93 protein-coding genes (2 of these 93 running past the window's edge) are annotated in these 115,343 nt (G+C 65.4%); 57 read left to right on the forward strand and 36 right to left on the reverse strand.

The features are described 5' to 3' along the window. The 6 genes from SOM18_RS03155 to SOM18_RS03180 form a co-directional block, all read left to right on the forward strand. Positions 1–156 carry the end of a chemotaxis protein CheA gene (locus SOM18_RS03155; RefSeq protein ID WP_031439693.1) on the forward strand. 1,857 nt of this gene lie to the left of the window's left edge, so the window shows 156 of its 2,013 coding nt (coding positions 1,858–2,013); the start codon falls outside the window, past its left edge; it ends in the stop codon at positions 154–156. Positions 157–158: 2 nt separating this feature from the next. Continuing rightward, the gene (locus tag SOM18_RS03160; RefSeq protein WP_152555405.1) at positions 159–674 is read left to right on the forward strand and encodes a chemotaxis protein CheW; all 516 of its coding nucleotides are present in this window, start codon (positions 159–161) and stop codon (positions 672–674) included. A gap of 126 nt (positions 675–800) precedes the next feature. Next, positions 801–1,277 carry a chemotaxis protein CheW gene (locus SOM18_RS03165; protein ID WP_031439691.1) on the forward strand — a complete coding sequence of 159 codons (477 nt, stop codon included), beginning with the start codon at positions 801–803 and terminating at the stop codon, positions 1,275–1,277. Positions 1,278–1,368: 91 nt separating this feature from the next. Beyond that, complete coding sequence (locus SOM18_RS03170) at positions 1,369–2,223, forward strand: CheR family methyltransferase (RefSeq protein ID WP_042466613.1); 855 nt, start codon at positions 1,369–1,371, stop codon at positions 2,221–2,223. Between the two features lie 3 nt (positions 2,224–2,226). Further along, positions 2,227–3,312, forward strand: a complete 1,086-nt coding sequence (locus SOM18_RS03175; RefSeq protein ID WP_031439689.1) for a protein-glutamate methylesterase/protein-glutamine glutaminase — start codon at positions 2,227–2,229, stop codon at positions 3,310–3,312. 11 nt (positions 3,313–3,323) lie between these two features. Beyond that, positions 3,324–5,060 (forward strand): hypothetical protein, encoded by a 1,737-nt coding sequence (locus SOM18_RS03180; RefSeq protein ID WP_128082100.1) that lies wholly within the window; start codon positions 3,324–3,326, stop codon positions 5,058–5,060. Positions 5,061–5,088: 28 nt separating this feature from the next. Here SOM18_RS03180 and SOM18_RS03185 read toward each other — a convergent pair whose 3' ends face one another. After that, complete coding sequence (locus SOM18_RS03185) at positions 5,089–7,557, reverse strand: alpha/beta fold hydrolase (RefSeq protein ID WP_320481271.1); 2,469 nt, start codon at positions 7,555–7,557, stop codon at positions 5,089–5,091. 64 nt (positions 7,558–7,621) lie between these two features. Between SOM18_RS03185 and SOM18_RS03190 the strand changes: the two genes are divergently transcribed. The 13 genes from SOM18_RS03190 (at position 7,622) to pelF (ending at position 23,848) form a co-directional block, all read left to right on the forward strand. Further along, the gene (locus SOM18_RS03190; protein WP_037529919.1) at positions 7,622–8,257 is read left to right on the forward strand and encodes a TetR/AcrR family transcriptional regulator; all 636 of its coding nucleotides are present in this window, start codon (positions 7,622–7,624) and stop codon (positions 8,255–8,257) included. A 175-nt stretch (positions 8,258–8,432) separates the two neighbouring features. After that, a complete protein-coding gene (locus tag SOM18_RS03195) occupies positions 8,433–8,714 on the forward strand; it encodes a hypothetical protein (RefSeq protein ID WP_031439951.1) in 282 nt (93 codons plus the stop codon). A 111-nt stretch (positions 8,715–8,825) separates the two neighbouring features. After that, the gene (locus tag SOM18_RS03200) at positions 8,826–9,695 is read left to right on the forward strand and encodes an alpha/beta hydrolase family esterase (protein ID WP_037529920.1); all 870 of its coding nucleotides are present in this window, start codon (positions 8,826–8,828) and stop codon (positions 9,693–9,695) included. A gap of 223 nt (positions 9,696–9,918) precedes the next feature. Next, a complete protein-coding gene (locus tag SOM18_RS03205; protein WP_031439949.1) occupies positions 9,919–10,338 on the forward strand; it encodes a hypothetical protein in 420 nt (139 codons plus the stop codon). Between the two features lie 342 nt (positions 10,339–10,680). Beyond that, positions 10,681–11,307 (forward strand): energy transducer TonB, encoded by a 627-nt coding sequence (locus SOM18_RS03210; RefSeq protein ID WP_128082190.1) that lies wholly within the window; start codon positions 10,681–10,683, stop codon positions 11,305–11,307. Between the two features lie 259 nt (positions 11,308–11,566). Beyond that, a complete protein-coding gene (locus tag SOM18_RS03215) occupies positions 11,567–14,962 on the forward strand; it encodes a M10 family metallopeptidase C-terminal domain-containing protein (protein WP_031439947.1) in 3,396 nt (1,131 codons plus the stop codon). A gap of 24 nt (positions 14,963–14,986) precedes the next feature. Further along, entirely contained in the window at positions 14,987–16,384 is a 1,398-nt protein-coding gene (pelG, locus tag SOM18_RS03220) for an exopolysaccharide Pel transporter PelG (RefSeq protein ID WP_031439946.1), read from the forward strand. Further along, on the forward strand, positions 16,381–17,277 hold the full coding sequence (locus SOM18_RS03225; protein ID WP_235188312.1) for an endo alpha-1,4 polygalactosaminidase: 897 nt from the start codon (positions 16,381–16,383) through the stop codon (positions 17,275–17,277). The genes pelG and SOM18_RS03225 overlap by 4 nt, the downstream gene beginning before the upstream one ends. After that, entirely contained in the window at positions 17,274–18,995 is a 1,722-nt protein-coding gene (locus SOM18_RS03230; protein ID WP_031439944.1) for a tetratricopeptide repeat protein, read from the forward strand. The genes SOM18_RS03225 and SOM18_RS03230 overlap by 4 nt, the downstream gene beginning before the upstream one ends. Further along, positions 18,992–20,464, forward strand: coding sequence for a hypothetical protein (locus SOM18_RS03235; RefSeq protein WP_052380869.1), 1,473 nt, complete (start codon positions 18,992–18,994; stop codon positions 20,462–20,464). The genes SOM18_RS03230 and SOM18_RS03235 overlap by 4 nt, the downstream gene beginning before the upstream one ends. Next, positions 20,461–21,429 (forward strand): hypothetical protein, encoded by a 969-nt coding sequence (locus tag SOM18_RS03240; protein ID WP_160172615.1) that lies wholly within the window; start codon positions 20,461–20,463, stop codon positions 21,427–21,429. The genes SOM18_RS03235 and SOM18_RS03240 overlap by 4 nt, the downstream gene beginning before the upstream one ends. After that, complete coding sequence (locus SOM18_RS03245) at positions 21,426–22,340, forward strand: hypothetical protein (protein ID WP_052380867.1); 915 nt, start codon at positions 21,426–21,428, stop codon at positions 22,338–22,340. Before SOM18_RS03240 ends, SOM18_RS03245 begins: the two co-directional genes overlap by 4 nt. Beyond that, the gene (pelF, locus tag SOM18_RS03250; RefSeq protein WP_320481272.1) at positions 22,316–23,848 is read left to right on the forward strand and encodes a GT4 family glycosyltransferase PelF; all 1,533 of its coding nucleotides are present in this window, start codon (positions 22,316–22,318) and stop codon (positions 23,846–23,848) included. Before SOM18_RS03245 ends, pelF begins: the two co-directional genes overlap by 25 nt. Before the next feature lie 24 nt (positions 23,849–23,872). Here pelF and SOM18_RS03255 read toward each other — a convergent pair whose 3' ends face one another. From SOM18_RS03255 to SOM18_RS03265, 3 genes are read right to left on the reverse strand one after another with little or no spacing between them, the layout of a single operon-like run. After that, positions 23,873–25,474, reverse strand: coding sequence for a TolC family outer membrane protein (locus tag SOM18_RS03255; RefSeq protein ID WP_031439939.1), 1,602 nt, complete (start codon positions 25,472–25,474; stop codon positions 23,873–23,875). Next, positions 25,464–26,837: an HlyD family type I secretion periplasmic adaptor subunit gene (locus tag SOM18_RS03260; RefSeq protein WP_031439938.1), complete on the reverse strand. Its 1,374-nt coding sequence runs from the start codon at positions 26,835–26,837 to the stop codon at positions 25,464–25,466. Before SOM18_RS03260 ends, SOM18_RS03255 begins: the two co-directional genes overlap by 11 nt. After that, positions 26,834–28,591 (reverse strand): type I secretion system permease/ATPase, encoded by a 1,758-nt coding sequence (locus SOM18_RS03265; protein WP_081874190.1) that lies wholly within the window; start codon positions 28,589–28,591, stop codon positions 26,834–26,836. Before SOM18_RS03265 ends, SOM18_RS03260 begins: the two co-directional genes overlap by 4 nt. 249 nt (positions 28,592–28,840) lie before the next feature. On the opposite strand from SOM18_RS03265, the gene SOM18_RS03270 reads away from it, so the two are divergent. From SOM18_RS03270 to SOM18_RS03295, 6 genes are all read left to right on the forward strand, one after another. Next, positions 28,841–29,182 carry a hypothetical protein gene (locus SOM18_RS03270; RefSeq protein ID WP_031439936.1) on the forward strand — a complete coding sequence of 114 codons (342 nt, stop codon included), beginning with the start codon at positions 28,841–28,843 and terminating at the stop codon, positions 29,180–29,182. 165 nt (positions 29,183–29,347) lie between these two features. Next, the gene (locus SOM18_RS03275) at positions 29,348–29,890 is read left to right on the forward strand and encodes a sigma-70 family RNA polymerase sigma factor (protein WP_320481273.1); all 543 of its coding nucleotides are present in this window, start codon (positions 29,348–29,350) and stop codon (positions 29,888–29,890) included. Further along, positions 29,887–30,867: a FecR family protein gene (locus SOM18_RS03280; protein ID WP_052380865.1), complete on the forward strand. Its 981-nt coding sequence runs from the start codon at positions 29,887–29,889 to the stop codon at positions 30,865–30,867. Before SOM18_RS03275 ends, SOM18_RS03280 begins: the two co-directional genes overlap by 4 nt. Before the next feature lie 99 nt (positions 30,868–30,966). After that, positions 30,967–33,663 carry a TonB-dependent receptor gene (locus tag SOM18_RS03285; RefSeq protein WP_320481274.1) on the forward strand — a complete coding sequence of 899 codons (2,697 nt, stop codon included), beginning with the start codon at positions 30,967–30,969 and terminating at the stop codon, positions 33,661–33,663. Between the two features lie 69 nt (positions 33,664–33,732). After that, complete coding sequence (gene treF, locus SOM18_RS03290; protein ID WP_031439931.1) at positions 33,733–35,334, forward strand: alpha,alpha-trehalase TreF; 1,602 nt, start codon at positions 33,733–33,735, stop codon at positions 35,332–35,334. 72 nt (positions 35,335–35,406) lie between these two features. Further along, a complete protein-coding gene (locus tag SOM18_RS03295; protein ID WP_320481275.1) occupies positions 35,407–36,060 on the forward strand; it encodes a nicotinamidase in 654 nt (217 codons plus the stop codon). A 72-nt stretch (positions 36,061–36,132) separates the two neighbouring features. Here the strand turns inward: SOM18_RS03295 and SOM18_RS03300 are convergent, their stop codons facing one another. Together SOM18_RS03300 and SOM18_RS03305 are read right to left on the reverse strand one after the other, a co-directional pair. Continuing rightward, positions 36,133–37,146, reverse strand: a complete 1,014-nt coding sequence (locus SOM18_RS03300) for an SDR family oxidoreductase (protein ID WP_320481276.1) — start codon at positions 37,144–37,146, stop codon at positions 36,133–36,135. Between the two features lie 5 nt (positions 37,147–37,151). Next, entirely contained in the window at positions 37,152–37,817 is a 666-nt protein-coding gene (locus SOM18_RS03305; RefSeq protein WP_031439928.1) for an HAD family hydrolase, read from the reverse strand. Between the two features lie 539 nt (positions 37,818–38,356). Here SOM18_RS03305 and SOM18_RS03310 point away from each other — a divergent pair. From SOM18_RS03310 to SOM18_RS03330, 5 genes are all read left to right on the forward strand, one after another. Continuing rightward, positions 38,357–39,529 carry a zinc-dependent alcohol dehydrogenase gene (locus SOM18_RS03310; RefSeq protein ID WP_031395504.1) on the forward strand — a complete coding sequence of 391 codons (1,173 nt, stop codon included), beginning with the start codon at positions 38,357–38,359 and terminating at the stop codon, positions 39,527–39,529. Positions 39,530–39,606: 77 nt separating this feature from the next. Next, positions 39,607–40,071, forward strand: coding sequence for a hypothetical protein (locus SOM18_RS03315; protein WP_042466707.1), 465 nt, complete (start codon positions 39,607–39,609; stop codon positions 40,069–40,071). Positions 40,072–40,154: 83 nt separating this feature from the next. Next, the gene (locus SOM18_RS03320) at positions 40,155–40,658 is read left to right on the forward strand and encodes a ferritin-like domain-containing protein (RefSeq protein WP_320481277.1); all 504 of its coding nucleotides are present in this window, start codon (positions 40,155–40,157) and stop codon (positions 40,656–40,658) included. A 66-nt stretch (positions 40,659–40,724) separates the two neighbouring features. Then, entirely contained in the window at positions 40,725–41,003 is a 279-nt protein-coding gene (locus SOM18_RS03325; RefSeq protein WP_031439926.1) for a hypothetical protein, read from the forward strand. 136 nt (positions 41,004–41,139) lie between these two features. Continuing rightward, positions 41,140–42,312 (forward strand): winged helix-turn-helix domain-containing protein, encoded by a 1,173-nt coding sequence (locus tag SOM18_RS03330; protein WP_320481278.1) that lies wholly within the window; start codon positions 41,140–41,142, stop codon positions 42,310–42,312. Between the two features lie 52 nt (positions 42,313–42,364). On the opposite strand, the gene SOM18_RS03335 is transcribed toward SOM18_RS03330, so the two are convergent. The 8 genes from SOM18_RS03335 to SOM18_RS03370 form a co-directional block, all read right to left on the reverse strand. Beyond that, positions 42,365–43,309 carry a Csu type fimbrial protein gene (locus tag SOM18_RS03335; protein WP_031439924.1) on the reverse strand — a complete coding sequence of 315 codons (945 nt, stop codon included), beginning with the start codon at positions 43,307–43,309 and terminating at the stop codon, positions 42,365–42,367. After that, positions 43,309–45,603, reverse strand: a complete 2,295-nt coding sequence (locus SOM18_RS03340; RefSeq protein WP_042466706.1) for a fimbria/pilus outer membrane usher protein — start codon at positions 45,601–45,603, stop codon at positions 43,309–43,311. Before SOM18_RS03340 ends, SOM18_RS03335 begins: the two co-directional genes overlap by 1 nt. Before the next feature lie 15 nt (positions 45,604–45,618). Continuing rightward, positions 45,619–46,356, reverse strand: coding sequence for a fimbrial biogenesis chaperone (locus SOM18_RS03345; RefSeq protein WP_052380863.1), 738 nt, complete (start codon positions 46,354–46,356; stop codon positions 45,619–45,621). A gap of 17 nt (positions 46,357–46,373) precedes the next feature. Continuing rightward, positions 46,374–46,829, reverse strand: a complete 456-nt coding sequence (locus SOM18_RS03350; protein ID WP_031439921.1) for a spore coat protein U domain-containing protein — start codon at positions 46,827–46,829, stop codon at positions 46,374–46,376. A gap of 65 nt (positions 46,830–46,894) precedes the next feature. Further along, on the reverse strand, positions 46,895–47,443 hold the full coding sequence (locus tag SOM18_RS03355; protein WP_160172614.1) for a Csu type fimbrial protein: 549 nt from the start codon (positions 47,441–47,443) through the stop codon (positions 46,895–46,897). 175 nt (positions 47,444–47,618) lie between these two features. Further along, positions 47,619–49,280 (reverse strand): DUF5597 domain-containing protein, encoded by a 1,662-nt coding sequence (locus SOM18_RS03360; RefSeq protein ID WP_031439919.1) that lies wholly within the window; start codon positions 49,278–49,280, stop codon positions 47,619–47,621. A 41-nt stretch (positions 49,281–49,321) separates the two neighbouring features. Further along, the gene (galA, locus tag SOM18_RS03365; protein ID WP_320481279.1) at positions 49,322–52,246 is read right to left on the reverse strand and encodes a beta-galactosidase GalA; all 2,925 of its coding nucleotides are present in this window, start codon (positions 52,244–52,246) and stop codon (positions 49,322–49,324) included. A gap of 215 nt (positions 52,247–52,461) precedes the next feature. Next, a complete protein-coding gene (locus SOM18_RS03370; RefSeq protein WP_320481280.1) occupies positions 52,462–55,263 on the reverse strand; it encodes a TonB-dependent receptor in 2,802 nt (933 codons plus the stop codon). Between the two features lie 241 nt (positions 55,264–55,504). Between SOM18_RS03370 and SOM18_RS03375 the strand changes: the two genes are divergently transcribed. The 3 genes from SOM18_RS03375 (at position 55,505) to SOM18_RS03385 (ending at position 60,814) form a co-directional block, all read left to right on the forward strand. After that, positions 55,505–57,901, forward strand: coding sequence for a TIM-barrel domain-containing protein (locus SOM18_RS03375; protein WP_081874374.1), 2,397 nt, complete (start codon positions 55,505–55,507; stop codon positions 57,899–57,901). Positions 57,902–57,995: 94 nt separating this feature from the next. After that, positions 57,996–59,633, forward strand: a complete 1,638-nt coding sequence (locus tag SOM18_RS03380) for an alpha-L-fucosidase (protein ID WP_031441393.1) — start codon at positions 57,996–57,998, stop codon at positions 59,631–59,633. 161 nt (positions 59,634–59,794) lie between these two features. Next, positions 59,795–60,814 carry a cupin-like domain-containing protein gene (locus SOM18_RS03385; RefSeq protein WP_037527568.1) on the forward strand — a complete coding sequence of 340 codons (1,020 nt, stop codon included), beginning with the start codon at positions 59,795–59,797 and terminating at the stop codon, positions 60,812–60,814. Between the two features lie 32 nt (positions 60,815–60,846). Here SOM18_RS03385 and SOM18_RS03390 read toward each other — a convergent pair whose 3' ends face one another. From SOM18_RS03390 to SOM18_RS03405, 4 genes are read right to left on the reverse strand one after another with little or no spacing between them, the layout of a single operon-like run. Beyond that, positions 60,847–62,355: a tryptophan halogenase family protein gene (locus SOM18_RS03390; protein ID WP_031441395.1), complete on the reverse strand. Its 1,509-nt coding sequence runs from the start codon at positions 62,353–62,355 to the stop codon at positions 60,847–60,849. 3 nt (positions 62,356–62,358) lie between these two features. Further along, a complete protein-coding gene (locus SOM18_RS03395; RefSeq protein WP_320481281.1) occupies positions 62,359–63,870 on the reverse strand; it encodes a tryptophan halogenase family protein in 1,512 nt (503 codons plus the stop codon). Then, complete coding sequence (locus tag SOM18_RS03400) at positions 63,867–65,303, reverse strand: tryptophan 7-halogenase (protein WP_031441397.1); 1,437 nt, start codon at positions 65,301–65,303, stop codon at positions 63,867–63,869. The genes SOM18_RS03395 and SOM18_RS03400 overlap by 4 nt, the downstream gene beginning before the upstream one ends. Positions 65,304–65,359: 56 nt before the next feature. Continuing rightward, entirely contained in the window at positions 65,360–66,922 is a 1,563-nt protein-coding gene (locus tag SOM18_RS03405; RefSeq protein ID WP_320481282.1) for a tryptophan halogenase family protein, read from the reverse strand. A 384-nt stretch (positions 66,923–67,306) separates the two neighbouring features. On the opposite strand from SOM18_RS03405, the gene SOM18_RS03410 reads away from it, so the two are divergent. Together SOM18_RS03410 and SOM18_RS03415 are read left to right on the forward strand one after the other, a co-directional pair. Next, the gene (locus SOM18_RS03410; RefSeq protein WP_052380975.1) at positions 67,307–70,594 is read left to right on the forward strand and encodes a TonB-dependent receptor; all 3,288 of its coding nucleotides are present in this window, start codon (positions 67,307–67,309) and stop codon (positions 70,592–70,594) included. A gap of 58 nt (positions 70,595–70,652) precedes the next feature. Then, positions 70,653–71,252 carry a CC0125/CC1285 family lipoprotein gene (locus SOM18_RS03415; protein WP_152555525.1) on the forward strand — a complete coding sequence of 200 codons (600 nt, stop codon included), beginning with the start codon at positions 70,653–70,655 and terminating at the stop codon, positions 71,250–71,252. A 361-nt stretch (positions 71,253–71,613) separates the two neighbouring features. Here the strand turns inward: SOM18_RS03415 and SOM18_RS03420 are convergent, their stop codons facing one another. The 3 genes from SOM18_RS03420 to SOM18_RS03430 are packed head-to-tail and all read right to left on the reverse strand — an operon-like array spanning position 71,614 to position 74,587. After that, positions 71,614–73,065: a deoxyribodipyrimidine photo-lyase gene (locus tag SOM18_RS03420; protein WP_320481283.1), complete on the reverse strand. Its 1,452-nt coding sequence runs from the start codon at positions 73,063–73,065 to the stop codon at positions 71,614–71,616. 47 nt (positions 73,066–73,112) lie between these two features. Beyond that, the gene (locus SOM18_RS03425; protein WP_031441402.1) at positions 73,113–73,613 is read right to left on the reverse strand and encodes a DUF427 domain-containing protein; all 501 of its coding nucleotides are present in this window, start codon (positions 73,611–73,613) and stop codon (positions 73,113–73,115) included. Next, entirely contained in the window at positions 73,610–74,587 is a 978-nt protein-coding gene (locus SOM18_RS03430; protein ID WP_031441403.1) for an SDR family oxidoreductase, read from the reverse strand. Before SOM18_RS03430 ends, SOM18_RS03425 begins: the two co-directional genes overlap by 4 nt. A gap of 270 nt (positions 74,588–74,857) precedes the next feature. On the opposite strand from SOM18_RS03430, the gene SOM18_RS03435 reads away from it, so the two are divergent. After that, a complete protein-coding gene (locus SOM18_RS03435; protein WP_320481284.1) occupies positions 74,858–76,825 on the forward strand; it encodes an alpha/beta fold hydrolase in 1,968 nt (655 codons plus the stop codon). Between the two features lie 146 nt (positions 76,826–76,971). After that, positions 76,972–78,048 (forward strand): L-glyceraldehyde 3-phosphate reductase, encoded by a 1,077-nt coding sequence (mgrA, locus tag SOM18_RS03440; protein WP_031441405.1) that lies wholly within the window; start codon positions 76,972–76,974, stop codon positions 78,046–78,048. A gap of 282 nt (positions 78,049–78,330) precedes the next feature. On the opposite strand, the gene SOM18_RS03445 is transcribed toward mgrA, so the two are convergent. The 4 genes from SOM18_RS03445 to SOM18_RS03460 form a co-directional block, all read right to left on the reverse strand. Then, positions 78,331–80,247, reverse strand: coding sequence for an alpha/beta hydrolase-fold protein (locus tag SOM18_RS03445; protein WP_320481285.1), 1,917 nt, complete (start codon positions 80,245–80,247; stop codon positions 78,331–78,333). Further along, entirely contained in the window at positions 80,244–80,831 is a 588-nt protein-coding gene (locus SOM18_RS03450; RefSeq protein WP_152555526.1) for a DUF6265 family protein, read from the reverse strand. The genes SOM18_RS03445 and SOM18_RS03450 overlap by 4 nt, the downstream gene beginning before the upstream one ends. Positions 80,832–80,929: 98 nt before the next feature. Then, entirely contained in the window at positions 80,930–81,661 is a 732-nt protein-coding gene (locus SOM18_RS03455; RefSeq protein ID WP_031441408.1) for a LytR/AlgR family response regulator transcription factor, read from the reverse strand. Further along, complete coding sequence (locus SOM18_RS03460) at positions 81,658–82,722, reverse strand: sensor histidine kinase (protein WP_031441409.1); 1,065 nt, start codon at positions 82,720–82,722, stop codon at positions 81,658–81,660. The genes SOM18_RS03455 and SOM18_RS03460 overlap by 4 nt, the downstream gene beginning before the upstream one ends. Before the next feature lie 423 nt (positions 82,723–83,145). Here SOM18_RS03460 and SOM18_RS03465 point away from each other — a divergent pair, with 423 nt between their 5' ends. After that, on the forward strand, positions 83,146–83,973 hold the full coding sequence (locus tag SOM18_RS03465; protein ID WP_031441410.1) for an alpha/beta fold hydrolase: 828 nt from the start codon (positions 83,146–83,148) through the stop codon (positions 83,971–83,973). 71 nt (positions 83,974–84,044) lie between these two features. Beyond that, positions 84,045–84,635: an NADPH-dependent FMN reductase gene (locus tag SOM18_RS03470; RefSeq protein ID WP_031441411.1), complete on the forward strand. Its 591-nt coding sequence runs from the start codon at positions 84,045–84,047 to the stop codon at positions 84,633–84,635. 51 nt (positions 84,636–84,686) lie between these two features. Here SOM18_RS03470 and SOM18_RS03475 read toward each other — a convergent pair whose 3' ends face one another. Further along, the gene (locus SOM18_RS03475) at positions 84,687–86,270 is read right to left on the reverse strand and encodes a Na+/H+ antiporter (RefSeq protein ID WP_320481286.1); all 1,584 of its coding nucleotides are present in this window, start codon (positions 86,268–86,270) and stop codon (positions 84,687–84,689) included. Positions 86,271–86,442: 172 nt separating this feature from the next. Here SOM18_RS03475 and SOM18_RS03480 point away from each other — a divergent pair, with 172 nt between their 5' ends. Further along, positions 86,443–88,065, forward strand: coding sequence for an FAD-dependent oxidoreductase (locus tag SOM18_RS03480; protein ID WP_320481287.1), 1,623 nt, complete (start codon positions 86,443–86,445; stop codon positions 88,063–88,065). A gap of 153 nt (positions 88,066–88,218) precedes the next feature. On the opposite strand, the gene SOM18_RS03485 is transcribed toward SOM18_RS03480, so the two are convergent. Both SOM18_RS03485 and SOM18_RS03490 read right to left on the reverse strand, forming a co-directional pair. Further along, positions 88,219–89,232 carry a zinc-dependent alcohol dehydrogenase family protein gene (locus SOM18_RS03485; RefSeq protein WP_031441416.1) on the reverse strand — a complete coding sequence of 338 codons (1,014 nt, stop codon included), beginning with the start codon at positions 89,230–89,232 and terminating at the stop codon, positions 88,219–88,221. A 52-nt stretch (positions 89,233–89,284) separates the two neighbouring features. Then, positions 89,285–90,487, reverse strand: coding sequence for an MFS transporter (locus tag SOM18_RS03490; protein WP_320481288.1), 1,203 nt, complete (start codon positions 90,485–90,487; stop codon positions 89,285–89,287). Positions 90,488–90,647: 160 nt separating this feature from the next. Here SOM18_RS03490 and SOM18_RS03495 point away from each other — a divergent pair, with 160 nt between their 5' ends. Continuing rightward, positions 90,648–91,220 (forward strand): TetR/AcrR family transcriptional regulator, encoded by a 573-nt coding sequence (locus SOM18_RS03495; RefSeq protein WP_235188420.1) that lies wholly within the window; start codon positions 90,648–90,650, stop codon positions 91,218–91,220. Between the two features lie 188 nt (positions 91,221–91,408). Then, positions 91,409–91,627, forward strand: coding sequence for a hypothetical protein (locus SOM18_RS03500; RefSeq protein ID WP_031441418.1), 219 nt, complete (start codon positions 91,409–91,411; stop codon positions 91,625–91,627). Between the two features lie 791 nt (positions 91,628–92,418). Here SOM18_RS03500 and SOM18_RS03505 read toward each other — a convergent pair. The 4 genes from SOM18_RS03505 to SOM18_RS03520 all read right to left on the reverse strand — a co-directional run bounded on the left by SOM18_RS03505 (position 92,419) and on the right by SOM18_RS03520 (position 95,895). Beyond that, positions 92,419–92,922, reverse strand: coding sequence for a TIGR02594 family protein (locus SOM18_RS03505; protein WP_320481289.1), 504 nt, complete (start codon positions 92,920–92,922; stop codon positions 92,419–92,421). Between the two features lie 61 nt (positions 92,923–92,983). Then, complete coding sequence (locus tag SOM18_RS03510) at positions 92,984–93,544, reverse strand: GDSL-type esterase/lipase family protein (protein WP_042467509.1); 561 nt, start codon at positions 93,542–93,544, stop codon at positions 92,984–92,986. 362 nt (positions 93,545–93,906) lie between these two features. Further along, positions 93,907–95,043: a hypothetical protein gene (locus tag SOM18_RS03515; protein WP_031441422.1), complete on the reverse strand. Its 1,137-nt coding sequence runs from the start codon at positions 95,041–95,043 to the stop codon at positions 93,907–93,909. 312 nt (positions 95,044–95,355) lie between these two features. After that, a complete protein-coding gene (locus SOM18_RS03520) occupies positions 95,356–95,895 on the reverse strand; it encodes a hypothetical protein (protein ID WP_031441423.1) in 540 nt (179 codons plus the stop codon). Positions 95,896–96,340: 445 nt separating this feature from the next. Here SOM18_RS03520 and SOM18_RS03525 point away from each other — a divergent pair, with 445 nt between their 5' ends. From SOM18_RS03525 to arsH, 4 genes are read left to right on the forward strand one after another with little or no spacing between them, the layout of a single operon-like run. Then, a complete protein-coding gene (locus tag SOM18_RS03525; protein ID WP_031395703.1) occupies positions 96,341–96,673 on the forward strand; it encodes an ArsR/SmtB family transcription factor in 333 nt (110 codons plus the stop codon). An 11-nt stretch (positions 96,674–96,684) separates the two neighbouring features. Further along, positions 96,685–97,113, forward strand: a complete 429-nt coding sequence (gene arsC / locus SOM18_RS03530) for an arsenate reductase (glutaredoxin) (protein ID WP_031441424.1) — start codon at positions 96,685–96,687, stop codon at positions 97,111–97,113. Continuing rightward, positions 97,113–98,399: an arsenic transporter gene (locus tag SOM18_RS03535; RefSeq protein WP_031441425.1), complete on the forward strand. Its 1,287-nt coding sequence runs from the start codon at positions 97,113–97,115 to the stop codon at positions 98,397–98,399. The genes arsC and SOM18_RS03535 overlap by 1 nt, the downstream gene beginning before the upstream one ends. Positions 98,400–98,436: 37 nt before the next feature. After that, on the forward strand, positions 98,437–99,189 hold the full coding sequence (gene arsH, locus SOM18_RS03540; protein ID WP_031441426.1) for an arsenical resistance protein ArsH: 753 nt from the start codon (positions 98,437–98,439) through the stop codon (positions 99,187–99,189). A 708-nt stretch (positions 99,190–99,897) separates the two neighbouring features. Here the strand turns inward: arsH and SOM18_RS03545 are convergent. Further along, positions 99,898–100,335 (reverse strand): winged helix-turn-helix transcriptional regulator, encoded by a 438-nt coding sequence (locus SOM18_RS03545; RefSeq protein ID WP_031441427.1) that lies wholly within the window; start codon positions 100,333–100,335, stop codon positions 99,898–99,900. 69 nt (positions 100,336–100,404) lie between these two features. Here SOM18_RS03545 and SOM18_RS03550 point away from each other — a divergent pair, with 69 nt between their 5' ends. The 11 genes from SOM18_RS03550 (at position 100,405) to SOM18_RS03600 (ending at position 113,288) form a co-directional block, all read left to right on the forward strand. Beyond that, positions 100,405–101,352, forward strand: coding sequence for an aromatic alcohol reductase (locus tag SOM18_RS03550; protein ID WP_031441428.1), 948 nt, complete (start codon positions 100,405–100,407; stop codon positions 101,350–101,352). A gap of 673 nt (positions 101,353–102,025) precedes the next feature. Continuing rightward, entirely contained in the window at positions 102,026–103,117 is a 1,092-nt protein-coding gene (locus SOM18_RS03555) for an FUSC family protein (protein ID WP_200874052.1), read from the forward strand. 43 nt (positions 103,118–103,160) lie between these two features. After that, positions 103,161–104,072 (forward strand): acyl-CoA thioesterase II, encoded by a 912-nt coding sequence (locus SOM18_RS03560; protein WP_320481290.1) that lies wholly within the window; start codon positions 103,161–103,163, stop codon positions 104,070–104,072. Positions 104,073–104,217: 145 nt separating this feature from the next. Next, entirely contained in the window at positions 104,218–105,780 is a 1,563-nt protein-coding gene (locus SOM18_RS03565; RefSeq protein WP_320481291.1) for an OprO/OprP family phosphate-selective porin, read from the forward strand. A 74-nt stretch (positions 105,781–105,854) separates the two neighbouring features. After that, positions 105,855–106,364, forward strand: a complete 510-nt coding sequence (locus SOM18_RS03570) for a MaoC family dehydratase (protein ID WP_031441432.1) — start codon at positions 105,855–105,857, stop codon at positions 106,362–106,364. 114 nt (positions 106,365–106,478) lie between these two features. Then, positions 106,479–107,852: an MFS transporter gene (locus SOM18_RS03575; RefSeq protein WP_031441433.1), complete on the forward strand. Its 1,374-nt coding sequence runs from the start codon at positions 106,479–106,481 to the stop codon at positions 107,850–107,852. Next, positions 107,849–109,243: an MmgE/PrpD family protein gene (locus SOM18_RS03580; RefSeq protein ID WP_320481293.1), complete on the forward strand. Its 1,395-nt coding sequence runs from the start codon at positions 107,849–107,851 to the stop codon at positions 109,241–109,243. The genes SOM18_RS03575 and SOM18_RS03580 overlap by 4 nt, the downstream gene beginning before the upstream one ends. Continuing rightward, complete coding sequence (locus tag SOM18_RS03585) at positions 109,240–110,418, forward strand: acyl-CoA dehydrogenase family protein (RefSeq protein WP_081874378.1); 1,179 nt, start codon at positions 109,240–109,242, stop codon at positions 110,416–110,418. The genes SOM18_RS03580 and SOM18_RS03585 overlap by 4 nt, the downstream gene beginning before the upstream one ends. Further along, positions 110,415–111,623 (forward strand): CaiB/BaiF CoA transferase family protein, encoded by a 1,209-nt coding sequence (locus SOM18_RS03590; RefSeq protein ID WP_031441436.1) that lies wholly within the window; start codon positions 110,415–110,417, stop codon positions 111,621–111,623. Before SOM18_RS03585 ends, SOM18_RS03590 begins: the two co-directional genes overlap by 4 nt. Positions 111,624–111,706: 83 nt before the next feature. Continuing rightward, positions 111,707–112,450, forward strand: a complete 744-nt coding sequence (locus SOM18_RS03595; protein ID WP_031441437.1) for a GntR family transcriptional regulator — start codon at positions 111,707–111,709, stop codon at positions 112,448–112,450. 10 nt (positions 112,451–112,460) lie between these two features. Further along, positions 112,461–113,288, forward strand: a complete 828-nt coding sequence (locus SOM18_RS03600) for a CoA ester lyase (protein ID WP_320481294.1) — start codon at positions 112,461–112,463, stop codon at positions 113,286–113,288. Between the two features lie 375 nt (positions 113,289–113,663). On the opposite strand, the gene SOM18_RS03605 is transcribed toward SOM18_RS03600, so the two are convergent. From SOM18_RS03605 to SOM18_RS03615, 3 genes are all read right to left on the reverse strand, one after another. Further along, entirely contained in the window at positions 113,664–114,386 is a 723-nt protein-coding gene (locus tag SOM18_RS03605; protein ID WP_031441439.1) for a FadR/GntR family transcriptional regulator, read from the reverse strand. Next, positions 114,383–115,135, reverse strand: coding sequence for a helix-turn-helix transcriptional regulator (locus SOM18_RS03610; RefSeq protein WP_052380978.1), 753 nt, complete (start codon positions 115,133–115,135; stop codon positions 114,383–114,385). Before SOM18_RS03610 ends, SOM18_RS03605 begins: the two co-directional genes overlap by 4 nt. Positions 115,136–115,231: 96 nt before the next feature. After that, positions 115,232–115,343 carry the 3' portion of an MFS transporter gene (locus SOM18_RS03615; RefSeq protein ID WP_320481295.1) on the reverse strand. Its footprint extends 1,193 nt past the window's final position, so 112 of the gene's 1,305 nt are visible here — the last part of the coding sequence; its start codon lies off the right edge, out of view; its stop codon occupies positions 115,232–115,234.

Consider the following 115,343-nt stretch of genomic DNA (forward strand, 5'->3'; position numbering starts at 1 on the left):
ACCGTGATCAAGCCGATGTCGGCGGTGCACTGCAACGTCCCGACCTTCGCCGGCGCGACAATCCTCGGCGATGGCGGCGTCGCGCTGATTCTCGACGTCGTCCAGCTCGTCGCGCTGGGCCAGCATCAGGAGGAGCGGCTTCGCGCCGTTGCATGACCATGGAAGACACGACGGAAACCCAGTGGGACGAAGACGGCCGGCTCGAGGTGCTGACGTTCGATCTGCAAGCCGAGAAGTTCGCGGTCGAGGCGGTCCTTGTCCGGGAGATCCTGGACCTGCTGCCCGAAACGGTCGTGCCGGGTGCGGACCGGCTGGTCGCGAGCGTCGCGAACTTTCGGGGCAAGATCATCCCGATCGCCGACCTGCGCCTGGCGTTCGGCCTGCCCTCGGCGGAATCGACGATGGACAGCCGGATCGTGGTGGTCGAGCTCGACGTCGACGGTGTCCCGACGCAGATCGGCATCCGCACCGACAAGGTGCACGAGGTCGCGACCTTGCACCACGATGCCAGCGAGACCCCGCCTACGGTCGGCCTGCGCTGGCGTCGCGATTTCATCCGCGAACTGGTGCGTACGCCGCAGGGCGTCATCGTCCTCGTCAATATCGCGCGGATCTTCGACCCGCTGCTCGGTGGCCGCGCCACCCCCGCCGTGCTCGCGCCGGCACTCCTCTGACGCTGGAAGGACCGACATGTACGGGTCAATCGAACGATGCTCGGCGACGGCCACTGATCGGTCCCGCGGGTCCCGGCCAGGTGGTGCGGCACGCCCCCGCTCCGCAGCCTGTGCTGGGTGCGCGGCATGAGCGTCGCCGGAGAGCTGCAGGCCGTGACCTTCGGGCTGGGTGCCGAGACCTTTGCGGTGCCCGTCACGCTGGTCCGCGAGATTCTCGACTGGAGCGAGACCTTCCACATTCCGAACGGCCCCGATTATCTGCTGGGGCTGACCGATCTGCGCGGCGAGGGCGTGACGACGATCGACCTGCGACGCCGCCTCGGCCTGCCGCCGGTCGCGCCGACGCCGAGCACGCGGATCCTCGTGATCGATGTCCCCGTCGATGGGCGCAACCTGGTCCTAGGCCTCGTCGTCGACCGGGTGCTGGAGGTCAGCACCTTCGACCGCGGCCAGATCGGCGCGGCGCCCGATATCGGCGTCCGCTGGCCGTCGCGCTATATTGCGGGGGTGGTCAAGCGGACCGAGGGTTTCGTCGTGCTGGTCGATGTCGCGCAGATCTTCTCCAGCGCCGAGGTCAACGCCCTGCACGCCAGCGCCGCATGACGGGGTCGCGTCGCGACCCCTGACACCCAATCCTCATGGTGCCGCCTCGACCGGTCCCTCGTCATTTCTGGAGCTGGCTCCCGTGTCCTTCATCTCCCCGATCGTCAAATCTACGCCGAGCGCCTCGGACCAGATCGGCCCGCGCGAGTTCGCGAAGCTCGCCGACTATATCTTCGACTATGCCGGGATCCGGATGCCGGCGAGCAAGCGGACGATGCTCGAAGGGCGGTTGCGGCGTCGGCAACGCGCGCTGGGGTTCGATACGCTCGAGGCCTATTGTCGCCATGTCCTGACGGACAATAATCTCGATCAGGAGGGCATCCACCTAATCAACGCGGTGACGACCAACAAGACGGACTTCTTCCGCGAACCGGTCCATTTCGACTTTCTGCGCGACGTCGCCCTCCCCGGCCTGGAAGCGACCTATCTGCGGACGATCCGTGCCTGGAGCGTCGCCTGCTCGACCGGGCCCGAGCCCTACACGATCGCGATGCTGCTCGACCAGTTTGCCGCCACGCGCCGCGGCATCGCCTACAGCATATTGGCGACCGATCTGGACACCGAGGTGCTCGAGATCGCCCGGCGCGGCATCTACCCCGCCGATCTCGCAGAGCCCGTTCCGGCGGCGCTGCGGCGCAAATATCTGATGGAATCGCGTGATCCGGCGCGCCGCGAAGTCCGCGTGATACCCGAGTTGCGCCGGGCGATCGCGTTCGCCCGGCTGAACCTGATGGACGAGGTCTATCCGGTCGGCGAGCCGATGCACCTGATCTTCTGCCGCAACGTCCTCATCTATTTCGACAAGCAGACCCAGCATGAGGTCGTCTCGAAGCTCGTCAGCAGGCTCGCGCCGGGTGGCTACCTGTTTCTGGGGCATTCGGAATCGATCACGGGGCACGACCTCCCGCTCGTGCCCGTCGCCCACACCGTTTTCCAGCGGAGCTGATCCATGGCCATCTCCGGAAAGATCCGTGTGCTCATCGTCGACGACTCCGCGGTCGCGCGGCATGCCCTTGCGGCGATCCTAGAGGAGGATCCAGAGATCACCGTCATGGGCACTGCCGCCGACCCGTTCAGCGCAGCCCGCCGCATCCAGGACGAAGTGCCCGACGTGATGATGCTCGATGTCGAGATGCCGCGCATGGACGGGATCACCTTCCTGAAGAAGCTGATGGCACAATGCCCGCTTCCCGTGGTGATGTGCTCGTCGGTCACGGAAAAGGGCTCCGACGCGATGCTGCAGGCATTGGAGGCGGGCGCGGTCGACGTCATCGTGAAGCCCCGTGCCGGTCTCGCCGAGCATCTCGCCGATCACAATCTCCAGATCCGCGACGTGATCAAGGCGGCGGCGCGCGTGCGGGTCTCGCTCCGGTCGTCCAATGGCAGCCGGCCGGGCCGGCTCGAGCAGAAGCTCACCGCGGACGCCGTCCTGCCGCCCCCGAGCGGTCGCGTGATGAACCGCGCGACCGAGCGCGTGGTATGCCTCGGCGCATCGACCGGGGGAACCGAGGCCCTACGCGAAGTCCTCACGGCGCTGCCCGCGACCACGCCCGGTGTCGTCGTGGTTCAGCACATGCCGGAAAACTTCACGCGCGCTTTTGCCAATCGGCTGAACACGCTGTGCGTCGTGACCGTCAAGGAAGCCGAGGACGGCGATCCCGTCCTGCCGGGCACCGTCCTGATCGCGCCCGGCGGCAAGCACATGATGATCGAGCGGCGCGGGACCCGCTATTTCGTCGCGGTCCGCGACGGGCCGCTGGTCTCGCGTCACCGGCCATCGGTCGACGTCCTGTTCCGCTCGGCGGCGACCGCTGCGGGGACGAACGCGATCGGCGTCATCATGACGGGCATGGGCGACGATGGCGCGCGCGGGATGCTCGAGATGAAACAGGCGGGCGGCCGCACCTTCGCGCAGGACGAGGCGACGTCGATCGTCTTCGGCATGCCCAAGGAAGCGATCGCGCTGGGCGGCGTCGATCGGGTCGTCCCGTTGCATCACATCGCCCGCGACGTCTTGCACGCAACGGCACAATAGGGGCTAGGACGATGACATGGGTCGAACACAGGGCTGTCGAGTCCGATCGGGACGGCGACGAAATGCCGGCCTGGAGCGTGCTGGCAACCGAGCTCGAGAGCGTGGCGAGCGGGCTCGACCAGCGCTTCGTCGATGCCGGGCGTTCGCTGGAACGCGCCTATGACACGGTCGGAAACCTGATCGGCAGCCTCGAAAGCGTCACCAATGCGCTCGACCGGGATGCCGCCGACCGCGCGGTCGCGACGATGCAGGCCAATGCCGACCAGCTCGCCAGCCTGCCCGCGCGACAGAAGACGCGGCAGCATTCGCTCGACATCCTTCAGCAGGCGAGCGGAACGGTGCAGACGGAAATCGGGCGGGTCGACCGGACGCTCGATCTGCTGAAGATCTGCGGGCAGTATCTGAAAGTCGCGGCCGCCGGTGCGCACGGTTTTGCCGAGTTCGCCGACGCGATGGTCGCCGAACTGGACGTCAGCGAACGCGAGATCCACGAGATCAGCAAGGAGGTCGGGCAGCTCGCATCGACGGTTCCCTGCGTCGTCGAGGTGAATCGCGTGCTGGCGTCCGAATGCGCGCGCCTGTGCCCGCATGTTCCCGACAAACTCGCCGCGGACGCGATCGGACTCCAGCAGAACCAGATCGAGGCCGCGCGGCGTGCCGAGACGATCGCGACGATTGCCCGGGACATTCGCAGCAAGCTGTCCGCGGCGCACGGCGCATTGCAGATCGGCGACATCACCCGGCAGCGGCTCGAACATGTCGCGCAGGCCTGCAGCCTGCTCGGTACGGCGGTCGACGAGCTCAATCGCGCGGGCGATCCGGCTGCCGCCAGCGCGCTCGAAGGCCAGGTGATGGCGATGCTCGCGGCACAGGTCGCCGACGCGGCCGCGGATCTCCAGAAGGAATCGCGTCTGTTGGGCGGCAATTTCCGCGCGATCGCAACGCAGGTCGCGACGATGGTGGCACCGCATGAATCGAGCGGCGTCGAGCGGACGAGCGATGGCGCATTCCTGCAGCTGCTCGAGCAAAGCGTCGCCGATGTCGATGCGGTCACCGCGCAGTTGCGCGACGCCGACATGCGGTCGACGCAATTGGGATCCGAAGCCTCCGCCACCGTCAGACGCCTGGGCGACCGGCTGACGACGATCCACCGGGTCACGAGCGGCGTGCGGATCATGGCGTGGAATTCCGATCTGCGCTCGTTCCGCATGGGCCGCGAGGGCGACGGGCTGGCCCGTATCGCGACCGAGATCCGCTGTGCCGTCAACACCCTGGAGGCTGTCTCGGCATCGATCGCCAGCGCCTTCGAACAGTTGAGCGACGCCGCCGACGCGATCGGCTCGCCCCACGATGGCGACGAAGCGACGGCAGGGTCGCTGCCCGAGGCGCTCGCGGTCATTCGCGCGGGGGCGTTGCTCACGCGTCAGGGCATGTCCGGCCTCGACCGTGATGCGGGGGCGATCCACGACATCGTCGCGGCGATGACCAGCACGCTGGACTGTGAAACCGCCTTTGCCGAGCCGCTGGCGCGCATCAATGCGAAACTCGATGCACTGGCAATGCCGCTGGTCGAAGCGAGCCAGAGTATCTCGACCACCGGCGAGCAGCTTTTTCACGCGATAAACGCTTTCTACACGATGGCACGCGAACGCCAGGTGCACGCCCGCTTTTCGCCATCCCAGGACCAGCCCGAAGCCGAGGTCGCTGCGCTGTCAGAGGAGGCGGACGACTGCGACGGTCTGTTCTGAGGTCGAGGCGAGTCCTCGACTGGTTCGATCAGCCGAGACGATCGGCCTGAGTCCTGATCCACGCAGCAGTCTCGTCGGGCCGCGTCACCGGGATCATGTGGCCGCCGTCGATCAGCGTCAGCTCGGCGTGGGGGACCATGTCGGCGAAGCGGGCGCCATGTACCTCGGGATCGAGAATCTGGTCGTCGCGGCCGTAGAGGATCGCGATCGGGAGCCAGAGGCCGTGATAGCGCGCGACCATGTCGGGCAGGTCGTCATTGGCAGCGACGAGATCGGCAGAGGCTGCCTCGAAATTTGCCGGCCGCGACACCAGCGCGCCGCCGCCGCGCGTCGCGAAATCGGCGGGCACGGCCTCGGGCGCGAACGCCGCGGCTGCGCCCTTCTCGCCCGCCAGGATGGCGGCGGGTGCGGCGAGCGTCCAGGCCACCGCCTTGCGCGCGGCGGGAGAGACGATCGCGAGCGCCGCGAACGCGCTCGGCGCGCTGTCCTGCGGCTGGGTGAGCGGCGCGATCAGCGCCAAGCCACCGACCGCTTCCGGGTGGTCGATCGCCAGCGCGAGCGCCACCGCGCCGCCAAGCGAATGGCCGACAACCAGCGGCTTCTCGAGCTCCAGCGCCGCGATGAAGCGCGCGATCTGGGCGGCTTGCGCGCGGATATTCGCCGTTTCCCCGGGCGCCGAATAGCCGGAGCCGGGCCGGTCGATCAGGATCACGCGGTACTCGGTCGCGAGGCGGTCGAGCAGCGCATAGCTGAAGTTGCGCATCTGCCCGGCAAGGCCATGGATCATCACGATTGTCGGTCCGGTGCCGCGGTCGAGATAGTGCATCCGGCGGCCATCGACGTCGATGAAGGCGCCGTCGGCGGGTATCATTCGCTCGGTCCGCCGCTGGCTCAACTTCGCGAACAGCGCCAGACCGCCGACTGCTGCGATCGCCGCCGCGGCCGTCACCGCGCCGATCGAAACGGCGGAGCGCGATGTTTCGACTGGCACCGGAGTGGCGGCACCGCGCACCTTGTCGAACCGCATCGTTCCGTCCTCCAGTTTGCCGAATTTGAGCGCGGCAAGATCCAGCGCATAGTTCTGGTGCACCTTCCACGGCGCCTTGGACCCCTGATGTGGCAGGATGGCGTTGGCGCGCTGGACATAGCCCGAGGTGAAGCCGAGCATCGGCTCGGGTGTCACCGACGGATCGTCGTGCGTGGGCGTGCACCTATCATAGCCGTTCGCGTCCATGTGGCGCAGCAGGCGGCAGGCGTAGCGGGCCGACAGATCGCATTTCAGCGTCCAGGATGCATTGGTATAGCCGAAGGCGAGCGCCAGGTTCGGCACGTCGCTCACCATCATACCCTTGTAGATCAGCCGGTCGGCGGGGTTCACGACCTGCCCGTCGACGACGAGCTCGACGCCGCCCAGCAGGCGCAGGACGAGGCCCGTGGCGGTGACGACGATGTCGGCGCGCAGTTCGCGGCCCGATCGCAGCGCGATGCCGGTCGGTGTGAAGCGGGCGACGTGATCGGTCACGATCTCCGCCTTGCCGCCGCGCATCGCCTCGAACAGGTCGGCATCGGGGACGAGGCAGATACGCTGGTCCCACGGATCGTAGCGCGGTTCGAAATCGCGCTCGACCTCGTAATTCTCGGGCAACTGCGCGCGGACGCCCTTCAGGATCAGCGCCTTCATGTGATCGGGGCGCTTGCGCGCATAGGCGTAGGTGGCGATGCCGAGTCCGACGCTCTTCCATTTGGTCGCGCTGTCGGCAATGCTTTTGGGCAGCACCCGGTGCGTCCACCGCGCAAAGCCGTCCTGTGACGGGCGCGAGACGATATAGGTCGGCGAGCGCTGCAGCATCGTGACGTGCGCGGCCTTTTCGGCGAGCGACGGCACCAGCGTCACCGCGGTCGCACCGCTGCCGATCACCACCACGCGCTTGCCGGTCCAATCGAGGTCGGCGGGCCAGTGCTGCGGATGGACGAGCTGCCCCGCGTAGTCCTCGACACCCTCGAAGGGCGGCGTGAAGCCGGCGTCATAATCATAATAGCCGCTGCCCATGTACAGGAACCGGCAGACGATCCGCTCCGACGCGGCACCATCCCGCTCGATCTCGACCGTCCAGCGCGCATCGGCGGACGACCAGGCGGCGCGAACGACAAGACGGCCGAAGCGGATATGTGCATCGATCCCGAATTCACGCGCCGTGGCGGCGATATAGTCGCGGATCGCGTCGCCGCCGGCGATCGCCTGGTCGCTCGGCCAGGGGCGGAAGGGGAAGCCGAGCGTATACATGTCCGAATCCGAGCGGATGCCGGGATAGCGGAACAGGTCCCAGGTGCCGCCGATCGCATCGCGCGCCTCGAGGATCGCGTAGCTCTTGCCCGGGCATTCGGTCTGGAAGCGATAGCCCGCGTCGATCCCCGACAGACCCGCACCGACGATCACGATGTCGAGCTCTTCCGCGGTGCCCGAGCCGGAGGGGATGGACGCAGTCTCAATTGCCATGCCGGAGTGCTCCGATAGAAGGATGCGACAGCAATCGCCGTTATCTGGAAACAGGAGTTATCACTTGAAATCAGGGGCGGCAAGCCAGGACGGACGGCGCTATGGCGGTGCATCGGCGAGCGAGCGCCGCGTCGAGCGGCGCAGCCGGCTGATCCGCGCCGCGATCGCGCTCTATGGCGAGCAGGGCTATCGTCATACGACGGTGACCGCGGTCTGCCGCGCGGCCGGGCTGACCCCGCGCTACTTCTACGAAGCCTTCGCCAATAGCGACGCGCTGCTTCTCGCGACGTTCGGCGAGGTCACGCAGTTCGTGACGCAGCGGGTCGCCGCGGCCGCCGATGCGGCGGGAGGCACGCCGGGGGATCGGCTGATCGCGCTGCTGACCGCATATTACGATCTGCTGCGCGACGAGCCGGCCAGCGCGCGCGTCTTCCTGTCGGAATTGTCCGGCATCGACCCGCAGGTCGACGAACTGTTCGAACGCTCGATGGCCAGCTTCGCCGACCTGATCGCCGGCACGCTGGTGCCGACCCACGTTCCCGGCTCGATCGAGCCGCTGTGCCGTGCCGGCGCCATGCACGGGCTGCTCGCGGTGGCGCGCGACTGGGTAGCGCGGGGTTGCGACGAACCCGTGGCGCGGGTCGTGCGCACGGTCGAGCCACTCTGCCGGATGCTGGTCAGCTGCGGGGGTGATGATTAGCGGCGCGATGTCACCGGAACGCCCGAGTTCAGGAGCCCCCTGCCCTTCTCCACTTCCCACATTCCGCCGCGGCGGTCGTGACGACGACGTCATCGCTGCAACACACTCGATCTGCGCCGTTTCCGAACGCCAAGCGCTTCGCTACACACCGCGGCACGGCGGACGGAGATACCCAGTGAACGATGAATTTGCCGAAGCCGTGGCCGGCGCACTGGCCGCACAGGGCTTCGTGCTGGAAAACCTGTATGCCTTGCTGCTCGCCAGCGACGCTGATCCGGTCAGGGCCTGTCAGGCTACGGCGCATCGCATGTTGGAGGATTTCGGCAGCCTTCAGGCAACCGGGGTACAGGTCATGTCCGACGACGAGGTCAACCGTATCAAGCGACACGCGCTCGATCGGCTCGAGCGGTTCTGGAACGGCGTGGAGCGCCGCCTCGCCAACCTGCCGCAATCCTAGCGCTGGGGTTTCGATCCACCGACGACGCAGGAGGTGATGCGCGTCGGGCACGCGTCCCTTGCTATTACAGGGACTTTTCAGCGCGAACGGCTGATGTCGGAGATTGGACACATGGTGGTTTTTCGTCTGCTTATTACCTTCGGCCTCTGCTTCATTGCGGGTGTCGCGCGCGCCGAGTGCCGTCCTGGCAGCATCGAGGCCCTGCCTGAACGCGCGATGCTTCACCTTCCCGCGGCGGGCATGACCGGGCCCGTACCGCTCGTGATCCTGCTCCACGGCAGCACCGGCACGGGGGCGGAGATGCTGCGCGACAGCCACCTCGCCGAGACGGCGGATCGCCACGGCTTCATCGTCGCAGCGCCCAATGGTGGTATCGCCGCGGATCGCGGCTTTGTCTGGAACATCCCCGGCGTCCCGACCGTCACGGGCAGCATCCCCGCACGCGATGCACGCGACGATGTCCGGTATCTGTCGGGGCTGATCGACCGGCTTGTCGCAACCGGTTGCGTCGACGGCGCGCGGGTGTACGCGACCGGCTTGTCGGGTGGTGGACGGATGACGTCCTGGCTGGGCTGCGTCGCCGCACGACGTTTCGCCGCGATCGCGCCGGTGGTCGGACTGCGTGCCGGACGCTCCCTCGCATCCGATGTGTCACGCGCCGATCCCGCGACGTGTCGCTCGACAGCGCCGCTGCCCCTCCTCGCCTTCGCCGGCGATGCCGACACCACCAACCCCATCACCGGCGGCGGCGCGCCCTATTGGCAATATTCACAGGCCGCCGCGCTGCAACGCTGGGCCGTGCTGAACGGCTGCTCGGATCCCTATGCCCGCAACCTCGGCGCGACGGTTTACGAACAGGGCTATGCCCGCTGTCAGCACGGCACGAGCGTCGCGGCGCGTGTGACGCGCGGCGGGCAGCATAGCTGGTCGGTCGTCGACAATGAGGCAATGTGGGCGTTCTTCTCCCGCCACCGGCGCTAAGTCAAAAGTCGGCAGCTGCCAGAACGTCTCGGCAATTCCCGGTTCGGTTGCCAGATCAGATACTTCGCCATCCCAACTCTATTTCGATGGTTGATTGCCAGGTTAATTTGCCAGTTGTTTTGTATTTAATTACCTGACGCATATTACTACCAAGCTGACTCGATGTATTGTCCGCGGTATGAAATAAGGATAAACTGATGACATAAGATAATGGGAGGATGAAATGCGGGGGCTTTTTCTTGGCATGATCGCATCCGTTCTCGCATCGGCAACCGGAGCCCAGGGACAACAATTTCCTTCGGCGCAGGGGGTCGGGGCGAACGACAGCGGTACGGGGGAATTCAACCGTCAGCAAAATTTCCGGGATTTCGCAGTCAGCGTTACCGACGCCAATCGATTGACGATGCGGCCGGTCCCGGCCGGACCCAAGGACATCATTCAGGGGCTGGAAGTTCATGACGCAAAGGGACTCCTCGTCGGCAAGATCGAGGCCGTCGGTAAAGGCTTTGCAGTGGTGTCGAGTGCGATCGGGAGCGTGGAGGTGGACTTTCCGTCCTTTGCAAAGAACAAGGACGGGCTCTTGATCAATATGCCCAAGAGCAAGCTCGACGTCATGATGGCGCACGGTCATCCGGCTCCATGACGTGCCGTTGGGCCTAAACGCCAATAGCGGGGCGTCTGTAGCCGCCGGTCTCGGGTCGCACAGAGCCATGTCTTCCGCCGCTACGGGACGCCGCACCATGCCGCCCGCGCCTGACGGGCACCCCTTTGAATGCGATCGGTTCGTCCGGCGGAGCCCCGGGCTCGCGGCAGGGTCAGATGATTATGCTTCAGCTGCCAGAACCCTGATCGCCATTGGGTGCGATGCCGGGAAGAATATCACCTGCGGGCATCGGGTCTGGTGGGCGACCCTACCCGCGAGACGAGCGTCACCAGCCTGGGGTTCCAGCTACCAAGAAGCACTATCCGCAACGGGGAGAGGCGAATGTTCTGGCTGGTAATGCTCGTTCTCGGGGGACAGGGCACGCTGACGCCCGTGATCGTCCGCAACGCGAGTGAGATGCTCACGTCCGACGATTACGTCTCGCGCGCAGTCGGTACGGGCAAGAGCGGCTACACGGTGGTCGAAATCCTGATCGATCCGACTGGAAAACCTCAGACGTGCGGCGTTGTCTCGACCAGCGGATCCAAGGATCTGGACCTGAAGGCGTGTGCCGCCGGGGTGCTGCGGGGTAAATATGCGCCGGCTACGGACGAGACCGGGTCGCCCATGTACGGTGTCTACCGAATGCGGGTTCGGTGGCACATGGAGCTCTTCTTCGATGCTTCTACCCCTACACCCAAGGTGCCGGCAGACATCGTGCTGGAAGTGGCGAAGCTGCCGGCGGGGCAGAAGTCCGTTGCTGTCACCCTGGCCTATCTGGTCGGGGAAGACGGCGCGATCCGACGCTGTTCGGTTATAACGTCGAGCGGCTCTGCGCCATTCGATACCGGCGCGTGTTCGTCGATGATAAAGCATTATCGCTACGCGCCGGCCAAGGACAAGGCCAACAAGGCGTGGCCAGTCATTCGCATGCAGCGAATTGAATTCACCTCGACTAAACTGGGTTAACCCGACCCGATAGGCGCACCTGATCAATGTTCGTTACCATTGACACCGCTTTGCCATTCTTCCGGTTCGCCCGCATTACCGCTCCGCCCTGGCGACCGGGCATACCACCAGTAATCGCGTACCATGGTGATACAAGTTCGGCGTTAACCATTCATCTGTGTTGTTCGAAATACCGACGGTCTTCGCTAGTTGACGCTCGAGCTTGATGACGAGCAGCCTGGCGCTCGCATGAAGCCCGAGACCGAAGCGGGGACAAAGAATGGCGAACGCAACTCCGGTGACCGTTGATGGCACGCTGAACGACTGGACCGCAGGCGACCGGATCGACCGTGGCCTCGGTGCCGGCTATGCTATCTATGCCCGCAGCGACGGCGCGGATTTTGCCTTTGCGATGACCGCGCCGACCGCGATCGGCGCAAACACCACCGCGTGGCTCAACACCGATCGCAACACGGCCACCGGCTATCAGGTGTTCGGGTTCGCAGGCGGTGCCGAATTCAACGTCAATTTCGCCGCCGACGGCACGGTCTCGCTGTATAGCGGTGCGGCGGGGCAGACGCTGATCGCCAGCGGCCTGCAGGCGGCGTGGTCGGCGGATCGCACCACCGTCGAATTCAAGGTCCCCAAGGCTGCGATCGGCAATCCGAACGCGATCGACACGATCTACGACGTCAACGACACCGCGTTCCTGCCCGGCAGCTATTCGAACCCCGCGTTCACCGTGTTCAATGACACCGGCGTCGTCGCCGATCCCTCCCACCGCATCGCGATCGTGTGGTCCGATACGACCGCCAACGCCTATTTCAGCAAGACCGCGTATTCGCAGCTGTTCATGGCGGCACAGAGCCAGGCGATGCAGGCGGGCGTGCCGTTCGACATCCTGACCGAGGGCGATCTCACCAACCTGGCGACGCTCGCGAAATACGACACGATCGTCTTCCCGTCGTTCCGCAACGTCGAGGCGGGCAAGGCCGACCAGATCGCGCAGACGCTGGAACAGGCGACCACGCAATTCGGCATCGGCCTGGTCGCGGCGGGCGAGTTCATGACCAACGGCGCGGACAATGCCGCGCTGGCCGGTGACTCCTATTCGCGGATGAAGCTCTTGTTCGACGCGACGCGCGTGACCGGCGGCTTCCCTGCAGACGTGACCGTGAAGGCGAGCGATGCATCACAGCTGGTGCTCGACGGCTATGCCGACGGGCAGGTCATTCGGGAATATACCGGCATCGGCTGGAACGCGTTCGCCAGCGTCAGCGGAACCGGCACGACGATCGCGACCGAGACGGTCAACGGCCAGACCTATGCGGCGGCGATCGCGACGCAGACCGGCGGGCGCAACGTGCTGTTCTCGAGCGAAGCGGTGATGGCCGACGACAATCTGCTCCAGAAGGCGATCGATTATTCGGTCCATGGCAACGGGCTGTCCGTCGGATTGCAGATGACGCGGCAGAGCGGCCTGTTCGCGTCGCGCGTCGACATGGACCAGAGCCAGGAGCGCGACGAGGTCAATCCGGCGGGGACCGCGCCCGGCATTTATGACAAGCTGCTGCCGATTCTCACCGAATGGAAGACCGACTATAATTTCGTCGGCAGCTATTACGTCAATGTCGGCAACGATGCGGCGAACGGTCAGTCGACCGACTGGGCGGTCTCGCTGCCCGTTTACAAGGCACTGCTCGATGCCGGCAACGAGGTCGGCTCGCACAGCTACACGCATCCCGAGAACACCAATCTGCTGACCGATGCGCAGATCGCGTTCGAGTTCGGCCAGTCGCGCGCCGAGCTGGAAAAGCAGCTGAGCGCGTATCTCGGCAAGACCGTGACGGTCGGCGGTGCCGCGGTGCCGGGTGCGCCTGAGCAGATCGCGACGAGCCAGGAAATCCTGAAATACGTGACCTATCTCAGCGGCGGCTATTCGGGCGTCGGTGCGGGTTATCCCAACGCGGTCGGGTACATGACCCCGCAGAATGCCGCGGACGACAAGGTTTATATTGCACCGAACACGTCGTTCGACTTCTCGCTGATCGAGTTCCAGAAGAAGACCGTTGCCGAAGCCAGCGCCATCTGGGCCAAGGAATTCGCCGCGCTGACCGCCGGTGGCGATGCGCCGGTCGTGGTGTGGCCGTGGCATGATTACGGCCCGACCATGTGGGCGAGCGATGGCGCGACCAGCCCGTACACCAAGCAGATGTTTACCAGCTTCATCGCGCAGGCCGCCGCGGCGGGGGTGGAGTTCGTGACGCTTGCCGATCTGGCAGGCCGGGTCAGCGCGTTCCAGAATGCGACGATCACCTCGACCGTCGTCGGCAACACGATCACCGCGACGGTCGGCGCGACGACGGGCAGCTTCTCGCTCGACGTCGACGGCCAGAGCAGCGGCCAGGTGATCAAGGGTGTCGCGGGCTGGTACGCCTATGACGCGGACACCGTGTTCCTGCCCAAGGCGGGCGGGACCTATGCGATCACGATGGGCGCGGTGGCGGACGACGTGACCCACATCACCGCGCTGCCGATGCGCGCGACGCTGACGACGGTGAGCGGCGACGGACGCGACCTGGCGTTCACGGTCGAAGGCGAGGGCAAGGTCACCGTCGATCTGAAGGCGCCCGGCACCGACTGGACGACGGTGAGCGGCGGGACGATCGCCAGTCAGATCGGCGAGATCCTGACCATCGACCTCGGCGCGATCGGCGTTCACGATGTGAAGATCGGTCATGAGGCCAATGTCGATCCGGTGCTGACGTCGTTCGCGGGCGGGACGACGGGATCGCTGTCGATCGCCGAGAACGGCACGGCACTGACGACGATCACCGCGACCGACGCCAACATCGTCTGGGGCGATTCGATCAAATATTCGATTGGTGCGGGCGGCGACGGCGCGAATTTCTCGATCGACGCGACGACCGGTGTGCTCAAGTTCGTCACCGCGCCCGATTTCGAGGCGCCCACCGATGCCAATCGCGACAATATCTACGGCGTGACGGTGGTCGCGACCGACGCACGCGGCGCGATCGACACGCAGACGCTGACGATCGGCGTGACGGACGTGGTCGGCATCACGAAGACCGGGACGATATTCTCCGAGACGATCAACGGCACCAGCGAGCAGGATGTGCTCGACGGCAGCTGGGGCAATGACGTGCTCAACGGGCTCGGCGGCAACGACCGGCTCATTGGCGGGCTCGGCAACGACACGCTCAACGGCGGCGCGGGCAATGACACGCTGATCGGCGGCAATGGCAGGGATGTCCTGAGCGGCGGCGACGGCAACGACATCCTGATCGGTGGCGACGACTTGGACATGATGACCGGCGGTGCCGGCGCGGACATCTTCCGGTTCGAGGCCAGGGGCGACAGCCTCGCATCGGCGTCGCGTGACGTGATCACCGACTTCACCGTCGGGCAGGACAAGATCGACCTGTCGATGATCGACGCCAACACGTCGCTGTTCGCGCGCGGCGATCAGGCGTTCAGCTTCATCGGCACGAGCGCGCGCTTCACCGCGCCGGGGCAGTTGCGCTACAGCTACCAGATGATCGGCGGGAAGGAATTCACCGTGGTCGAGGGCAATATCGACAGCGGTGCGGGCGCCGATTTCTCGATCGCGCTGGCCGGTCAACATGTGCTGACCGCGAACGATTTCTTCATGTAAGCTGCGCCATAGGCCGGCGAAGTTATGGCGGGCATAGGCTTCCAGTTAGCGAAAACCGCGCGCGAGGGCGGTGTCGGCGGGATCGTCGGCGCCGCTGCATTCGGTGCGGTGATCAGCGCGGGACCGTGGTTGATCACCGCGGTCGCGATGGCGTTGCTCACCCACTGGTTGGGCACGCATCTCGGCGCACGCGGCGCGCGGACCGTCCAGACGATCCTTGTCTATGCGTTCAGCCTGTCCGCGCTCGCCGCGGCGCCGGTTGGCATCCTCGCGACGCGGGTCGCCGCGGATCGGATCTTCGCGCGGGACGCAGGCGGCGTGTCGGGCATCATGCTGGTCGCGCTCGCGGCCGGCGGCGGGATCGCGCTGGCGATCGGGGCGATCGTGTTCGGAACCCTTGCCGGGCTTCCGCTCGACGAGGCCGCGCTCGCGACGCTGATCCTCGCCTGGCTGACACAGGTCTGGATCGCCGCGCCCTTGCTTACCGCGCTGCGCCGGTACCGAGCGATCCCGCTCGCCTATCTGCTCGGCATCGGCGTCGCGACGCTGATGTTGGCGCTCCTGCCAAGGCCTGGCGTCCCTGCCGTGCTTGCAATCATTGCCGGGGGCGTCGGCCTGACGCTCGCCGCGATCATGGCGGTGATCCGCCGACATTTCTCCGCCACGCCCGTCCTGCCGACGCGGGACGCGATGGCGCCGCGCCTCGCATGGATCGTCGCCGCGGCAGGCATTGCCGGAGTCGCTGCGATCTGGATCGACAAATGGCTACTGTGGACGGGGCCGCAGAGCATTCGCGCGATCGGACTGCTCCGGCTGAACCCGATCAACGATCAGGGCAGCTTTCTGGGGCTGCTGACGATGGTGCCGGGCCTGACGCTGTTGCTGATCGTCGCCGAGACGCGGTTCGATCGCGCATTCAGCGACATGATCGTCCGGTGTACGGGCACCTCGACGCTGCAGCGTATCGAGGAGGCGCGCAGTGACCTGGCGCGGACGATGTTCGACGGGCTGCGGATCATGCTGCTCGTGCAGGCCCTCGTCGCGGCGCTCGCCTGGGTGTTCGCGGTGCCGTTGTTCGAGCTGATCGGCGCGGACGCACGCGCGGTCTTCGCGTTTCGCCAGACCGCGCTCGGCACCGTCTTTCACCTCGTGGTGATCGCGGCCACGGTCGTGCTGGCCTATTACGACCTGTTCGGGCGGATCCTCGTGACCTGGACGGCTTTCGCCATCGGCAGCGGACTCGCGACGCTTCTCCAATGGGATACGGGGTTCGCCGCGTTCGGCTGGGGCTATATGGCCGGCGCCGTGGTCGGTGCATCGGTCGGCCTCGCGCTGGTCGCCGAAGCCACGGTCAACCTCACCTATCTGCTGTTCGTCGGCAACAATCCCTCCGTCGTGGGGCATGGAGGACGTCTGTTGTGACGGGATTTACCGATATGGGCCGCCGCTGGATCGTCCAGAGGATGCTGGCGCTCGGCGCGGCCGGGTGGGCCTTAGGCAGCCGCCACCAGTCGGTCGCTGCGCCTGGACCGAACGCGAACGCCGCGTTGCGCTGGGGCGTCGATTACGGGGCTGCGACCGACCCCGTGCTGGCACGCGGCTGCGCGCTGCTGGTCCTCGAGCCGCATCACGCGCGTCCGATCGCGCCGCTTCGTGGCCCGGGCAGCACGCTGCTCGGTTACGTCAGCTTCGGGGAAGTCGAGCGCAACCGACCCTATTTCGCCGCGCTGGACAAGGCCGGCGCGCTCAAGGCCGCCAACCCCAACTGGCCCGATGCGCGGCTCGCCGACCTGCGTCATCCGGCGTGGCGGGCAGCGGTGCTCGACCGGCTCGTCCCTGCGATCCTCGCGCTCGGCTATGACGGAATCTTCATCGATACGATGGATAATGCCGAGGCGATGGAACAGCAGGATCCGGTGGCCAACAAGGGCATGGTAGCGGCAGGCGTATCGCTGATCGCCGCCGTGCGCGCCCGCTTCCCCAAGATCCGCATCATGCTCAACCGCGGCTATGCGCTGCTGCCCGACGTTGCACCGAAGATCGACTATCTGCTCGGCGAGGCGATGGCGTCGCGGTGGAATTTCACGGCCAAACACTATGAGTTGCTGAGCGATTCGGACTGGGACTGGCAAGCGGGTCGCCTGCGCACCGCACAGGCGCGGAACCCGGCGCTGTCGCTGATGACGCTGGATTACTGGGATCCGGCGGATACGAAACAGGTCGCGGCACTGTATGCGCGCGAGCGGGCGGCGGGGTTCAGCCCCTATGTCGCGACCCTGGCGCTCGACCGCCTCATGCCGGAGCCGGCGGGGTGAGGATCGACCGCCACCGCGCACGGCTTGCGCTCCTCCTGCCCGCGCTGACCGGGATCGGTCTGCTCGCGGGCGGGCTGATGCTGTTGCCGAAGGAGCGCGAGATACTCCCCGCCGTTCGTCGGGCGCAGCCGGTGCCGATTTCGGCTGCGCGCAGTTCGATGCCGGCGCCAGCATCGCCGGTGCTGCCGCCTGCGCATCCGTCGATCACGGCGCAGATCGCGACTGCGGACGCAGCGACGCTCGCGACGCTCACGACGCGGCTGATCGTTGAGGGCCAGCCGGTGTCGACGCTGCAGGTCGCCTATGATCTGGTCGCTGCGAAGCGACCGGCGGTTGCGCTCGACTATCTTGCGGCCCGGCCGGATGGTGCGGCCGCAGCGACGTGGCGGCTCCGGATCGACCTTCTCCACCGGACCGGACGCGCCGCGAACGCCGCCGCGCTCGTCGCGCGGGCGGTGGAGCAGCGAGGCGCCCTGCCCGCTGCGGACATCGTCGCGGCGGCCTATGCGATCGATCGGCCCGACTTGGTGATCGTGGCGGCGGCGAACCACGTTATCCCGCCGCCCGATCCCGCGCTGGCACTCGATCTCGCGCGGCGTGCCGACAAGACTGGGCGGCGCGACCTGATCGCGCTGCTCGACACCACGACGACCGCGAACTGGCGCGCCGCAGACCCTTGGCTCGCCATCCGGGTGGCGGCGCGTTCCAGGGATACCGCGGCAGGCTTGCAGGCGGCAGGCTACCTCCCCGTCGAGCAACGCCAGGCGGCGCGCGAGGCCATTTTGACCGAAGCGGGCGACCGTGCCGGTCTGCGGACCGAGTTGCTCGCACATGCGGCCGCGCCCGGTGCGCCACTCGAGCAGATTGCGGAGCAGCTGGTCGCGGCCGGGTATCGCGGGGATGCGACGGCGGTGCTGCGGCGTGCGGCGGCCGGGCTCGCACCGACCGCGCCTGCAGCGCAGCGCCTGCTCTACCTGATGGGTCCGCGTCCCGCATCCGACGATCTCGCCTGGCTGAAACAGCAGAGCCTGCAAGGCAGCGCGACCCGGCAGCGCAGCTGGCTGGCCTGCTATGCCGAACGCGACCAACCGGGCGCTGCGCTGGCGTTCGTGTCGCGGCATCCGCTCGCGGACGAGACCGATGTGATGCTGATGCGGCTGTCGCTGGCCCGCACGGCGAACAATGACGCCGCCGGTCGGACGGTGCTGGCGGCCTTGCTCGACGGCCGCGCGCTATCCCCCGATCAGGTCCGCGCCGTGTCCGCTGCGGCGCCCGCGCGGATCGATCCGGCACAGGCGGCGACGATCACGAAACGCCGTGTCGCGGCCGGGATCGCCGGGCCGCGCGATCAGTTCGACCTCGCCTGGGTGGCGTGGAACGCGGGCGATGCGAAGGCTGCGGGACAATGGCTCGACGCGCATCTTGCGACCGCCCCGACCGATCTGCCCGCGCTGCGCTTGATGGCCGACGTGCAGGCGCGGATCGGTGGCGTGCGGGGGGCACGCCCCTGGCTTGAACGCGCGCTCGCCCAGACGCCCGCCGACAGCAGGGCGCGCGCGGAAGTGCTCGAGAAGCTCGGGCGTCGGGCCGAGGCAGTGAAATTGGTCGAGACGCTGCGATCCGAAACGCCGCAGGACCGATCGCTCGCCGCGCTGCACGCCCGGCTGCTGATCACGCAGGGCCAGCCGGGCCGGGCGCGGACGGTGCTGGCGCAATGATCAGCCTGTTTTTCTGCCTCGCGGATGCGCCGTTGCTGGTCGTACCCCGGACCGTCTTTGCGGATGGCCGGATCGTCACGTCCGAGTCCCGGCTCGCCTGGCCCGACGACGCCGTCGTCCGGATCGAGGATCGTGACGGCGAACTGGTCGCGCGGTTCGATCGACCGATCGCGCCCGCACGGCTCGCCGCGTTCCGTGAGGCGGCGGGCGACGTGATCGGCGATCTGCGCTGGAACGATGACAGCCTGGTCCTCCGTCCCGCGGCGGGCTGGACGATGCGCTGGCGGCAGAAGGGCCCGGTCGTCGCGCTCGCCTTCTCTCCACCCGCGGACGCCGCGCTGCTCGAGGCTACCGACGACAGCGCATCCGACGCCGCACTGGCTGCAATCGAGGCGGACGTGGCCGCCGGCTATCCGGGATCGGCCCTGCGCGCGGCGACGAGCCTTGCACAGCGCTATCCGGCCGACCGACGCGCCGCCCGTCTGCTCGCCGACACGCGTCTCGCGCAGGGCGACGTCCGCGGCGCGGCGCGCGAGTACCGCGTGCTCAAGGCAGACGACCTGACCGCACGGCGTACGATCGCCGCCGCGGCGGGGGCCGCCAGCATCGGCGTCACCGCGCGTGACGGCAGCGACCTCGCGCAGACAGAGTTCGCCGCGCGGATCGACGCAGCGGTCGGCGGCACGCTCGACGTGGGAGGCGGCGTTCGCCATCTCGTCAGCAACGTCGCCACCGCCGCGCCGACCGTGCGATCCGGCGACACCGTCGTCGACGCCTCGCTGGCCGCAGCGTTCGACGGCGCGGTCCGCATCCAGCTCTTCGCCTCCGCCGCGCTCGACGATGCGGTGACGGGTGGCGGTGCCAGGATTACGGCAGGGGCCGCCGACGCTCAGTTCCGCGCGACCTTGAGCCGCCACATGCCGGACTATTCGACCCCGGCGCAGGTGCTGGCGGGAGGATATCTCTCGCGCGCGCTGATCGGCGTCACCTACCGCCTGACGCCGGGCGTGGTCGCGCAAGGAGATTTCGGCGCCTACCGGTACGGCCTCGCAACCGGTAGCGGTGCAAGCGACACCATCGTCGCGAGCGCCGGGGTGGATTATCTCATTCGCCGTCAGTTCCCGGCGCTCGGGCTGACCTACCGCTTCGACGCGGAATATGTTCAGCGTATGCAGCTTGGCGCAGACCGCCTTGCCGTCATCCCGCTGGCCACCCGCGAGAACCACACCCTCCAGGGCCTCGCCAGTGGCGCGGTCGGCGCGGTGCAGATGACCGCGCTCGCAGGCTGGACCGTCGATCGGTTCGGCGGCGATGGCCCCACCGCCAGCCTCGGCCTCGCCGCCCCGATCGCGGTCGCGTGGCGGGTCGAGGGCAGCGGCGGCATCACGTCGATCGCGCGGCAGGGCTTTGCCGGCCGCCAGCTTTATGCGCGCGCGCTGCTGACACGCAGCCTCGGGGATACGCAGTGACGCACGACGACGCTGCGCCAAAATGGCAGGCCCGGTGGCGACGCCCCGTGCGCATCGCGCTGGAGATCACCCTCACCTTCGCCGTGCTGGCTGCGTTCGACTGGTGGCTGACGGGCGAAACTGGGTTCACGCGTGTCCAGCCCAACCCCTATTGGCTGCCGGTGCTGGTCATGGCGCTCGCCTATGGCACCGGCCCCGGCGTCCTCGCGGCGGGAATCGCGTCGGGGCTATGGCTCGCGCATGTCCACGACGACACGGGCGCGCGCGACTATCTCGACCACCTGTTCCATCTCTCGCTCCAGCCATTGATGTGGTTCGTCGCTGCCGGAGTCATCGGCGAGGTGACGATCATGCGGACCGCACGGCACGATCGGCTGGAAAAGCGCGGCGGGGTTGCGGCGCGGAACCTGGCGCGGCTGACCGAGGCGTTTGCGGCGCTGTCGCGGACCAACCGGCTGTTGCAGGTGCAGATCGCGACCGAGGCGCATACCGTCGGCCATGCGATCGAGACGGCCGCGCGACTCTGTTCGCAGGACCTGGCTGAACGACGTGGCGCAATCAGCGAACTGATCGCGCTTGCCGCACGAACCCCCGACTTCACCTGCTACCGCATGACCGGTGACGAGGCCCGCGCATGGATCCGCGGGCCGGTTACCGCGGGACGGCGCGACACCCTGCCAGCGACGTTGATGGAGCGGATGGCACGGCCCCACGGGATCCTGCACGTCGCGAAGCGCAGCGATCGTAGCCTGCTCGACGGTATCGGCGTCGCCGCGATCGCGCTGCCCGATCTGAAGACCGGCGAACTCGTCGGGTGCCTGGTCCTACATGCGCTGCCGTTCGAGACGCTGAACGCGAGCCGTACCGCCGAAATGACCGAGATCGCCGCCTGGCTGACGCCGCTGCTCGCCGATACGCTTCACGCAACCCAGCGGCCGGTCAGAGCCGCCGGGCTGGTCGCGTGATCCACCGCCTCGCTGCGCTCGCGCTGCTGGAGATGGTCGTCCTGACGGCGTGCTGGCTTTTCGAACTTGCGGCCGGCTGGGCGCTCGCAGTCCATGTCGTGGCTAGCGGGATTGGGCTCACTTTGTGGCTCCGCAGCGGTGCGGCGGCCGGTTTTGCGGCGGCGATGCTGGGTGTGACGGGCCCGCTTGGCCTGCTTGTTGCCCTGCCCCTTGCTCGCTTCGTCAGACCTGCCGCACACCGGACCGACGACGAGATGTTCGGCCCTGTTGCCGGGCGTTCCGCACAGCGCGGCGCGCGTCTCGCGGTGGCCCGCATGCTCGACGGGCGGGTTCATCACGCCACCCCCGATACGCTGAGCTCGCTGGTCACGATCATGCGTCACGGCGCGGTCGCCGAGCGGCGGCGGGCACTGGAGACCGTGGTGCGGTCCTTCGAGCCCGCGCTGTCGCCGCTCATCGCGCTGGCGCTGACCGATAGCGACCAGACGATCCGCGCGCTTGCGGCGGCCGCGTCGGCGCGCGTCGCGGAAAATCTGGTGCTCGCCCGTGCACGGCTGTCAGCACGCGTTGCCGATGGCGTCGATCCCGATGCCGCGGCGAACCTGGCGCGGCTGCTCGGGGATCACGCGCGTTCGGACGTGCTGCTGTCCGACTCGCAGCGCCTCCACCTGCGCGAGGACGCTGTTGCGACGATGGCCGCTGCGGGATCTGACGGGGCGGACGACCGGCATGCGGACACGCGTGATGCGTTGATGATCGAGGCGTTCTGGGCTGCGGGCGATTATGACGCGATCGACTGGATGGCGACCGCGATCCAGGCGTCGGCAGACCGGACCGGCGATCCGACCGGCGCGAACGATCGCGGTGCGGCAACGCTGGCGAACTGGTGGCTGACGGGCGCCGCGGCGTGATCCCGCTGTCCGCCTTGGCCGAAACGGCCCGGCAAGCGCCGGTCTGCGTACCCGACGCCGATATCTGCCTGATCGTCGAGGGCGCCTATCCCTATGTGATCGGCGGCGTATCCGGCTGGCTGCAGGATCTGATCACGCATCTGCCCGACGTCCGGTTCGTGATCGCCGCGATCAAGCCGGGCGCGGGGCTGCTCGCGTTCCAGCTCGCCCCGCCGCCCAACGTCGTCGCGGTGGTGGAAATCGGCCTGGCGCCTGCACCGGCGATGCCGCGCGCGATCCCGGACCGGATCGCGGTACCGATCGTCGACGCGCTGGTCGCGTTCGTCGCGACCGGTGGCGCGGACCGGCTGGCGACACTGATCGACGTGATCGGCGGCATCGCGCGACCGCTTGCCCCCGGTGACATCCTGTCGCACCCGGCGGTTTTCGCACGGCTCAGGCGCCATTATCAGGCGATGCTGCCCAAGGCCTCGTTCCACCATTATTTCTGGGCGATGCGCGTGCTGCTCGGCGGGTTGCTCGCGGTGCTGACCGCGCCCCTGCCGCGCGCCAAGGCCTATCACACGATCTCGACCGGCTTCGCAGGCCTGCTCGCCGCCCGCGCCGCGCGCGAGACCGGGCGCCCGGCGTTCATCACGGAACACGGCATCTACCTGCTCGAACGCCAGATCGAGGTGATGATGGCGGACTGGATCGGCGATCAGGTCGACACCGGGCTCGAGCTCGAACGCAGCGTGCGTGATCTGCGCGACCTCTGGGTTCGAGCCTTCACCAGCTATGCGACCGCCTGCTATGACAGCTGCGATCCGATCGTTGCGTTGTACGGCGAGAATACGGCGGTCCAGCGCCGGCTGGGTGCCGCTGCCGACCGGGTCCGCGTCATCCCCAACGGGATCGATTCGAAGCGGTTCGCCGCACTCCCCGACCAGCGCGATCCGGCACACCCGCTGGTCGCATTGCTCGGCCGCGTGGTTCCGATCAAGGACGTGAAGACGTTCATCCGCGCCGCCGCGATCGCACATGCCGAACGCCCCGACATCCGCTTCGTCGTGCTCGGCCCCGAGGACGAGGACCCGGAATATGCTGCCGAATGCTCGCGGCTGGTCGAGGATCTGGATCTGTCGCCGGTCTTCCGCTTCGCCGGGCGCGTGCGGATCGAGGACTGGATGGCAAAGATCGACCTGCTCGTGCTTACCAGCCTGTCCGAAGCGCAACCGCTGGTGATCCTGGAAGGCGGGGCCTGCGGGATTCCCGTGGTCGCGCCCGACGTCGGGAGTTGCCGCGAGATGATCGAAGGACGCGGCGGGGCGGACTCCGGCCATGGCGGTATCATCACCCCGCTGGTCAATCCGGCAGCGACGGCGGCGGGGATCCTCGCGATCGCGGGCGATCCGGCGATGCGATCGGCAATGGGCGAAACCATGCGCGAACGCGTGCGCCGCGACTATGATCACGACACGATCATCGGGGCCTATGCACAACTCTACGAAACTCTGATCCAGCGATAGCCTACGCGCGAACGCCAGATCGGATCATCTCCCGCCGGTGACTACCGCATCGCTCAGATCGGCCGCAACCGGGCCCGCAAGCACCGGAACCGGCGCGATCGGCAGCACATTGCCGATCGGCCCTGGCAAGGCCTGGACGGCCGCCGGCCTAATCCGCGCGTCGGTGGCGGGCGCGATCACGGGTGCAGCCGGGGCGGTGCCAGCGGGCTTCTGCGCACGGTCGATCGGCGCGAGCACCGGATCGAACGGCCCGAATGTCTTGGCCCGCACCACCCGCGTGTTCCACGCCGGATCATAGGCCGGCACCGCCTGATCGATCGCCGCCGCCTGCAGTCGCCCCAGCGTCGCCAACAGCCGCGCCTCGGCGGCATAGGCTCCATAGGTCGCGTTGACGAAGACGAGTTGCGCGGTCAGCAGGCGCTGTTCCGAATCCAGCACCTCGAAATTCGAGCGAAATCCTTCCGCGAACCCGCGGTGTACGCCGGTGAGCGCCGACTCCGCCGCCTCGGTCGCGCGCTGCCCCGCCGCCATCTGCTCGCCACCCGCCACCGCCTGGTTCCACGCGTTCTGCGCATTGGCGAGTGCGGCGCGCCGCGCCGTCTCGACCTCGAACCCGAGCTGCTGACGTTCGGCCACCGCGGCGCGGACGCGCGAACCGATCACGCCGCCGGTCAACAACGGCATCGTCACCGTGACCCCACCGGTCGCCTGCGCACCCGCATCGCGCAGGCGGTAGGAATAGGGGCTTCCATAGCCATAGCTTCCCGACAGCGCGACGATCGGCGCACGTTCGGCGCGCTGCGCCGCGATCCGCGCGTCCCCCGCCTTGGTGGCAAGGATCGCCTGCCACAGGCTCGGGCTCTCCTTCTCCACCACGGCAAACGCGGCATCGAGCGAGCGCGGCAGTCCGGGCAGCGTCGGCGGCACGAGCAGCGTGCCCGGATTACGCCCGACGACCGCCGCGAACCGCCCACGGCTTGCCTGGAGATTGACGGTCGCCTGCGCCAGCTGCGCGCGGATAATCTCGCGCTGCGCCTCGGCCTGTGCGATGTCGGTGCGGGTCAGGTCGCCACCCCGTTCGCGTGCGATCGCCTGGGTCACCTGTCGCCCATAGGAGTCGAGCGAGCGTTGCTGGATCGCCACCAGCGCCTGGTCGCGCCGCACCGAAACGAACGCATCGACGACTTCGAGCAGGATCGTGTTCTCCGCCTCGCGCAGGCGCTCGCGCCCGGCAAGCACGGTCGCCTCCGCCGCCGACACCTGCGCCGCGGTCCGCCCGCCGTTCAGCAGGATCTGAGACGCGGTCAGCGACGCCCCCAGGGTCCGCCCCCGCGCCGTATCGAAATCGCCGAGCAGCCCGCGCTGGTCCTGCGACTGATATTGCAGCGTCATGTTGATGCCCGCGGTCAGCCGGTACGCGGCCCCCGCCTGGACGATCTGCTCGTCGAGCGCGCGAAGCTGCGCGCGCTGTCCCTCCAGCGAGGGGTTGCTGCGATAGGCATCGGCGATCGCCTGCCCCAGCGTTTCGGGCGCTGCGGTTGCTGCCTCCTGTGCCGTCTGCGCGAGCGCGGGCATGGCCGGCACCAGCAGCACGGCGACAGCGAGATAGATCCTCTCAGCGTTCATGAAGCGACCGTGAAAAGGCCTCGGTCAACGGATCGAGGAGATAGTCGAGTGCGGTCCGCGACCGCAGCTTGACGAGGACGGTGACCGGTACGCCAGCGCGGATCCCCGTATCGCGACTGCGCACAGCCTCGATCTTGGCGATCTGAGCGCGCGGCACGGTGACCTCCGCACTGAAATAGCTGCGACCGGTCTGCTCGTCGCGAAGCGAATCCGCGGAGACCGTGCGGACCGTGCCGAGCAGGATCGGCAGGTCGCGTTCGTGCAGCGACAGGAACTTCACCTCCGCCTCGCGCCCGGCAAACACCCCGTCGATGTCGCCCGGCGAGAAGTTCGCGCGCACCACAAGCGGCGCGGCGTCGGGGACGATGTCGAGGATCGCCTGGCCCGGCTGGATCACGCCCCCCACGGAGAAGACGCGCAGCCCGACCACGCGGCCCGCCACCGGCGCACGGATGATCGTGCGCGCCAGCTGTTCGCGGGCCGCGGCCAGCTTGGGCAAGACCTCGTTCAACTGGAACTGCGTGTCGCGCAGCAAAGTCGCGCTTTCCTCGACATATTTGCGGCGGGTCTGAACGCCTTCCGCGCGGGTCTGGCCGATCTGCTCACGCGCGGCCGCCGAGCGTGAGACATAGTCGGCATCGGTCCCGTCGAGCTGCTGGATCGAACGTTCGATCGCGCGGACCGTGTTGCGCGACACATAGCCCTGATCGGCAAGCGCCCGCGTGCTGTCGAGCTGCTGCCGGAGCGAGGCGCGCTGCCGGGCGGTCGCCTGCGCCTGCGCATTGAAGCCGGTCATCTGCTGCGCAACGGTTGCCTCCTGCTGGCGGAGAACCGCGCCGTTTGCCGCGAGCGCGGCCGAGCGTGCCGACCGCTGCGCAAGCTGGAGCGACTTCGCCCGCTCGACGAGACGAAGGTCGTCGCCCTGCGCGGACGCGAAGTCTGCGGGCCAGACGATCGCGCCGCCGCGGACGTCCGCTTCGAGCCGGGCCCGTTGCGCCTGGAGATCAATGACGCTGGCGGCCAGCGCACGCTCGCTCGCGGTGACCTCGGCGCCTTCGAGCCGGAACAGGATCTCGCCCGAACGGACGTGCTGGCCGTCGCGCACCGCCATCGCCGCGACGATCCCGCCCTCGCGGTGCTGGACGGTCTGGCGATTGCCCGCCACGACCACCTGCCCCTCGCCCGCCGCCGCGGCATCGAGCCGCGCGAACGCCGCCCAGCCCAGCCCCACGACGAAGAACAGGATCGCGACCAGCCCGCCGACCAGGATCGCCTGCCGCGGGGAATCGTCGAGACGGAGGCGGTCTGCAAGGGTTGCGCCACCAGCTGCGGGGACGGGGCTGGCCAGTTCGGCGGGGATCATCGGGCGCCTCCGGTTGCGACGGCGGGTCCCGCGCTAGCAGGGCGCAACACCTTGGCGCGATCGTCGAACAGCTGGATCGTGCCGTTGCGCAGCACCATGATCTTGTCGACCGCCTGCAGAAGCCCGGTCCGATGCGTTGACACGATCACCGTCGCGCCACGCGCACGGAGCGTCGAGAGCGTCGTCACCAGCCGCGCCTCACCATCGCTGTCGAGATGCGCGTTGGGCTCGTCGAGGAACAGGATCGTCGGCGTACCAAACAGCGCGCGCGCCAGCGCGACCGACTGGTTCTGCCCCGCCGACAGCCCCGACCCGTCCGCCATGCTCAGCATCGTCGCATAGCCATTGGGCAGGCCCAGGATCACCTCATGCGCACCCGCCGCCTGTGCCGCCTCGACCACTGCGGCGTCGAGCTGTTCGCTCTCGCCCGCCAGCACCGACTGAAACCGCGAGATGTTGGTGTGCGCCGTGGTCGGAAACAGCGACGGGGATTGCGGCATGTAACCGACGTGCCGGCCGAGCTGCTCGCGGTTCCAGTCCGTCAGACTCGCACCGTCGATCCGCACCTCGCCAGCATCCGGCGACAGCGCACCCGACAACACGCGCAGCAGCGTCGACTTGCCCGCGCCGCTCGGGCCGACCAGCGCGACGATCTCGCCGGGCGCGACCGCGAAACTTATGTCCGACAGCAATGCGCGATCGCTGCCTTCCGCGCGCACCGTGATACCGCGGACGTCGATCCGGCCGGTCGGCGCGGGCAGCGTCGTCGCGTCGATCGCGGGTCCCGGCATCCGGCAGAAGGCATCGAGATCGCGATAGGCGTTGCGCGCGGCGGCGAGCGGCTTCATCGCCCCGAGGATCTGCTCGACCGGCTGGAGCGCGCGCCCCAGCAACAGCGACGCCGCAAAGATCGCGCCGCCCGAAATATCCTGCCGAATCGCCAGCAACGCGCCCAGCGCGAGCGCGAGAGACTGGAGCAGCAGGCGAAGGAACTTGGTGATCGCGAGAAACTGCCCCGACGTGCCGGCGAGCGCGGCCTGGCGGCGGACGAGTTCGGCGCGCTCCAGCAGATGCCGGGTGATCAGCGCATTGCGCATCCCCATCACGCGCGCGACCTCCGATCCGTGAATCGACACATCCTGTTCGCGCGTCGCGAGAACCGCGCGGGCCTGCGTGTCGCGCGCGGCATGCGCGGTCACGCGGTCGCTGAGGATCGCGACGCCCCCGAGCAGCAGCGCGCTCACAAGCGCCAGAACGCCGATCCAGACATGGAGCAGGAACGCGATGCCGATATAGATCGGCGCCCAGGGCGCATCGAACAGCGCGATGATCGTCGGCCCGGTCAGGGTCCCGCGCACCGTGTCGAAATCGCGCATCGCCTGGCTGCGCTGGCCAGTCGTCGCGCCATCGGTGCCGAGGATCCGCAGCAGGATCCCCGGTGCCGCCTGACGCTCCAGCCGCATGCTGGCGCGCAACAGCAACCGCATGCGCACCGCGTCGAGGATCGCGAACACGACCAGCGCGAGCACCAGTATCAGCGTCAGCAGCAGCAGCGTCGTCCCGCCCCGCGTGGGCACGACGCGATCATACACCTGCAGCATGAAGATCGACGGCACGAGGTACAGGGTGTTCACCAATCCGGAGAACAGACCCGCGAAGACCAGATGCCGTCGACACCCCCGGACGGCACGCGCCAGTGCATTATGCCCATGGTCGGATGGTGCCGTCAGGGGCGCTGGGGAGGACGTCGGCATCGCGTCGCTTTAGCCACGAAGTTTAAACGAACGGTTTCTCAGGCGCTCCCCAACGCCGATCTGCCGCTTGACGATCTCTGTCTTAACGCGCGTGCGGGTTCGCTCCGTGTGACGCACAGCGTCTGGCCCGGGGCCGTCGCGACCCAATCCCGACATCCGTTCCTGTGGTCATCCTGCGTGTCGCAGGTGTAGTGGTGCCGGGCGCGCCGCTACGGCGTGCAGACATCCACTGAGAGATTACGCAGCGACATGGCCCGCAAACATTCGAAACATGCCCCGTATGAGGAGCCCGATCGCGAAGACGAGGAGGGTCCGGCACCGGTCGCGCCGTGCTGGCTCTGCGGCCGCGCGCTCGGCAAGACCATCGTCTGGCATCATCCCGTGCCAAAGAGCCGGGGCGGTCGCGATGTCGTGCCCATGCATCCGATCTGCCAGCAGACCTTAATGGCGAATTTCACCAATTCCGAACTGCAACGCCACGGCATGAATGTCGACGCGCTGCTCGCCGATCCCACCGTCCGCAAATTCGTGGATTGGGTCGCCAAGAAGGATCCTGATTTCACCGCGACGACGACAAAGAAGCAACGCTGACGAGCTACGCCTCGTCGAGCGACCTAGAAAACGGTGTTCACGGCTTCTAAAACACTGCGCGTTCGCCTGCATCGATATAGATTTTGAGTGCCGTAAGATTGACCGCGTCAAATACCGAGCAGCGAGACACATTGACGTAACAGACCCGGCTATTAGAAACCGGTCATGGCTATGGAGGGGGAGCGAGTGTCCGGCCTTGGCGAAAGGACAACGATCCTTCGCACGCTGGTCGAGACCTATACCCGGCCGCTGAGCCGGTACTTCACGCGGCGCGTCTCCGCGCCACACGACGTCCCCGATCTGGTCCAGGAGGTTTTCCTGCGACTCAGTCGGCTGGAAGACCCGAACGGCATTCGCCAGCACGACAGCTTCATTTTCGTCACCGCAGCCAATGTCCTGAAGGATCAGGCCCGGCGCAATCAGGCGCGAGGCGCGGGATTGTCGGATCCCATCGACGATCTTTCGCTTGAAGGTTCGGATTTCGCGCCCGACCGCGTCTTGGCGAGTAAGTACATCGCGGACGCGTTGCGTCGTGCGCTTGCCGAACTGCCCGAACGGACACGTGACGTGTTCGTGCTCAGAATGCTGGAGGGATTGAAGATGGCCGATGTCGCGCATGCCATGGCGATCTCGACGCGTGCCGCCGAGAAGCACCAGGCACGCGCGCTCGCGCATGTCGCGGAACGCTTGAAGGACTGGCATCGGTGAGCGATCCGGTCATGATCGAAGCCGCGGAATGGGCCGAACGGCTGGACCGCGACCCGGGCGCCGCCATGCGTGCGCGGTTCGAGGACTGGCATGCGCGACCGGATCACGCTGCAGCCTGGGCGGTGATCGCCCAAGCACGGGGTGCGAGTTCAGCGCTGGCGGACCATCCCGACCTGCTGGCATTGCGGCACGCGGCCGTGGCGCGCGCTGCGCTGCGCCGCGAGCCGCGCCGGGTCGCGCCGTGGATACTGGCCGCTGCCGCCTGTGCCACGGTGGTCGCGCCGCTGGCGCTGTGGCGCTTCGCGGATGATACGCCTGCCGTGCAGGTCACCGAAACACCCGTGTACCGGACGGCGACGGGTCAGCGCCTCATGGTCACGCTGTCCGACGGGTCGCGGCTGACTCTCGATACCGACACGCGGGTCCGGATGGCCTATACGAGCACCGAGCGTCGATTGGTGCTGGAACGCGGACAGGCCTTGTTCGAGGTCGCCAAGCATCAGGCCCGGCCGTTCGTCGTCACCGCGGGCGCGCAGGCGGTCACCGCGCACGGCACCGCGTTCGACGTGCGGCTCGAGACCAGCGCGGTGCGCGTCGCGCTGCTCGAAGGGCTTGTCAGCGTCGCCGGCAAGGGCGCACGCGGCAAGCCTGTCGCGATGGTGCCCGACGACGTCCTCACCGCATCGGCCAGCGGCGTGTCGGTTCGCCACATGCCCGGCAGCGCGCAGCGGCTGGCAAGCTGGAGCGAAGGCCGCCTCGTGTTCGAGGACGAGGCATTAAGTCAGGCCGTCGCCGAGATAAATCGCTACAGCGTCCAGCAGATCGCGATCGCCGACGCCGCGGCGGGCCGGGTCCGGATCAGCGGCGCGTTTCGGACGGGCGATGTCCAGCCGTTCCTCGACGCGCTCGAACTCGGCTTTCCCGTCAGCGTCGATCGGCACCCGAACGGCAGCATCACGATCGCCTCGAAAAAATAATCGACCCGAGGGCAAAACACGGTTCGGGTTTTCCGACGTCCCGCGTCTTTACTGTCAGATCGACCCCGGCAGAGGGATCGCACGAACAGGGAGGGTTGCATGACATCCACAGGCAGGGCCGTGCTGATACGCGGCGTGATGTTGACCGCATTGGCGCTGGGCGCAGGCGGGATCCCGATCGGCGTCACCGCGCAGGCCGCTATCGGCATCCGCATCGCGCGGCAGGACATGAGCACCGCGTTGCTCGCCTTCTCGCGCCAGAGCGGCCGGCAGATCCTGTTCTCCCCCACCCTCGTCCGCGGCAAGACCGCGCGCGCGGTGGCCGGCCGGATGGACGTCGGCGCTGCGCTGACGACGATCCTGAAAGGCTCCGGGCTCGGCCACCGGCTGACGCCGAGCGGGGCCTATCTGATCATCGACACGCATGCTCAGGCGGCCGAAGCCACGCCAGCGGCGGTTCAGGTCGCCCCGGCACAGGCGGCCGCTGATCCCGCCGCGACGCAGGTGCCCGAGGAAACCGCCCCCGATATCGTCGTCATCGGCACCGCGGGCGCAGGCACCCGGCGCCAGGACGCCGCGTTCGCGGTCACCACGATCGACAGCAGCATGGCGCAGCGGCTCGGCACTGCCAGCACCGCCGAAATCCTTCGTGCGGTGCCGGGGGTCAGCACCGAAAGTTCGGGCGGCAAGACCGGCGCCAACATCTTCGTGCGCGGCTATCCGTCGGGTGGCGATGCGGAATATGTCACCTTCCAGACGCAGGGCGTGCCCTTCTTCCCGCCGCCGACGCTGTCGTTCCTCGAAAACACGCAGCTGATCCGTATCGACGAGACGATCCAGCGCGTCGAAGCGGTGCGCGGCGGCACCGGCGCGCTGTTCTCGAACGGTCAGCCCGGCCTGACCGTCAACCTCGTCCAGCGCGAGGGCAAGCAGACGCCGGCCGGATTGCTGAAACTCAGCGGCACCGATTTCGGCGAGTTCCGCGTCGACAGCTACGTCTCGGGGCCGATCGACGACAGCACAACCTATATGCTCGGCGGCTATTACTCGACCTCGCGCGGGATCCGCGACGCGCAGTTCGAGGCGGAGCGCGGTGGTCAGATCACCGGCAATATCCGCCATGACTTCGACAAGGGCTCGATCCTGCTCTTCGGTCGCTATCTCGACGATCGCGGCCAGTGGCTGCTGCCCATCCCGGTCGTCCAGGACGGCGACAAGATCCGCGAATATCCCGGCTTTGATGCAGGCACCGGAACGCTCGTTGGGCGCGACACGCGGATCGGCGTGCGCAACGACGGCAGCCGGGTCGATCTGGCGGATGGCCGCAGCGCGAAGATCTACAATCTGGGCGGCAATTTCGATTACGAACTCGGCAGCGGGATCACGGTTCGCGATCGCGGCAGCTGGATGGAGGGCGATGCGAACACGATCGGTCTCGTCCCCGGCGGCGCCGCGCCGGTCACCGCCGCCGCCTATGCCGCCGGCCGGGGCGGGACGATCGGGTCGCTCACCTTCGCGACCGGCGGTGCGGCGGCCTCGCCCAACCAGGCGGTCGTCGAGGCCGGCCTCTGGAGCGTCGAGAAGCACATCCAGGCCTTCGTCAACGATTTCGCGCTCGAGTGGAAATCGAGCAGCAACACGCTGACCGGCGGCGTCTACTACACGCGGTACAAGTCGCGTGACCGATGGAATCTCGGCAACAGCATGCTGCTCACCGCCGAGCCAAACGCCCGCCGACTGAATCTGACATTCGCGGATGGCCGGATCGTCACGCGGGACGGCTTCTCGGGCGGATCGACGTTCAAGGTCAACGCGCGCTACACCGGCGAGGACGTCGCGGGCTATGCGGTCGACGAACTGCAGATTACCGACCAGCTGCGGATCGACGGCGGCGTCCGGTGGCAGCATCACTCGGTCGACGGCACGCTCGAAAACCTTGCAGCGACGGTCCCGGCGGCGGGTGCGGACGGCAATCCGCTGACGCTCTACGACAATGGCGATGCGCAGCTGAACGGCACCTTCCGCACGATCCGCTATCGCGGCGATGCCTGGTCGTGGACCGGCGGCGTCAATTACGACCTGACCCGGCAGGTCGGCGCGTTCGTCCGCTACAGCCGCGGCAACAGCTTCCCGTTCTTCGACAATCTGCGCGACGGCATCGACGTCGCACCGCAGGTCGACAGCTATGAGGGCGGCGTGAAGGTCTCGACCGGCATCGCCAACCTGTACGCGACGCTGTTCCACAACACGTTCGACGGCCTTGCGACGACGGTCATCACCAGCGGCGCCCCGATCGCGTCGGTCGGCGGCGCCAAGGCGACCGGCGTCGAGTTCGAGGGGCAGTTGCGGCCGTTCGGCGGCTTCACGCTCAGCGGGTCGGCGACCTATCTCGACGCCAGCTACCGCGACTTCTTCACCGATGGCGGCCGGACCGATCTCACCGGCAATCGGGTTCAGCGCCAGCCGAAATGGCAGTGGCGCGTGACCCCCGCCTATGATCTCGAGCTCGGCGGCGATGCGAAGGCGGGAGTCTATGCGACGATCGGCTATATCGGCGACCGCTTCTCCGACGTCCAGAACGCGCAGGTGCTGCCGAGCTTTTACAAGCTCGACGCAGGGATCACGCTCGATCTGAACCGGCAGGTGCAGTTCCAGGTGATCGGTGACAATCTGACCGACGAGATCGGGCTGACCGAAGGCAATCCGCGCACGCTCGGATCGCAGGGCAGCGGCACGATCCTCGCAAGACCGATCGTGGGTCGCTCGATCCGGTTCGCCGCCGCGTTCAAGTTCTGACACAGCCAAGGGTGATCGATCCCGCCCCGTCGGGGGATCGATCACCCTGGCGAAATGGTTGCGATCTTCATGAAAACCCTTTGCCGTTTTGCCGCCCTGGCCTCGGTCGCCGCGATGGCGCCTGCCCAGACCGCTCCGTCCCGACCGACTGCATCCGCCGCGAAGGCCCAGTCGCCCGCCGATATCTATGGCCCGCTGTTCCAGGCCGTGCAGCAGGGTCACGTCTTCGCGGACGGCAAGACGTTCGTCGATGCCGTCCCCAAGCGCGCGGCCGCGGCGATCATGGCGGACTATGCGCGGACCAGACCCGCCGGCCCGGCGCTGAAGGCGTTCGTGCTCGCCAATTTCGTGGTGCCCGGCGAGAACGACCGGGGCTCGGGCGATCTGAGGTCGCATGTCCGGGCCTTGTGGCCGCAACTCGTCCGTCAGCCGGTCGCCCCCGTCGCAGGCAGCTCCGCCCTGCCGCTGCCGGCGCCCTATGTCGTACCGGGCGGGCGCTTCCGCGAAATCTATTACTGGGACAGCTATTTCACGATGCTCGGGCTGAAGGTCGACGGCAAGCAGCCGCTCGTCGAATCGATGCTCGACGATTTCACCAGCCTGATCGAGCGTTACGGGCACATCCCGAACGGGACGCGGACCTATTATCTCAGCCGTTCGCAGCCGCCTTATTACGCGCTGATGCTCGATCTCTCGACCAACACCGACCCCGGTGTCGCGAAGCGTCGGCTGGCGGCGTTGCGCGCCGAGCACGCCTTCTGGATGAAGGGCGCGACCTGCCTCGACGGCAACCCGGCCTGTCTCCGCGTCGTGCGGATGCCCGACGGCAGCGTGCTCAACCGCTATTATGACGACCGCGATACGCCGCGCGACGAATCCTATGCCGAGGACGTCGAGACCGCGGCCAGGGCGGCACCCCGCGCCGCCGCCGATACGCAGCGCAACCTGCGTGCGGGCGCGGAGAGCGGATGGGATTTCAGCTCACGCTGGCTCCGCGATCCCCGGTTGCTCGCCACAATCCACACCACCGACATCGTGCCCGTCGATCTCAACAGCCTGATCTGGGCGATGGAACGCCGTATCGCCGCACGCTGCCAGACCGCGGGCGACACCCCCTGCGTGACCGAATTCACGACCCTGGCGACCAAGCGCAAGACGGCGATCGACCGCTATCTCTGGCAGGCGACGACCGCGCGCTACGCCGACTGGGACCTGTCGTCGCGCAAGCCAACGACCAGCATCAATGCCGCGATGCTGCACCCGCTGTTCGTCGGGCTTGCGTCGCCGGCGCAGGCGAAGGCCGTCGCCGCGACGGTGCGCAAATCATTGGTCGCCGAGGGCGGCCTGCGCACGACGACGCTCAACACCGGGCAGCAATGGGACGAACCCAATGGCTGGGCACCGCTCCAATGGGTCGCGATCGCAGGGCTCGAGCGAAACGGCGAACCGGCGCTGGCCAAGGACATCGCCAGACGCTGGCTCGGGACGGTCGGCGCGGCCTATGCCGACACCGGCAAGATGCTCGAAAAGTATAATATCGAACAGCGCATACCGGGCGGGGGCGGCGAATATCCGGTCCAGGACGGGTTCGGCTGGACCAACGGCGTGACCAGCGCGATCCTCGATCGCTTCCCGGACCTGGCCCAGCCGTCGACCAGTGTTCGCAAATAGGCGCTCGGCAATAGGATCATTCTTGTCATCGGCCGCCTTTAACGCGACCTGTCGGCTTTGCAGGAGATGACGTTGGATATCGAGCAGTTCACCGGCGACGCAGCGATCACGGGGTCGGACGCGCTCATCGTCGTCGACCCGCAGATCGACTTCTGCCCGGGCGGCCGGCTGGCGGTTGCGGGCGGGAACGAGATCATGGCCGGGATCGAACGGCTCGCTCCGCGGTTCCGGCATGTCGTCGTAACGCAGGACTGGCATCCTGCGGGACACCAGTCCTTCGCGAGCGGCCACCCCGGTCGGCAGCCGTTCGATACCGTGCCGATGCCATATGGCGAGCAGGTCCTATGGCCCGATCACTGCGTCCAGGGAACCGCTGGTTCCGAGTTCCATCCCGACGTGCAGGGCACCATCCGCCGCGCTCACGTCATCGTTCGTAAGGGGTATAATTCGGAAATTGATTCCTATTCGGCCTTTTTCGAGAACGACAAGACGACGAGAACGGGGCTGGCCGGGTATCTGCGGGACAAGCAGGTCCGGCGGTGCGTGTTCGTTGGGCTGGCCTATGATTTCTGCGTCGCCTGGTCGGCACTCGATGCGCGGCGCGAGGGCTTCGAAGCGTCTATCCTGACGGACTACACGCGAGCGATCGCGATGCCGGCAGGTGATGGAACGACAGTCGACGTGGCTGAAGCGCAGTTCCGCGCAGCCGGCGTCCGGTTGATATAGACTTCAAAATGGCGCGGAAGGATGGTCACGTGTCGACGCCGCGCACGCTCCCTACCCTTTCCGTGCCTGATATTACCGGCGTCCACCCTTTGGTCGGCCGAGCGCGACGACGATACCAGCGCCGACAACACCCAGCATCACAACCGCGGGGTGAAGCTTTTGCACCTGCAGCACGCTGCTCGATGTGCGCGCGTGGACATGCTGGGTCCCGCGCAGCGCATCAGCCCGCGGATCATAGAGATTGTCGCGGCGTGCCGGATCACCGGGATCCCCGGGCTTCTGCTGCGCGAACGTGCCGACCAGTTCCATGATCCGGTCGCTCACCCGCGGTGCGGAGCGCGAGAGAAGCGAGGCCAGCCGCCCGCCACCGCCAGCATACAGCGTCCGCCGCGGCGTCTCGCAAGCGAACAGCACCGCGTCGGCGACGACGGAGGGGGTGTAGAGCGGCGGTGGCAGGCGCGGTGGCTGATCCATGAAATTGCGCGCATGTTCGGGAAATGGCGTGTCGATCGCGCCGGGCTTGATCAGCGTGACCGAGATGCCGGCCCCCTCCTGCTCGAGCTCCATCCGCAACGTGTCCGTCAGCGCCTGCACCGCATGCTTGGTCGCGCCATAGGGCCCCTGCTCGACGATCGCGCGGTCGCTGAGGATCGAGCCGATGTTGACGATCGCGCCGCCTCGCTCGCGCAGATGGCGGGCCGCGACCAGCGATCCGTGCAGCACGCCAAAATAATTGACGTCGAACACCTGCCGGTGATCGGCGACCGGCACCTGATCGAGCGTGCCGTACGTGCCTGTCGCGGCATTGTTCACCCAGCTGTCGAAGCCGCCGAACGCCGTGAGCGCAACGGCGGCGACACGCTCGACCGCGGCCATGTCGCTGACGTCGGCGACGCAGACCGCAATGCGTCCGCCATCGGCCGACAGACGGGCGCGGAGGGCCTCGAGCGCGGCGTCGTTCCGCGCGGTCGCGACCACGGCCGCACCGCGTTGCACGGCGGCCTCGACGATTGCGAGGCCGTTGCCGCTGGTCGCGCCGGTAACGACGATGACCTGATCGCGAAGGAGTTTCAGTGTGACGGCCATGGCGATCAGCGTCCCAGCGGCGACTGGGCGTAATCGGCAAGCAAGGCCGCGACATCGTCATAGATCGCGACCGCACCCGCGCCGTTCAGTTGCTCGTCGCTGAACTTGCCCGATCGGACCGCAACCGCGGCGATCCCGCATTTGGCCGCTGCCTCGATGTCATAGGGCGTGTCACCGACGACGATCACCTCTGAAGGATCGATCCCCGGCAGCGCCTTCAGCGCGGTCGCGAAAATGTCCGGGGCGGGTTTGGTGCGCTCGACGTCGTCGCTGCTCGTCGTCGCGTGGATCAGATCGCGCGCCTCGAGCAGCGCGATGTAATGGTCGAGCTCCGATCCCGACGCGGACGAGGCGAGCACGACCTGCTGCCCCAGGCCATGCGCGTGCGCCAGCAGATCATGCGCGCGAGCGAACGGCTTGGCAGTGGCGAGATATTTTGCCTTGAAGATCTCGCCGTGCGTACCGCCGAGTTTCTCCTGCTCCTCCGCGTCGGCATCGGGCAACAGGGTGGGCACGAGCATGTCGGTCCCCTTGCCAATCTGATCGTGGATCACTTGCCGGTCGAAGGACGCCCCGACACCTGCGAAGGCCTCCTCCCAGGCGAGGACATGCATGTCATTGGTATCGACCAGCGTGCCGTCGATATCGAAAAGGATGGCCTTGATTTGCATAGTTCAATCCCGGGTCTGACGTCGTGTATTCGCCAACCAGCATGCCAGCGCCGTGACAGGCGTGGCGCTAAGCATCGGCAAGAGATGATGATATCCAAACGGTTGACTGTCCGAATTGGCCCCGTGGACGGCGAATTTGACGGTGCGCACTGCATTTAACCGAGCATCCAACCCTGTCTCCATCCTACCGCGACATCCTTTCGCACGCGGTTCTCGCTAGGAAGGACCCCCGAATGATCGTGGTTTGCGGTAAATTTCCAATGATAACCTATCTTTAGCCACCCTGATCAGGATCAATACAAAATATACCCGCCGATTTCCGGAAATCGTCAGGAACGATGAGGACGTTCGGATCGCTATGTCTCCATCAACATCCAAAGCTTGACGGCACGGCGCCCAACTGAAGCACGCTGACCAATGCCTTTGCTGGCATCGCTAAGGCTATCGTCCGGCGGGCTTGGTCTACTGCTTATTATTTTTGACGGCGTAATGTACTTTTCGAAAGTACGGCACGCCAATTACATGACGGAGACTTTCTGATGCGCGCACTGGTTTGGCATGGAAAAGGCGATGTCCGGGTCGATACTGTCGCGGACCCAGAGATCAAGCATCCGCGCGACGCGATCATCAAGGTATCATCTTGCGCGATCTGCGGTTCCGATCTTCATCTGCTCGACGGCTATCAGCCGACCATGCAGGCCGGGGACATTCTTGGTCATGAGAATATGGGCGTCGTCGTCGCACTGGGCTCCGAAGTCACCAACCTGAAGATCGGCGACCGCGTCGTCGTGCCGTTCACGATCAGCTGCGGCGATTGCTTTTTCTGCCGCAAGGGTCTGTTCTCGGCGTGCGAGCGGACCAACCCGAATGCCGAAATGGCGATCAAGGCGATGGGGCATTCGCCTGCCGGTTTGTTCGGCTTCAGCCATATGCTTGGCGGATATTGCGGTGGCCAGGCAGAGTATCTGCGCGTGCCGATGGCCGATATCGGCCCGATCAAGGTGCCGGACAACGTCACCGACGATCAGGCGCTGTTCCTCTCCGACATCTTCCCGACCGGCTATATGGCCGCCGAGAATGCGAACATCGAAGAGGGCGATACCGTGGCGATCTGGGGCTGCGGTCCGGTCGGCCAGTTCGCGATCCGATCGGCGCTGATGCTCGGCGCAGGCCGCGTGATCGCGATCGACGAAGTGCCCGAGCGTCTCGCGATGGCCGAGGCCGGCGGTGCGGAGACGATCAACTTCGCCGAGGTCGACAGCGTCTATGACGAACTCCAGTTCCGCACCAAGGGCCGCGGCCCGGACAGCTGCATCGACGCCGTCGGTGCAGAGGCTTCGGGTCATGGCGCGATGGATGCAGTGATCGACAAGGTGAAGGCGGCGACGTTCCTCGCTACCGACCGCGTGCATGTCCTGCGCGAGGCGATCATGAGCTGCCGGATGGGCGGCACGGTCTCGATCCCCGGCGTCTATGTCGGGATGGGCGACAAGATCCCGATCGGCGCGATGATGAACAAGGGGCTGACGATCAAGACCGGCCAGACGCATGTCCAGGCTTACACCAAGCCGCTGCTGGCGCGCATCGAAGCCGGCGATATCGACCCGAGCTTCGTCGTGACGCACCCGGCAAGCCTCGAGGATGCGCCGGAAATGTACCAGAAGTTCCGCGACAAGCAGGACGGCGTCATCAAGGTCGTGCTGCGGCCGTAACCCTGCCCCACCCCGGTCCGCTCGGCATGCCGATCGGGGTGGCCGCTTCCTATCCACGACCGTCACGAGGAGTTTCCATGAGCGACAAGGTTCATACCCCCGTCCCGGGCAATCCCGCGAGCAAGGGCGCGCCGGATGGCGTCTCGGAGTCGCCTCGCAGCGATACCGACGGCCGCGTTCACGGTCGCAGCGACGGCGGTGAGAGCGCGGGCGGCGCCTATCCCAACCCGCACGAAGGCAAGATCGACGCCGATACCAGCCCCGCGTCGCAGGGCGGCCAGACGGACATCGCCTATCATGGCGGCGGTCAGGCGGGTGAAGACGGGGGCAGCGCCGGCAACGCCGTCGCCGGCTCGCACGGCGGCGGCGGTACGACGATCGCGGCCGACCCCGATGCCGATCGGACCCCGCACTCGATCGCAGCCGAGCATGGCACGATCAAGGTCGTTGAGACGTCCGGTATCGCCGAGGCCGAGGCAACCGGCAAGGTCGGTACCGATGCGCGCTATGAGCACGAACAGGCAAAGCCCGGCGCCGGCTGACGCCAGGACGACACGCTACACCCTTATTCAACGTCAACCACGCCACCGGACGTTTCATCCGGTGGTCCAGCAAGGACCATCCCATGTCTGCACCCGAAGATCTGAAAGACATCTACACCGACGAGCTGAAGGACCTGTGGTCGGCGAACGACCAGATGAAGAAGGTCCTGAAGAAGATCACGTCGAAGGCCAGCGATGCCGCGCTGAAGGACATGCTGACCAAGTCGCAGGCGGATATCGAGAAGCATACCGACCTCCTCAAGGAGTTGATCGCGTCGAACGACGAGAAGGTCTCGAAGGAGCATTGCAAGGGTATGGAAGGGCTTGTGGCCGAAGCCACCAAGCATGTCGTCGAAGAGGGTCCGGCCAAGGGTCCGTTGCTCGATGTCATGATCATCGCCCAATATCAGCGGATGACGCATTACGGGATCGCCGGTTTTGGTACAGCCGCAGCCTATGCCAAGGCGCTGGGTCTTAAGGATGATCACAAGGCGCTGAACGCGGCCACCAAGGACATTTACGGTGGCGACGAATATATGACGAAGCTCGCCGAGACGAGCGTCAACGTCGACGCCGAAGACGCCTGAAATGATCGCCCGCCGGCTCACCCCGGCGGGCGATGTCCTGCCCCGTAGACGACGGACGCGACAGTCATGACCACCTACCCCTTGAGCGAGCCGGCCCGGATCTTCGCTGACGCATCGTCCGCCGGCGCGACATCGACGGAAGTCGGACGCGGAACGCTCGAGGCATGCGTCGATATCGTCGCTGGTCTGTCGGAGGCGCGGCAGCGTTCCGTCGCCATCCACATGGACGATCTCGACCTCCGGTTCGATTCGCGGGAGATCGGCGAACTTCTCCACTACCTCCGTACGGAGAAACCGGGTCTTTCAAACGCGGAAATTACCGAGATCAAGGTCGCCGACCAGTAGCGACTAAGGCGCTCGCGGCGTTTCGCGATTGCCCTTACGCCCCGCGACTCCCGCATCACACGGGGTACGCTGTAGCCCGGCGGGGGCAGCCGGGGTAACATTGACCGTCGCTGTCTTTTGCGACCATCATCACCGCATGATCATCTCGCAGGCCGATGCGCGCCGCATTGCCCTTGCAGCCCAGGGGTTCGACCGTCCACCGCCTCCTCGGGTCACGGCAGCGCATGTCCGCAAGGTCGCCGATCGGACGGGCCTTATCCAGATCGACAGCGTCAACGTGCTGGCCCGCGCGCATTACCTGCCACTGTTTTCCCGGCTTGGCGGCTACGACCTGGCGCTGCTCGAGCGCGCCGCCTGGGGTCCAAAGCCGCATCGCCGGTTCTTCGAATATTGGGCGCATGAGGCGTCGCTGCTGCCGCTCGAGCTTCATCCGCTGCTGCGATGGCGGATGGCCCGCGCTGAACGAGGCGAGATCGGCTACGCCGCGCTTCGCCGCTTTGCGACAAAGCATTGTAGCGAAGCCGACGCCGTATTGGCCCGCATCGCAGCCGAGGGCCCCCTGACCGCCGCCGATTTCGAAAACGGGACGAGCCGCAGCGGCTGGTGGGAATGGAGCGACGTCAAGCACGCGCTCGAATGGCTGTTCTGGTCGGGCCGGATTACCACGGCGACACGGCGGGGCAGTTTCGCGCGGGTCTATGACCTGCCCGAGCGTGTCCTGCCCCCTGCCGTGCTCGCCCTGCCCACGCCGAGCGTTGCCGAGGCGCAGCGGGCGCTGATCGAACGGAGCGCCCGCGCGCTCGGCATAGCGACCGCTGCCGAGCTGCGTGATTATTTCCGGCTGAAACCCGTCGAGGCGGATCATGCCATTGCCGATCTGGTCGAGGATCAGGTGTTGATGCCGGTCCGCGTGGATGGCTGGAGCCAGAAGGTCTGGCTCCACCGTGACGCCGCTATGCCCCACCGGGTGCGCGGGGCGGCCTTGCTGGCGCCCTTCGATCCGCTGATCTGGGAACGCGGCCGCACCGAACGGCTGTTCGGCTTCCGGTATCGTATCGAGATCTATGTGCCGCAGGCGCAACGCACTCACGGCTATTATGTGCTGCCCTTCCTGATGGACGAGGCGTTGGTCGCGCGGGTCGATCTCAAGGCGGACCGGCAAGCGGGCGTGCTGCTGGCAAAACGCATAACGCTCGAACCGGGGGCGCCCGACGACACGCTGCCCCGCCTGCACGTCGAGTTGGAGCGGATGGCGCAATGGCTCGGCCTGTCGGACGTTCGTGTCGGCGAGATCATCCGCCCCGCGTGATGCAGGATGCCGCGATCGCAGGATTGCCGCCAAAGGTCAGTGCCGGGTTCGATCAGAATGTCACGACCACACTGACGGTATCCTGGTAGCTTCCCGCCGCCGGCGAGACCTGCGCCTGATTGATCCTGGCAACATAGGGGTAGGTCCTGACCGGGGTCAGGCTGCCCGTTCCGGGACTTGCGCCGGTAAGCGGGTTGGCTTCGTTCCAGACGGTGACGCCATCCGCATGATAGATCTGATACTGCAACGTCGCGCCCGCGCCGCTGGTCATCTGCCGCCACGCCGCACCTGTGCCGGCACCGCCGGGTGTGAAGCCGATCCGGTAGACGGCGTCGCGGGTACAATCGATCTGGACGGCCGAGGTCACCGCACCGAACTGCGTGACGAGCGCCGCACTGCCGAAGGACAGGTCGGGCGCGGCGATCTTGCAGTCGTTGCCGACCACCAGCGTCACCTGAAGCGTTACGACGACCTTCCCGCTATCATAGCCCGAACAGACAAGGCTCAGCACATTCACCCCGTTGCAGACGCTATAGTCCCATTGCACCGTCAGTGTGTCGCTATAGGTCCCGGCAGCCACATTGGGAGCCGCCGTCAATCGCGCGAACAACGGCGTGGTGAAACTGCTGCCACCGCCCTGCACCGCCAGCAGGCTGCCGCTCATATAGTTGACGGTCGATCCCTGCGTGAACGGCGTGGTGCCGCTGGCATCGGCCGACACCTGATAGGCGATCGCTTCGGCGCCTTTGACCAGGCGAAACTGGTTGAGGCTGGTGATGGTCGCGCGCGCCGAATTGCCGCCGATCAGGGTCAGCGCCGAACCCGTGCAGGAAAGACCGGCGGATCCGGCAACCTGCGGCACCGTGCCCCCTCGCACGTCGTACGACGACACCGGCGAGAAGGTGAGTGCCCCGGACGATGTCGTGCAGGCGGCGAATGCAGGGCCCGTGACGATGCTCAGGACCACCAGTGCAAAGAATAGCCGCAGCGACGCCATCACCGGCACGAGACCGGCCCTATCTGTGACAGCGCCGCGACGTCTGCGGAGACGCCGAACGTCGCCTGGCACACCGTCCCGTCCGACGTCAGCGCGGAGAGCGACACCTGTTCGCCGACATCCTCCAGATACGCGATGCCGTCCCAGCCGATGGCGACGTCGGGATGCCCCTCACGCCGGACGCGACCGCCCGGCTTGAGCGCCGCCCCGTTCCTGTCGACGAGCACCGCAAGGATGTTGCGCGTCATGCGGACGTTCAGACGCACGACGGCGCCACTGCCCTGTCGCACGGCAACCCGCTGCTCCACCGCGGATGCGACATGGTTCTCCGACAGCGACAGCGTATCGATCGCGAAGCGGACGGGAAGATAGGGCACGACATTGGGCACGAAGAGATGGCCCTTGCGGTTCGTCACGCCGACCGGCTGGTTTTCATAGCTGACGCCAACGCCCGCCACGCCAGTCTCGACGACCGCGAAGGCATCGCTCGCCTGATTGGCGACGAACAGGCCGCCGTCCATCGCCACGATCGAACCCGATGCGCCGATCCAGGCCGAGCTGCGCGCCTGGGCCGTCGCGCCCCCGGCCTGCACTTCGATGAAGGGCGCGCGCCATGTCCCGGTCACCTGCCCCGATGCGGGCCCCCGGCTTGCCGCTGCTATCCCGGCGTCGATGCCAAGGCCGCCATCGGTCGGCGTCGCCCGGGTATAACCGACCTGATAGAGATTGCGCCCGGCCGAACGGCTGATCCCGCCGCTGGCCGCATTGCGTCCGAAGGGGATGAACAGCCGGAGCTGGGCGCTAGTCGCGCCCCGTTCGAAATCGCGATCCGCGGTCACGAACAGGTTCGCGCGCGATCCGACCGGACGGCCATAGGACAAGGACAGCAGGCGCGAACGTAGCGTGAGCCCGTCGACCGATCCCAAGGTTCGCCCCGAAATATACGCAGCCCCCAACGTGCCCAGCCGCGCCAGATTGACGTTCGCGATCGCGCGATAGGTTCGCCGCCGTGTCGCGGGATTTGCGAGGTCGAAGCTGGCGAGCTCGCGAAAGCCCCTGCTGCGATCGTCATATTGCGCGGCAACGCTGAAGTGACGCGCGGTATAGCTGTAGCCGAGCGACCAGCGATGACCCGCGGCCTGACCCAAGCGCGACGCACTGACCGACAGCGCGACGGTGCCAAATCGCCACGGCGCCACCACGAGCCCGCCCCCGATCTGCCGAAGCCGGGCGGTCGCCTCGGCATGTGCCTCCAGTGTCAGGAACGACGTCATGCCGCGTCGGATCGAGCCATTGGCGGCGAGCGTGCCGTAATCGAAGTTGCGGATGCCATAGCCTTGGCGGATGGCGCCGGCTTCGGCTGCAAAATCGGTGAGCCCGGCGCGCAGCAGCGTCGACGAGACGTAGAAGGGAATAGTGGTCGCGATCTGTCGACCCACGGCGTCCGTCGTGACGATCACGGCCTCGCCAGCGCCGTTGATCACCGGGACATCCTGCAGCACGAACCGACCGGGCGCGACGTCTGCACCCTGCTGCCGATAGCCGTCGACGAACAGGTCCACCGCCGACGGCACCGCCGCCTTGCCCGCAAAGCTCGGCAACGGCATCGTCAACAGGTCCGGCCGCGTATTGAAATCGCGCGTGAGCTGCAGGCCACCCAGCCGGACGGACGTGCTCCAGGGCAAGGACCGCGTGATCAGGTCACCCGCCGTGACGGTCAGCACGCGATCCTCGTTGATGATTTTCGCATGCGTATCGTAGCGCAGATAACCGCCGATGCCGGACCCGACCCGCAGCACGCCGGAATTGGACAGCGTCGCGATCGGCCCGAAGACCCGCTGTTCGGACCATAAGGAGGCAAGGGAGCCTCCGTCGGCGCGCTGCGCGTAAAACTGGTAGTTGACCATCGCGCCCCAGCTGGCGAGCGTGGCGGCGCGAGGCCTTCCACCCGCGGCGATCCGGGTGGTCGGCAGATAGTCGGGCGCGGTTTCGAGATGGAGCGTCTGGAGCGCGGCGTCATAGCGGGCGCGGGTGTGCGGCAGCGACGCGACGTCGCGCTCCGTCCCGCCGCCCTCCGCACCGCCGCCCTCCCCCTCGAGCGTCACGCCATTTCGGCTGAGCGCCTCCGCCGGCACGAGCATGCGTGTGCCGACGATCCGCAGCGGCACCAGATCGCCGGTGGCACGGCCATTCACGACCAGCTCGACGAACAGCTGCTGCACCGGGTCACCCGCGCGTGCCATTTGTGGCAGGCAGACCAGAATGGTCGTCAGCAGGAGCGAACCGCGGATCATGGCGTATCGGACGGATCAACGCGCGGCAATGCGCTGATCGGCGCCATTGACGTTTGCCATCAGCGGACTGATGTCCGGGACACCTTCCGGCACCGGCCAGCGCATGGTCTGCCCCGCAAGAACATAACCCGCGAGCCCCGAAGCAAGACTGGTCTTCTTGTCGTCCGCCGTCCGGATGTCGACCAGGCGCGCGTGCAGCATGCCGGTATTGCGGATCGCCAGCATCCGACCGCTGCCGCTCCGTTCCAACGTCGCGGTCAGCTCCGGCTTGGCTGCGTTGACGGACCCCGCATAGGTGAAGAGCGGAACCGAATAGCGCATCTGTACCGCAAGCTCGGCCGCCGGCAGCCGGCTCGCATTCGGCGCGTTCGCGGTGGGGATTTCGTCGATCAACAGGCGGTAGCTGCGCTCCACCGGGCCGGTCTGGTCGTTCGCCGCAATAGCAGGCCGCTCGCGCCGCAGCACACGGATCATCTGCCGTTCCCCCGCCGGGATGACTGCGATCGGCGGGCTGGCAACGACCTCGTCCTGATCATCGTACAGATCGCCCTGCGGCCCCTGCGACCAGCGCAAAGTCCGGACCTGCATCGTGATCGGTTCGTTACCCTTGTTCTCGATCCACAGCGCGGTCGCGCGCTCCGTGGCGGCGATTTTCGGATCGACTGGCCAGATGATGACCGCCGCGGCGCGACTTGTGCCGGGCAGCAGGAGGAGCGGTGAGACGATGGCGGTCAACATACGCAGGATCTTCATGACTTGTCCTCGCTGCATCACCAGGTGACGGTGATGCGAACCACATCGGAATATCGCCCCGCCGCCACGCCGCGCTGGACGACGGCACGGGCCTGTACGGGAACGGACAGTCGCGACGTGCCGATCGGAAATGCCAGCGCGATCGCCTGCGACGTCCAGGGCGTCTGACTGCCATTCGCGAACAGCTGATAGGGCATGCGATCGGCAGGCCGGGTCGCGTGGACGAGCTGGCGCACACCGTTGGCGGGCTGAGTGCCGTTGTCCGCGGTGAGGGTGACGCTCATTCCCGGGGTGCAGTCGATCTGCAATCCGGCGGCAACCGCGGTGACCAGGCTGCCTTGCGCGGCTCCCCCATCGACCCCGTTCACCGACCCGAGGTCGATCGATCCCCAACTGCCCCCGGTGTCGGCGCTGATCGCGCAACCATTGGCGATGACCGCGCCGACCCTGAAGGTGCGGCTGGTCTCCGCCATGCTCCCCGACGCACAGCCCGCAGCCGTCGACACGGCAATGAGAGCCCGGACGGCGCGCACCGCCGCTACCAGCTGAGCGTCACCTGTACCGTATCGGTATAGGTGCCCGCCGGCAGCGCCAGGCCATTGCTCGACGCACGGGCATAGATCGGCAGCGTCAACGCCGAGGTGGCTGCGGTGCCGAGGCTGATCTGCCTGCCGATGGTGATTTCGTCCTGCCGCGACGCGTCCATATACAGCCGATACGCGACGGTCTGCCCCAGATAGGCCAGCTGACGGACATTGCCCGCGTCGTTCGCGCCCGCCCCGACCGTGACCTTCGGCGCGAGGCCCGGCGTGCACAACACCGTGACCGCATTCGTGCCACCCTGCGCGACCATCGTCGCATCGGCGTTGCCGAAGACGCCCGACTGATCGGCAAAGGCGATCGTCCCGATCCGCCCCATGGTCGCGGCGCTGTTGCCGCCATTCACCGCACAGGCCGCGAGGATGTTCAGGGACACGCCGATCGTGCCGCTGGCGGTTTGTGCGTGTGTCGATGTCGCCCCGCCGGACGCCGCGATCATGCCGACCGCAATGCCCAGAACCCTGCTCGTCATCTTACGATTGATCATGATAAAACAGCCCTCCATTTGGGCTGTTCTCAATGGTCGCCAGTTAACAGGATGTTGAACAACCGATCTGGCCGACGATAGCTTTCGATCCAACGATTATGACATGGTTCCAATAAGATGACGGCTTTCGTGGCCGGTCATTGAACACGCCCCGGTCTGACGGCCCAGAGGCCTCCTAATTCGGATTGCCGACCGGGATGACCGGATTGCCCTTGTAGCTGCCAAGCTTGACGTGGAGCACCTGCGCTCGATCGGTGAAGTTGATCCCGTAGTCGGTCTGATCGCCGTTCAGCACACGGTCGAACACCCAGTGCCCCTGCGCGTCGTAATGCCCCTCCTCGACCCGATCGTAGAGCATCGAACGCCCGCTGTTCGCATCCGCCAGCGCGAACGAGACGCGCGTATCGAATCCGGTCACGAGATATTCGTCGGGGCCGATCTCGGCGACAGCAAGACCGCCGGTCGGTTGGGGGTTGCCGGTCGGCTTGTCGGTGCCGAACTGATACTGGCCGAACGTCGCGGTGGCGCGGTACTTGCCGAGGTCCATGATCTGCTTGTGCTCGGCCTTCGGATCGGTCGGCTCGGCCACGCCCCAGGTCTTGCCGGCAAAGGCCAGCTTTGCCCATTCCCGCATCATCGGCTCGAACACGCGGTAGTTGCGCGCGAACAGCTCCATCGTCGGCGCGTCCAGCGTCTTCGCACCGAGCGGGAAGTTGTAATAGCCGCTATCGTCCATTCCGAACGGCGCGAAGCCGAGCCCGCCCTTGCCGACCACCGGATAGAAATATCGTGCAAACTCGGGCGCATTGCCCGTCTCCGGGATCAGCAGGGCGTTGTCGGCACGGCCGTAGAGCTTCAGATATTCGAGAAACGCGGCATGATCGCGCGCATAGATATCGGGCGCGACCAGATCGAGCGACGGCGCCGCGGCCTTGTACACGTCGATCACGTGATGGATCGGCCCACCGCTCGAATAGGTCGTTGCCGCCTGCCGTCCAAAGGCCGAGGCGAGCGCGGCATTGACGTACATCGGCACCGGCTTCACCGCCTTGCCCGCCGCCGCGATCTCCTCGATGTAGCGGGCGATCGACCAGGCGTGGAAATACTCGTCGGCATCGGCGCCGAACACCTGTTTCCAGCTGCCCGCGGGCTTGCGGAATTTTTTGAGCAACGCCGCCGGGACCGGACCGTCGAACAGCTTCTGCGCGACCGGCGAGAAATCGCGGACGCTGCCATAGGTACCGGCCTCATTCTCGGGCTGGACCATGATGACGGTGTTCTGCGGATCGGCGGCCTTCAGATGCTGCATCAGCTTGACGAAGGCGCGCTTGTCCGCCTCCAGCGTCGACCGATGCAGCGGCGACAGCGCATAATGCGTCTCCCCCTTGGCGTTCGTCATCCGCGGGAACCGCGCGTTGTCGAGCTTGACCCAGGCGGGCGCATAATTGGGCGAGGTATTCTTCCACGTCGCGAACCACAAAAGGACGAGGCGCACCTTGTTCTGCCGCGCCTCGGCGAGCAGCTGGTCGAGGAAGGAAAAGTCGAATTGCCCTTCGGTTCGCTCGATCTGCTCCCATGCGATCGGCACCTCGACCGTGTTGGCGTGCATCGCGTGGATCGTCGGCCAGACCTTGGGCAGCATCGCCGGATAATTGCTCGAATTATTGACCTGCGCGCCGAGCATCAGCCACGGCGCGCCATCGACCATCAGCGCGTGATGCCCGTCGCGGGTCACCAGCCGGGGTACCTCGGTCGCGGTCTGCGCGTGCGCGGTGCCGGCGAATAGCGTGGCGGCGAGGGTCAGACCGGCGAGTTTGCGGGAGGGGCGGAAGATCATGATGCAGTACCTCGAACGGGAAACGGGAAAGTCGGCACGGATCAGTCCTCGACGAAGACGAGGCCGCCCAGGCCCGATGCGACCGTGCCGTCGCTTTCGAGCAGGAGGGTGACGATCCGCTCGCCGGGGCCTGGCGGAAAGGCGGCGCGCAGCGTAGTGGCGGCGAAATCGGGCTTCGTCGCGGCGCGCTTGCCGTCGATCCAGATTTCCCCGCGACCGACGAGATCCTTGAACACCATCGTCCCGCCCCGTTCGCGCGTGCCGCGGTGCGGAGTGAGCCTGGCGCGCAGCACGGTCCAGCGGCCACTGCCCTGCGGCGGCTGGATCTCGCCCGCGCGGACATACAGCCAGCTGTTCATGTCATTGTCCGCCAGCACGATGTCGGGCGAGGGCCTGGCGGTGGCGGCAGGCGATTGCCGCCAGTCCTGCACCGTCAGCGTCATGCGGGCCGGCGCAACGGACGGACGGGCCGGCATGGCGAGGCGGCGCACGTTGCTGATGGCAGGGCGCAATCCCGCCGCGCTGGCCGAGAGCTTGACGGTGCCCGCGCCGCCGCCGCCCGCGCGAACGATGACCTGCGCCAGGCCATTGAACAGGCGCCGACGATTGCCCTGTTCGGCTTCGTGGCTGACGGGATCGCCATTGCCGAGGCCGATGATCGTCCCGCCGCTGACCGCAAAGGTCACGTCGAGATTGGTGGTCGGCACATGCCGGCCGCGCGCATCGACCGCGTCGATCGTGTACGGCTGCACGTCCTCGCCATCCGCCGCCATCGCACGCCGGTCGGGCGTGATCCGCAGCGCGACCGCAGCGCCGGTCGTCTCGACCACGCTGCGCGCGACCTCGCGTCCGCCGCGATAGCCGATCGCCTCGAGCCGGCCCGGCGCATAGGGCACCTGCCAACTCGGCATCGTGTAGCGATCGACCTTCTGCTCACCGATCAGACGGCCATCGAGCATCAGCCGCACGGTCTCGACATTGGTCAGCGCCATCACCTTGACCGCCTGCCCCTCGCGCCCGGGCCAGTTCCAGTGTGGCATCAGATCGAGCAGCGGCACGTCGTCGACCCACTGCGCGCGGTGCAGATAGAAGGCCATCTTCGGAAAGCCGCACAGGTCCATGATCCCGAAATAGCTGCCCGCGGACGGCCATTCGAACGGGGTTGGCTCACCGTGATAGTCGAAGCCGGTCCACACGAACGTCCCCGCGACGAACGGCCGCTCGGCGACCGATTTCCAGCCCTCGCGGTGGGTACTGCCCCAGTCAGCCGGTTCCTCGTCATAGGACGCCATCACGTGTGCGGCGCGGTCGGTCTCCCACGCCCCGCGTGTCATGAAACTGCTGGTGTCCTCCGAACTCGTCAGCGGCAGCATCGGGTTGGCGGCGTGGAACCGGTCATACTGGTCGCGCTGATAGTTGAAGCCGACCACGTCGACCGCCTGGCTGACATTGACCGGGGCGAACATCCCGCTGTTCATCGCCGCCGTCACCGGGCGGCTGTCGTCGAGCCCCTTCACCGCGACCGACATGCGGCGGACCATCTCGTAACCGGCGGGCGTCCCCTGCATCGGCTCCTCGTTGAACACCGACCACATGAACACGCTCGGCCGGTTGCGATCGCGGCGGACCAGCCATTCGAGCTGGTCAATGTAATCGGGGCTGGTGTTGAAGTTGCGGTTCTCGCTCATCACTAGGAAGCCGAGCCGGTCGCACGCGTCGAGCACCTCGGTCGCGATCGCGCTGTGCGCGAAGCGGATCGCGTTGCATCCCAGCTCTTTCAGACGCCGCAACCGCCAGTCCCACAGCGCATCGGGCACCGCGACGCCGACACCGGCATGATCCTGGTGGTTGCACGTACCCTTGATCTTGAGCGGACGGTCGTTGAGATGGAAGCCCGTCGCGGCGTCGAAGCGCAGCGTGCGAAACCCGATCCGCAACGTGCGTTCGTCGACGGCCTTGCCGCCGCGCATTAGTCGCGTCCGCAGCGTGTAGAGCGTCGGCGTGTCGATCGACCATAGCCGCGGCGCGGGGACCGGGATGGACAGCGTCGCGCTGCCCGGCTTCAGCGACGGCAGACGCGCCGCGGCGGTCTGCGTCGCGATCGTGCGGCCGTCGGGATCGATCAGCGAGACCTCGATGCTCGCCTCGGCCGGGATCTTGCCGATATTGCCGAGCGTCGCGGTGACGGGGACGCTCCAACTGCCATCGGCGGCGCGGCGCGGGTCGGCGTGGATGCCGTCGGTCGCGATGTAGGTCGCATCGCGTTTCGCCAGCCAAACATGGCGGTACAAACCGGCGCCCTCGTACCACCAGCCCTCCATCGTCTGCGCATCGACCCGCACGACGATGCTGTTCAGATCATCGCCATACCGCGCCAGATCCGTGATATCGATATAGACGGAGTTATAGCCGCTCCAGTTGTGCGCGACGATCGATCCATTGAGCCAGATCGTCGCATTCGTCGCGATCCCCCCGAACTGCAACTCCAGATACCGCCCCCGGTCCGCGAGATCGAGCCGCAGCGCGCGCCGGTACCAGCCGAAGCCGCGCCGGCGATAGCCTTGCGAGACATTGGCGCTTTCCTCGAACGGCATCGTCGATGCCCAGTCATGCGGCAGGTCGACCTCGGGCCAATCCGAATCGTCATATTGCATCGCCGCCGCACCCTGCGCCTGCCCCGCCTTGGCGCTGTTGTAGGACCAGCCATGGCCGCGGATCTCCGGCATCGGGATATCGCCGAGGTGAAAGCGCCAGCTGCGATCGAGCAGCAGCCGGCTGGGATCCTCGACTGGCGCGCGCAGCGGCAGGTCGTCGCGGGTCGCCGGCATCGGCAATGCGCCGATCGCTGGCGCTTGCGCCGGTGCAGCCTGAGCGACACCGTCCGCGGCCAGCGCCATGCCGATCGCGGTGCCGCTTCCCAGGAAATGCCGCCGGTTCAGCCGACCCGTCTCGTGCGCATCTGTCATCTCTGGCTTCCTATCCATCGCTGCCGGGCGAGCCCCGTTCGTCACACCGTCAATGTTGGCATTCGCTTCAGTCGGACACTGGTGGGGGCCCTACTAAGCGCATTGCAACCCCCACGTCGCCGATCGCGGTGCTACGCTACAGGTCCAGGTCGGGACATCGCACGGGACCGCACGTGAAGCCCGGGAGCCTTTCGAGACCCCCGGGCTTCGGCCGGTCAGTAGTTCACGCGGAGCGTCGCGCCGAAGCGGCGATCGACGACCGAATAGTCGCGCGGCCGGCTGTCCAACCCGAAGAACGTCTCACGCCGGGTGTTGAGCAGGTTCGTAGCATCCACCGACGCGGTGATGTTGGGCGTGACGTCGTAGCTGATCGAGGCGTCGAGCTGGCCGAACGCCCGGTCGTAGATCGGCAGATTGCCCGTCCCGCTGGCTGACGTGGTGCGGACGTAATCGTCGCGCCAGTTATACGCGACACGCGCCGACAGGCCGTATTTCTCGTATATGCCGACGAGATTGTAGCTGTTCTTCGACAACCCTTCGAGCGGCACCGAGATCGGCGCGCCGGGGATTGCACCGGCGCTCGGATTGGGCGCCTTGGAATCTACATAGGTGTAGTTGGCCTGCACCCCGAAGCCCGACAGCGGCCCCGGCAGGAAATCGAAGAACTGCTGATAGCCGACTTCGAACCCCTTGATCTTGCCGTTCGCGCCGTTGACCGGCCGGTTGATCTGATATTGCGTGCCGTCGATCACCACCGGATCGTCCACGCGGGCGATGAAGCCGTTGACCGCCTTGTAGAATGCGGCCGCGTAGACCGAGCTCGTCTTGTTGAAATACCATTCGAACGAGACGTCGAGCTGATCGGCGCGCAGCGGCTTCAGATCGGGATTGCCCGACGAGCCCCGCCGGCTGACGGGATCGAACGTCAGGACCGAGTTCAGCAGGTTGTAATCCGGTCGCGTCAGGCCCTTCGACGCGGCCAGGCGCAGCTGCAACGTCTCGGTGATCGGGAAGCGGATGTTCAGGCTCGGCAGCACCGAGGTGTAGCTGTTAGTCTGGTCGATCGGAATCGTCGGACCGCCCGACGGCGTCTGGAAGCCGGCGACATTGGTCTTGGTATTCACGATGCGCACACCGAGATTGCCGTCGAACGGCAGGATGGTCTCGGACTTGAACCGCGCGACCCAATAGCCGCCGATCGTCTGTTCCGAGACGTCGTTACGACCAGTCGGCAGATATTCCGGAACGGCGACCTGCCCGTTGGGATAATAGGAGGCGAAGGTCTGGCGCACCGCGTTCAGATCGCCGCGGATCACGTCGAACGGCGGGATCAGGAAGCTGCCGAGCCCAGCCGCATCGCCGCGGAAGAAGTTCTTCACCGGCACGGGATTGTAATAGCCGGGGATCGCCGAGAGCGGCGTACGCGGCACGCGTGGCGTATCGAACAAGTCGACATAGCCGAACACCGGATTTTCGACGACCGCGTTCAGCTTGGTGTACCGCACACCCGCCTTGATCGACGTGAAGAAGCCGCCATCCGTCTCATATTCGACGTCCTGCCGTACCGACCATTGGTCGTTGTGGCTGCGGCTGCTGGAATCGAGGATGTAGAGATAGGAAAAGTTCGCCGGATCGGTGAGGAAGCTGGGCGACCCTGCCCCGGTCACGCCGATCACGGGCAGTTTGCCGGTAATGTCGACGCTGAGCGTGTTGGGCTGGTCGCTGCCAACGCCGAGCGCGAAGAACTCCGTCTTCGTGCGGCTGTCGACATAGCTGACATCCGTTGTCAGCATGAGCTGGCTCGTCGGATTGAACTTGAGCCCGCCCGAATAGGATGCGGTCTTCGAGCGGCGATCGCTGCGATAGGTATTGCCCTCGACGAACACGTTCTGGAACGTGCCGCTCTGGAACTCGCCATTCTCGTCGAACGTGAAGCTGCTCGCCGGCCCCGGCGTGATCGGCGCACCGCCGCGGCCGAACGGGTAGACGAGATAGCCGACCTGGTTGAACTTGTAGTTGGCATAGTCGAACTGGCCATAGACTTCGAGATTGTCGGCAGGCTTCCACTGGACGGCCGCGGAAATGCCGATGCGGCGGCGATCACCGACATTGTTGAACTGGCCGACGCCGTTGGGCACGATCACCGCGTCGGCGGCATCAGCCGTGCTGCCATTGCCGGTCCGATCGACGATGCCGGTGCGCAATTGATAAGGCTCGATCGACAAGGCATCGGTGCGATAGGCGCCGCGCTGGAGCGATCCGTTGAGCAGGAAGCCGATCTCGCCCAGACCGGTCTGGTAGGTGTCGGTGATCAGACCCGAGAACGAGGTCTTGGTCTTGTCCGCTAGATCGTGATGCGTGACACGCGCGCTGCCACTGATCGTCGGCTTCGAGAAGTCGAACGGCATCCGCGTGCGCAGGTTGACCGTGCCACCCAGACCGCCCTCGATCACGTCGGCGGCGGGGTTCTTGTAGACGTCGATCCCGGCGAGCAGTTCGGAGGGAATATCCTCAAGGCTGATCGTGCGGCCGTCGCCCGCGGTGAAATAGTCGCGACCGTTCAGCTCGGTACGGACCTGGGTCAGGCCGCGGATCGCGATCCGGCTGCCCTCGCCCTGGTTGCGCTCGATCTGGATGCCGCTGATCCGCTGCAGCGCCTCGGACACATTGTTGTCGGGCAGCTTGCCAATGTCTTCTGCGACGATCGAATCGATGATCTGGCTGGCGTTGCGCTTGCGCGCCTGTGCGCTGCGCAAGCTGGCGCGGACGCCGGTAACCACGATGTCCGCATCCGCATCCGCATCCGCATTCGCAACGTCGCCGCTCGGTGCGACGGTACCCGCCTGCGCGCCCTGATCGATCGGTGACGGGGCGACCTCTTCGGCCGTGCCGGGGACGATAGCGGGCGCCTGCTGGGCGCTTGCGGCTACCGTGAATGCCGAGACAATCGCGAGGGCAGATGCCCCGCTTGCCAGAGCCTTGAGCACACAAGCCGAACGGAATTTTACGCGGTTCAAACACCATCTCCCCAGGATACCGAACGGACCACCGCTCGAAATTTGTGCCGCATTTTGAGCCATGAAGCGCTCTGCGGTCGAAGTGTGGTATCGGTATCAACGGACGAATTGTCTGACAAGTCATATTTTTGGCAGAGAATTCGGTTGATCTGTAGCGCGGACCTGCAATTATACGACAAATTTGCCGCGTTGGCGAAGTTTGCGGTACCATAACGGGCACAGACCCGCGGAGAGGATTTCAATGCATATCGCCCCAGCCCGTGTCGTCACGCAGCCGTCCGACGATTCCCGAAGCACGGTATCGCCGAGCTGGTCGCGCCTGATCGCGCGATTTGCCGTTGGGGTTTCGCTGGCGACGATTGCGACGAGCGGGTTCGCAGCGCCGATCGCGACGGTCGATCGCAACGGCAGCCTGGTTTCGATCGAGGCCTATGCCCCCAACATCGTCCGAGTGACGATCGCGACCGACCGCGGGCAGGTCGACGCCCCCCCGGGCGACGGTCCCAACGCCAAGCCCAATGCCGCAGGCTGGACGCACCGCAACGACGGAGGCGCCGATATCTTCACGTCCGCCGCGCTGTCGCTTTCGGTCGATGCCAAGCCCTGGCCCAAGGCCCCCACGCAGATGGAGCGCTATTTCGCGCCATCGCTGCCGCCGGTGTCGGTGACGATCCGCAAGCCCGACGGCACGATGCTGACGCAGATGACCGGGTGGGAGATGGGGCCGCATACCGTCAACGGCGAAAAGACGTTCCGCGTCGGTGCAAGCTTCGCCTCCCCCGCCGACGAGCATTATTACGGGCTGGGCCAGAACCAGGAAGGCAAGCTCGACCTGCGCGGCCGGACGATCGACTGCCGCCACAATTACGATGCGCCCGCGGGCGAGACGGTCTGCGTGCCGTTCATGGTCACCAACAAGGGCTATGGCATCGTCTGGGACAATCCATCCTCGACCGTCGTATCCCCCGGCCTGCACAGTGCGACGCACTGGCAGTCGGAAGTCGGCGAGCGCGTCTCTTTCTTCGTCATCACCGGCGCGACCACCGACGAGATCTACGCCGGCTACGCCACGCTGACCGGGACGACCCCGCTGCCGCCAAAGGCCGCGTTCGGGCTTATCCAAAGCAAGGCGCGGTACGAGACGGAGAAGGAACTGCTCGGCATCGCTGACGGGTATCGCAGCCGTGGCCTGCCGCTCGACATCATGGTGCTCGACTGGTTCTACTGGTCGCGCATGGGTCAGCTCGACATCGACCGCACCTATTTCCCCGACCCCAAGGGCATGAACGACAAGCTCAAGGCGATGGGGATGCATTCGATCATTAGCGTGTGGCCGCGGTTCGAAAAGGAATCGCGCTACTTTAATCTGCTGTCGAGCAAGTCCTGGCTGCTGAAGGACAAGGATGGCAACGCCGTCGACGGACTGCCGATCCGGTCCGATCGTGCAGGCGCCTTGCTCGACAGCACCAACCCCGATGCGCGCAACTGGTTCTGGGAGCGAATCCGCGACAATATCGCCAGCCAGGGCTTCGACTGGTTCTGGCTCGACGAGACCGAGCCCGATCTGGTGCCCGACGGCAGCTTCTATTCGATCGGCTCGGGCGACCGTTATCACAACGTCTTCCCGCTGCTCCACACGATGAGCGTCGCGGACGGGTCGGCACGGGATCGCCCCACGATGCGCAACCTGATCCTGTCGCGCGCCGCCTATCTGGGCGCCCAGCGCAATGGCGGGCTGTTCTGGTCGTCGGACATCAAGTCGACCTGGGAGGCGCTGCACCGGCAGGTGCCCGCCGGGCTCGGCTTCACCGCGAGCGGCATGGCCTATTGGGGCAGCGACATCGGCGGCTGGCAGTGGCCGAACGGGCCCAAGGCGACCCGTCCGGTGCTGCTCGATCCGGCGGGCGCGACCGCGATGGCGCCCGACTATGCGGATTATCCCGAGCTGTTCACGCGCTGGTTCGCCTATAGCGTGTTCACGCCGACCTTGCGGATCCACGGCCAGCGCCCCGCCACTGCGCTCTGGGAATATGGCACAGCGGCCGAGCCCGTTCTCGCGAACTTCCTGAAGCTGCGCTATTCGCTGATGCCCTATATCTATTCGCTCGGGCGCCACACCTATGAGAGCAATGCGCCGATGATGCGCGCGCTGTTCATGGATTTCCCGAACGATCCCAACGTCGCCGACATGGGCGATGAGTATATGTTCGGCCCCGCCTTCCTGGTTGCCCCCGTCACCGAACAGGGCAAAACCAGCCGCCAGGTCTATCTGCCAGCCGGGGCGGACTGGTATGATTACTGGACCAACCAGCGCTTTACCGGTGGGCAGACCGTCACCGCGAACGCAGCGATCGACAGGATCCCGCTGTTCGTGCGCGCCGGGTCGATCATCCCGATGGGCGTCCAGGTCCCGAGCACCGCGACGGCGCAGTCGCTTGAGGCCATTCGCGTCTATCCCGGCGCGGATGCCAGTTTCGCGCTCTACGACGACGATGGCGTGACCAATGACTATCGGACCAAGGGCGGACGCAAAGCGACCCTCCGCTGGGACGACAAGAGCCGGCGCCTGACCGCGTCGGGCAAGCTGCCGACCGGGCAGGACGCCGGGTCCCTGGTCCAGATCGTGGCACCGAAGTGATCGGTAGCCGCGTCGCCGCACGGCTCCTGACCGGGTTACCGACGGCAGCGCACGCGCGCTTTGACGGCGTGCCCGTCAGATCCGTCGCAACCCCGTGAGCAGCGACCTCAGCCGTCGGTCGGTGCTCGCCGGTATAGCTGCACTCGGACCCGCAACCCATGCGCTCGCGCAGAGCCCGATGGGGCTGGCGCGGGGCCCGGTGCAGCCGACGTGGCAGTCGCTGGTCGATCACTATCGCTACCCCGAGTGGTTTCGTGATGCCAAGCTTGGCCTGTGGTCGCATTGGGGCCCGCAATCGGTACCCGAGCAAGGCGACTGGTATGGGCGCTTCATGTACCTGCAGGGCCATCCAGCGTACGAACATCACCTCAAGACCTATGGCCATCCGACCCGATCGGGGATGATGGAGGTGATGAACCGCTGGACCGCAGCGCGCTGGGATCCAGACGCGCTGATCGCCCGCTATGCCAAGGCGGGGGCGAAATATTTCGTCTCGCTCGCCAATCATCACGACAATCTCGACTGCTACGACAGTCGCTATCACGCCTGGAATTCGCTGCGCGTCGGGCCGAAGCGCGACGTCGTCGGCATCTGGGAGAAGGCCGCGCGCAAGGCCGGGCTGAAGTTCGGCGTCTCGAACCATGCGGCGCATAGCTGGCACTGGTATCAGACCGCCTATGGCTATGATCCGATCGGGCCGCGCAAGGGACAGCGTTACGACGCGTTCACGCTCCGGGCCGCCGATGGCCACGGCACCTGGTGGGACGGGCTCGATCCGCAACAGCTCTATACGGGCGCGCACGCGGTCCTGCCGAACGGCATCGACACGATAGCCGCGATGAACGCCTGGCACGATGCGCATGACGGCCAGTGGATCGAGACCCCGCCGCCGAACGACCCGTCCTATGCCGCGAAATGGCTGCTGCGGCAGACCGACCTGATCGACAAGTACAAGCCGGACTTCTGCTATTTCGACGATTACGAGCTGCCGTTCGGCCCGATCGGGCTCCAGGCGGCGGCGGACTACTATAATCGGTCGATCGCCTGGCACGGCAAGATCGATGTCGTGCTGACCGCCAAGCAGTTGAAGCCCTATGCCCGGTTTGGCCTGGTGCAGGACGTCGAACGCGGCTTCACCGACCATCTGTGGGACGAGCCGTGGCAGACCGATACATGTATCGGCGACTGGTTCTACAATGTCGCGCGCCTGAACGACAAAAGCTACAAGACCGCCGAGCAGGTCATCCAGCGGCTTGCCGACGTGGTGTCCAAGAACGGCAATCTGCTGCTCTCGATCCCGCAGCCCGGCGACGGCTCGATCGACGGCGAGGAGGAAAAGATCCTCGACGGGATGAGCCGCTGGATCGCGATCAACGACGAGGCGATTTTCGGCTCGCGCCCATGGCGGATCTACGGCGAAGGCCCGACCAAGCTGCAGACGGGCATGCAGAACGAGCAGTCGTCGGGGGTGTTCACGCCGCGCGACGTGCGCTTCACCACGAACAAGGGCGCGCTCTATGCGCTGTTCCTCGGCTGGCCACGCGGCGACGTGACGATCGAGGCGCTCGCACGCCACCGCTTCGCCGACGGCGTCGTCGAGCGCGTAACGTTGCTCGGCGGCGACCGCATAGCGCACCGCCGCGACCCGCACGGCCTGCATTTCGCAATGCCCGCCGACCGCGGCGACGGCTTCGTTCCGGTCGTGAAAATTGAGGGCCGCGGCCTGATCTAGGGCGTCGGGTTTCTCGGTGCTCGGCCATTGCTCCCCCTCGAGCGGGCGTTCGAAGGTAGAATACGCGGTCGCCACCAGCTTCGCAGCCAGTTATATCCGGAGAAACCTGGGTAGCGCAGCGCCAAACTTATTGGCGGGGCGGGATGAAAGGATGACGAGGGGTGAGCAATCTGGACTGGGCGCGCCCGCTTGCCGAGCGTGCGCGGGTGGACTCAGCAACGTTCGAAGCCGAAATCCTCAACCGTGGTGAACCGGTAGTCCTGCGTGCTCAAGTCTCCACCTGGCCGTCGGTTGCGGCAGCAAGCGGCGGTGCCCGGAGCGCAGCGCAATACATGGAGAAGTTCGACGGTGGTGTCCCCGTTCAGGTGATGGCGGGGCGGCCGGAGATACAAGGCCGCTTCTTCTACGACGATGCCGTCCAGGGCTTCAACTTCAACCGTCAGATGGTTCCGTTGCAGTTGCTGCTGTCGGAATTGCTTCGGTTTGAAAACGATCCCGCGGCGCCCGTCCTCTATGCTGGGTCTGCGCCGACAGGACAGCTCCTGCCCGGCTGGAGCGAGGCAAACCCGCTCGACCTGACGCTGCCTGGCGCGAAGGCGCGGGTGTGGATCGGCAACGCGACGCGGATTTCGACGCATTACGACGGATCGGCGAACCTGGCGTGCGTCGTCGCGGGCCGTCGCCGCTTCCTCCTGTTCCCACCCGAGCAGCTCGAGAATCTCTATGTTGGGCCGCTCGATCATACGATGGCGGGGCAGCCGGCGAGCATGGTCGACCCCGATCAACCCGACCTGGAACGCTACCCGCGCTTTGCCGAGGCGATGCGCCATGCGCTGGTCGCGGACCTTGGGCCCGGCGACGCGATCTTCATTCCGGCACTGTGGTGGCATAATGTGCGCTCGTACGAGCCGCTCAACATATTGGTTAATTATTGGGCCGAAGGGCACGAGGCGACGAGCCCGTTTACCGCGATGATCCATGCGCTGATGGCGGTACGCGACCTACCGCCGCGCGAACGCGCGGTATGGCGGAAATGGTTCGATCACTATGCGTTCGACGACGCGGCCGAACGGGTGGCCGATCACCTGCCCGAGGCAGCACGCGGCGTGCTCGGGGCGGCGTCGCCATCGCGGACGGATCGCATCAAGCAGTATCTCCTCCACGCACTAGGCGCGCGATAAGCCTTCCCGGCGTCACCGCTGCCGGCCGGACGTCAGGCCGCAGTGCGACCGATCTGGTCAAGGAACTGCTGGTGCGAGGGCATACGGTCGACCGCCAGCCGCATCGCATTTGCGATGTGCGTCATGCGCTTGTCGAGTTCGCCTTCGGGCAGCAGATCGGCGAGCGGATGGTAGCGCCTTGGAACAAGCCCCTGCCCGTGCATGACCGCGAGCCAGCTCGTCTCGCTGAACAGTTCATTGTCGTGGCGATATAGCCGGCCATTCTCGCGAAATATCGCGATGCGCTCTTCGAGCGACGTGGGCAACGCCATGCTCCGGCAGTACCGCCACAGCGGCGAATCATCGCGGGTCGTGGTGGCATAATGCAGGATGATGAAGTCGCGCACCTGCTCATATTCGACGCGCGTGCGGCGATTATAATAGTCGATGTCGTGCTGGTTAAAGCGACGATCCGGAAAGTTGGTCAGCAGGCGCGCAATGGCTGACTGGATCAGGTGGATCGATGTCGATTCGAGCGGTTCGAGAAAGCCGCTCGCGAGACCGAGCGCCACGACGTTGCGGTCCCAGGCCTTGTGCCGGACGCCGGCCTTGAACTTCAGGAAGTTGGGCTCCGACAGAGGATCACCGTCGAGCGCGGCGTTGAGCCCAGCGAGCGCTGCATCATCGCTCAGGTGATCGGAACAGTACACGTAGCCGTTGCCGGTGCGGGACTGGAGCGGGATGCGCCATTGCCAGCCGGCCGCCTTGGCGGTGGCCCGGGTGTACGGAAGCGGGTCGGTGGTCCGGCGGCAGGCGCGCGCCACCGCGCGATCGCAGGGCAGCCAATGGCTCCAATCCTCGAAGCCGGCGCCAAGCGCTTCGCTGATCAGGAGGCCGCGAAAGCCCGAACAGTCGATGAACAGGTCGCCCGCAACGCGGCTGCCGTCCTCCAGTGTCACCGCCTGGACATGACCATTGCTGCTGTCGAGGGCGACATCGACGATACGCCCTTCGGTGCGCCGCACGCCACCGGCCTCGGCCCGCTCGCGCAGGTAGCGGGCGTAGAGCGATGCGTCGAACTGGAACGCGTAACTGATCGTCCCGAGCGGCGAGCCGGCGCGGCTGTGGTCGGGACGCTGAAAGCGCTGGGCCCGCGCGGCGTCGGCGCCGATGCTGAATCGATCGAGTTCGAGGGCCCCGCCGAGCTGAGCTTGACGCAGCCAGAAATGATGGAAGTGCAAACCCTCCATTTCCTGACCATAGGTGCCGAACGGATGAAAATAGCGGTCGCCGATGCGACCCCAATCGACGAACTCGATCCCCAGCTTGAACGTCGCGGCCGTGCGGCGGACGAAATCGTCCTCGTCGATCCCGAGCAGCCGATTGAAATATTGCAGGTGCGGGATGGTCGCTTCGCCGACGCCGACCGTGCCGATCGCCTCCGATTCGATCAGCTCGATCTCGACCGCGTGGCCCAGGACGCGGGACAGGGCTGCAGCCGCCATCCAGCCGGCGGTGCCGCCACCGACCACCACGATCCTGCGAATGGCAAGTTCGTCCATCGGTCAGCCCTCCGTCGCGGCGCAGTAGGACGCGATGAAGCTCGCATGTGTCGGCATGCCGGATGCAGCGTCCTTCATCGCCGACGCCATGGATTGCAGGCTATTCGCCACGTCGCGCGCGGGCAACGCCGCGACGATCGGATCGCACCGTTCAGGCATGATCCCCTGGCCCAGCATCACCGCCACCCAGCTCGGGCGGGCAAAAAGCTCGTCATCATAGCGGAAGATGCGCCCCGTTTCGCGGAACAGCTCCATCTTGTGCCGGAGGCTGTCCGGCACGCTCATGCTCCGGCAATAGCGCCAGAACGGCGTATCGTCCCTGTTCGTCGCGACATAGTGCAGCACGATAAAGTCTCGTACCTGCTCGAATTTCTTCTGCATGTAGCGGTTATATTCTACTCGGAGTATATCGGGCATATCCCCGTTGGGAAACAGCGAGATGAAGCGGCTGATTCCTTCCTGGATCAGATACAGCGACGTCGACTCAAGCGGCTCCAGAAAACCAGCCGCGAGCCCGATAGCGATACAATTGCCGCGCCAGAACTGCCGCCGATGCCCCGCCTTGAAACGGATCGCGCGGGGTTCCGCAAGAAGCGCGCCCTCGACCCCCTTGCGCAGGACCCGCTCCGCTTCGTCATCGTCCATGAAGCTGCGGCTGTAGATGTGGCCATTGCCCACGCGGCGTTGCGTCGGAATCCGCCACTGCCAACCGGCGGGGCGCGCCGTGGACCGGGTATAGGGCGGGGGCGGTCCGACATGCGCGCTTGGCACCGCCAGCGCGCTGTCGCACGGCAGCCAGGCGCTCCAGTCGACGAAATCGATGTCCAACGTCTGCCCGGTCAGCAGCGCGCGAAATCCCGTGCAGTCGAAGAAGAAGTCGCCCTTGACCTGCGCACCCGAGTCCATCGTCACGGCGGCGATGCCGTCGCCCTGCGCGGTCCGGTGAACCGCGTTCACCACGCCCTCGATGCGCTTGACGCCCCGCTTCTCGGCATACCGCCTCAGATATCGTGCGTAGAGCGTCGCATCGAAGTGATAGGCATAGCGAAGATGCGAGAACACCGATCGCGGGTTCGGGTCGGGCAGGGCGAAGCGACCCGCGCCGGCGGCGACCGCGGAGAGGCTGTAGTCCTCGATTGGTGCAGTGCCGCCATCCCTGTTCAAGCGCAGCCAGTATTGGTGGAAGTCGATCCCCTCCATGTCGACACCGTGCTGACCAAAGGGATGAATGTAGCGGTCGCCCTTGTGACCCCAGTCGACAAACTCGATCCCGAGTTTGAACGTCGCCTCGGTCGCACGCATGAACTCGGCTTCGCTGATGCCGAGCATCTGGTTGAAGACCAGCATGTCCGGAATGGTAGCTTCTCCGACCCCAACGGTGCCGATCGCGTCGGACTCGATGACCGTGATGGACACGTCCTTGCTATCGACAAGGCTGGAAAGCGCGGCGGCGGTCATCCAGCCGGCCGAGCCGCCGCCGACGATGACGATGGATCCTAGGGGGGCCTGCGTCATTTTCGTGGATCCTGGCGGAGATAGCGTTCCAGTTGCGTCATGTAGACGTGGTTCGACGGCAACGCGGCGGCGGCAGTCGCGACCTGCTGTGCCGCATCGTCGAGATAGCGGCGGACCCGCTTGGCATCGGCGCGGTCCGCCAGACGATCATGGCGTCGCGGACGTCGGCCGATACCGAAGTGCATGATCAGCCAGTCCTCGGGATGAAAGGGCTCGAGATCGTAGGAGACGAGCAACCCGCGTTCGGCGAACATCGCGAGCTTGTGCTCGAGCTCCGCGTCCGGCGTGTCGCGGGCCGCGCGCCAGAAATCGCTGTCCGGCAAGGCGGACGTTTCGAGAAGCGCGCGGGTGAAGCGCATCGCATGATCGTGATCCTCGCCATGCCTGCGGTTATACTCGCGTTCCTCGACGGTCATCGACGCAGTCGAAACGGGGATCAGCGTCATCAACCGCTCGATGTCGCGTTCGAGCAGCATCATGGGCGCCGGCGTGAGGGGCTCGACGATGCCGGCCGCGTGCCCGATACCGACACAGTTCCCCGCCCAGGCCCGACGGCGCCGCCCGAGCGTCGCAGACGCGCTCAGCCCGCCTCTCGCGTTGCACGACGCAGTTGCATCGGAGACCGTCAGCGATCGCGTCGACCCACGCAGCGGGGTCTGTGCCGCCCAGCCCTGGTCGTGAAACGAAACGCTGCGAACCGGCGGGCCAAGCCGGGCCTCGGCCACGTCGTCTGCGGAGATCTGCAGCGCGCGCCCGCCCAGCCACGCGGGATCGAGCCGAGATAGAAGTTCGGCCGACGGTCCGCTGCAATCGAGATACAGGTCGGCCGTCACCATGTCGGCACCATCGAGCGCGATGCCGGTGATCGCTCCGTCGCCCACCGCGACCCGGGTCAGCGCCCCCTTCAGATGGTGGATGCGGCCGGGCGGTACGGCGGCGGCGAAACACCGGGCGTGGCTTGCCGGGTCGAAATGGTAGCCATATTCCGCACGCGCCAGCGGCTGCTGACCGGCAGCACCAGGTGATCGCGGGGGATGCGCAAACGTGCCCCGACTTCCCGCGACTGCACCGAGCAGGAACGGGTCGAGCCGCGTCATGCCCTGCTGTACCATATACTGGTGCATCAGGACGCCGTCGATCACCGGCAGCGCCAGGTTGAAGCACTGGATCCAGGATCGCCCGCCTTCAGCCCAGTGCACATATTTGCTACCCCAGGAGAAAGCGGCGGAACTGCCGAGTACGAGAGCGGGCTCGGTGACACCGGCCGCCAGGTTGAACGCATAGCTGCCTGGACCGGACACTGTGCCGTAGAAGAGGTCGGCGCACCGGTGATCGCTATCGATCTCTGCAAACGTGATCCGCACCGTGTCCGGCAGCTGGCGCGCAAGCATCGCCACCGTCATCCAGGCGGCAAGCCCTCCACCGCAGACCACGATGTGCCTGATGTCGTTACCCGGCGTAAATGCAACAGGTGCCCCCGGTGCGCCAATCAAGCCCCGGCAACGGCGAGACGCGCCGCTCCTCCGCTTTCCCGGATAAAGGCGGTATGATCGGGTGTCCGCCGTACCGCAGCATCGACCTTCGCGCGCACGTCCGTTGCTCTGGCCGTCAGAGCATCGACGCTCATGTTCTCGACGCGCGGATCATGCCGGTCGGGAACGAGATTCTGACCCAGGAACACCGCGACCCAGCTCGGCGACAGGAAAAGGCCGAACTCGTATTGGATCAGGTGACCGCGGCTACGCCAGGCCTCGATCCGCTCGGACAGGCTGTCGGGAAGGCGAAGATTGCGGAAATGGCGCCACATCTCGGAGTCGTCGCGTTGCGTTGCGACGTAATGCAGCAGCAGGAAGTCGCGGATGCGCTCATAGTGAAGGCCTATGCGGCGGTTATATTCCGCGATGTCGCGCGCCGCGAATCCCTTGTCCGGGAAGACCGCGAGAAGTTCGGTGATGCCATCCTGGATCAGGTTGATCGACGTCGACTCGAGCGGCTCGAGGAAGCCGCCTGCTAGCCCGATCGCCACGACGTTCTTCTTCCAGAACTCGCGCCGCCGCCCCGTCGTGAACGACAGCCGGCGCGGCTCTGCCTGCATCGGTGCGTCGAGCCCGGCAACGAGCTGATCATGTGCCTCGTCATCGGAAATGAAGCTGCTGCAATAGACATGGCCGTTGCCGACACGGTGTTGCAGCGGGATCCGCCACTGCCACCCCGCGGTGCGCGCGGTCGCCCGGGTGAACGGGCGCAGCGCACCATTGCTTTCCGTCGGGACCGCGATCGCCCGATTGCACGGCAGCCATGCGCTCCAATCGTCATAGCCGCTTTGCAGGGCGGTCTCGATCAGCAGTCCTCGAAACCCCGAGCAGTCGATGAACAGGTCGGCGGATAGCGTCGTGCCGTTCGTCAGCACGACATTGCGCACAAAGCCGGTTTCACCGTCCTGTACGACCCTGACCACCCTCCCCTCGGTGCGCGACACCCCCCTTTTCTCGGCAAAGCCTCGGAGAAATCGCGCATAGAGCCCCGCGTCGAACTGATAGGCATAACCAAAGGTCGACTCGACGGCGTCCAGGTCACCAGAGGGCCGTCGAAAGCGGCCCTGCTCCGCGGCGATGACCGGGTAACTATATTCGTCGATCCGGCTCCGGTCTCCCGATTGGCGCAACTTCAGCCAGTATTGATAGAAGGGCACGTCGTTGGTCGTCGGCCCGAAATCACCGAACGGGTGGATATATCGATCGCCGCGGCGGCCCCAGTCGCAAAACTCGATCCCCAGCTTGTAGGTGGCCTCCGTCGCCCGCATCATTTCGGCTTCGTCGATGCCGAGCGCGAGGTTGAATGCACGAATATGCGGCAGCGTCGCTTCGCCGACGCCCACGGTGCCGATCTCGTCCGACTCGACCAAGGTGATCGCTGTCGGGAGCCCCGCCAGCTTGGCGGCCAAGGCGGCCGCGGCCATCCATCCTGCGGTGCCGCCCCCGACAATGCAGATGCTGCTAATGTCAGACTGTTCTGCCACGAACGCCCACCACGTATCTTGCGGGTGCACCACAATATGGCATCGCCGCTGCCCCTCCTGTTCCCCGCGCCTATTGGCGCCTTACGCCTGATTAAAGCCTGAGCGCGGGAAGGCAAGCGCGGTCGCGAACGTCGGCAAGTGATTAAAAGACAAGCATTCTGTCGCAATATTCAGCTCTTGATTGTCGCAGAAAGCGGACGTAGCATTACTCTTACATTTGACGACTGGTCGTGATGACGAGCTCAAAAGCTTAAATCACTCAGAAGCTGGCGCAGGTGAGGAGGAAGCCCGGGACAAACCGGACAAAGAGGGGATGCTGTGATGCAAAATTCGGTTTTTCCGGCGTTATCAAGCTCGACCAAGCGCTTTCTGCTTTCGACTTCGGCGCTCTCGATAGCGTTGATCGGGTCACCAGCCATGGCCCAGACGGTTTCGTCACCGGCAAACGAGCAGACCTCGCCGCCGAAATCCGGTTTGCCGGATACCGACCCGGCGACCGCGCCTCAGACGACCGAGCTCGACGAGACGACGACCGAGGACATCGTCGTAAGGGGCATCCGCGCCGCACTCGAAAGCGCGAAGGACATCAAGCGCAACGCCGACACGGTCGTCGACTCGATCACAGCCTCCGACATCGCCACCTTGCCCGATCTGTCGGTGGCAGAGGCGCTCGGGCGCGTCCCGGGCGTGACGATCTCGCGGTTCGCGACCGGCGGCGCGTCGCCCGATTTCCCCTCGCCCGAAGGCCAGGGCAACCTGATCCGCGGCCTGGGCTTTGTCCGCTCCGAATTTAACGGCCGCGACGCGTTCAGCGCCAATGGCGGGCGCGTGCTCGATTTCTCGAGTATTCCGCCGGAGCTCATCGGCGCAGTCGATGTCTACAAGAACCAGACGGCCGATCTCATCGAGGGCGGCATCAGCGGCACGATCAACCTGCGCACACTAGAGCCGTTCGATCGCCAGAAGCCGTTTCTCGCGATCTCGGCGGACAATACCTACACCGATCTTCGCAAGAAATCGTCGCCGTCGGGCAGCATCACGGGCGGCAGCAGATGGAAGACGGGGATCGGTGAATTTGGCGTGGTAGCGTCGGTTTCACGGTCAAAGCTGAGTTCGCGTATCAACGGCTGGCAGCAGAATTCGCCGTTTCCACGCGTGCTCGACGCAACCGGCAATGTTCCGCAGACAAGCCTGACCGGCGCGGCGAAGCTGTCCGAGTTCACGGGCGTGGATCCGTCACGCATCCTTGGTACGACGCCGGGATTTCAGTTGCGTACGAACGATGTCGATCGTGATCGTCGAAGCTATTACGGCGCGCTGCAGTGGAAGAATGACACGCTGCAACTCACGGCCAAGTATATCCGGGTCGAGGAGGACACGGACAGCATCGAGCGGACGTTCGAGTGGTTCCCCGAGCACGATACGGGCACGACGGCAGGGATCAGCAATCTCAAGGTCAAGCCGGGCTTCGGGTCCGACGGTGTCGCGATGTGCAGCGGCGCGGGCGGCTTTCCCTCGAACCCGGGCGACTGCGAGACGCTGATCCCGATCCGCGGCGGTCTGATGGAATCGGGCTTCGTCACCAACCGGATCGATGCCTGGACGGGCGCGGTGGGATCGCCGGTCGGATCGCTCGGCATCGGCAGGACGGAAGAGAGCAAGACCGAGGATTTCAGCCTCAATCTGCGGTGGCAGCCGACCGAACGCCTGCTGGTGACGGTCGACGGGCAATATACCAAGGCAAGCGCACGGCAGCGTCAGATCTGGGGCGGCTTCAACACCTATCTCGACTGGCAGATTGCGCCCGATCTCGATAACCCGCGGATCGCCTTTTCGGTCAACCCGGCCCATCGCTTCAATCCGGGCAATACGCGCTTCAGCGGTGACAGCGATGCCAATCCGCTCGCATCGCCGACATCCGCCGGCGATCTGAACGGCGCGACCTGGCAATTCGCGGCCGACCAGTTCCAGGTCGGCAAGGGCGATCTCTACGCCTTCCGTGCCGATACCGCGTACGACGTGTCGGGGAGTGACGGACTTGCCGGCTGGTTCGACAGCGTCAAATTCGGCGGTCGCTACTCCGAGCGGAGCCAGACGAACTCGGAAATGGCGCTGAACTGGGGTGCCATCTCGCCTGCATGGGATGGCCGCGGCGGTTACGGCGTGGTCGGCACCTTTCAGGAACCGACCAAGGCTGCAGAAGCCATCAGCTTCGCCAACTTCTTCCGGGGCGGCGTGGTCGAAGGTCCGAACCAGACCTTCGTCTTTGCGAACTCCGCACTTCTCAACGACTATTCCGCATTCCGCAAATATCTGAACGCAGAGCCGCAGCTGGCAAACGGCAATTACAACTGGGTGCCCAGGGGTACGGACGACGGCAGCAAATTCGGGGTCCCCATATTCCGCCCCGAGGACACGTCCAACATCACGGAGCAGACGGCGAACGCGTACGCTCGCCTTGATCTCAAGCACGAGTTCGACAACGGCATGTCGATCGCCGCAAACTTCGGCGTCCGATACGTCCGCACCAAATTGCGATCGACCGGGTTCCAGGCGTTCCGGCCGTTCGTGGCCGATGCCCAGACACCCGCGTTTGCGGACACCGATGGCGATGGTGTCCTGGAGCGGACCAGAACCGATGATGCGGAGAGCCGCGACGATCCCGCGGACTTCCTGCCCCAGTCGATCGCGTACGGGGCTCAGGCGGCCGTACCGATCAGCTTCAAGCAGACCAACGAGAACTGGCTTCCGTCCTTCAACCTGCGCTGGAATGTCGACTCGCAGCAACTCGTGCGGTTCGCGTACAGCAAGGGGCTGAGCCGGCCGAACGTACAGGATCTGCGTGCGTCGCAGGAATATGTCGTGACCACGAACCGCGTGAACTTCCCGCCGATCACCGATGAGAATGACCCGTTGTTCGGCATCGATCGTGGTGCCCAGAACATCACGGCAGGCGACATCCGCGTGAATCGCGGAAACCCGCTGCTGCGACCGACCACGGCCGACAGCTTCGATCTCTCGATCGAGCGCTATTTCCGCGGGGGATATTTCTCCGTCGCCGGATTCTACAAAAGCTTGTCGAATATCGTCACGAATGGCGATCTGGCGTTGGGAACGACGACGCTTGACGGGCAGACGGTCAATATTATCTACAATGGCCAGGTGAATCAGGCCAAAGCGAAGGTCAAAGGCATCGAGGTCAGCTACCAGCAGTTCTTCGACAAATTGCCGGGCGTGCTGAGCCATCTCGGCTTCCAGGGAAACTATACCTATATCGACTCGTCGACGACACCGCCTGCGAACGGCGTCGACAGTGATGGCGACGGGAATGTCGATGACCAGACGACCTTTTTCCGGTTCGGCGTCGATGATCTTCTTGGACAATCCGATCACATCCTCAACGTGGTCGGAATTTATCAGGACTCCGCGCTCGAGATGCGTCTGGCGTATAACTGGCGCTCGAAATATCTCACGACCTACCGCGACTATGTGACGGGCAACCCCGTCTACAACTCGGCGGCCGGGTTCCTTGACGCTTCGGTTCGATACAGGATCGGCCCCCTGACGCTGCGCACGTCAGTCGCCAACATCCTCGACACGAAGAGCAAGGCGCGCGTTCAAATCGACCAGAGCGGACAATTGTATGATCGGTTCAGTTTCCTGAACGATCGGCGAATCGTCTTCGGCATCCTGTTGCAGTATTGAAGCTATGCGATCGGGACGGTCGAAACCGTCCCGATCTCCTTTCGTGATGGAGGGCATGATGAAATATGCAGTCCTGATAGTAGCGGCATTGATCTGTACCCCGGCTGTTGCGCAAAAGGGGTATAAGGCAGCGAAGGCTGCAAGTGACGTCGGCTATCAGTCGTCTATTGGCGCTGACGGCAGGGTAACCATCGTCTATACTGGCGCGAAGGGCGCAAAGCCCGATGATGTCGCCAAATTCGCCATGTTGCGGGCGGCGGAACTCACCCAGGATGCGGGTAAGGAGTGGTTCGCCGTCATCAAGGCCGAGACGCGCGACCTTGCTGCTGGTGGCGGCTCCGACCTGCGCGACAAAACCGGCCCGAGCTTCTCGACAGGGACCGGCGCCAGCGCTTCTATGGGTTCGGCCAGTCAGGCGGGCAGCCCTCCAGGGGTGGCCGATGCAGCCGTGCCAAATGGCCCTACGACGGGTGGTTTTGGCGGCGGTGACGTTCCCTATCAGGTGTTGGAACGCTGGCGTCCGAGCCAGTCTGCACAGACCACGGTCGTGATCCAGATGGGATCGGGCGACCAGGCTACATTCCCAGGACTCAACGTGCAGCCGACAATCTATGCTGCTGCGGACGTGATCGAACAGATACGGGGAAAACGCAAATAACGAGCAGCGTGCCGATCGGACACCCTCGATCGACCGGTACATTGGTCGCTAACACCCCCCCTTGGGGCGGCGCACGGCCGCCCCGTTTTTTCGTGGGACGCAGGCTCGGTCGGGTCGGGCGGCTCCGACTTTCGGCGATCGACTATCCGCGATCCTGACAAACCAATGCGAGAGAAAGCCAGCGGGCGCCGGATGAGACGCGCCCCGTTTTTCCCCTCGATTTGGAACCGGGATCCGCACTCGGAATGGACGGGTAAAGCAGCAAATCATTGGCATTCTGAAGACGGGCGCGGTGGTGACGCATGGGAAGCTATGGCAGAGAGGCCGGGAATGCAGGCGTTTGTTCGGCCGCATCTGCAGGTCAAAGCCCCCCCTGTCGCACGACCGCGCAGATAGTCGGCTCGCCGGTGAGATACGGATCGACCGGCACCTCCGCCGGAACCGATACCCGCGGCACCGCCCTTGACGCGGCCGCAGCGAGCCATTCGTCGCCGCCGTCCCTGCGCCGGGTGGAGCCGTCACCGCGTGTCGAGACGCGCCCGTAGATCGGTCGCTCGCAGTCCGATGGTGAGCCCGCGAACGTCGCGGCGATGTTGCCGTAGGTCGACGGGTCGCGACCGTCGAGGCTGAGCCGGTCGTTGAGATAGCACGCTGTGGACCATGCCGCTTCCGGGCTGGGCGTCATCGCGATGATGCGTTTGCCCCAGTACATCCGCAAATTGTTGTGCATCCAGCCGTCGAGGAGGAATTGCTTCTGGCAGGCATTCCAGGTCTCGTCGCGCGTTTCGCCGTGGAGCATCGCGCTCAACGTCTCCAGTTCGGGTCGGCGATCGGCGGCATGCTCGGCGAGTGTGTCGACTGCCCAGCCGGCGACGCGGTCGTAGCGCTCCGGCGCGGCAAGATTCCGCGCCTGGTAGTGGAACCACTCGCGCCATCCGAGGAGCTCGTCGGCGAACTTTGCCTTGTGCTTGCTACCTGCATCAACCGCGGCGACCGCGGCCATCACCTCGCGCGGGCCCAGCACGCCAAAGTGCAGATAGGGCGACAATCCGCTGGCGCCGTCCGCGCGCGTGGCGTCGTTGCGCGCTGCGGCATAGCCGGGCAGCACCTCGGTCACCAGCCACCGCAGCCGTTCCTCTGCCGCGCTCCGGCCAGCCGGGTGCAGGTCGCTGACCGGCACCGTATGATCGATCGCGAGACTGGTCACCAGCGCGTCGAGATCGCATGTGTCCAACCTGTCCGGCGTGAAGGGCAGCGTCCCGGCGTAAGCGGGCTGTTCCGGCACCGCCTCCTCCGTCTCCACCCAGTTGGAGCGCTCGGGTTCGTGGCGTCGCAGGAACCCCGATCGTCCACGGATGTCGCCGCCCAGCACGGCCGGGGGCACCAGGCACGCGGCCTCGACCGCATAGACCGGCGCCGCGGCGCGGGCAGCGACCCTATCGGACTGCCAGCGGGCGACAAAGGTCGGCTGGTCCTCCAGCACAATCGCCGCCGCATCGGCGCCAAGCCGGTGCACGAGACCTTTTTCGCGGTGCCCAGCCCGATCGACGTGGTGAACGCAGGCCAGACCACGCTTCGTGCACCCGGTACCAAGGTCGCGGCTCGCCGCCAGGATAAAGTGGTGCAGCCGGTCGGAGGCATAGGGATAATCCTCGCGCACGCCGTGGTACACCAGGACCGGCAAACCGAGCGCGTTGCCGAGCAGAATGCTCGCATCGATCACCGGATTGTCGCGAGCCCGCAGCGCCTGCTGCAGCCAGCACAGGACGTAACGGCCGCTGACGTTCACCGCGCGATCGTTCAGCGCCCGCACCCGTGGGGCTTCTCTCCAGTCGCGAAGACCGGCAGGCAGAACGGCCGTCACCATCCCATGCTGCCCGGTATGCCCTTGAACGGTCCCACAACGTCCGACGTGATCCAGCCGCCATAAAATCCGCCGGGCTGCGGGACCATCTGCTCGCCGTCCACCATGCATGTATCGAGCGGACCGGCGTAGAACGCGACATGGTCGCGCAATACCGCAAAGGCCGGCGTCGGCTCGGGATAGCTCCACGCCACGTCGCGCAGCACTTCGCCGCCGATCGCCAGGTGCCAGTAGACGGCGTGGCCCTTCCACTCGCAGAACGAGCGTCGCTCCGAACGGCGAAGCAGGCCTGGACTCAGAGCGTCGGGCGGCAGGTACCAGCTGGGCGGATGACTGGTCTCCAACGTGCGGACAGCGCGGCGCGTATCGGCGACGAGGACACCGCTATGCTCGATACGGATCCACCGCTCGCTCGCTTCGGCAACGGCCGGGCGGGGAAAGCGCCACACGCTCTCCTGGCCCGGCGCGAGTGAAGGATCGCGGTCGTTGTCGCTCACCGGCGACGACCGAGCCAGATGCCGATACCCGCAAGGCCGAGCACCGCGATACCGGACGTCGCAGCCGCGACCTTGCGCCCCCGATGCGGATCGCGCCGCCCGCCATCCGGACCGGCGGGAACGCCGGGCTCGAACAATACCCCGTCGCTGTCGTCGCCGTCGGGTGCGCGCGCTGACCAGGTGTCGAGGAAGCCGCTCAGGATCGCCGCCAGCAGGTTCGGCGCCGCGAACTCCCCCAGCTTGAACGCCATTGCAGGCGCACCGACTGCGGTGAGGTTGCGGGGTCGCGTGGCCAGCCGCACGACGGCCTTCGCTACCGTCTCGGGTGCGAGCGAACCCGGCGGCAACGCGAGCCGTGCGCCCGTATAGTTGCCGGCATGGTCGACGCCGGGCGTGTCGACGAAGGTCGGACAGACGTCGCATATATGGATGTGCGGGCGCTTCGACACCTCGCCGCGGAGTGCCGCACTGAACCCGCGCAACCCGAACTTGCTCGCCGAATAGGCCGCCGCATACGGCGTCGCGACGAAGCCGCCGGCCGAGATCATGTTGACCCAGGTGCCGCGATCCTGCGCCAAGAAGATCGGCAGCACTGCGTGCACATCATTCATGTGAGCGACGAGGTTGACGTCGACGACGCGCGCATGGTCTGCGATCGGCACGTCCTCATACCGGCCGAGCACGCCGACGCCCTCGCAGCTGAACCACAGGTCGATGCCACCGAGCAGGTCGCGGGCCTCGGCAGCGAATGCCGCCACTGCGGCTGCATCGGTACAGTCGACGGGTCGGACAATCGCAATTCCACCCGCCGCGGCACAGCGGCTAGCGACGTCGTCCAGCCCTTCCCTGCCGCGGGCACCCAGGACGACCCGTGCGCCCGCCGCCGCGAAGGCCACCGCCGTCGCCGCGCCAATACCGCTCGATGCACCGGTGATCACCACCCGGTGTCCAGCGAGTGTGTGATCCGCGCTCATTGGACCATGCTCGGGGTGCTTGGCCGCACTGCGTCGGCTAGAGGACGCTGTGGCGTCGGAGGGGCTGGACTGTAATCATGCATAGCCGCTTAACGTTCTAAAAGCGCTGCGGTGTCCTACGAGCGCCGCAGAACCCATCTCACCGTATCGGGCTCGAGCTTCGAGAGGTGCTCTCACTACGGAATACCGGACAATTTTGAACGCGACGCAGGTGCGTGCGTTGGTGTTGCTCGAGACGGGGCGCGCGCCCTTGGAACGCAAGGACACGAGATGGCAAAGCCCTTTACGATTGCAGTACCCGACGAGCGGCTCGCCGGCATCAACGCCAAGGTCGCATCGTTCGACTGGGGCGCGCTGCCGGACGCCGGAAGCTGGACGTCAGGGGTCGGGCTTGCGGATCTCAAGCGGCTCGTGGACCATTGGCGCATGCGGTTCGACTGGCGCGCGCAGGAACGTCGGCTGAATGCTCTACCCCAGTTCACGACGGAGGTGCTGGGCGAAAAGCTTCACTTCATTCATGCGCGGGGCGATGGGTCGCGCCCACCCCTGCTCCTGCTGCATGGCTGGCCGGGCTCGTTCATGGAATTCGAGGCGCTCATCGCGCCATTGGTCGCCGACGGCCATGACGTCGTCGTGCCGTCGCTTCCGGGCTACGCCTTTTCCGGGCGCCCCGCCGCGCCGATCGGACCGCGCCGGACGGGCGAGTTGATGCACGGTCTGATGACCGAGCTTTTCGGCGATGCGCGCTATCTGGTGCAAGGTGGTGACTGGGGCGCGGCGATCGGGAGCTGGATGGCGCACGATCATCCCGAAGCCGTGGCCGCGCTGCATCTCAACATGGTTCTCCTTCAGGCGGCGGACGTATCGCCGAAGACGCCCGACGAACTCGCTTGGGCGGCCCGACGTGCTACGCTGGCGAAAGAGGAAACCGGCTACGCACAGGAGCAAGGCACGCGTCCGCAGACGCTCGGCATTGCCATGTCGGACAGTCCCGTCGGCGTTGCCGCCTGGATTCTGGAAAAGTTCGGCGCTTGGGCGGACGTTCCGCGTGATGAACAGGGTAGGCCCGATCTCTGGCAGGCGTTCGACGAAGATACGCTCCTCACCAACATCATGCTGTACCTTGTCGAGGGGTCCTTCATCACGTCCACTTGGATGTATCGCGGCCGTATGCTGGAGGGTTCGGGCGAACTTCCGGCAGGCAGCCGTGTCAAGGTGCCCACCGGCGTCGCAGCCTTCCCCGACCCCGTCTTCCCGCCGCCCCCGCGCTCACACGCACGCAAGACCTACAACATCGTTCACTGGAACGAGATGGAGGCAGGCGGCCATTTCGCGGCGCTCGAACAGCCTGGGGTACTGCTGGCGGATATGCGACGCTTCTTTGCCGACCAGGCCTCCTCAAGGGCGCGCAGACGGCGTCGGATCGCCGGCGCGGCGGGTGTCATCGGCGTTGCCGCCCTTGGATTTTGGACGTTAGCAGACAGTCATCGACGCCCGGACGATACCCAAGCCCGGCATCGCGCGACCTACCCGCCACTCGATGTCCCGAAAGTCTTTGCCGAGGGTGTCTGGATCGTCGACAGCGGACCAATAAACGCGATGGGGATAGCGCTGCCCGTGCGCATGACGATCATCCGGCTCGAAAATGGCGATCTCCTTCTACATTCGCCGACCCCCTATTCGGCCGAGCTGGCCAAGGCGATCGAAGCGCTGGGACGGGTACGGCATCTCGTTGCCCCCAACATCGCGCACTGGACATACATTGCCGATTGGCAACGGGCCTATCCGGATGCGACCACCTGGGCCGCGCCAGGGCTGCGGGACCGGGCACAGGTCCGCGCATCGTCGGTGCGGTTCGATGCCGAACTCGGTGGAACGGCCCCGGCCGAATGGTCGGACACACTTGATCAAGGCATGGTGCCGGCAGGGGCTGGCTTCAACGAGATTTGGTTCTTTCACCGGCAGACCAAGACGCTCGTGCTCGTCGACCTCATCGAAAACCTCGATGCTGACAAGCTGCCGCCTGTCACGCGGCTATTGATGCAGGCCTCCGCTGCCACGGACGGCACGACCGCACGGTACCTTCGGCTGCCAGTACGGCTAGGCGGCGCGGACGCTAGAAACGCGGTGCGAGCGATCGTGGCGCTCGAGCCTGACCGGGTGATCTTCGCTCATGGTCGGCCGTTCGACACCAATGGTGCGGCACGACTGAAGCGTGCTTTCGAATGGCTGATCTAGGCCAGCTTTAGGGCAGCTTCCGTGCCTAACTGCAGCGCTGCACCGCGCACATGCCCAACGCGATCGAGGCAGTTCAGAAGAGTGATGCACGCTGCGCCGAAACGGTTTGCGCGTTGCGCATCGAAGACGTTCACAAGGAGTCACCAATGTCGTTTCCCCGTCCGTACGTCGCGTCCCCGCTCCGGTATGACAGCGGCATGCCCTATCGACGCACCGGCCGAAGCGGGCTGAGGCTCCCGGCAATCAGCCTGGGGCTGTGGCAGAACTTCGGCGGACAGGATGTGTTCGAGACGGGGCGAGCCATCCTGCGGCGGGCATTCGATCGTGGCGTGACCCACTTCGATCTCGCCAACAATTACGGCCCGCCCTATGGCTCGGCGGAGGAGAATTTCGGTCGCGTCCTCGCCTCTGATTTCGCGGCCCATCGCGACGAACTCATCATCTCGACCAAGGCGGGTTGGGACATGTGGCCCGGACCGTATGGCGATGTCGGTTCATCCAAAAAATACCTGATTGCGAGTTGCGACCAGAGCCTCAAGCGGATGGGCCTCGACTATGTCGACATCTTCTATTCACACCGGGTGGATGCCGCGACCCCGCTCGAGGAGACGATGGGCGCGCTGGTGCAGCTCCATCGACAGGGCAAGGCACTGTATGTCGGCATCTCCTCCTACGAGCCGGGGCTGACCCGCCGTGCGGCCGAGATCCTGGCCGCGGAAAAGGTGCCGCTGTTCATCCACCAGCCCAGCTATTCGATTCTTAACCGGTGGATCGAGCGCGACCTGCTGGCGACGCTGGAGGAACTGGGCGTCGGCTGCATTGCCTTCTCACCCTTGGCGCAGGGCATGCTGACGAACAAATACCTCCAGGGCGTCCCGCAGGATGCGCGAGCCACCCGTGACGGGTCGCTGTCACAGGCCTTGCTCACGGATCAGAACCTTGCTGCCATCCGTACCTTGAACGATATCGCGGGTGAGCGTGGACAAACCCTGGCCCAGATGGCGATCGCGTGGGTCTTGCGCGACCCGCGCGTCACGTCGGCGCTGATCGGCGCCCGCACGGTCGAACAGCTCGACGACTCCCTCGACTCGCTGAAGACGCTCGACTTTTCCGCCGACGAACTCACCGCGATCGACAACGCGGCCGACGATGGCGGCGTCAATCTCTGGTCGGGATCATCTGACATCACTGCTCTACCGGCAGCGCAAGGAGTGCCCGCCTGAACAACGGCCAGGACGACCGCCTTCGGGACATTCCAGGCGACGTTTGCGCGCCCAACCTTCGGACATCTGTTCATGCCCGGTTACCTTCGCCGACAGGGGTGCAAACAATTCTAAAATTCGCGAATTCGTGATCTCTTTGGGTAACCCACGCTTATCAAGCCTTGCCCAGTCGTGATCTGAGAAACTCGCGACGCCTGTAAATGCCCGCCTCGAACGAAGAGCTCCGATGTCAGGCTGATAGCGGAATGCCTGCCGCCAATCCGGACCAAGCGGGGCGCCGCCTCAACGGGCCGGGACGACATAGTCGTGTGTTCCGATCTGGCGATGCAGCCTGAGCGAGCCGCCAGCCTGACGCTGCCACAGCCGGATTCCCCCGCCCTTGACGGTGCCCGACTGCCCCCCCGCGGTCCACTCGACGCGGAATTTGGGATATTCGATTACCCACGTACCGTGATTTTCGAACGCCAGGGTCCAGACCCGCACATCGCGGAAGGTCGCGCCGGTTCCCGCTGCGGTATAGGCGGTCAGATAGGGGCGGATCTCGGCCATGCCGCGTTTGGGCGTTTCGGCGAAGGGCATGAAGATGGCGTCGTCGGTATAATTTACGAGTTTCGCCTCGACATCCTTGGTCCGCACGGCCTCGGCGTCGCGGTCGTTATGCGCCCGTAGGAATTCGCCCACGGACCGATCGCCTGCGGCTAACGGGATGGGCGAGGACGACGGCTCCGGGATCGCGGTGAAGAAGCCCGCGGGATCGGCCAGCGGGCGGAAATAGCCCCAGGTGTCGGCCTTGAGCCTCAGGCTGCCGTCCCGCTCGACGCCCCAGACATGCGCGTATTTTCCCCGCTCCTCGTCGGCGCGGTCGGACCAGCGGATCGTGAAGGTTCCGATCTCGACCAGTGTGTTGCCCAGGTCGAAGACTTCGCTTGCGACCGGCACATAGCTGACCACCTGCCGCCGTTCACGCATCGCGCGGTGATAGGCGGCAATCTGGCGGGTGCCATGCAGCGCGGGTTGATATTCAGGCATGCTCAGCGCGTCCGCGCGGTAGAGCGCGGCGCGCGCATCGGCATCGTTGGAAAGTATCGACTCGCGCAGCTTTCCGTGTGCGGCGTTGACGCGTTCGGTCGGCGTCGCGGGAGGTCCGAACAACAGGTGCCGCGCGATGAAGGGCAGCACATCGATGTAGAAGCGCCCCTGCTCGCCCCAATGCCGGTCGCGAAAGCCGCCGCCATGCTCCTCGGCTTCATGCGGCACGCCATATTCGGCGAGGAGATTGGAAAAGGCCTGCGCGCCATAGACATGATCGACCAGCGTGTCCTGACGCCCCCAGTCGAACTTGAAGCCCCGCAGCGATTTGAGATTGTCGGCATAAGCGGGGAGCAAGGCCGACAGCGCGAATCCCTGTTTAAAACGCGCCGTACGGTCGCTGTCCACTACGATGCGCCCGTCGACACGCCGCGCCGGTGGATCGAAGAACAGCGGCGGTCGATTGGGGTTCGGCGAAAAGGCCTGATAGATCGACGTGAAGATCAGCGAGAAGCCGTCGTCCCGCAGATCGTCGAGCGATGTCGCGCGCGCCATGCGTTCGAAGTTCGGGCGGCTGTGCGTCGGCTGGATATTCGGCCCGCTCGCCACCGGCTGCATGCCATAGACCGCGCCGAATATTTCGGGATGGCGCATGCCGAAACGGATCGCGCCATACGCCCCCGGACCGTCCCCCGCGATCCCGCGCGAATCCCGGGTAGGAAGCGTGCGGTAGGTGGCATCGATGTGCGGCACCAGCTCGCGCACCATGAAATCCTCCCAATTGCCCGTCGCCGGCGAATTCACGTACCATGAACTGCCCGCGGGGGTCGTGAAGTCGGCGGTCACGACGATGACGTCGCCGATCAGACCCTGCCCTATCGCCTTGTCCAGCAACGCCTTTGCGCCGTGGCTGGCGAAGGGTTCGCGGTGATCTTCGAAGAAATAGTTGAGGAAGTAGAGGACGGGAAATCGCTTGCCTGCCTCGGCGTAGCGCGGCGGCAGGTAGACCGTGAGGTTGCGGACTGGCGAAATGCCGATCTTGCTGCCGGCGAAGCTGGTCGATTGCAGCGTGCTGACAACCAGCCGGCCCTGCGGCTGCGCCATCGCCGGAGCGACGAACAGCGCCAGCAAGCAACAGGCAACGGCGTAAAGCTTGCATAGCGCGCTCATGACGGTGCTCCATCGCTTCGCCGCGCGGGGCCTGATGTACGCCGGAAGGGAATCACGAGTGTCTCACGTTCCTGGCCGTCCGAGCGATTGAGAAAATAGACCGTGAAGCTATCCGGCCCGGTTCGCGAGAAAGTCGCGCCGTCGAAGTAGAAGCTGGTCGAATCGCGATCGACCAGCGGACGGTCGATATAAGCCGCCTGCGCTTCCCAACCGGCGAGTTCCGGCGTGAAGTGCTTGACCCGAAGAGTCAGCGAATTTCCAATCTCGACGAACACGCCGATCTCGTAAAAGGCCAGGTTCTGGGGAGCTAACGCGCGGACGAAGCCCGGAAGCTGCCCAAAGCGAGGACTGAGAAGCACATGCTCGACCGGCCCATCGGGCATGTCGCCGATCCAGTGGCCCTCGATCCACGCCATGTCGGCGATCGTCGCACGCGGGGCCTGGCGGCCTTCAGCGTGGAGCTTGATCATGGCCCGGGGGTTGGCGAGTTGCGCCGATGAAGGGCTTGCGTGGAACAGGATCGCCAGCGCGATTACCGCCGTCGGAAACCTGAAAGGTGCATATGCCCTGTGCCTCAACCCCATGCCCACCCCCTGTTTTGGTTGAGCGGCATACGGGCCCGGAACGGGGTTTCCCGGCAATGGATTTTCGCCGGGCGGGTCCAGCGGATCGTTAAGCGGGATCAGCGGGTAAGGTAGCCGTCGATTGGCTCGCGATATCGACGGCTGAACCGGAGCTCCGCGCCGCACGCCAGCCGCACCGAGCCGTCGCCATGGGTGCCGGGCCGGACTTCGACCAATCGGTCGAGCCGGACGATCGCGGCGCGATGGATGCGCGCGAACGCGGCATGGGGCAGCCGCGCCTCGAGCGACGTCAATGATTCGTGGATCAGCAAGCTGCGTCCGCCGGCATGGACTTCGGCATAGTCGCCCGCCGCACTGATCCAGTCGATCTCGTCGAGCCGAACCAGTTGCGCCGCGCCATTGCCGCGCGCGACTAGCCGGCCCTGCCCGCCGAGCAGCGATCGCATCCCGTCGCGCTGGCCGTCGCCCGTGTCGATGTGTCGCCGCACCCGCTCGATAACGCGGGCAAAGCGCTGGTCGTCGAACGGCTTGAGCAGGTAATCGAGCGCCTCCGCCTCGAAGGCGCGCACCGCATAGGCATCGAACGCCGTCACGAACACGACCAGCGGCATCGCATCCACGCCGATGGCCTCGATCACGCCGAAGCCGTCCATCTCGGGCATCTGGACGTCGAGGAACACAAGGTCGGGCCGCAGCGTGCCGATTGCCGCCACTGCTTCCGCCCCGTGCCCCGCTTCGCCGACCACTTCGAAATCGTCGTGCCCTGCCAGCGACTGGCGCAAAGCGCGGCGTGCCAGCGGCTCATCATCGACAATGAGGGTCCGGATCACTGCGGCACCAGGATGATGACACGGAAACCTTCGCCCGGCGCTGTGTCGATCTCGAGCGACTGGCGCTCGCCGTAGAGGTGGCGCAACCTGAGGCGTGCGTTGCCGAGCCCGACGCCCTCGCGGATCGCGCCCGCGCCCTTGCCGTTGTCGGCGATGCTGATCCACAGCATGTCACCCGCGGGCTTCGCCTCGATCGTCAGCGTGCCACCTTCGATCGTCGGCGCAATCCCGTGGCGCACCGCGTTCTCGACCAGCGGCTGCAGCAGCAGCGCCGGCACCTGGACGGTCTCCAACCCGGGCGCGATGGCGCGGACGATCCGCAGTCGCTCGCCCAACCGGGCTTCCTCGATCGCGAGATACGTGTCGGTAAAGTCGAGTTCATCGGCGAGCGCGCTGTGCTGCGACCTGCGCTGATCGATCGACAGTCGCAGCAGATCGCCCAGCCGCGCGATCAGCCGCTGGGCGACGATCGGATCGTCGGGCACCAGCGCGGAAATGGCGTTGAGGGTGTTGAACAGGAAGTGCGGCTGCAACTGCGCGCGCAACGCCGCGGTTTCCGCCTCTGCGAGCTGCGCCTCCAGCCGCGCCGCCGCGACTTCGCGATCGCGCATCGTCCGATAGGCGCGCGCGCCGAGCACGATCGCGACGAGCAGCGCGTAGATCATCAGATGGACGTGGATGCTGATCGCCAGCTTCGTGATCAGCAGCCCATTGCTCCACGGCGCCCAGGGCGCGCGGACATAGATCATCGCGTTCATCGCACTGTAGAGCGCCGCGTGCAGCACCGCGAAGAGCAGCCCGAAGGCCAGATGGATGGCCAGCAGCCTGCCCAGCCGCCGCTCGTCGGCGAACGCCCGCGCCACCGCGACGACCCCGGGCGTCAGTGCTGCCCAGGCCGAATACCAGATCAGTCCATTGACCAATGCCTGCCCCAGCGCGAGCTTTGGCCCACCCGCGAAACCCGCGGCATAGGTCTGGAACGCCGTCACCACCGCGACAGCCAGCCATGCGGCCCAAATGCCCAGATAGCGAACAAGGCGTTGCCGATGCGCTGCGGTCATGGCCAATCATGCACATTCGCCCGACATTGAACAGCTGCCCGGCGGGGACCGAGCCTGACGGCCGCCGACGTCTGCGTGCTCCCCAAATTCGCGACCGACGAATTCTGCCTCGGCAACGTCTATTCGGTCGGTGTCGCGATGCGCGCGAGGCGGCGCATTCCGACGCGGTGCAGGCCCTGCCGAAGGCAATCGCCGAATATCCAGTCGGCGCCGACCAGAGTAGCGACTTGATACCGGCGATCGGGTCGTATCAAGGTCAACTTCACGCGTCTCGATCGGCGAGAGGGGGCCACCGTTGCCGACTAGGCCGTGCTGCGCATGACCGCTATCAAGGATAGAGAGATCGTCCTCGTCGACGCCGCCTGATTGTCACCTTCACTCTGTAGCGTGCCGCGTACCCGACCAAGCCCGAGGAGACATCGAATGCCGTTCGTCACCACCGTCGACAAGACCGAAATCTTCTACAAGGACTGGGGCAACATGGATGCGCCCGTCGTCATGTTCCACCACGGCTGGCCGCTCAGCGCGGATGACTGGGACGCGCAGATGATGTTCTTCGTCCAGAAGGGCTATCGTGTTATCGCGCATGACCGCCGCGGGCATGGCCGTTCGACCCAGTCGGCGGGCGGTCACGACATGGACAGCTATGTCACCGATGTCATCGCGCTGACCGACGCGCTCGATCTGCGCGATGCCGTCCATGTCGGCCACTCGACCGGCGGTGGCGAGGTCGCCCGCTATGTCGCGCGCGCCAAGCCCGGGCGGGTCAAAAAGGCCGTGCTGGTCAGTGCGGTCGCACCCATCATGGTCAAGACCGATGCCAACCCGGACGGCGTGCCGATGGACGTATTCGACATGGTCCGCGAGCAGACGGCCACGAACCGTTCGCAATTCTATTACGACTTCACGCTGCCCTTCTTCGGCTACAACCGCGACGGCGCGGAGGTGAAAGAGGCGGTGCGGCTCAACTGGTGGCGCCAGGGCATGATGGGCTCGGCGCTCGCCCATACGCTGGGCATCAAGGCCTTCTCCGAGACCGACTTCACCGACGATCTCAAGGCGATCGACGTGCCGACGCTGGTCCTGCACGGCGAGGACGACCAGGTTGTTCCGTTTGCCACGACCGGCAAGATGTCGGCTGAAATCGTGAAAGACGCCAAGCTCATCTCCTACCCCGGCTTTCCCCACGGCATGCCGGTTACCAACGCCGATCGGATCAACGCCGATCTGCTGGCCTTCATCGAAGGCTGATCCATGGCAGGGCACGGAGCGATGGGGCGCTCCGTGCTTCTGCACGACACGCTTCACGAGGAATTGCCGCGATGCGCGACCGAGTTCTGATCTTCTACGGCTCCTATCGTTCCGACCGGCAGGGCATTCGCCTCGCCGAGTGGCTCGTCCGCGCCTTTGCCGAACGCGGTGCATCGGCCGAGCTCATCGACGCCAGGGCGGTCGACCTCCCCATGCTCGACCGGATGTACAAGGAACATCCCAGCGGCGAGGCGCCGCCCGCGCTGGAAGCACTCGCAGAAAAGATCAGGACGGCCGACGCCTTCGTCTTCGTGGCCGGCGAATATAACTGGGGCGTGCAGCCCGGACTCAAGAACCTCACCGACCACTTCCTGGAGGAATGGTACTGGCGGCCAGCGGCGATCGTCAGCTATTCGGCCGGACGTTTCGCCGGTGCGCGTGCCGGCCTCGCATGGCACGGCATCCTGTCCGAGATGGGCATGGTGGTGGTGTCCAGTACGATCGCGGTGGGTGGGATCGGCCATGCCTTCGATACGAGCGGAAAACCAGCGGGCGACGGTGGCGCCGCCCTCACCCGCGCCTTCCCCCGCTTCGCCGACGATCTCGGCTGGTGGACGCAGGCCGCCCGCGCCCAGCGTGAGAGGCGTGATCCGCCCTATTGATCCGGCCGACGTCCACGCCTCTTCATCGCGGCTCCAAGCGACCAAGCTTGTTCACCCCTTCGCTGCCGCTGCGGCCAGCTCCTCGAGGTCGAGATCGTGCTCGAGATCGTGGAGCGTCTCGTCATCGATGCGGCCGGCACGGTGCAGGCGAACCAGCTCGGCGCGGCCGGCCGCGACCGCGGCGATGATGACGTCGAAATGGCTGGCGATCGCCACGTTTCGCTCCTCCGCCGTACCGTCGAACGCATCCGCCGCCGTTGCACGGGTGCGGTAGCGCCGCAGGAGCTGCGGATGGATGACCGTGCCGTCGACCGCCACCGCCTCGCGCTCGACAAGCGCCAACTGCGCCTGGAACAGCATCATCTCGGCGGCGTGCAGATCAAGCGGCGGTCGCGCGCTGCCGTCGTCGTGCGGCTTCAGGGCCCAGATGACCCAGCCGAGCGAGGTGCCCTGCACCAGGACGGTAACGAGGATCACGACGAAGGCGGTGACGAGCATCAGATCCCGCGCCGGCATCGCCTCGGGCAGCGAGAGCGCGACCGCGAGCGTCACCACGCCGCGCATCCCGGCCCAGCTCATCACCACCGCCGCCCGCGTTCCGAGCGGTTGCTGTCGCGTCCACCCGATGCGGCGACCGGTGGCGACGCCGGCATCGACCGCGAAGATCCACAGGAACCGCGCGGCGACGACCGCCAGGACGATGAGCAGCACAGGCCGCGCCATCGTGTCTATGACGATATCGACCCCGCCGACCCGGTCCAGCAACCCCCGCAAGGACAGGCCGATAAGCAGGAACACGGTGGCTTCGAGAAGGAACACCAGCACCTGCCAGAATGCCATTGCCCGGATGCGCACGCGGGCGGTGAAGACGACATGCTGATACCAGCCGCAGACAAGGCCCGCGGTGACGACGGCAATGACGCCGGACACGTGCAGCAGTTCGCCCGCGATATAGGCGCTCCAGCAGACCAGCACGGTCGCTGCGATCATCAGCGTATCATCGCCGAGCCGGCGGAGCAGAACCACCCAGAGCCCGCCGATCGCCGCGCCGACCGCGATGCCGCCCGCCACCAGCACGAAAAACGTTCCGGTCGCCGCCCCCAGATGGAAGCTGCCGGTCAGCACCGCCGCCACTGCAAACCGGAACAGCACCAGACCCGCGGCATCGTTGAGCAGGCTTTCGCCCTCGAGGAGCGTGGTCAGCCTGCGCGGGAGCGTCACCCGTTGCAACACGGCGCGGGCGGATACCGCATCGGGCGGCGACAGGATCGCGCCCAGCGCGACGCAGGCGGCCCAGGGCAGTTCCGGCATCAGCAGCCTGGTCACGACCGCCACAACCGCCGTGGTGAAGAAGACGGCGCCAACCGCCAGCGAAAGAATGCCGGCCATGTGCCGCCGGAATGGCGCGACCGCGGTGAACCACGCGCCGTCCATCAGCAGGGGCGGGAGAAACAGGACAAGCACGAGCTCCGGATCGATCGCGATCCCTTGCACACCCGGTACGAAGGCGACGGCGCATCCGCCGACGATCAGCGCGGCTGCTGGTGGCAGCGACAGACGCCGGGCCAGATAGTGAAGCCCCAGCACCACCAGGAACATCAGGATGATCAGCTCGAAATTCGCCGCTGGATGCACAAAGCCGCCCCTTTTCCCTGCCCGCCCGGTGGTCCTGCAAGCTGTCCCGAACGGCGTCAATGCGATCGGGCAGCGTATCGGGTCGCGCCCGCATGTGGCCTGGGCCGTTCCCGGGCGATTGCCGTCGTCACGTTCGCCGGGCTAGTGTCGAGGGGGATAGGGGACAGCGCTCATGGAAACGATCGGCCGTGACCTGCGGGAAATGCAGCGGGTTCCGCTACAGCCTGCGCATATTGCCGCGATCCGGGCCGCAGGGACGCGTAAGCACTATCCCAAGGGAATAATGCTCGCCGAGATCGGCGCGCCGGCCGACCGCTTCGTGTATGTCGAAGAGGGGGAGATCGAGGTCGTCAACCCGTTCACGGGCGATCGGCTCGTGCCGTCGACGCTGGGGCCCACCCAGTTCATGAGCGAAATCTCTCTGCTGTCCGGCGGCACCTGGTCGCTGCCGATGCGCGCCGCGAGCGACACGACCGTCGTCGAAGTCCCGCGATCCGCGATGCTTCGCCTGATGGCGGCGATACCGGAGATGTCGGACATCGTGATCACGGTCCTGGCCGCGCGCCGTCGGCGGCAGCTGGATGCCGGCGATGGCATGCTGGTTCTGGTTGGCGAAGACGAGGACAGAGCCGTCAGACGTGTGGCCGAGTTCGCTGCGCGCAACCGCCTGCCCTACCGGTCCTACCCGCTCGGCAGCGCCGAAGCCGCGCATGTCGCCAGCAGTTGCGGAACCGCGCCGCTAGAGCCCGTCGTCGTGTTCGGCCGCGACGTGGTGGTGAGCGATCCGACGCCGGAGAAGGTGGCACGGCTGCTCGGACTCGATCAGGACGTTCCCGAAGACGAGGCCTTCGACGTGCTCATCGTCGGGGCCGGCCCCGCCGGCGTGTCGGCGGGCGTTTATGCGGGAGCCGAGGGGTTACGCGCGCTGGTGGTCGACGAGACCGCGATCGGCGGCCAGGCCGGCACGTCCAGCCGTATCGAGAATTATATGGGCTTTCCCACTGGCATCTCCGGCGCCGATCTCGTGTGGCGCGGCGAGGTGCAGGCGATGAAGTTCGGCACACGCTTCGTCATGCCCCGCCGCATCGAGTCGCTGGACCAGCTCGACAATGGCGCCTTCTGTGCAACCTTCGCCAATGGTCGGCGCGTTCTCGCCGCCTCTGTCGTGGTTGCCACCGGGGTCCAGTACAGACGCCTGCCGATCGCACGCCTCGCCGAGTTCGAGGGCACGGGCATCTATTATGCAGCGACCGAGAATGAGGCGCGCTTCTGCCGCGATACGGAGGTGTTGGTCATCGGCGGCGGCAATTCGGCCGGGCAGGCGGCGATGTTCCTCAGCCGTACGGCGCGCCACGTTCGCCTGCTGGTGCGCGGCGACACCCTGGCCTCGTCCATGTCCAGCTATCTGTCGAGCAGGCTCGAGGCAGACCCCGCGATCACCATCGAATACGGCACCCATGCCGTCGGCCTTCATGGCGGGGACAATCTGGAGGCGGTGACGATCCGCAACGAAGACGGCGACCGCACCGTGGCAAGCTGCGCCGTCTTCGTGATGGTCGGTGCGGCACCCAATACGGGCTGGCTCGCCGAACTGGTCGCTCTCGACGACAAGGGCTTCGTGCTCACCGGCGAAGAGGCTGGCGCGTTATCACCTTTCGCCACGTCCTGTGCGGGCATCTATGCCGTCGGGGACGTGCGCGCCGGATCGGTGAAACGCGTCGCGTCCTCGGTAGGAGAGGGATCGGTCGTGATCTCCAATGTGTGGGAGCATGTGCGCGGCTTGGGTCGTGCCTGAACGAAAGCTGCCTTCGCAGGTCTGACCGACGGTTGGTCATTTGAAAAACGCTCCAAGCTTTTCAACACTGGTCATTCGTGCCTACCCAGATCAAGCGCGGCAGCGCAGGAAACCCCGTGAGAGACGTGCGCAGCGGCAGACGTGCTGCAGTAATCAGAACGCGATCATCACCTTGCCCAGATGCCCTGCCGCGGCGAAATAGCGGACGGCGTCCGGTGCATCGTCGAAGGCGAACGTCCGGTCGACGACGGTTGTCATCCGGTTCGCTACCATCGCGTTGAGCAGATCGACGAACATCGCGCGGCTGCCATTGGCGATGCCGCGGATCGTCACGTTCTTCGTGATGAGCGACAGATAATCGGGGATCGCCGGCCCCTCGCCCGGTGAAACGCCGATGACGATGATCCGCGCATTGATCGCCGCGGCTGCGATCGAGTTCCCCAGCGTATCGACGCCGCCGGTTTCGATCACGATGTCGGCGCCCTTCCCCTCGGTCTGCGCGATCACCTCGGCCGCCCAATCCGGTGACGTCCGGTAATTGACCGTGATGTCCGCGCCGAGGCTGCGCGCCGTCTCGAGTTTCGCGTCCTGCGACGACGTGATCGCCACGCGTGCGCCACGGACTTTGGCGATCTTCAGTGCCGCCAGCGCCACGCTACCGGTGCCGAGGCAGAGCACGGTGTCGCCGGCCTCGACCCGACAGACCTCGACCAGTGCATTCCAGGCGGTCAGGCCGGCGGAGGCGAGGCCTGCGACATCCGCATCGGCCAGCGCGTCGGGCACCCGGATCAGCGCAGCCGCGGGAAGCACGACCCTTTCGGCAAGCCAGCCGTCATGCGTGATGCCGATATCATGCGCAAAGACGTCCGACCGGAACGGGCCGTCCAGCCAGGTCGCGAAATGACCGCAGACGACGCGATCGCCGACCGCGACCTCGGTCACGCCCGCACCGATCGCCACGACCTCGCCGACGCCTTCGGACATCGGAATGCGGGTTTCGGGCTGTCGGGCGCCGTAGGTGCCGCGCAGGAGCTGAACGTCGCGGCTGATCAGGCCAACGAGACGCGGCGCTACCAGCGCTTCGCCGGGACCGGCGACAGGCGCGGGCCGGGTCGTGGCGACTAATCCGCTGATGCCGTTCTGGGCACCGATGTGAAAGGCTTTCATCGAAATCTTCTCCTGATGGGCGCGCACGACGGGCGCCTTATTCGAAGGCACGTTATTCGAAGGCACGGGGACCGGGCTTGAAGGCATGGCGGCGCGCGCCACTTGCGAGCGCCAGGGCAAGAAGGGTCGGCGCCAGTACGGCCCAAGCGAGGGGTCCGGCCCCCGCATGGTCGAGGATCACCCCGCCGACGATCCCGCCCGTCGCGATGGCGCCGTTCCAGACCGTCGTGAGCATCGCATTGGCGAGGTCGACGCCCTCGCCCGCCGCATCGGCGAGCGCGGTCGACAGCTGTGTCGCTGCGCCGCCGAACGACAGTCCCCACAGGATTGTCGCGATGATCGTCATCTCGGGGACCGTCGCGAACAGCGCGAAGGCCAGCGAGACAACTGCGAACATCGTGAGGCTGACCAGCACGAGCGGACGCAGCGCGCGATCGATCAGCACGCCCGTCACCCAGATCCCGACCAGCGCGGCGAGCCCGAATCCGAGCAGCAACAGATCCAGCCTCTCCCCCACGCCGGACAAGGCGGCGACCGGGGCGATGTAGGTGTACAGGATATTGTGACCCGTGATCCACGCGAACAGCGTGACCAGCACGGTGCGAACGCCCGGCGTGCGAAACACGCTCGCGATCGACAGCCGCTGCTCGGCAGGCTGGCCGGCAAAGTCCGGCACGCGCCACAACACCCAGCCGATCAGTATCAAAGTGGTGATCGCCATCAGCCCGAACGCCATGCGCCAGCCCAGCGTCGTGCCCAGCATCGCCCCCAAGGGTACGCCGATCGAGAGTGCCAGCGGTGTACCGACCATCGCGATCGCGAGCGCCTTGCCGCGCAACGGCGGGGCGACCATCCGCCTGGCATAGCCCGCGATGATTCCCCACCCCAACCCCGCCGCGACCCCGCCCATGAACCGCGCGACGAGCGTCAGCGCATAGGAGGTCGACACCGCGGTCACGCAGTTGAAGATCAGAAAACCGACGATCGCGACGAGCAGGGTCGGCTTGCGGCGCCAACCTTGCGTGTACAGCGTCAGCGGGATCGCCGCGAACAGCGATCCGACCGCATAGACCGTGATGGTCTGCCCCGCGAGCGACTCCGATACGTCGAGCCCGGCGGCCATGTGCGGCAACAGCCCGGCAGGGAGCGTTTCGGTGAGGATCGCGGTGAAGCCGGTCATTGCCAGCGCCAGCAACGCGGAGATCGGCAATGTCTCGCTCGCGCCATCGTCTGTCTGACCGGATCTTGGAATCACGCAACACTCACTTCTGGATCGGCTGGTCCACTGCGCTCAACCACATGGCGTGGCTTGTCAACGAGTAATGGATTGATTAGTCCATAATCAGGAGCGGACATATATGGCACGGAGCGGACGACCGCGTGGTTTTGACAGGGCTGCAGCGCTGGACAGCGCGATGCATCTGTTCTGGGAACACGGGTATGAGGGCGCGTCGCTGCTCACGCTGCGTCAGGCGATGGGCGACATCTCGTCGGCCAGTTTCTACGCGGCCTTCGGTTCGAAGGAAGCGCTCTACCGCGAAACGCTCACGCGCTATCTCGCCGTGCATGGCGGCATCGTCGGTGCGCTCGACGACGAGACGCTATCGCCACGCTCGCGGCTCGAACAGGCCTTGATCGCGTCGGTTGCGGTGCAGACCGATCCTGCCCATCCGAAGGGGTGCATGATGACGCTGTCAGCGATCGTTTCGTCCGAGGCCGGTGCACCGACCCGGGCGCTGACCCATGCCGAACGCGAAATTACCCGGCAGGCATTGCAGCGGTGTATCGCCGCCGGCGTCACCGCCGGCGATCTCGATCCCGCCACGGACGTCGCGGGGCTCACCATGTTGTACGATGGGCTGGTGCTGGGGATCTCGATCCAAGCGCGGGACGGCGTTCCGACCGAGACGCTGCGGGCCGGCATTGGACACGCGATGGCGGCGTGGGATGCTCAAGGCAGACAGGAGCGTGAGAGCAAACTCCACTAATCTCGCCGAAAAAGAGACCGACTCGCATGCATTCCGACCACCCTACCCGCTATCTGACTCCGGGATCCGTCTCCTCGCCCTTAAGCCGACTCTAGCGACGTAAGTCAGCATGTCGGGTAACCTCAGGCACAAAACTTCGCTATCGACCGCGCGACACTCCAGCCCTCAGACGCAAGATGGGAAATCACATGCGATTTGTTCAGATCGAAATACTGCCGCAGGGCAAGGCGCTGGTCGATATCGACAAGCTGACCCATGCTGTGCCCGAGGGGAACGGGTCACGCCTGTTCATCGGGGCGCAGCACCTCGACGTGCCCCATTCATTGACTGAACTCGAGAACGTGCTGGCTGGTCGTGAGCGGACCGACGATGGCGCAAACAGCACCGCGGGGTTCGGTCTGCGATAGGCCGGCACGACTTCGGAAAATCGTATCGTCTGGCCCATCAACCCTGGGCGCGGAGCCACGACGGCGAAAACTGATCGGCAGCCCCTTGGGTCGTTCGTAACTCTGCGTAGACCACGTCATGCGCCGTCCGCCTCGACACAGTTTTACCCCGAGACGGCACGGTACAACGCCGTTTGGCTTCGGCTGCTATGGCGGGTGGGGCGCGGAAGCCGTCGTCGAAGTCGTCAAGCGTGGAGCGGATCCCGAGACAATCGTAGTCATCGACGATCGGATGGTCGAGCTCGACGCCACTGAAGCATGTGCCCGACCATGATGCAGGGCGATGCGACCCGCAATGCCGCTGTGGAGGCAGCACTGGTCGCCCGTGCGCGTGCCCTGTTCGTTGCTGCGGGATGGGACCACACATCCGATCCCGATCGTCCTGAACCCCGCAAATTTCGCCGGCGCCCTGTTGGCAGGGTCGGATTCACTGCGCGCATATCGCGTCGTATCAACGGATCTCGTCGCGGCAGACGGATAGGTCGTCCTGTACGAACGAGCACTGACCGCGACAGAGGTGGGACTCGCACTGTCGGAAATCCGTGCTGGTCTCGGCCACCGCATCTACCGGGGCGATCGAAGCTTTTGGTTCTGGAAGCCGGAGACACCGCGCCTCGTATCGCGGGATCTCATCGTCGAGGTCGTACGGCGCGGTCAGGCCAAACCCACCATTCGAGCGTCCGCCCGCCAATACGGTCTGTTACGAATGGATCTGGATCCAATGTGCGCACTACGAAATCAGCGCATGTCCATCAGGCTTCGTCGGTCGAGATCGGCTTTCGTGCCGCCATCTGGACCGGCTTGCCTATTACGGGGCGACCGGCTGGCCATCGGCGCGCGATACAGCGATCCTTTGCGATCCGGGCGATGGTCACCGCGTCGCCCTGATTGCCGCCAAGGACATGATAGGCCGTTGCGTCTTCGCCGACATAGAAACCGACATGCCCACCACCAGGACGCTCGAACACCAGCACAGCCCCCGGAGCCAGACGCTCCGGCCGCAACGACAATCCCCATGTCGACCATGACGTCGCCCGCACCGCAATCGAGACCGGCTCGATACCATCGTCCTGCAGGCAATATGCGACGAACACGCCGCACCACGGGACGCTGTCGGCGTTGTAGACCATGCCCAACACCCGCGTTCCAAGCCGCTTTGCCCAACCGAGGATCGTCGCGCTGTTCGCTGATCCTGCAGCTTCCTTCGTGCCGAGCTTCGTGCGCGCCACTCTCAGCCACTTCGGATCCGTCACCATGATCCGCCCGCCCCTGGGGCCGAGATACGAACGCGTCTGCGGTTACGCTCAAATGCGGGCACTACAGCATCCTCTCCACGATCGGCAGCATCGCTGCGACCACCGCAGCAATCGCCTTGGCATTGGGATGCACCCGGTCCGCCAGCGCCATATCGGCATGTCCCAATACGCCCGGCGGAAAGAACGGCCAGACGGTCGCGCCGTGTTCGGCCGCCAACGCCGCGTGGATGCCGAGATATGCAGCAGCCCGATCACGGATGAACATCGGGGGATCGACGGTCGTCAACAACACGGGAATGCCACAATTACCCAGGCTCAGCAGGACCTGCTCGAGCTGCGCCCGAGTACGACCCACCGGCACCTGCCGCAGGACATCGTTCGGTCCCACCTGGACGATCGCAAGTGCGGGTCGCTGGTCGAGCGCGGAGAGCATTCGGGGCAAGCGTCGTAGGACATCAGCGGTGGTATCACCCGACACCCCGGCATTCACCACGCGGGCAGAAGGACATGCCCGCCGCAGCGATGCCTGGAGCTGTCCGGGAAAGCTATCGTCGGCGGGCAGGCCGTAACCGGCAATCAGGCTGTCGCCGATTGCGAGAATCAAAGGTCGGTCGAGTGTCATGCGCCGCTGTGAGATAGTTCACGTTCGATGCAATGTAAGGCGTCCGGTCACCATCGCGCCGCTCCTTTGACGCTAGTGCTCCTTCGTCTGCAACGAGATACAGACGGCCGATACGCATTTCGGCCACCATCACACCATCACACCATCAGAAGTTCCAGACGACCTTTTGCCAACATCTTCGGCCTGGATGGGGTGATGGCCTAACACCAAAACGCGATCGTCGGCGCGGATGACGTGGCGTGGTACCTGCAACGTGGCACGGCAAACGATGAATATGCCCGAACTGCCCCGCCAAATGGCCGTCCCCAGCGAAGCAGCTTTTGCATCATCAGCCGCCGCCGGAGCCCGTCTCACATTTGTCGTTATGAGCGGTTCGACGAGCCGGATGTATCTGGCTGCGTCAAGTCTAGCACTTCCAACCTTGCAGCGTCGCCTCGCCTTGCAATCAGGCTCCCCACTGGAACCTGGTACGTACCGCGTAAGGTGAACCGCTCGACACGGTACACACCCCGATCAGTGCTGCTGGTCGAAAAGCCGGTGTAGCGTCGTTCGGCAACCTGCTTGAGGAGGTACCCTGCCCATCCCGTCGAACGCGAGCCGCGCAAGATTTCGGGTTCGTCCGTCTTACCGTCGGGTCGGATCCAGAATCCGATGTCGACCCATTGGATTGGATCGACATCGGACGATCTCGCAGGAAACGGATTGCGCAAGTCGAACTTGCGCGCTTCGTCTTGCGCAGCCGCCAGCGCCGTAGGTCGATAAGGCGGCGCCCATACCAGCTCAGGGCGGGTCGAGCCATCGCGGCCGATCGCACGCACCAGCTGGTCAATCTGCGCGTTGTCCTTTTGCCCCGCCGCCAAGCGCAACCGGACAACTTGCAGCAGGTTGCGAAGCTTTGGATCCGCCGCGATCGGCCGGGCTTCTGCTTCGGCCATAAGCCTGGCCGCACCGGCCGTGTCGCCCCGTGCGTTGGCCAGTCTGACGCGGCGCAACGTCGCCTGCAGGGCGAGCACCGCGTTTCCGTCCGCTAACGCCTGACGCTCCACCGCCTTGTACGAAATCTCGGCACTACGCCCCTTGCGCATCGCGAGCCACATATCGCCGGTCGCAAATGCGGCTGCAACGACGGCCGGGTCATTGGCCGGCAGATTGTCGCGCAGCGTGCGAACCTGCTCACCGACCGCGCTCTTGAACGCATCCAGATCACCGTCGTGCAAAGAGACGGTCGCATACGCTTCATACAATGCGGACACCGGTTTCGGGTCGGTCGCAGCGTGACGCTTGTTGCGAGATATGGCGCGCATAAGCGTGTGACGCGCCTTGAGGTACGCACCATCCCGGAATTGCTGCTCGGCAAAGGCGATCGAGGCTTGTGCATCTCGCAACGGCGGACAGCCCTGCTCGACGCAGGCTGCATACGCTTCCGAAAGCTGCCTGCCAGAAATTACGATATCGGGGGCGGCTGCCTGCAGCGACAATGCGAGGAATAAAGCAATCATCACCAGGCCTCCACTTCGAGTCACACCTTGCACCGCTGCAAGCCTGACCTCGCATCAGCGACTGTATTGCGAAACTTTTATCTTTGCAGCAGCGAATGACTGATCAGGAGAGGAATGCCGACTCTCTCGATAGATGAGCGGTAAGCCGGGTGGACGTTTTCAGAACGTGGAGTGTTAACTGCGCCACCGCATCCGCCTCCCTATGACTTCAGCGACGCCGCCCTGACGAGGGGCATTCGCCCAACCACGTACGGGGCAGGACGTTGATCGCGGCACGCGATGGTATTCTGCAGGCGGCTCTCTGGCGTCTTCCTACGGGGATATTCCCGCCTTGTTGGGCTCGAGCATTGCGAGAATCTGGTTCTTGCAGATGTTGAGATCGAAGACGACCGTTTGCCGGCTGGGATCGTCGCCTGCGGCGGCGGTTGTCAGTTGAAGCCCCTTATATTCGCAAGGCCCCGTCCAATATGTCGATTTTGAATGGGTCGTGTGGTCCCCAACGGAATTGTTGGCCCTCTCATTGAAGTTGAGGATCTCGTAGCGCCCCGGGTCATGGCGCAATTTCGTCACGACCCGCGGGTCGTACGGAAACTCGTTCACGTGCCGTCGTGATCGACTTGGGTCCCGCAGGCTTATGATCTTTCGGTTCGAACAATTGACCAGGAGCAAGACCCCCATCTCGTTCTTTTGCTTCGGCGCTGGCAGCGCCAGAAGACCAATGGCGTCATCGGCAATCGAGGGTGCGCGCAGTTCACATATCGATTCCCGCACGCTCCTGACGACGTTGCCGGATTCGAGCGGGTTGGAAGCGACGGCCACCGCCTCGGAAAACATAAGAGCAACGGCAAACATCTTTGTCTCCGTTATTGAGCTGCCGGTTGATATTAGCACTAGTGCTTATCAACAGCCAAGTCCGTTCAGCAGGGATAGTGTATGTTGGACGGCTAGCAAATCTTGGCGGTTCCCACTGAGCCGGTTTACCGGAGCAGGAGCCCGCTGTTGGACAGCCCGCCTTTGGCACTGACATCCGCCGGGTTAGTCCGCTTTCAAGAAATACTCTCTCGATAGACCTTTTCGGAAGTTACCGCTGGAAACGAACGATCAGACGTCATCGGGCTGAGCGAATGTCCGCTCTCGGGCGTATGAATTGCCACGGGGGTGTCCGATTGGGCATCCAAAGTGGATGGCTGGGATGCGCTGCGCCCTCGCCCTCATCGAAAACGGTCGGCAGTCTCCAAAAACCGGCATGTCGGAAGTTCGTGCTGTTGCCGCCTAACATATCCTCTATGCTGGATTTATGGATAATGATTCGGCTATCGTTGCGTTTGGCGCGCTCGCTCAGGGCACAAGGCTCGACGTGTTCCGGCTGCTGGTGCGCCACGAACCGGACGGAATGGCTGCGGGCGAAATCGCCCGCCGGCTCGACGTGCCGCAGAACACCATGTCCGCGCATCTCGGCATCCTAGCGCGCGCCGGCATCGTCCGCTCCGAGCGACAGAGCCGGTCGATCATCTACCGCGCCGATCTGGACGGCCTGCGCGCACTCACGCTCTTCCTGGTCAAGGACTGCTGCGCCGGCTCGCCCGAGCTGTGCGTGCCGCTTCTGGCCGAACTCACCCCCTGCTGCTGAAAGGACGCGTCATGGCCGTCGACATCGTGATCTACCACAACCCCGCCTGCGGCACGTCGCGCAACACGCTGGCGATGATCCGTAATGCCGGCATCGAGCCGCACGTCATCGAATATCTGAAAACCCCGCCCTCGCGCGCTTTGCTGGTCCAGCTGATTGACCGCGCCGGTATGACGCCTCGCGAACTGCTGCGCGAGAAGGGGACGCCCTATGCGGAGTTGGGGCTTGGCGATGAGGCGCTGACGGACGACGCACTGGTGGACGCGATGATGGCGCATCCGATCCTCATCAACCGGCCACTGGTCGTCTCGCCGCTCGGCGTGCAGCTGTGCCGACCTTCCGAAGCCGTCCTCGGTCTGCTTCCCGAGCCGCAACTGGGTGCCTTTGCCAAGGAAGACGGCGAAGCGGTGGTGGACGCCTTGGGTCAGCGCGTCGCTTGATGCTGCTCGCGCTCGCCATCTTCGTCGCCACGATCACGCTCGTCATCTGGCAGCCCAAGGGCCTCGGCATCGGGTGGAGCGCGCTCGGTGGGGCGGTCGTGGCGCTGCTCGTCGGGGTGGTCTCGCTTTCCGACGTCCCGGTGGTGTGGGGTATCGTCTGGAACGCGACCGCGACGTTCGTCGCCATCATCATCGTCAGCCTGCTGTTGGACGAGGCCGGTTTCTTCGAATGGGCGGCGCTGCACGTCGCGCGCTGGGCGGGAGGACATGGCCATAGGCTATTCGTCCTGATTGTCCTTCTCGGCGCGGCCGTGTCGGCGCTGTTCGCGAACGACGGCGCGGCGCTGATCCTGACCCCGATCGTCATCGCCATGCTGCGGGCGCTCGGCTACCGCGACAGGGCGACGCTGGCGTTCGTCATGGCGGCCGGTTTCGTCGCCGACACGGCAAGCCTGCCGCTGATCGTCTCCAACCTGGTCAACATCGTGTCGGCCGACTTCTTCGGCATCGGGTTCGCCGACTATGCGTCGGTGATGGTGCCGGTCGACCTCGCGTCGATCGGTGCGACGCTGATCGTGCTGCTGCTGTACTTCCGCCGTGACGTCCCAGCAAACTACGACGTGGCGCAGCTCCGCGCGCCGGCCGACGCCGTCCGCGATCGGGCGACATTCCGGGCCGGTTGGGTCGTACTTGCGGCCCTTCTGGCGGGCTTTTTCCTTCTCGAACCTGTCGGCATACCGGTCAGTGCAGTCGCCGCTGCCGGCGCGGTGCTGCTGCTCGTCGTCGCCGGGCGCGGCCGCGTCATCGAGACGCGCAAGGTGCTGCGCGGCGCGCCGTGGCAGGTCGTGATCTTCTCGCTCGGCATGTACCTTGTCGTCTACGGCCTGCGGAACGCCGGCCTGACCGACCACCTCGCCGGTCTGCTCGACCGCACCGCCCAGGGCGGTGTGTGGGGCGCGGCGTTCGGCACCGGCATCATCGCCGCGCTGCTGTCGTCGGTCATGAACAACATGCCGACCGTGCTCGTCGGCGCGCTGTCGATCGACGCGACCCACGCCACGGGCGCGATCAAGGACGCCATGATCTACGCCAACGTGATCGGCTGTGACCTCGGCCCCAAGATCACGCCGATCGGCTCGCTCGCCACATTGCTGTGGCTTCACGTCCTCGAGCAGAAGGGCATCCGCATCGGCTGGGGCTATTATTTCAGGATCGGCGCGACCTTAACGATCCCAGTGCTGCTGGTAACGCTCGCCGCGCTCGCCCTGCGGCTCGGTGCCGCCTGATGCCGTGGAATCGAACCAATGACAGGACATACCCCTGATGCCCCTGCGCACGCTTTCCGACCCCGACTATCTGCCCGCACTCGATCGACGCTACACGCTCGACCGGCCCGCCATCGGACTGGGTGCGGGAGACCCGCCCCCGCGCATCCTGCTGCTCTACGGCTCGCTGCGCGAGCGGTCATATTCCCGACTTTGCGTCGAGGAGGCCGCGCGCCTGCTACGGTTCTTCGGAGCCGAGACGCGCATATTTGATCCCTCGACCCTGCCGCTGCCCGATCAGATGGCTGGCGACGACCATCCGGCGGTCCATGAACTGCGCGAGCTGTCGCTGTGGTCCGAGGGGCATGTGTGGTGCAGCCCCGAGCGACACGGCCAGATCACCGGCATCATGAAGCTGCAGGTCGATCACCTTCCGCTGTCGATGGGCGGGATGCGACCAACGCAGGGCCGGACGCTCGCCGTCATGCAGGTGTCGGCCGGATCGCAGTCGTTCAACAGCGTGAACACGCTGCGCGTCCTCGGCCGCTGGATGCGGATGGTGACGATTCCGAACCAGTCGAGCGTCGCCAAGGCGTTCGAAGAGTTTGACGACGCCGGCCGGATGAAGCCGTCCAGCTACTATGATCGCATCGTCGACGTGATGGAGGAGATGGTTCGCTTCACGGTCCTGCTCCGCCCTCACGCGGCCCAACTCGTCGACCGGTATTCGGAACGGAAGGCTTCTGGCGTGCCGTTCGATCCGACAACCGATCTATCGAGCATAGCTACGGCGTCGCATCCATCACGGTGAACGAATGCCGGGTTCGGGCAGGCACGCTCCGGCGCTCCGGCTTTGACCAGCGCTGCTTCCACCATCTATCCATGGGGCGAGTTGGTCTTCGTGTTCGCACTATGCGTTGGCATAATGACGACGACAGCCCCGAAGCTTTCGCTGCGGGGCTGTCGTTGGGTTGGTTGCAGGGATAGGATTTAACCGCTGCAGAACTCGGTTTCGTCTGATTGATTCAGCAGTCATCAACAGCCAAGATGCCAAAACTGATCATCAGGGCCTAGCCTCGTTCAGGGCCAGAATGCCAAGACGGTGGAAAGTGCCACATTTAATAACAATTTGGCAGCGGACTTATTGCACCAGGTGGCGAAGCAATTAGGGCTCTTTAAACGATATAATTTGATCTCAGTTATTTTTCGACTGAGCCAGTCGACATCAATGCTTAGCGAGCTTGGATATTTGTGGCCGATCACCGACAGCGTCTAAATTCGCTGACTTTTCAATGGCGCTTCCGAGATGAAGGCTCAGACACCGTCTAAGTTCTTTCATGGTAGGGCCAAGCCGGTCGAGCTTCCACACTACGAGAATGTCGCCGGTTCGAGCATAGGAAAGCGCGTCGACGGGAGGCTTACGGAGCGGTTTATTGCAATAGCAGACAGAGCGGGGCGCGGTCTTTTTCCAAAGACGATGGTATTTCTGGAAAGCTAAGCCTGTAAGCCGATGTCGCCTTCAGGGTTCTTCTCCCGCGTGTTCCCGGTCAAACAACTCTCGTGATGCGCGAAAGCTGTCGACGTTCTCGACGATCCACGTCCACAGGGGGACCATCATGACCAGTAGCTTCAATCCGGTTTCGGATAGAGCATATTCTACATGAGGAACCACCTCCTCGAAGTCGTGACGCACCACCAATCCATCGCGCTCCAGATGGCGCAGCGTGCGCGTCAGCATCCGCTGCGTAATACCGTGCATCCGACGGCCGATTTCCACGTGGCGAAGCTGGCCGTACACGCCGAGCGTATGGATGACACCAAGCGACCAGCGGTTACCGGCATGGGCCAACACCTCACGGCGCACCCCGTCGTCATCGTCCCGGAGGCCATCGCAAACCGTTTGCGAATATCGGAGGATGTCCTCCTCGCTTAGAGATTGAACGGCAGTATCACGCATGTACCCATCTTTCACGCTTGCCCGTGGCTTGCCAGATCACCGGCATCCACGGTGAAACGAGTTAGAACGATGAACGATACAGTCTCCAATGTGAAATCACGCAATATCCTCGTTCTGGGTGCCGGCGAGCTTGGCATGCCCGTCCTCCGCAATCTGGCGCGTCGCGCCAAGGGCATCGACGGTGCCAGGATCAGTGTCCTTCTCCGCGAGAGTGCCGTGGAGTCGGGCGATCCCTCCAAGCAGCGTGACATCGCCGAAGTCCGCGAAGCCGGGATCGAGATCGTACTGGGCGACCTAGTGAACGACACGATCGATGAGCTAGCATCGCTTTTCTCGGACTACGATACGGTGATCGGCTGCGCAGGCTACGCAGCGGGGATTAACACGCCGATGAAGCTCGCCAAGGCGGCGCTGCAATCCGGCGTCCCGCGCTATTTCCCCTGGCAGTTCGGCGTCGACTTCGAGGCGATCGGCCGCGGCGGGCCGCAGGACATCTTCGATGCGCAGCTCGACGTGCGCGAGCTGCTGCGCTCGCAGGACAAGACCAAGTGGGTCATCATCTCCACGGGCATGTTCATGAGCTACCTGTTCGAGCCGGACTTTGGTGTCGTCGATCTAGAAAATAGCGAAGTTAACGCGCTCGGCAGCCTTGATACTGCTGTGACGCTGACGACGCCGGATGACATCGGCGTGCTGACCGCCGAGATCGTATTCTTCGAGCCGACGATCCGCAACGAGATCGTCTTCCTGGCCGGTGACACCGTCAGTTATGGTGAGGTCGCAGACAAGTTGGAGGTGGCACTGGGCCGGGCCTTCAAGCGGTCGGTTTGGACCGTGCCTTTCCTGATGGATGAGCTTGCGAACGATCCGAAAAACATGATGCGCAAATACCGCGCCGCCTTCGCGATCGGTCGCGGTGTGTCCTGGCCGAAGGCAGGCACGTTCAATGATCGGCAGGGTCTTCCCGTCACTGACGTTGCGGCCCTGATCGATGCCGATCTGCGAGGGGTGCAATAAGAAAAATGATGTAGGCGGGGTGACTGTAGAGACCTTCCCAAAGACGAACCTAGAGTGGGACAGCCGCCCCGGCGATCACGCAGACAGCTTAGGGCAGCTTACGTCCCAAGATCCGTTCCCGATTGGCCTTTCCCAAGATGGCCAATCGGAGACGGAGAAACGGGAAAGATCGCGCTGAACGAATGGCCGTTATTTGGCGCCCGGATCGCCAGCCTAAAAGTCCGGAAATGGGCAAAACTGTTGGGCATTGCAGGGCTGCCAAGACCAACATTCGGTCATCCCGATGCGGCTTTTGCCGTTCCAGCTTCGGACATCCGTTTATGTTCGCCGCTGACTTGAGCTTTCAATCATGCCAGCGGTACGGAGCAGCTTGCGCTGGCCAGCGACGTATATCTGGTGCAGTGATCTCCCTTGACACGCTCCTCAGAATTCATCCGATTGGCAAGTTATCTCGTCAGATGGAGGGGGAGTGATGCGGCATGGCCGATGTTCCGAGAATCAGATCATTGGCGTCCTGCGCGAGCGTAAGGCTGAGGCAAAGACCTGGCCCGGAGGGCGGCAATATCAGCCAGTCGAACTGTAACTAAGCCAATCATGGCGATTTACGATTGCAGGTACGAGCATTACCGCCGACGGACTGATTTACAGATAGTTGGAGGGAAAAGCGCTGACATTGGATCTCCGACCGAGCGCGTTGATCAAGGCGAATGCGGACAGCCTGCGCCAGACGGTCCGCGTGATCGTCGCGACTGCAGCAGCGTTTGCGGCGTACAAGACGCTCGGCCTGCACGAAGGCTATTGGGCGGTGTTCACCGTGCTGATCGTGATGCAGGCATCGATCGGGGGAACGCTCGGCGCAGCGACCGATCGGTTGCTGGGAACCTTGCTGGGCGCGGTGCTGGGCGGCATCGGCGCGGCTTTCGGGCGAACCGATACGCTCGAACTCGGGCTGGTGCTCGTCACCGTTACTGGCATCGCCGCGCTCGTCGCGTCGGTCCGGCCGCGGTTGAGGATCGCGCCGGTCACCGCGGCAATCATGCTGCTCAGCGCGCCGCCGGGCTCTTCGGTGGAGATCTTCGTCCGGGATCGCATCATCGAGATCGGCCTGGGCGGCATGATCGGTGTGCTGGCCGCGATGCTGATCTTGCCGGCACGATCGCACGGCGTGGTGATCGCGCGCACGCTTGCCGTGCTGAGCCATATCGAACGGATGCTGCGGGCGCAGGCCGACGCGTTGACCACCGGGCTGGCGCTGCCATCGTCCCCCGAACACGCCGCGCTGCGTCATGCGCTGGCCGCGGTGGAGCTGGCGATGAAGGACGCCGACCGCGAACGCGCCTCGCGTCTCGCCGATCACGGTATCCCCGCCGCCGTACCGCGCACGCTCTGGCGGATCCGCAACGATTTGGTGCTGAGCGGTCGCGCACTTGACGAGCCGCTGCCCCCGGCTGCGATGGCAGCGCTCGCCAAGCCATCGGCGGCGATGCTGACCGCGCATGCCGCGCTGGCGAGCCGGTGTTCGGAGGCGCTGCGTACGCGGGGTAAGGTCGATCGGGGCGACGTCGAAGCGTGTTATCGGATGTTCGGTACCGCGCTCGATCTGTTCCGACGGAGCGAGGCGGCGGCGACCCTGGATTTCGACGCATCGGGCCGCGTATTCGGGCTCGCCTTCGCCGCGGGTCGTCTTCACCGCGACCTGCTCGACCTTGCCGGTCGCGTCGACGAAATCGCCCCGACCAAGGTGCTCGCTGCCGAACAAAGCTGACCGCGCGACTTTGCCGCTGGCCCCGCGCGCGGTACGGGCGGCGATGACCGAAACCTTATCGACGCCCGACCTCGCCGCCGAACTGGTCGCGCTGCTCGACCTCGAACCGCTCGATACCGACCTGTTCCGCGGACTCCAGCGACCCGGCGCAACCGCGCGCGTTTTCGGCGGGCAGGTCGTGGCGCAGGCGCTGATGGCGGCGCAGCGTTCGGTCGATGCACCCGCCGTGGCGCACAGCATGCACGCCTATTTCCTGCGCGCCGGCACCGAGACGCAACCGATCATCTTCCGGGTAGAGCGTGATTTCGACGGCAAGTCGTTCGCGAACCGCCGCGTCACCGCCAGCCAGAACGGCGCGACGATCCTGACGCTGGCCGCATCGTTCCAGCGCCCGGAAGCCGGCCTGGAGCATGCGGTCGCGATGCCCGACCTTCCCCCGCCAGAGGAACTGCGCTCGCTCGACATCCTCGCTGGTGACTATGCGGGTATCTCCGCGCAAGCCGTCGCGTTCCTCTCTAAGCCGTCCGCCTTCGATATCCGGCCCTGCGGCGTTCCCGCGTTCCTCCAGACCAAGCCCGGCACGCCCGTATCCCATGTCTGGATCCGGTTTCGAGGAAGCGTGCCAACCGATCCCGTCGTGCGCCGCGGCGTGCTCGCCTATCTGTCCGATTATGCGCTGCTCAGTGCGTCGCTGATCCCGCACGGCGTCAACATGTTCGAGCACAGCATGCAGACCGCGAGCCTCGATCACGCAATGTGGTTCCACGACGACGTGCCGCTGGACGATTGGCTGCTCTATACCAGCGAAAGCGCGTGGTCAGGACATGGCCGCGGCATCGCACGCGGTGTCTTCCATAGCCGCGATGGGCCAGCGATCGCGCATGTCACGCAAGAGGGATTGATCCGGATGCGGCCCGATCTCGCGCCACGTACGACGATCCCGCATATGCCCTGATCGGTGCGCCCCGGATCGGGTCGCCGCGCAAAACCATGTTGACAGCGCATTTGTACGGACATTAGGATCATCTTACGCCAGTGAAGCTGGTTCCAGGATGTCGCGCCGCGCAAGACGGACGATCCCAATCGATGAGGATGTCTGTATGCGTCATTCGTACGCCGTATCGCTGTGCGCGTTGCTAGCCGTGCTGCCATCGGCAGCGCAGGCGCAGACGGCGTCGCCGCTCGATACCGATCCGTCGTACCAGACGATGCTGGCGCTGATCGACGAGATGGTCGAGAACAAGCTGGTCAGCCGCGAGCGCGCCGATACGCTGATCGCCAATGCCAAGGCGAAAGCCGGCCGTGCGCTTGCCGCGAATGCCCCACCTCCGGCCGCTGCGCCATCAACGGCCCCGCAACTGGCAGCGCCTGTGCCAGCACCCCCGTCAGCGGCCCCGACCCGCGTGCAGGTCGCCAACCAGACGGCCGATCCCGGCGCGAAGATCGCTCCCGCGCCGGTCGGCAACCCGCAGGTCGTGAACGCCGGCGGGGTCGCGCTGCCCGCCGATCTCGCGGTCGACTGGAGCCGGGGGGCCCCCGTGTTCAGCAGCCGCGACGGAAAGTTCACGTTCAAGATGCGCGGGCGGTTGTTGGCCGATATCTCTTCGACCGGGGGGTCGGATTTCGACCGTCGCAACATCACCGTCTCGACGCTGCGCCAGTTTCGCGTCGGCGCGATTGGCACGATCGGCGATCACCTCTTCTATCAGTTCGAAACCGATTTCCGGCGCAACGCGACCGAAGTCGTGCAGGCGTTCGTCGGTTACCGCCAGAAGTTCGGCAAGACCGACGCCGATGTCCGGTTCGGCAACCTCATCACCGATCGCGGCATCGACATCGGCACCGCGTCGACCGCCAACCCCTTCATCACAACCAACATCAACACCACCGCGCTCGCGACGCAGGGTGGCAAGGTCTTCCTGATGGGCGCCGTCGGCCGTGCGGGCGGCAAGAACTGGCATGCGAGCCTTGGCGTTCACGGCGATGCGATCGACAGCGATTTCACGCGTAGCGACAACCGCATGCTGCTGGGCCGCGCGCATTGGAACCCGATCCTCACCAAGCATGGCCTGATCCACATCGGCGGTTGGGCGTATAGCGAGAACATCCCCGATACGACGCTGCCGACCACGTTCGCGCAAGGCATGGCGGGCGCGCTCAACAACAGCGTCCGTGTCGAGTCCGCGGCGCTGGCTGGCGCGGACGGATCAAAGGCGTTCGGCCTCGAACTCGGCGGCACGCTGGGGCCATTCTACGCGTTCGGCGAATATGGTCAGCGGACCGTGCATGGCGGCCCGACCTCGACCTTCCGTAGCGGCAAGATCAAGGCCTTGTCGGTCAATGGCGGCTTCTGGATCACCGGCGAGACGCCAACCTATGCCTCGCGCAGCGGCACCTATGTCGCGCCGAACGTGCTGAACTCGGTGCTCGATGGCGGATGGGGGGCGCTGGAGGCGGTGATACGCTACGAGGATCTCGACAGTTCGAGCCTCCCGCTTGGCGGCACCGGTACCGCAGGTACGCTCGGCCTGAACTGGTCGCTGACCAACAATTTCCGGTTCATGGCGGACTATACCCATTTCCGTACCGACAACCGGACCGGCGGTTTCATCGGGCGCGATAGCGGCGACACGTTCGCGGCAAGGGCCGAAGTGGCGTTCTGACCGTCGACGCCGGCTTCACCTTGCCAGCGTACCATAAGTTCGATAATGTCCGTACAAAGCGATATGGAGGATGTATGAGCCTTTCGGCTATCAAGGTTGGCGAGCAGCGCTACCGCGCGAGCTATGGCCGGTATCTCGAGGATTTCGTCGTCGGCGACATTTACGAGCATCGCCCCGGGCGGACGATAACCGACGCGGACAATATCCAGTTCTCGTTGATGACGATGAATTCGCACCCGATGCATTGCGACGCGCAATATGCCGCCAAGAGCGAGTTCGGGCGGCTGCTGGTGAATAGCGGGCTGACCCTGGCGATCGTGCTCGGCATGACCGTCAACGACGTGAGCGGCAAGTCCCCCGCCAATCTCGGCTGGACCGAGATCAAGCTTACCCATCCGGTGTTCGGCGGCGACACGCTGACCGCGGAAACCGAAGTACTCGAAATCCGCGAGTCCAAGTCGCGCCCGACGCAGGGGATCGTCACCACTCGCACTCGGGCGTTCAACCAGGACGCCAAGCAGATCATGGAGTTCACGCGCAACTCGCTGGTCTACAAGCGCGGCGAATCTCCCGACGACAAATAGCCCGACTGATCGACTAACCGGTCGCCGTTGGTGACCGGACGCCCCCAGCGCGGCCTGCGAGAGCTTCGACAAAAGAAGACCCGGCCCGTCGTCATTACGAAGAGAGGTAGCCCCATGGCCGATACCATCGCCGTCAACGCAGGAGCCAGGCTGGACCGTCTGCCTATCTCCCGATTCCACTGGCGCATCCTGGGGCTGATCAGCGCGGGCGCGTTCCTAGACGCGTTCGACGTGTATCTCGCGGGGGGTGTCATCGCCGCGCTGAAGGCCGAGGGCTTTTCGACGCTGGCGCAGGCCGCGGTGTTCATGTCGATGACCTTCCTCGGCATGATGATCGGCGCAGGCATGGCCGGCTATGTCGGCGATCGTTTCGGACGTCGCGCCTCTTACCAGTTCAACCTCGCGCTGTTCGGGCTAGCCTCGATCGCGGCGATCTTCTCGCCCAACATGACGTTCCTGATCGTCTGCCGCTTCATCATGGGCATCGGCCTCGGCGCCGAGCTGGTGGTCGCGGCTGGCACGCTCGGCGAGTTCATCCCGCCCGCCTATCGCGGTCGCTGGGTGTCGATCATGGGCATGGTCGTCAATTCGGGCCTGCTGGTCGCGACGTCGGTCGGCTATATCGTCATCCCGACGCTCGGCTGGCGCTACATGTTCGCGATCGGCGGCATCCTTGCGCTGATCGTCTGGGTGATGCGCAAGAAGATGCCGGAATCGCCGCGGTGGCTGGAATCGGTCGGTCGCAACGAAGAGGCAGAGGCGACGCTTCGCGAGATCGAAGCCGACGTCGTCAAGCACAAGGGCCCCCTCGCCGCCGTCCCCGAAGTCCGCATCGTGCCAAAGGTCCACGCACCGCTCAGCGCGCTCTTCGGCGCCAAACTGCGCCGCCGCCTGATCGCCGCGACGCTCGCCGCGATCGCCGTCAACGTCTCGGTCTATGGGTTCGTCGCGTGGTTGCCGACGTTCCTGGTTAGCCACGGCACGGGGATCGTCACCTCGCTCTGGTACACGACGCTGATGTCGTTCGGCAGCGTGTTCGGTGCGATCGTCGCGATCGGTATCGCCGACCGCATCTCGCGCCGCGCCTCGCTGATCGCGGCGGCCGTTGCGATCATGATCTTCGGCTTCCTGTATCCCAATGCGTACGGTGACCTGATGGTGCCGCTAACGGGCTTCCTGCTCGTGTCGAGCATCTACACGCTCGTGACGCTGGCGCTGTTCGCCTACATCCCCGAGCTGTTCCCGACCGCTTATCGGCTGCGTGGCACCGGTTTCGCGGGCATGTGCGGACGGGCCGCGTCGATGGTCACGCCCTATGCCACTGTCGCGCTGTTTGAGCGCTTCGGGCTGGAGGGCGTGCTCGGCATGGTCGGCGTGGTGCTTGCCTGCATGATCGCCGCCGTCGGTCTTTTGAACATCGAGACCACCGGTCAGTCACTCGACGACGTCGCCGACGATTCGCTGGTCAATGGGGGAGCCGCCAAGTGACGCTCTCGCAAACCTTCGCCGATTTCGCGACCGGCCTGACGATCGATGCCATTCCCGAGCGGGTCAAGGAGCGCGCACGCCACCTGATCCTCGACTCGGTCGGCACTGGCCTAGCGGCAGTCGGCGCAGACTGGGCCGAGGCGACTTTCGCCGCCGCGGGCGACCTCGGCAGTGGAACAGCGCCGGTGCTCGGCTATGGCCGCACGCTGGCGATGCGAGACGCGGCGCTGATGAACGGCGTCGTTACGCACGGCCTCGACTATGACGACACGCATTCACGCGGGATCATCCATGCGACCGTCAGCGCCTTTCCGACTGCGCTGGTCGCGGCGGACAAAGCCGGCGCGTCGGGCAGCGACCTGCTCGTCGCCTATATCGCAGCGATGGAGGTTTCGACGCGGGTCGCGGCCGTCGGCGCGGGCGGGTTTCACGGCTTCGGCTTTCACCCGACCGGATTGATCGGCGCGTTCGGATCGACGCTCGCGGCCGGCAGGTTGCTCGGACTCGACGCGCAGCAGATCGCGATGGCGCAGGGGATCGTGTTGTCGATGGCCGGCGGGAGTCTGGAGTTCCTGGCCGACGGTGCATGGACCAAGCGCTTGCATCCCGGCTGGGCGGCGAGTTCGGCACTGACCGCGGCGACGCTTGCCAAGCGCGGCTTCGTCGGACCGCCGGCTGCCTATGAAGGGCGCTTCGGTCTTTATGCCCTGTATCTTCGCGACGCCGCCCCTGCCCTGCTCGCGCAGGCGACCGAAGCGCTCGGCGATACCTGGGAGATCGAGGCGGTGTCGGTGAAGCCGCTTCCCGCCTGCCACATGACACACGCCGCGATCGATGCGGCGATCGCGCTGCGTGCGGAATACGACCTGACCGCTGCCGATATCGCCAAGGTCATCGTACTGGTCCCCGAGGCGGTCATTCCGATCGTCTGCGAGCCGGTCGCTCCCAAGCGGACGCCACACACCGGCTACGACGCGCAATTCTCGATCCCCTACACGGTCGCGACCGCGCTGCTGACGGGCAAGTTCACGCTCGATTCGCTTGATCCGGCAGCACTGAACGATCCGGCGGTGCTCGATCTGGCCGCCCGCGTCACATACGCAGTCGAACCCGACAGCGATTATCCCAAGCACTTCACCGGCGAAGTCATGGTCGAAACCCGAGATGGCCGCATGCTGCGCCACCGCGAAGCGATCAACCGCGGTGCATCCGACCGGCCCCTCAGCAACGCCGACATCGACGCCAAATATTTCGAGAACGCCGCGCGCACGGTCGACGCGACCCGCGCGGCGCATATCCGCACCGCCGTGCTCGACCTGCACCTGCACCCCGCTTCCGCGCTCGGCGACATCCTCGCCGGCGCCACTGCCCCTCAAGGAGTATCCGCATGACCCTGGCAAACGCGATCGCCGCCGATGGCGCGATGACCGACGAAGAGATCATGATCCTCGATTCGATCGACAAGTTTCTCGAAACCGACGTGAAGCCGTTCGTCCACCAGCTTGAGCATGACGACGAATATCCGCAGAAGATCGTCGACACGATGAAGGAGATGGGCCTGTTCGGGCTCATGATCGCACCCGAATTCGGCGGGTTCGGCGTCTCGACGCTGACCTATGCGCGGATCATCGAGAAGATCTCGACCGTATGGATGTCCGTCGCAGGGATCATCAACAGCCACATGATCATGGCGATGACGGTCCAGCGCTGCGGCACCGACGCGCAGAAGGATCATTATCTGCCGAAGTTCGCGACCGGCGAACTGCGCGGCGGCATCGGCCTGACCGAGCCCGACGCGGGCACCGACTTGCAGGCGATTCGCACCACCGCGGTGCGCGACGGCGACGACTATGTCGTCAACGGCAGCAAGATGTGGATCACCAATTCGGGTTCGGGCAACACCATCCTGTTGCTGGTCAAGACCGACACGGCCGCCGAGCCACGCCACAAGGGCATGAGCCTGCTGATCGCCGAGAAGGGTGACGGCTTCATCGTGTCGAAGAAGCTGGAGAAGCTTGGCTACAAGGGCATCGACAGCAACGCGCTGACTTTCGACGGGTACCGCGTACCGGTCGATCGGCTGATCGGCGGGATCGAGGGCGTCGGCCTGAAGCAGGTGCTGGGCGGGCTCGAACTCGGCCGCATCAATGTTGCGGCGCGCGGTGTCGGCATCGCGCAGGCAGCACTCGACGAGGCGGTCGCCTATGCGCAGACGCGCAAGACGTTCGGCAAGCCGATCTGCGAGCATCAGGCGATCCAGCTGAAACTCGGCGAGATGACGACCCGCACCTACGCCGCGCGGCTGCTCACCGAAGCCGCCGCCAAGGCATATGACCGCGGCGAGCGCTGCGACATGGAAGCCGGCATGGCCAAATACTTCGCGACCGAAGCAGGGCTGGAAAATGCGATCGAGGCGATGCGGATCTTCGGCGGCTACGGCTATTCGAAGGAATATAATGTCGAGCGGCTTTACCGCGATGCACCGCTGCTGACGATCGGCGAAGGCACCAACGAACTGCAACGCATCATCATCGCCAAGCAGATCATCGCGCGGAACCCGGCATGAGCCAGACAGCGCCTAATCAACCACTCGCCGGCCTCCGCATCGTTGCGGTCGAACAATATGGCGCCGGGCCGTTCGGTACGCAGCAGCTCGCCGATCTCGGCGCCGAAGTCATCAAGATCGAGAACCATAAGGATGGCGGGGATATCGGTCGGCATGTCGGCCCGTATTTCTTCGCGCCGGGCGACAGCCATTTCTACGAATCGCTCAACCGCAACAAGCGCAGCATCGGCCTCGACCTGAAGAGCGCGGACGGGCACGCGGTGCTCGAGAAGCTCGTCGCGGAGTCGGACGTGGTCTTCAACAATCTGCGCGGCGACCTGCCGGCAAAGCTCGGGCTCGACTATGCCGCACTGTCGCGCTTCAACCCCGCGATCGCTTGCGTCCACCTCTCCGCCTATGGTCGTACCGGCAGCCGCGCGGCATGGCCAGGCTATGACTATCTCATGCAGGCCGAGGCCGGCTATCTGTCGCTCACCGGCGAGCCGGGAACGCCGCCCGCACGCTTCGGGCTGTCGATCGTCGACTTCATGACCGGCACCACCGCTGCGCTCGCGATCCTGGCCGGCGTCGTCTCGGCGCGCGGCAGCGGGATCGGCCGCGATCTCGACGTCAGCCTGTTCGACGTCGCGCTCGGCAACCTCAACTATGTCGCCGAATGGTATCTGAACGGCGGCGTCACCGTCGAACGCACGTCGCGCTCGAGCCACCCGTCGCTCACCCCCAGCCAGCTCTACACGACCAGCGACGGCTGGATCTTCGTGATGTGCAACAAGGAGAAGTTTTTCGAGGTCCTGTGCGGGCTGATCGAGCGTCCCGAATGGGCGAGCGATCCGCGCTACGCGACCTTCGCCGCCCGGCTGGAGAACCGTCCGGCATTCAACGCGGATCTCGATGCGGTGCTGTCGACCCGCACCACCGCGGACTGGATGCAGCTGTTCGAAGGACGCGTGCCGGCCGCGCCAGTGCTCGACGTTCAGCAGGCGCTCGACAATCCGTTTCTCGCGGAATCGAAGCGGATCATCGATTTCCAGCATCCCGAACACGGCCCCCTGCCCGGCATCGCTTCCTCGATCCGCGCGGGCGGCGTCGAACATCCGGACAAGGCTGCTCCCACACTCGGTGCGGATACCAGCGCCATCCTCGCGACGCTTGGCTACACCGATGACGACGTGGCAGCCTTGCGGACCCGCGGCGCGGTCCGGTGACACCCGCGCTTGCATCAAACGCCAAGGCATTGGACGGTGCGCTATTGTCCGGATCACCCGACAAAGCGACCGATGGATATTTGATGCCCCAGCTTCGTCAGCAACCGCGTTACCTGCAACTCGCCCAGACGCTGATCAACGAGATCGAGGATGGGCGCTATCCAATTGGCACGCTGCTGCCGACCGAGTTCGAGCTGTGCGACCAGTTCGGCGCAAGCCGCTTCACCGTGCGCGAGGCGATCAAGCGGCTCGTGCAATCGGGCATGGTTTCGCGACAGGCCGGGGTCGGCACGCGCGTCCTCGGGCTGTCGCGCCCGGCGGCGTATCGCCAGGTGATGGAGGGGCTGTCCGATCTCCAGCAATACACCAACGAGACCAGCCTCACGATCATCGCGCGCGAGACGATCGCGCTGGACGGCCCGCTCTCCGAACAGGTCGGCGCGACATCGGGCCAGACCTGGCTGCATCTCATGGCGCTGCGCCGCGCCGCCGGGACCAGCCCGATCTCCTTTTCGGACATCTATCTCCACCCCGCATTCCGCAGCCTGAAGCTCGACGACGATGTCGGCGATGTGCCGATCTTCAGCCGGATCGAGGAACAGTTTGGCGAGCGCGTCGCCGAGGTCCGCCAGCATATCGAAGCGGTGGCGATCCCCGCGCCGATCGCCAAATTGCTCGAAACCAAGACCGGTGCGCCGGGCCTGCGCCTGACGCGGCAATATCTCAACGCACGCGGCGAGGTCGTCGAGATGGCGATCAACACCCATCCCGCGGACCGATATTCCTATTCCCAGACCTTCCGCCGCGATCCCGTATCCGGCCTGTAGAGGACATCCCATGACCATTGCCGCCCGCAGTATCCTGTTCGTGCCTGGCGATCGTGCCGAGCGTTTCGAAAAGGCGCGCGCGAGCGGCGCGGACATCGTTGTGATCGATCTCGAAGACGCTGTCCTCCCCGACCGCAAAGTTGCCGCGCGCGATACGATTTACGATGCGCTCGCCAGTCTGACGGAACCGCGCTTCTTCGTGCGCGTCAACAGTCTGGATACCGAGTGGCATGCGGACGACGTACGTGCCCTCGCGGCATTGCCAGGCGTCGCTGGACTGATGCTACCCAAGGCCGAGCGCGCGTCGGACTTCGCGGCGATGCACGAGGCAGCAGCCGGCAAGCCGCTCCATGCACTGGTAGAAACCGTTTCGGCGGTCTTGAACCTAGCGGACCTCGTCACCGCACCCGGTCTCTCACGGCTGTCGTTCGGTACGGTGGACTTTCGGGCGGACGCCGGCATCGACGGCGACCAGGCGGAGATCGACTATATCCGTACCCAGCTCGTCCTTCACTCGCGAAGCGCCGGACTTGCAGCACCCGTTGACGGCGTTTCGACGGACCTCGCTAACGACGAGGCGCTGGCACGCGACACCGACCACGCACGTCGCTTCGGCTTCGGCGGAAAGCTTTGCGTCCATCCACGACAGGTGGGGATCGTCAACGCGGCATTCCTGCCCTCCGCCTCTGACGTGGACTGGGCCACCCGCGTGGTCACCGCTATCGACGGCGCGTTCGGAGCCGTTGCCGTCGACGGCAAACTGATCGACAAACCCGTCGTCGATCGCGCTCGTCGAGTTCTTGATACATATTCGGCATTTGATTCTTTCCGCCGGTGAGCAGACAGCGTGGATAGCCCGCCGGGTCGCAATATTTGCGGAGGATGACCCAGTTGCGGACGTTAAAGTTCAGTCGGTTGCGTCACGGAGGTGGACGATCGTTTATCATTGATCGGAGCCGGTTTTGGCGGGGTAACGCAACGGAGGATGCTTGGAAGCGTCGCCAATTCGTCGCCAAGCCATGTGCATCTGATCCCAGACCTTCCAAGGCTAAGGCATTTCGTAAGCTTCATTGCCCGTGCCGGCTAGCAGAGCTACGTCCTTTGAGGCGACATATAAGCGTCCGCATCCGCCAATCCTTGATGTCATTCAGTCAGTACAGCCGGTACTCTAACCTCATTCAAAAACGATCGATGCTCGCCCAGAAAGCGCTGGCTAATTGTCATTCTCACGACGGGCAAACAGATCACCGATGGACGCGACAAAATGCATATTCATTGCTGCGGTCGCAGCTTTCGGGTCACGATCGGCGATCGCGCGCGCTAACGCATGATGATGTGCCAGCACGGCGGCACGCTGCCGCGCGGTGGTCCGCGTTGCCCATGCTGCAGGAACGGCATGAATCATCATCGGTGCGAACGAGCGGATGATCTGCAAGAACAACATGTTGCGTCCAGCCTGCGCGATTGCTTGGTGAAACGCGATGTCGTGGCGGGTCAGCGCATCGATATCGCTACCGGCTGCTTCCATTGCCTCGGCCAGAGCGATGATCGTCTGCGCCTCTTCGTCGGTGCGGTCGATCGCGGCGAGCTCGGCAGTGCGCAGTTCCAGCGTACGGCGCACGTCCCAGATCTGTACCATCGAGATTTGCGCCGTTGCCACCGCGTGGTCGAGCGACGTTGCCATCACAGATCCGTCGATCGCGGCTACACGCGCGCGCCTGCCGTTGCCCACGTCGATAAGTCGCAACGCCGCTAGAGCGCCGAACGCCTCGCGGAGTACTGGGCGGCTGACACCCAGTTCTGTCGCAAAATGCCCTTCGGACGGCAGCGTGTCGCCGACTTTCATGTCGTTCGTGCGTATGTGCGTGCGAACCGCATGGACCGCCTGATCGACCAGCGAGCCGCCCTCGATCAGTCGCATGCTGGTCGCGCTCATGCCGCGAGCCGTGGTGCGCGCAGCGACGACGGGGTCGCGCCGAACTGCCGCGAGAAGGCCCGCGTGAAACTGGCATTGTTGAGATAGCCGCACTGGTATCCGATCGACGATACCGGCAGATCGGTCGCGATCAGCATCTGGCGTGCCGCTCCGAGCCGCCTGTCCAGCAGCGCGTCGGCAACCGTGCAGGCGAACATGTCGCGGAAGCCGCGGGTCAGCTTCGCACGGTTCAGTCCACAAGCGTGCGCGATCGAATCGAGCGTCATCTTCTCACCCCAGCGCTCGTCGATCATGCGCTTGGCCGCGACGATCCGCTGGCTGTCTCTCGCAGACAACTGCCCAGCGCCCGCGAGCGGCACAAGGTCGTCCTCGACGATCCGTTGAAACGTGATGGACAGGAGTTCGATGCATTTCGCGGACCGGTGCGTGCTGCGCCAGGGCTCGGAGAGCGCGCAATCGCGGATCGCGACGACGATCAGCCGCAATTCGCTCGGCAGATGACACGCGATGTTCGCGTCAGGCGCGTAATCGAAGACCCGCAGGCAGGCACCGCGTTCGACCGCGAGAATGAGGACCGCCCGCTCCTCCGAAGGAACCGCACCGGTCGTGACGGTGACCTGCGCCGGCGTGTGCTCGCCCAGCGTGAAGCAGAGGACCACGGCATCGGCAGGAAACGTCGTCGGGTCGACCATACCCTCCCCGATGAATGCCGCCATCTCGGGCGACACCGTGACGCGTTCCTTCTGCATGCTTCCCTCGCCCACCACCGCTCTCCTTCTCCCGTTTGCCGCGCTTGGGTCGATCATGCAGCTATCAGATAGCTCCTGCAAGAGCTATCTTACAGGTCAAGCCGTTGCTGATACCGGCGCGCGACGCATTGCAATCGTAAATGCGACGACGGAGATCGCGCTGGTCACGACGCCGACGATCGCGAGACCTTGCGCGAGATGCGCTTCG

This window comes from Sphingomonas sp. CFBP9019 (genome assembly GCF_034045155.1).
Lineage (GTDB): Bacteria > Pseudomonadota > Alphaproteobacteria > Sphingomonadales > Sphingomonadaceae > Sphingomonas > Sphingomonas aerolata.

Coding starts and splice junctions, on each gene's coding strand:
- SOM18_RS03160 (WP_152555405.1), top strand. CDS start 159: ATGGAAGACACGACGGAAACCCAGTGGGACGAAGACGGCCGGCTCGAG.
- SOM18_RS03165 (WP_031439691.1), top strand. CDS start 801: ATGAGCGTCGCCGGAGAGCTGCAGGCCGTGACCTTCGGGCTGGGTGCC.
- SOM18_RS03175 (WP_031439689.1), top strand. CDS start 2,227: ATGGCCATCTCCGGAAAGATCCGTGTGCTCATCGTCGACGACTCCGCG.
- SOM18_RS03180 (WP_128082100.1), top strand. CDS start 3,324: ATGACATGGGTCGAACACAGGGCTGTCGAGTCCGATCGGGACGGCGAC.
- SOM18_RS03185 (WP_320481271.1), bottom strand. CDS start 7,557: ATGGCAATTGAGACTGCGTCCATCCCCTCCGGCTCGGGCACCGCGGAA.
- SOM18_RS03200 (WP_037529920.1), top strand. CDS start 8,826: ATGGTGGTTTTTCGTCTGCTTATTACCTTCGGCCTCTGCTTCATTGCG.
- SOM18_RS03205 (WP_031439949.1), top strand. CDS start 9,919: ATGCGGGGGCTTTTTCTTGGCATGATCGCATCCGTTCTCGCATCGGCA.
- SOM18_RS03210 (WP_128082190.1), top strand. CDS start 10,681: ATGTTCTGGCTGGTAATGCTCGTTCTCGGGGGACAGGGCACGCTGACG.
- SOM18_RS03215 (WP_031439947.1), top strand. CDS start 11,567: ATGGCGAACGCAACTCCGGTGACCGTTGATGGCACGCTGAACGACTGG.
- pelG (WP_031439946.1), top strand. CDS start 14,987: ATGGCGGGCATAGGCTTCCAGTTAGCGAAAACCGCGCGCGAGGGCGGT.
- SOM18_RS03235 (WP_052380869.1), top strand. CDS start 18,992: ATGATCAGCCTGTTTTTCTGCCTCGCGGATGCGCCGTTGCTGGTCGTA.
- SOM18_RS03255 (WP_031439939.1), bottom strand. CDS start 25,474: ATGAACGCTGAGAGGATCTATCTCGCTGTCGCCGTGCTGCTGGTGCCG.
- SOM18_RS03260 (WP_031439938.1), bottom strand. CDS start 26,837: ATGATCCCCGCCGAACTGGCCAGCCCCGTCCCCGCAGCTGGTGGCGCA.
- SOM18_RS03265 (WP_081874190.1), bottom strand. CDS start 28,591: ATGCCGACGTCCTCCCCAGCGCCCCTGACGGCACCATCCGACCATGGG.
- SOM18_RS03270 (WP_031439936.1), top strand. CDS start 28,841: ATGGCCCGCAAACATTCGAAACATGCCCCGTATGAGGAGCCCGATCGC.
- SOM18_RS03275 (WP_320481273.1), top strand. CDS start 29,348: ATGGCTATGGAGGGGGAGCGAGTGTCCGGCCTTGGCGAAAGGACAACG.
- SOM18_RS03285 (WP_320481274.1), top strand. CDS start 30,967: ATGACATCCACAGGCAGGGCCGTGCTGATACGCGGCGTGATGTTGACC.
- treF (WP_031439931.1), top strand. CDS start 33,733: ATGAAAACCCTTTGCCGTTTTGCCGCCCTGGCCTCGGTCGCCGCGATG.
- SOM18_RS03300 (WP_320481276.1), bottom strand. CDS start 37,146: ATGGCCGTCACACTGAAACTCCTTCGCGATCAGGTCATCGTCGTTACC.
- SOM18_RS03305 (WP_031439928.1), bottom strand. CDS start 37,817: ATGCAAATCAAGGCCATCCTTTTCGATATCGACGGCACGCTGGTCGAT.
- SOM18_RS03310 (WP_031395504.1), top strand. CDS start 38,357: ATGCGCGCACTGGTTTGGCATGGAAAAGGCGATGTCCGGGTCGATACT.
- SOM18_RS03315 (WP_042466707.1), top strand. CDS start 39,607: ATGAGCGACAAGGTTCATACCCCCGTCCCGGGCAATCCCGCGAGCAAG.
- SOM18_RS03320 (WP_320481277.1), top strand. CDS start 40,155: ATGTCTGCACCCGAAGATCTGAAAGACATCTACACCGACGAGCTGAAG.
- SOM18_RS03325 (WP_031439926.1), top strand. CDS start 40,725: ATGACCACCTACCCCTTGAGCGAGCCGGCCCGGATCTTCGCTGACGCA.
- SOM18_RS03330 (WP_320481278.1), top strand. CDS start 41,140: ATGATCATCTCGCAGGCCGATGCGCGCCGCATTGCCCTTGCAGCCCAG.
- SOM18_RS03335 (WP_031439924.1), bottom strand. CDS start 43,309: ATGGCGTCGCTGCGGCTATTCTTTGCACTGGTGGTCCTGAGCATCGTC.
- SOM18_RS03340 (WP_042466706.1), bottom strand. CDS start 45,603: ATGATCCGCGGTTCGCTCCTGCTGACGACCATTCTGGTCTGCCTGCCA.
- SOM18_RS03345 (WP_052380863.1), bottom strand. CDS start 46,356: ATGAAGATCCTGCGTATGTTGACCGCCATCGTCTCACCGCTCCTCCTG.
- SOM18_RS03350 (WP_031439921.1), bottom strand. CDS start 46,829: ATGGCGGAGACCAGCCGCACCTTCAGGGTCGGCGCGGTCATCGCCAAT.
- SOM18_RS03355 (WP_160172614.1), bottom strand. CDS start 47,443: ATGATCAATCGTAAGATGACGAGCAGGGTTCTGGGCATTGCGGTCGGC.
- SOM18_RS03360 (WP_031439919.1), bottom strand. CDS start 49,280: ATGATCTTCCGCCCCTCCCGCAAACTCGCCGGTCTGACCCTCGCCGCC.
- galA (WP_320481279.1), bottom strand. CDS start 52,246: ATGACAGATGCGCACGAGACGGGTCGGCTGAACCGGCGGCATTTCCTG.
- SOM18_RS03375 (WP_081874374.1), top strand. CDS start 55,505: ATGCATATCGCCCCAGCCCGTGTCGTCACGCAGCCGTCCGACGATTCC.
- SOM18_RS03390 (WP_031441395.1), bottom strand. CDS start 62,355: ATGGACGAACTTGCCATTCGCAGGATCGTGGTGGTCGGTGGCGGCACC.
- SOM18_RS03395 (WP_320481281.1), bottom strand. CDS start 63,870: ATGACGCAGGCCCCCCTAGGATCCATCGTCATCGTCGGCGGCGGCTCG.
- SOM18_RS03410 (WP_052380975.1), top strand. CDS start 67,307: ATGGCCCAGACGGTTTCGTCACCGGCAAACGAGCAGACCTCGCCGCCG.
- SOM18_RS03415 (WP_152555525.1), top strand. CDS start 70,653: ATGAAATATGCAGTCCTGATAGTAGCGGCATTGATCTGTACCCCGGCT.
- SOM18_RS03430 (WP_031441403.1), bottom strand. CDS start 74,587: ATGAGCGCGGATCACACACTCGCTGGACACCGGGTGGTGATCACCGGT.
- SOM18_RS03435 (WP_320481284.1), top strand. CDS start 74,858: ATGGCAAAGCCCTTTACGATTGCAGTACCCGACGAGCGGCTCGCCGGC.
- mgrA (WP_031441405.1), top strand. CDS start 76,972: ATGTCGTTTCCCCGTCCGTACGTCGCGTCCCCGCTCCGGTATGACAGC.
- SOM18_RS03445 (WP_320481285.1), bottom strand. CDS start 80,247: ATGAGCGCGCTATGCAAGCTTTACGCCGTTGCCTGTTGCTTGCTGGCG.
- SOM18_RS03450 (WP_152555526.1), bottom strand. CDS start 80,831: ATGGGGTTGAGGCACAGGGCATATGCACCTTTCAGGTTTCCGACGGCG.
- SOM18_RS03460 (WP_031441409.1), bottom strand. CDS start 82,722: ATGACCGCAGCGCATCGGCAACGCCTTGTTCGCTATCTGGGCATTTGG.
- SOM18_RS03465 (WP_031441410.1), top strand. CDS start 83,146: ATGCCGTTCGTCACCACCGTCGACAAGACCGAAATCTTCTACAAGGAC.
- SOM18_RS03470 (WP_031441411.1), top strand. CDS start 84,045: ATGCGCGACCGAGTTCTGATCTTCTACGGCTCCTATCGTTCCGACCGG.
- SOM18_RS03480 (WP_320481287.1), top strand. CDS start 86,443: ATGGAAACGATCGGCCGTGACCTGCGGGAAATGCAGCGGGTTCCGCTA.
- SOM18_RS03485 (WP_031441416.1), bottom strand. CDS start 89,232: ATGAAAGCCTTTCACATCGGTGCCCAGAACGGCATCAGCGGATTAGTC.
- SOM18_RS03495 (WP_235188420.1), top strand. CDS start 90,648: ATGCATCTGTTCTGGGAACACGGGTATGAGGGCGCGTCGCTGCTCACG.
- SOM18_RS03500 (WP_031441418.1), top strand. CDS start 91,409: ATGCGATTTGTTCAGATCGAAATACTGCCGCAGGGCAAGGCGCTGGTC.
- SOM18_RS03505 (WP_320481289.1), bottom strand. CDS start 92,922: ATGGTGACGGATCCGAAGTGGCTGAGAGTGGCGCGCACGAAGCTCGGC.
- SOM18_RS03510 (WP_042467509.1), bottom strand. CDS start 93,544: ATGACACTCGACCGACCTTTGATTCTCGCAATCGGCGACAGCCTGATT.
- SOM18_RS03515 (WP_031441422.1), bottom strand. CDS start 95,043: ATGATTGCTTTATTCCTCGCATTGTCGCTGCAGGCAGCCGCCCCCGAT.
- SOM18_RS03520 (WP_031441423.1), bottom strand. CDS start 95,895: ATGTTTGCCGTTGCTCTTATGTTTTCCGAGGCGGTGGCCGTCGCTTCC.
- SOM18_RS03525 (WP_031395703.1), top strand. CDS start 96,341: ATGGATAATGATTCGGCTATCGTTGCGTTTGGCGCGCTCGCTCAGGGC.
- arsC (WP_031441424.1), top strand. CDS start 96,685: ATGGCCGTCGACATCGTGATCTACCACAACCCCGCCTGCGGCACGTCG.
- SOM18_RS03535 (WP_031441425.1), top strand. CDS start 97,113: ATGCTGCTCGCGCTCGCCATCTTCGTCGCCACGATCACGCTCGTCATC.
- arsH (WP_031441426.1), top strand. CDS start 98,437: ATGCCCCTGCGCACGCTTTCCGACCCCGACTATCTGCCCGCACTCGAT.
- SOM18_RS03545 (WP_031441427.1), bottom strand. CDS start 100,335: ATGCGTGATACTGCCGTTCAATCTCTAAGCGAGGAGGACATCCTCCGA.
- SOM18_RS03550 (WP_031441428.1), top strand. CDS start 100,405: ATGAACGATACAGTCTCCAATGTGAAATCACGCAATATCCTCGTTCTG.
- SOM18_RS03560 (WP_320481290.1), top strand. CDS start 103,161: ATGACCGAAACCTTATCGACGCCCGACCTCGCCGCCGAACTGGTCGCG.
- SOM18_RS03565 (WP_320481291.1), top strand. CDS start 104,218: ATGCGTCATTCGTACGCCGTATCGCTGTGCGCGTTGCTAGCCGTGCTG.
- SOM18_RS03570 (WP_031441432.1), top strand. CDS start 105,855: ATGAGCCTTTCGGCTATCAAGGTTGGCGAGCAGCGCTACCGCGCGAGC.
- SOM18_RS03575 (WP_031441433.1), top strand. CDS start 106,479: ATGGCCGATACCATCGCCGTCAACGCAGGAGCCAGGCTGGACCGTCTG.
- SOM18_RS03585 (WP_081874378.1), top strand. CDS start 109,240: ATGACCCTGGCAAACGCGATCGCCGCCGATGGCGCGATGACCGACGAA.
- SOM18_RS03590 (WP_031441436.1), top strand. CDS start 110,415: ATGAGCCAGACAGCGCCTAATCAACCACTCGCCGGCCTCCGCATCGTT.
- SOM18_RS03595 (WP_031441437.1), top strand. CDS start 111,707: ATGCCCCAGCTTCGTCAGCAACCGCGTTACCTGCAACTCGCCCAGACG.
- SOM18_RS03600 (WP_320481294.1), top strand. CDS start 112,461: ATGACCATTGCCGCCCGCAGTATCCTGTTCGTGCCTGGCGATCGTGCC.
- SOM18_RS03605 (WP_031441439.1), bottom strand. CDS start 114,386: ATGAGCGCGACCAGCATGCGACTGATCGAGGGCGGCTCGCTGGTCGAT.
- SOM18_RS03610 (WP_052380978.1), bottom strand. CDS start 115,135: ATGCAGAAGGAACGCGTCACGGTGTCGCCCGAGATGGCGGCATTCATC.